This window comes from Geodermatophilus sp. SYSU D00525 (assembly GCF_054050475.1).
Window position 1 is genome coordinate 1 of record NZ_JBJGZK010000016.1, and the last position, 86,004, is coordinate 86,004.

83 protein-coding genes are annotated in these 86,004 nt (G+C 76.0%); 36 read left to right on the forward strand and 47 right to left on the reverse strand.

Annotated features, from left to right (window positions below):
- Positions 1 to 107: 107 nt before the first annotated feature.
- Entirely contained in the window at positions 108 to 464 is a 357-nt protein-coding gene (locus ACI796_RS14465; protein ID WP_456875500.1) for a HesB/IscA family protein, read from the reverse strand.
- A gap of 141 nt (positions 465 to 605) precedes the next feature.
- On the opposite strand from ACI796_RS14465, the gene ACI796_RS14470 reads away from it, so the two are divergent.
- Complete coding sequence (locus ACI796_RS14470) at positions 606 to 1,220, forward strand: DUF3043 domain-containing protein (protein WP_456941923.1); 615 nt, start codon at positions 606 to 608, stop codon at positions 1,218 to 1,220.
- A gap of 9 nt (positions 1,221 to 1,229) precedes the next feature.
- Here ACI796_RS14470 and ACI796_RS14475 read toward each other — a convergent pair whose 3' ends face one another.
- On the reverse strand, positions 1,230 to 2,075 hold the full coding sequence (locus tag ACI796_RS14475; RefSeq protein WP_456941924.1) for an alpha/beta fold hydrolase: 846 nt from the start codon (positions 2,073 to 2,075) through the stop codon (positions 1,230 to 1,232).
- 66 nt (positions 2,076 to 2,141) lie between these two features.
- Here ACI796_RS14475 and ACI796_RS14480 point away from each other — a divergent pair, with 66 nt between their 5' ends.
- Entirely contained in the window at positions 2,142 to 2,699 is a 558-nt protein-coding gene (locus ACI796_RS14480) for a TetR/AcrR family transcriptional regulator (protein WP_456941925.1), read from the forward strand.
- A 39-nt stretch (positions 2,700 to 2,738) separates the two neighbouring features.
- Positions 2,739 to 3,722, forward strand: a complete 984-nt coding sequence (locus ACI796_RS14485) for an aldo/keto reductase family protein (protein ID WP_456941926.1) — start codon at positions 2,739 to 2,741, stop codon at positions 3,720 to 3,722.
- Between the two features lie 35 nt (positions 3,723 to 3,757).
- Here the strand turns inward: ACI796_RS14485 and ACI796_RS14490 are convergent, their stop codons facing one another.
- Complete coding sequence (locus ACI796_RS14490; protein WP_456941927.1) at positions 3,758 to 3,970, reverse strand: hypothetical protein; 213 nt, start codon at positions 3,968 to 3,970, stop codon at positions 3,758 to 3,760.
- 125 nt (positions 3,971 to 4,095) lie between these two features.
- On the opposite strand from ACI796_RS14490, the gene ACI796_RS14495 reads away from it, so the two are divergent.
- From ACI796_RS14495 to ACI796_RS14510, 4 genes are read left to right on the forward strand one after another with little or no spacing between them, the layout of a single operon-like run.
- Positions 4,096 to 4,533, forward strand: a complete 438-nt coding sequence (locus ACI796_RS14495) for a phage holin family protein (protein ID WP_456941928.1) — start codon at positions 4,096 to 4,098, stop codon at positions 4,531 to 4,533.
- Positions 4,530 to 5,000 (forward strand): DUF3618 domain-containing protein, encoded by a 471-nt coding sequence (locus ACI796_RS14500; protein WP_456941929.1) that lies wholly within the window; start codon positions 4,530 to 4,532, stop codon positions 4,998 to 5,000. Before ACI796_RS14495 ends, ACI796_RS14500 begins: the two co-directional genes overlap by 4 nt.
- Positions 4,997 to 5,272, forward strand: coding sequence for a DUF4235 domain-containing protein (locus ACI796_RS14505; protein ID WP_456941930.1), 276 nt, complete (start codon positions 4,997 to 4,999; stop codon positions 5,270 to 5,272). The genes ACI796_RS14500 and ACI796_RS14505 overlap by 4 nt, the downstream gene beginning before the upstream one ends.
- A gap of 41 nt (positions 5,273 to 5,313) precedes the next feature.
- The gene (locus ACI796_RS14510; protein WP_456941931.1) at positions 5,314 to 6,447 is read left to right on the forward strand and encodes a YihY/virulence factor BrkB family protein; all 1,134 of its coding nucleotides are present in this window, start codon (positions 5,314 to 5,316) and stop codon (positions 6,445 to 6,447) included.
- Between the two features lie 25 nt (positions 6,448 to 6,472).
- Here ACI796_RS14510 and gcvT read toward each other — a convergent pair whose 3' ends face one another.
- Complete coding sequence (gcvT, locus tag ACI796_RS14515; protein WP_456941932.1) at positions 6,473 to 7,582, reverse strand: glycine cleavage system aminomethyltransferase GcvT; 1,110 nt, start codon at positions 7,580 to 7,582, stop codon at positions 6,473 to 6,475.
- 79 nt (positions 7,583 to 7,661) lie between these two features.
- Here gcvT and ACI796_RS14520 point away from each other — a divergent pair, with 79 nt between their 5' ends.
- The 4 genes from ACI796_RS14520 to ACI796_RS14535 all read left to right on the forward strand — a co-directional run bounded on the left by ACI796_RS14520 (position 7,662) and on the right by ACI796_RS14535 (position 13,619).
- Positions 7,662 to 9,173, forward strand: coding sequence for a leucyl aminopeptidase (locus ACI796_RS14520; protein ID WP_456941933.1), 1,512 nt, complete (start codon positions 7,662 to 7,664; stop codon positions 9,171 to 9,173).
- A gap of 141 nt (positions 9,174 to 9,314) precedes the next feature.
- Positions 9,315 to 10,694: a dihydrolipoyl dehydrogenase gene (gene lpdA / locus ACI796_RS14525; RefSeq protein WP_456941934.1), complete on the forward strand. Its 1,380-nt coding sequence runs from the start codon at positions 9,315 to 9,317 to the stop codon at positions 10,692 to 10,694.
- Between the two features lie 60 nt (positions 10,695 to 10,754).
- On the forward strand, positions 10,755 to 12,635 hold the full coding sequence (gene sucB / locus ACI796_RS14530; protein ID WP_456941935.1) for a 2-oxoglutarate dehydrogenase, E2 component, dihydrolipoamide succinyltransferase: 1,881 nt from the start codon (positions 10,755 to 10,757) through the stop codon (positions 12,633 to 12,635).
- A 72-nt stretch (positions 12,636 to 12,707) separates the two neighbouring features.
- Positions 12,708 to 13,619 carry a TIGR01777 family oxidoreductase gene (locus tag ACI796_RS14535; RefSeq protein WP_456941936.1) on the forward strand — a complete coding sequence of 304 codons (912 nt, stop codon included), beginning with the start codon at positions 12,708 to 12,710 and terminating at the stop codon, positions 13,617 to 13,619.
- Between the two features lie 14 nt (positions 13,620 to 13,633).
- On the opposite strand, the gene ACI796_RS14540 is transcribed toward ACI796_RS14535, so the two are convergent.
- Positions 13,634 to 15,313, reverse strand: a complete 1,680-nt coding sequence (locus ACI796_RS14540; RefSeq protein ID WP_456941937.1) for a serine/threonine-protein kinase — start codon at positions 15,311 to 15,313, stop codon at positions 13,634 to 13,636.
- 119 nt (positions 15,314 to 15,432) lie between these two features.
- On the opposite strand from ACI796_RS14540, the gene ACI796_RS14545 reads away from it, so the two are divergent.
- The 3 genes from ACI796_RS14545 to lipB are packed head-to-tail and all read left to right on the forward strand — an operon-like array spanning position 15,433 to position 18,096.
- Positions 15,433 to 16,680, forward strand: coding sequence for an NAD(P)/FAD-dependent oxidoreductase (locus ACI796_RS14545; protein WP_456941938.1), 1,248 nt, complete (start codon positions 15,433 to 15,435; stop codon positions 16,678 to 16,680).
- Entirely contained in the window at positions 16,680 to 17,414 is a 735-nt protein-coding gene (locus tag ACI796_RS14550; RefSeq protein ID WP_456941939.1) for a Type 1 glutamine amidotransferase-like domain-containing protein, read from the forward strand. The genes ACI796_RS14545 and ACI796_RS14550 overlap by 1 nt, the downstream gene beginning before the upstream one ends.
- A 22-nt stretch (positions 17,415 to 17,436) precedes the next feature.
- Positions 17,437 to 18,096, forward strand: a complete 660-nt coding sequence (gene lipB / locus ACI796_RS14555) for a lipoyl(octanoyl) transferase LipB (protein ID WP_456941940.1) — start codon at positions 17,437 to 17,439, stop codon at positions 18,094 to 18,096.
- A gap of 164 nt (positions 18,097 to 18,260) precedes the next feature.
- On the opposite strand, the gene leuS is transcribed toward lipB, so the two are convergent.
- On the reverse strand, positions 18,261 to 21,155 hold the full coding sequence (leuS, locus tag ACI796_RS14560; RefSeq protein WP_456941941.1) for a leucine--tRNA ligase: 2,895 nt from the start codon (positions 21,153 to 21,155) through the stop codon (positions 18,261 to 18,263).
- A 229-nt stretch (positions 21,156 to 21,384) separates the two neighbouring features.
- Between leuS and ACI796_RS14565 the strand changes: the two genes are divergently transcribed.
- From ACI796_RS14565 to ACI796_RS14580, 4 genes are all read left to right on the forward strand, one after another.
- Positions 21,385 to 23,646 carry a putative bifunctional diguanylate cyclase/phosphodiesterase gene (locus tag ACI796_RS14565; protein WP_456941942.1) on the forward strand — a complete coding sequence of 754 codons (2,262 nt, stop codon included), beginning with the start codon at positions 21,385 to 21,387 and terminating at the stop codon, positions 23,644 to 23,646.
- Positions 23,647 to 23,731: 85 nt separating this feature from the next.
- Entirely contained in the window at positions 23,732 to 24,868 is a 1,137-nt protein-coding gene (locus ACI796_RS14570; RefSeq protein WP_456941943.1) for a hypothetical protein, read from the forward strand.
- A gap of 82 nt (positions 24,869 to 24,950) precedes the next feature.
- Positions 24,951 to 25,925, forward strand: a complete 975-nt coding sequence (gene lipA, locus ACI796_RS14575) for a lipoyl synthase (RefSeq protein ID WP_456941944.1) — start codon at positions 24,951 to 24,953, stop codon at positions 25,923 to 25,925.
- A 51-nt stretch (positions 25,926 to 25,976) separates the two neighbouring features.
- Positions 25,977 to 26,813, forward strand: a complete 837-nt coding sequence (locus tag ACI796_RS14580) for a DUF4191 domain-containing protein (RefSeq protein WP_456941945.1) — start codon at positions 25,977 to 25,979, stop codon at positions 26,811 to 26,813.
- 48 nt (positions 26,814 to 26,861) lie between these two features.
- Here ACI796_RS14580 and ACI796_RS14585 read toward each other — a convergent pair whose 3' ends face one another.
- Together ACI796_RS14585 and ACI796_RS14590 are read right to left on the reverse strand one after the other, a co-directional pair.
- Complete coding sequence (locus ACI796_RS14585) at positions 26,862 to 27,359, reverse strand: GNAT family N-acetyltransferase (protein ID WP_456941946.1); 498 nt, start codon at positions 27,357 to 27,359, stop codon at positions 26,862 to 26,864.
- Positions 27,356 to 27,778 carry an RDD family protein gene (locus tag ACI796_RS14590; RefSeq protein WP_456941947.1) on the reverse strand — a complete coding sequence of 141 codons (423 nt, stop codon included), beginning with the start codon at positions 27,776 to 27,778 and terminating at the stop codon, positions 27,356 to 27,358. The genes ACI796_RS14585 and ACI796_RS14590 overlap by 4 nt, the downstream gene beginning before the upstream one ends.
- A 168-nt stretch (positions 27,779 to 27,946) precedes the next feature.
- Between ACI796_RS14590 and glnA (ACI796_RS14595) the strand changes: the two genes are divergently transcribed.
- Positions 27,947 to 29,383: a type I glutamate--ammonia ligase gene (glnA, locus tag ACI796_RS14595; RefSeq protein ID WP_456941948.1), complete on the forward strand. Its 1,437-nt coding sequence runs from the start codon at positions 27,947 to 27,949 to the stop codon at positions 29,381 to 29,383.
- 143 nt (positions 29,384 to 29,526) lie between these two features.
- Here the strand turns inward: glnA (ACI796_RS14595) and ACI796_RS14600 are convergent, their stop codons facing one another.
- Positions 29,527 to 29,973 (reverse strand): hypothetical protein, encoded by a 447-nt coding sequence (locus tag ACI796_RS14600; RefSeq protein WP_456941949.1) that lies wholly within the window; start codon positions 29,971 to 29,973, stop codon positions 29,527 to 29,529.
- A 241-nt stretch (positions 29,974 to 30,214) separates the two neighbouring features.
- Between ACI796_RS14600 and ACI796_RS14605 the strand changes: the two genes are divergently transcribed.
- The 4 genes from ACI796_RS14605 to ACI796_RS14620 all read left to right on the forward strand — a co-directional run bounded on the left by ACI796_RS14605 (position 30,215) and on the right by ACI796_RS14620 (position 35,471).
- Positions 30,215 to 30,910: a hemerythrin domain-containing protein gene (locus ACI796_RS14605; protein ID WP_456941950.1), complete on the forward strand. Its 696-nt coding sequence runs from the start codon at positions 30,215 to 30,217 to the stop codon at positions 30,908 to 30,910.
- A gap of 1 nt (position 30,911) precedes the next feature.
- Positions 30,912 to 31,331: a hypothetical protein gene (locus ACI796_RS14610; RefSeq protein WP_456941951.1), complete on the forward strand. Its 420-nt coding sequence runs from the start codon at positions 30,912 to 30,914 to the stop codon at positions 31,329 to 31,331.
- 68 nt (positions 31,332 to 31,399) lie between these two features.
- A complete protein-coding gene (locus ACI796_RS14615) occupies positions 31,400 to 31,939 on the forward strand; it encodes a DoxX family protein (RefSeq protein WP_456941952.1) in 540 nt (179 codons plus the stop codon).
- Positions 31,940 to 32,144: 205 nt separating this feature from the next.
- Entirely contained in the window at positions 32,145 to 35,471 is a 3,327-nt protein-coding gene (locus ACI796_RS14620; protein WP_456941953.1) for a SpoIIE family protein phosphatase, read from the forward strand.
- Positions 35,472 to 35,539: 68 nt separating this feature from the next.
- Here ACI796_RS14620 and ACI796_RS14625 read toward each other — a convergent pair whose 3' ends face one another.
- From ACI796_RS14625 to ACI796_RS14645, 5 genes are all read right to left on the reverse strand, one after another.
- Positions 35,540 to 36,787 carry an alpha/beta fold hydrolase gene (locus tag ACI796_RS14625; protein WP_456941954.1) on the reverse strand — a complete coding sequence of 416 codons (1,248 nt, stop codon included), beginning with the start codon at positions 36,785 to 36,787 and terminating at the stop codon, positions 35,540 to 35,542.
- The gene (locus ACI796_RS14630) at positions 36,781 to 37,668 is read right to left on the reverse strand and encodes a CPBP family intramembrane glutamic endopeptidase (protein WP_456941955.1); all 888 of its coding nucleotides are present in this window, start codon (positions 37,666 to 37,668) and stop codon (positions 36,781 to 36,783) included. Before ACI796_RS14630 ends, ACI796_RS14625 begins: the two co-directional genes overlap by 7 nt.
- 18 nt (positions 37,669 to 37,686) lie before the next feature.
- The gene (locus ACI796_RS14635; protein WP_456941956.1) at positions 37,687 to 38,259 is read right to left on the reverse strand and encodes a dihydrofolate reductase family protein; all 573 of its coding nucleotides are present in this window, start codon (positions 38,257 to 38,259) and stop codon (positions 37,687 to 37,689) included.
- A gap of 119 nt (positions 38,260 to 38,378) precedes the next feature.
- Positions 38,379 to 39,731, reverse strand: coding sequence for a dicarboxylate/amino acid:cation symporter (locus ACI796_RS14640; protein ID WP_456941957.1), 1,353 nt, complete (start codon positions 39,729 to 39,731; stop codon positions 38,379 to 38,381).
- Positions 39,732 to 39,940: 209 nt separating this feature from the next.
- Positions 39,941 to 40,321: a hypothetical protein gene (locus ACI796_RS14645; protein WP_456941958.1), complete on the reverse strand. Its 381-nt coding sequence runs from the start codon at positions 40,319 to 40,321 to the stop codon at positions 39,941 to 39,943.
- A 191-nt stretch (positions 40,322 to 40,512) separates the two neighbouring features.
- On the opposite strand from ACI796_RS14645, the gene yidD reads away from it, so the two are divergent.
- A complete protein-coding gene (gene yidD, locus ACI796_RS14650; protein ID WP_456941959.1) occupies positions 40,513 to 40,917 on the forward strand; it encodes a membrane protein insertion efficiency factor YidD in 405 nt (134 codons plus the stop codon).
- Here yidD and ACI796_RS14655 read toward each other — a convergent pair.
- The 4 genes from ACI796_RS14655 to ACI796_RS14670 form a co-directional block, all read right to left on the reverse strand.
- The gene (locus ACI796_RS14655) at positions 40,908 to 42,038 is read right to left on the reverse strand and encodes a 5-methyltetrahydropteroyltriglutamate--homocysteine S-methyltransferase (protein ID WP_456941960.1); all 1,131 of its coding nucleotides are present in this window, start codon (positions 42,036 to 42,038) and stop codon (positions 40,908 to 40,910) included. The genes yidD and ACI796_RS14655 overlap by 10 nt on opposite strands.
- A gap of 89 nt (positions 42,039 to 42,127) precedes the next feature.
- On the reverse strand, positions 42,128 to 43,885 hold the full coding sequence (locus ACI796_RS14660) for a bifunctional metallophosphatase/5'-nucleotidase (protein WP_456941961.1): 1,758 nt from the start codon (positions 43,883 to 43,885) through the stop codon (positions 42,128 to 42,130).
- Positions 43,886 to 43,964: 79 nt separating this feature from the next.
- Positions 43,965 to 44,525 (reverse strand): DUF1353 domain-containing protein, encoded by a 561-nt coding sequence (locus ACI796_RS14665; protein ID WP_456941962.1) that lies wholly within the window; start codon positions 44,523 to 44,525, stop codon positions 43,965 to 43,967.
- Between the two features lie 60 nt (positions 44,526 to 44,585).
- Positions 44,586 to 44,720 carry a hypothetical protein gene (locus ACI796_RS14670; RefSeq protein ID WP_456941963.1) on the reverse strand — a complete coding sequence of 45 codons (135 nt, stop codon included), beginning with the start codon at positions 44,718 to 44,720 and terminating at the stop codon, positions 44,586 to 44,588.
- Between the two features lie 200 nt (positions 44,721 to 44,920).
- Here ACI796_RS14670 and ACI796_RS14675 point away from each other — a divergent pair, with 200 nt between their 5' ends.
- Together ACI796_RS14675 and ACI796_RS14680 are read left to right on the forward strand one after the other, a co-directional pair.
- Positions 44,921 to 45,931, forward strand: a complete 1,011-nt coding sequence (locus ACI796_RS14675) for an iron-containing redox enzyme family protein (RefSeq protein ID WP_456941964.1) — start codon at positions 44,921 to 44,923, stop codon at positions 45,929 to 45,931.
- A gap of 121 nt (positions 45,932 to 46,052) precedes the next feature.
- On the forward strand, positions 46,053 to 47,612 hold the full coding sequence (locus tag ACI796_RS14680; protein WP_456941965.1) for a methyl-accepting chemotaxis protein: 1,560 nt from the start codon (positions 46,053 to 46,055) through the stop codon (positions 47,610 to 47,612).
- 93 nt (positions 47,613 to 47,705) lie between these two features.
- Here the strand turns inward: ACI796_RS14680 and ACI796_RS14685 are convergent, their stop codons facing one another.
- The 10 genes from ACI796_RS14685 to ACI796_RS14730 form a co-directional block, all read right to left on the reverse strand.
- Positions 47,706 to 49,046 (reverse strand): acyltransferase family protein, encoded by a 1,341-nt coding sequence (locus ACI796_RS14685; protein ID WP_456941966.1) that lies wholly within the window; start codon positions 49,044 to 49,046, stop codon positions 47,706 to 47,708.
- Entirely contained in the window at positions 49,043 to 50,101 is a 1,059-nt protein-coding gene (locus ACI796_RS14690; protein WP_456941967.1) for a glycosyl hydrolase family 18 protein, read from the reverse strand. The genes ACI796_RS14685 and ACI796_RS14690 overlap by 4 nt, the downstream gene beginning before the upstream one ends.
- A complete protein-coding gene (locus ACI796_RS14695) occupies positions 50,098 to 52,437 on the reverse strand; it encodes a bifunctional polysaccharide deacetylase/glycosyltransferase family 2 protein (protein ID WP_456941968.1) in 2,340 nt (779 codons plus the stop codon). The genes ACI796_RS14690 and ACI796_RS14695 overlap by 4 nt, the downstream gene beginning before the upstream one ends.
- A 2,198-nt stretch (positions 52,438 to 54,635) precedes the next feature.
- A complete protein-coding gene (locus ACI796_RS14700) occupies positions 54,636 to 54,968 on the reverse strand; it encodes a CDGSH iron-sulfur domain-containing protein (RefSeq protein ID WP_456941969.1) in 333 nt (110 codons plus the stop codon).
- 42 nt (positions 54,969 to 55,010) lie between these two features.
- Positions 55,011 to 58,130: a bifunctional [glutamine synthetase] adenylyltransferase/[glutamine synthetase]-adenylyl-L-tyrosine phosphorylase gene (locus ACI796_RS14705; RefSeq protein WP_456941970.1), complete on the reverse strand. Its 3,120-nt coding sequence runs from the start codon at positions 58,128 to 58,130 to the stop codon at positions 55,011 to 55,013.
- Between the two features lie 4 nt (positions 58,131 to 58,134).
- Entirely contained in the window at positions 58,135 to 58,875 is a 741-nt protein-coding gene (locus ACI796_RS14710; protein WP_456941971.1) for a type 1 glutamine amidotransferase, read from the reverse strand.
- Between the two features lie 94 nt (positions 58,876 to 58,969).
- Positions 58,970 to 60,319 carry a type I glutamate--ammonia ligase gene (gene glnA / locus ACI796_RS14715; protein WP_456941972.1) on the reverse strand — a complete coding sequence of 450 codons (1,350 nt, stop codon included), beginning with the start codon at positions 60,317 to 60,319 and terminating at the stop codon, positions 58,970 to 58,972.
- Positions 60,320 to 60,426: 107 nt separating this feature from the next.
- Positions 60,427 to 61,650, reverse strand: a complete 1,224-nt coding sequence (locus ACI796_RS14720) for an NAD(P)/FAD-dependent oxidoreductase (protein ID WP_456941973.1) — start codon at positions 61,648 to 61,650, stop codon at positions 60,427 to 60,429.
- Between the two features lie 15 nt (positions 61,651 to 61,665).
- The gene (gene folE / locus ACI796_RS14725) at positions 61,666 to 62,328 is read right to left on the reverse strand and encodes a GTP cyclohydrolase I FolE (RefSeq protein ID WP_456941974.1); all 663 of its coding nucleotides are present in this window, start codon (positions 62,326 to 62,328) and stop codon (positions 61,666 to 61,668) included.
- A 56-nt stretch (positions 62,329 to 62,384) separates the two neighbouring features.
- On the reverse strand, positions 62,385 to 63,065 hold the full coding sequence (locus ACI796_RS14730; protein WP_456941975.1) for a helix-turn-helix transcriptional regulator: 681 nt from the start codon (positions 63,063 to 63,065) through the stop codon (positions 62,385 to 62,387).
- Positions 63,066 to 63,188: 123 nt separating this feature from the next.
- Between ACI796_RS14730 and ACI796_RS14735 the strand changes: the two genes are divergently transcribed.
- The 3 genes from ACI796_RS14735 (at position 63,189) to panB (ending at position 66,899) form a co-directional block, all read left to right on the forward strand.
- Positions 63,189 to 64,019, forward strand: coding sequence for a slipin family protein (locus tag ACI796_RS14735; protein WP_456941976.1), 831 nt, complete (start codon positions 63,189 to 63,191; stop codon positions 64,017 to 64,019).
- Between the two features lie 220 nt (positions 64,020 to 64,239).
- The gene (locus ACI796_RS14740; RefSeq protein WP_456941977.1) at positions 64,240 to 66,072 is read left to right on the forward strand and encodes an NAD+ synthase; all 1,833 of its coding nucleotides are present in this window, start codon (positions 64,240 to 64,242) and stop codon (positions 66,070 to 66,072) included.
- Positions 66,069 to 66,899: a 3-methyl-2-oxobutanoate hydroxymethyltransferase gene (panB, locus tag ACI796_RS14745; RefSeq protein ID WP_456941978.1), complete on the forward strand. Its 831-nt coding sequence runs from the start codon at positions 66,069 to 66,071 to the stop codon at positions 66,897 to 66,899. Before ACI796_RS14740 ends, panB begins: the two co-directional genes overlap by 4 nt.
- On the opposite strand, the gene ACI796_RS14750 is transcribed toward panB, so the two are convergent.
- Positions 66,900 to 67,274 carry a DUF2784 domain-containing protein gene (locus ACI796_RS14750; RefSeq protein ID WP_456941979.1) on the reverse strand — a complete coding sequence of 125 codons (375 nt, stop codon included), beginning with the start codon at positions 67,272 to 67,274 and terminating at the stop codon, positions 66,900 to 66,902. It lies immediately after the preceding gene.
- Positions 67,275 to 67,446: 172 nt separating this feature from the next.
- Here ACI796_RS14750 and ACI796_RS14755 point away from each other — a divergent pair, with 172 nt between their 5' ends.
- Positions 67,447 to 68,556, forward strand: coding sequence for a glycosyltransferase (locus ACI796_RS14755; protein ID WP_456941980.1), 1,110 nt, complete (start codon positions 67,447 to 67,449; stop codon positions 68,554 to 68,556).
- A 6-nt stretch (positions 68,557 to 68,562) separates the two neighbouring features.
- Here the strand turns inward: ACI796_RS14755 and npdG are convergent, their stop codons facing one another.
- The 3 genes from npdG to ACI796_RS14770 all read right to left on the reverse strand — a co-directional run bounded on the left by npdG (position 68,563) and on the right by ACI796_RS14770 (position 70,129).
- Positions 68,563 to 69,264 (reverse strand): NADPH-dependent F420 reductase, encoded by a 702-nt coding sequence (gene npdG / locus ACI796_RS14760; protein WP_456941981.1) that lies wholly within the window; start codon positions 69,262 to 69,264, stop codon positions 68,563 to 68,565.
- A gap of 112 nt (positions 69,265 to 69,376) precedes the next feature.
- Entirely contained in the window at positions 69,377 to 69,559 is a 183-nt protein-coding gene (locus ACI796_RS14765; protein WP_456941982.1) for a hypothetical protein, read from the reverse strand.
- Between the two features lie 99 nt (positions 69,560 to 69,658).
- Positions 69,659 to 70,129: a cupin domain-containing protein gene (locus ACI796_RS14770; RefSeq protein ID WP_456941983.1), complete on the reverse strand. Its 471-nt coding sequence runs from the start codon at positions 70,127 to 70,129 to the stop codon at positions 69,659 to 69,661.
- Positions 70,130 to 70,252: 123 nt separating this feature from the next.
- On the opposite strand from ACI796_RS14770, the gene ACI796_RS14775 reads away from it, so the two are divergent.
- Both ACI796_RS14775 and ACI796_RS14780 read left to right on the forward strand, forming a co-directional pair.
- Positions 70,253 to 71,422, forward strand: coding sequence for a diguanylate cyclase (locus ACI796_RS14775; protein ID WP_456941984.1), 1,170 nt, complete (start codon positions 70,253 to 70,255; stop codon positions 71,420 to 71,422).
- A gap of 49 nt (positions 71,423 to 71,471) precedes the next feature.
- The gene (locus tag ACI796_RS14780) at positions 71,472 to 72,806 is read left to right on the forward strand and encodes a M24 family metallopeptidase (protein WP_456941985.1); all 1,335 of its coding nucleotides are present in this window, start codon (positions 71,472 to 71,474) and stop codon (positions 72,804 to 72,806) included.
- Here the strand turns inward: ACI796_RS14780 and ACI796_RS14785 are convergent.
- The 6 genes from ACI796_RS14785 to ACI796_RS14810 are packed head-to-tail and all read right to left on the reverse strand — an operon-like array spanning position 72,803 to position 75,806.
- Positions 72,803 to 73,228 carry a ChaB family protein gene (locus tag ACI796_RS14785; protein WP_456941986.1) on the reverse strand — a complete coding sequence of 142 codons (426 nt, stop codon included), beginning with the start codon at positions 73,226 to 73,228 and terminating at the stop codon, positions 72,803 to 72,805. The two genes, ACI796_RS14780 and ACI796_RS14785, sit on opposite strands and share 4 nt — an antisense overlap.
- Positions 73,229 to 73,256: 28 nt before the next feature.
- Complete coding sequence (locus ACI796_RS14790) at positions 73,257 to 73,718, reverse strand: cupin domain-containing protein (protein WP_456941987.1); 462 nt, start codon at positions 73,716 to 73,718, stop codon at positions 73,257 to 73,259.
- Positions 73,719 to 73,749: 31 nt separating this feature from the next.
- Complete coding sequence (locus ACI796_RS14795) at positions 73,750 to 74,163, reverse strand: acyl-CoA thioesterase (RefSeq protein ID WP_456942003.1); 414 nt, start codon at positions 74,161 to 74,163, stop codon at positions 73,750 to 73,752.
- A complete protein-coding gene (locus ACI796_RS14800; RefSeq protein ID WP_456941988.1) occupies positions 74,160 to 74,390 on the reverse strand; it encodes a hypothetical protein in 231 nt (76 codons plus the stop codon). The genes ACI796_RS14795 and ACI796_RS14800 overlap by 4 nt, the downstream gene beginning before the upstream one ends.
- A gap of 10 nt (positions 74,391 to 74,400) precedes the next feature.
- Entirely contained in the window at positions 74,401 to 74,658 is a 258-nt protein-coding gene (locus tag ACI796_RS14805) for a DUF2795 domain-containing protein (RefSeq protein WP_456930362.1), read from the reverse strand.
- A gap of 14 nt (positions 74,659 to 74,672) precedes the next feature.
- Complete coding sequence (locus tag ACI796_RS14810; RefSeq protein ID WP_456941989.1) at positions 74,673 to 75,806, reverse strand: baeRF2 domain-containing protein; 1,134 nt, start codon at positions 75,804 to 75,806, stop codon at positions 74,673 to 74,675.
- Positions 75,807 to 75,946: 140 nt separating this feature from the next.
- Here ACI796_RS14810 and ACI796_RS14815 point away from each other — a divergent pair, with 140 nt between their 5' ends.
- Positions 75,947 to 76,291 carry a hypothetical protein gene (locus tag ACI796_RS14815; RefSeq protein ID WP_456941990.1) on the forward strand — a complete coding sequence of 115 codons (345 nt, stop codon included), beginning with the start codon at positions 75,947 to 75,949 and terminating at the stop codon, positions 76,289 to 76,291.
- Between the two features lie 57 nt (positions 76,292 to 76,348).
- Here ACI796_RS14815 and ACI796_RS14820 read toward each other — a convergent pair whose 3' ends face one another.
- The 9 genes from ACI796_RS14820 to ACI796_RS14860 all read right to left on the reverse strand — a co-directional run bounded on the left by ACI796_RS14820 (position 76,349) and on the right by ACI796_RS14860 (position 84,274).
- Positions 76,349 to 77,245: a type II secretion system F family protein gene (locus tag ACI796_RS14820; RefSeq protein ID WP_456941991.1), complete on the reverse strand. Its 897-nt coding sequence runs from the start codon at positions 77,243 to 77,245 to the stop codon at positions 76,349 to 76,351.
- A complete protein-coding gene (locus tag ACI796_RS14825) occupies positions 77,245 to 78,186 on the reverse strand; it encodes a type II secretion system F family protein (RefSeq protein WP_456941992.1) in 942 nt (313 codons plus the stop codon). The genes ACI796_RS14820 and ACI796_RS14825 overlap by 1 nt, the downstream gene beginning before the upstream one ends.
- Positions 78,186 to 79,619, reverse strand: coding sequence for a CpaF family protein (locus tag ACI796_RS14830; RefSeq protein ID WP_456941993.1), 1,434 nt, complete (start codon positions 79,617 to 79,619; stop codon positions 78,186 to 78,188). Before ACI796_RS14830 ends, ACI796_RS14825 begins: the two co-directional genes overlap by 1 nt.
- A gap of 60 nt (positions 79,620 to 79,679) precedes the next feature.
- Positions 79,680 to 80,870 carry an AAA family ATPase gene (locus ACI796_RS14835; RefSeq protein WP_456941994.1) on the reverse strand — a complete coding sequence of 397 codons (1,191 nt, stop codon included), beginning with the start codon at positions 80,868 to 80,870 and terminating at the stop codon, positions 79,680 to 79,682.
- On the reverse strand, positions 80,867 to 81,679 hold the full coding sequence (cpaB, locus tag ACI796_RS14840) for a Flp pilus assembly protein CpaB (protein WP_456941995.1): 813 nt from the start codon (positions 81,677 to 81,679) through the stop codon (positions 80,867 to 80,869). Before cpaB ends, ACI796_RS14835 begins: the two co-directional genes overlap by 4 nt.
- A gap of 10 nt (positions 81,680 to 81,689) precedes the next feature.
- Positions 81,690 to 82,676, reverse strand: coding sequence for a pilus assembly protein TadG-related protein (locus ACI796_RS14845; protein WP_456941996.1), 987 nt, complete (start codon positions 82,674 to 82,676; stop codon positions 81,690 to 81,692).
- The gene (locus ACI796_RS14850; protein WP_456941997.1) at positions 82,664 to 83,059 is read right to left on the reverse strand and encodes a TadE/TadG family type IV pilus assembly protein; all 396 of its coding nucleotides are present in this window, start codon (positions 83,057 to 83,059) and stop codon (positions 82,664 to 82,666) included. Before ACI796_RS14850 ends, ACI796_RS14845 begins: the two co-directional genes overlap by 13 nt.
- 82 nt (positions 83,060 to 83,141) lie before the next feature.
- Positions 83,142 to 83,357 carry a Flp family type IVb pilin gene (locus tag ACI796_RS14855; RefSeq protein WP_456941998.1) on the reverse strand — a complete coding sequence of 72 codons (216 nt, stop codon included), beginning with the start codon at positions 83,355 to 83,357 and terminating at the stop codon, positions 83,142 to 83,144.
- Positions 83,358 to 83,539: 182 nt separating this feature from the next.
- Positions 83,540 to 84,274 (reverse strand): prepilin peptidase, encoded by a 735-nt coding sequence (locus ACI796_RS14860; RefSeq protein WP_456941999.1) that lies wholly within the window; start codon positions 84,272 to 84,274, stop codon positions 83,540 to 83,542.
- 115 nt (positions 84,275 to 84,389) lie between these two features.
- Between ACI796_RS14860 and ACI796_RS14865 the strand changes: the two genes are divergently transcribed.
- The 3 genes from ACI796_RS14865 to ACI796_RS14875 form a co-directional block, all read left to right on the forward strand.
- Entirely contained in the window at positions 84,390 to 84,716 is a 327-nt protein-coding gene (locus ACI796_RS14865) for a hypothetical protein (protein WP_456942000.1), read from the forward strand.
- 39 nt (positions 84,717 to 84,755) lie between these two features.
- Complete coding sequence (locus tag ACI796_RS14870; protein ID WP_456942001.1) at positions 84,756 to 85,022, forward strand: DUF1905 domain-containing protein; 267 nt, start codon at positions 84,756 to 84,758, stop codon at positions 85,020 to 85,022.
- A 54-nt stretch (positions 85,023 to 85,076) separates the two neighbouring features.
- A partial coding sequence (locus ACI796_RS14875) for a DUF222 domain-containing protein (RefSeq protein WP_456942002.1) occupies positions 85,077 to 86,004 on the forward strand: 928 nt, incomplete at its 3' end.

An 86,004-nucleotide genomic window follows, 5' to 3' on the forward strand; every position in this document is an offset into this window, starting at 1 on the left:
GCCCGTCCCCTCCCGGGGACGGGCGCCGTTCCGCGTTCTGCTGTTCGGCCCCTCTGCAGGGTCCCGGCGCCGAGGTACGAGGTGCCGGGGGGCAGAGGGGTCCTTCCTCAGTGGAACGAGTCGCCGCACGCGCAGGAGCCCTGCGCGTTCGGGTTGTCGATCGTGAAGCCCTGCTTCTCGATGGTGTCGACGAAGTCGATCACCGCGCCGCCCAGGTACGGCCCGCTCATCCGGTCGACGATGACCTCGACGCCACCGAACTCGTAGGTCTGGTCGCCGTCGAGGAACCGCTCGTCGAAGAAGAGCTGGTAGCGCAGGCCGGAGCAGCCACCGGGCTGGACGGCGATGCGCAGACGCAGGTCGTCGCGGCCCTCCTGGTCCAGCAGCGCCTTGACCTTGGCGGCCGCCGGGTCGCTGAGCAGCACCCCGGTGCTGCCGGTGGTCTCGGTGTCCTGCACCGTCATGTCTGTCCTCCCACATCCGAGGGCGTCCGTTGCGGCACTCCCTGCCGCGGGTCAACACCGCCGTGGCGGCCCCTCTTCCCACTGTACGGCGCGCACCGCGGGAGGCCAGTCCCTCGCGGGGACGCACGTAGACTTGCGGACGTGAAGCTCCGCCTGCCCGGGCGCCGGGACCGCGCCGCCGAGACCGCCCCGGACACCGCCGCCGACCTGACCGAGCAGCAGCTGGTGAAGGCCGGCGGCAAGGGCCGCCCGACGCCCAAGCGCGCCGAGGCGCAGGGCCGCCGTCCCGGCCCTCCCCCGCCGCCGCCCACCACGCGCAAGGAGGCCTACGCCCGCATGCGCCAGCAGCAGGCGCAGCGGCGGGCCGACACCCGGGCGGGCATGGCCCGCGGCGACGACGCCTACCTCCCGGCGCGCGACCGCGGCCCGGTGCGCAAGCTCGTCCGCGACCTGGTCGACGCGCGCCGCAACGCCGGCAGCTTCTTCCTCCCGGTCGCCGCGCTGGTGCTGGTCGGGTACTTCATCCCGAACCCCGCGGTGCAGAACTACACGGTCTTCGTCTGGTTCCTGTTCTTCCTGGTGATCATCGTGGACTCGGTGTTCCTGGGGCGGCGGATCTCGAAGACCGTGCGCCGGCGCTTCGCCGACCAGCCGCACCGGATGAAGGGCCTGGTCTGGTACGGCGTCAGCCGGGCGACGATGATCCGCCGCTGGCGCTTCCCGAAGCCCGAGGTCGCGGTCGGCGCGGAGGTCTGAGGGCGCCGGTCACCCCACGGCCGCGCCGACGACGGAGCGCACGGCCGCGGCGACGGCGTCCGGGCGGTCCCACGGCACGAACGTCAGCGCGTCGTCGAGCCAGGTGACGGAGGTGCCGAGCAGCTGCGCGAGCCGCTCGGCGTCCCGTGGCGGGAAGACCCGGTCGCGGCGGCCCCACGCGACCGCGGCGGGCACGCCGAGCGCCCCGAGGGCCGGGACCGCGGCCAGCAGCGGCCCGGGCCGGGTGGCGGCCACGAACGCGGCCAGGTCGGCCCGCACGCCGGGATCGGTGCGCGCCGGCCGCAGCCAGTCGGCGACCAGCGGCCGGCCGAACCCGCGGGCGGTGAACGGGTTCAGGACCCCCGGCCGGGCCAGCACCCGGGGGACGGCGAGCACCCGGAGCACCGCCGGTACGACCCCGGGCACCCGGGCGACGCGCGGGAGCGGACGCAGCAGCGGCGGCGGGAAGTGCTCGAAGGCGTCGCAGCCGGCCAGCACCAGCCCGGCGACCCGCTCGGGCACCGCCGCGGCGGCCAGCTGCACCAGCGCCCCGCCGGTGTCGTTGCCCACCAGCACGGCCCGCTCGGCGTCCACCCCGTCGAGCACGTCGGCCAGCGCGCCGGCGACCTGCTCCGGCGTGAGCACGCCCCGGTCGGGCACCGCCTGCCGGTGGGCCCCGAGCGGCAGGTCGGGGACCACGATCCTCACGCCTCCCCCGAGCCGCTCGGCCACCGGGTCCCACAGCCGGCCGTCCAGGAGCAGGCCGTGCACCGCCAGCACCGCGGGCTCCCCCACCGCGCCCGTCTGCCGCACCCGGACCGGCCCGACCCGGGTGGGCACCGTCGTCTCCCGCATGGTTGCCTCCTCGTGCCGAGGGGTGTGTAGCAGTCGCTACACACCCGTGAATGTAGCGTCTGCTACATGAGCGCGGCAAGGCACGGCGAGCAGCGGGCGGCGTACCTGGCGGGAGCGGTCGAGCACGTCCTGCGCGAGGGGGTGGCCACCCTCTCGCTGCGGCCGCTGGCCGCGGCCCTGGGCACCAGCGACCGGATGCTCCTCTACTACTTCGGCACCCGCGACGACCTCCTGGCCGCGGTCCTCGGAGCCGTCGGCGAGCAGCTGCAGGCCGGGCTCACCGGCGCCCTCCCCGACGGGGCCGTCCCGCCCGGGCGACTCCTGCCGCTGGTGTGGGCCGCCCTGCAGGAGTCCGGGGCCGAGGCGCACGTCCGGCTCTACCTGGAGGTGTGCGGACTGGCCGCCCGCGGGCGGCAGCCCCACGCCGACCTCGCCCGCCGGGTGGCCGAGGACTGGCTGGGCTGGGTGGGCCCGCGGCTGGCCGTCGACGACGGCGAGCGCGAGGCGGCCGCCGCCGGCCTGCTGGCGGCCCTCGACGGCGTCCTGCTCGTCCGCGCCGTGGCCGGGCCCGACCGCGCGGAGGCGGCCGCGGGCTGGCTGGCGGGGAGGCTGGCCCGGGCCTGAGCAGGTGGGTGCGGGGGTCCGGGGCTAGCGTCGGGCCACGTGGAGTACCGACGCCTCGGCCGTTCCGGCCTGACCATCTCCGAGATCGCCTACGGCAACTGGCTCACCCACGGGGGCCAGGTCGAGGAGGACGCCGCGCAGGCCTGCGTGCGCGCCGCCCTCGACGCCGGCATCACGACCTTCGACACCGCCGACGTCTACGCCGGCACCCGCGCCGAGTCGGTGCTCGGCCGCGCCCTGGCCGGCCAGCGCCGCGAGGGCCTGGAGATCTTCACCAAGGTCTACTGGCCCACCGGCCCCGGCCCCAACGACCGCGGTCTGGGCCGCAAGCACGTCCTGGAGAGCTGTGACGCCTCGCTGCGGCGGCTGCAGACCGACCACATCGACCTCTACCAGGCGCACCGCTACGACGAGACGGTGCCGCTCGAGGAGACGATGGGCGCCTTCGCCGACCTGGTGCGGGCGGGCAAGGTCCTCTACGTCGGCGTCTCCGAGTGGCGGGCCGAGGAGATCGCCGCCGGCGCGGCCCTGGCGCGCGAGCTCGGCATCCAGCTGATCAGCAACCAGCCGCAGTACTCGATGCTGTGGCGGGTCATCGAGGACGAGGTCGTCCCGACGTCGCAGCGCGAGGGCGTCTCGCAGATCGTGTGGTCCCCGCTCGCCCAGGGCGTGCTCACCGGCAAGTACCGGCCCGGCGAGCAGCCGCCCGCCGGCAGCCGGGCCACCGACCCCGAGGCCGGCCGGTTCATCCAGCGCCTCATGACCGACGACGTCCTCACCCGCGTGCAGGACCTGCGCGCGGTCGCCGACGACCTCGGCCTGTCGATGGCCCAGCTCGCCGTCGCCTGGGTGCTGCAGAACGAGAACGTGGCCGCGGCGATCATCGGCGCGACCCGCCCGGAGCAGGTGCACGACAACGTGAAGGCCGCGGGCGTCCGCCTCGAGGACGACGTGATGGCGCGCATCGACGAGGTGCTCGGCGACGTCGTCGAGCGCGACCCGGCGAAGACCGCCCGGGGCTGAACGGCACCGCCCCGGTCTGGACCTCCACCGGAGGTTCAGGCCGGGGCCAGCGCCATCGGCCCGTAGGCCCGGGTCTCGCCGTCGAACAGGCTGACCGCGGCCACGCCCCGGGCCAGCAGGTCCCGCCAGTTCTCGCCCAGCCACGACTCGGCGTCGCCCTGGTTGTCCGCGGGCGGCACCTCGACACCGAGCGCGGCCGGGTCCAGGGTCGCGCCGGTCGGGTCCTCCAGCCGCCACGTCCAGCTCATGGCGCGAGGGTAGTGACCCCGCCGTCCGCCCGCGCCGTGTCCGGGGTGTGACCACCTGCGTGGTTACGCCGCGGATCTCCGCGGGAATGGGAGGTCATCGACCGCCCCGTTCTCCCGGAGGACCGATGACCGTGCCCCCCGCGGGCGCCTCGCGCGCCACGACCCCGCCGCCGTCGACCGACGAGGCCTCGACCGGTCAGCTGATCAGCCAGCTGACCGAGCAGGTGTCCCGCCTGGTCCGCGACGAGGCCCGGCTGGCCCAGGCCGAGATGACGCAGAAGGCCAAGCGGCTGGGCATCGGCGCGGGCCTGTTCGGCGGCGCCGGCCTGTTCGGCTTCCTCGGGCTGTGCGTGCTGGTCGCAACCGCCGTCCTGGCCCTGGACGTCGTCCTGCCCGCGTGGCTCGCCGCGCTGATCGTGGCGGTCGTGCTGTTCGCCGTCGCCGGGATCCTGGCGCTGGTCGGCAAGAAGGACGTGCAGAAGGGCACGCCGCCGGTGCCCACGGAGGCGATCGCCAGCACCAAGGCCGACATCGCGACGGTGAAGGAGAGTGCGCGCCGATGAGCACCCCGTCCGGCAGCTCCCGTCCCGACGACGCCGCCTCCGCGAACGGCCCGACCGACCCCGAGGCCATCAAGGCCGAGATCGAGGCCACCCGCGAGGAACTCGGCCGCACCGTCGACGAGCTCAGCCACCGCCTCGACGTCCCCGCCCGGGCCAAGGAGGGCGCCGCGCGGGCCAAGGACACCGCCGTCGAGACCTACCGCGAGAGCCCGCCCGCCGTCATCGGCGCGGGCGCCGCGCTCGCCGGCCTCGTCGGGCTGGTCGTGTGGCGGCGGCGCCGCAAGCGCCGTCGGGCCGCGGCCGCCGCCACCGGGGCGGGCGCCGCCGTGGCGCAGGCCCGCGCCGAGGCGCGCCGGGCCCGCAAGGAGGCGGCCCGCGAGGCGGCCCGGGCCCGCCGGGCGGTCGCGAGGAACGCGCGGAGGACGAAGGACCGGACCCGCCGGTCCGCGAGGAGGGTGCGGAAGTGAGCAGCAAGGGCGCGAAGCTCGTCTACCGCCCGGTCGGCCTGCTGGGGGGCATCCTCGCCGGCGTCGTCTCCGGGGCGGTCTTCAAACAGGTGTGGAAGCGCATCTCCGGGGAGGACGACGCCCCCGACGCGCTGCAGAGCGAGTACCGCATGCGCGAGGTGGTCCTCGCCGCGGCGATCCAGGGCGCCATCTTCGCCGCCACCAAGGCGGCGATCGACCGGGCCGGCGCGCGCGGCTTCACCAAGCTCACCGGCAGCTGGCCGGGCGACTGACGCCGCCCGGCGCGATGTCGACCGACGGGAGGAGGCCGCAGATGAGCGGCACCAGGCAGCGCGACAGCGCGGTCGACCGGATCCGCGAGCGGGTCGAGGAGAAGGCGGCCCGGCGGGCGGCCGCGCGGGAGGCGGCCGAGCGCGCCGCCCGGGGGGAGGAGGCCGATCCCGGCCGGGTGCCGCCCGGCGGCCCGACGCCGGCCGAGCTCCCTGGGGTGCACGCGACCACCCCCACCCAGATCCCGCCGCGCGGCTGGAAGCAGATCGTCAAGCGGGCGTGGGCCGAGAACAACGCCGACAACATGCCGATCATCGCCGGCGGCGTCGCGTTCTTCGCCTTCCTCGCGATCTTCCCGGCGCTGATCGCGACGATCTCCATCTACGGCCTCGTGGCCTCGCCGGAGACCGTCGCCCGGCAGGTCGAGAGCCTCTCGGCGCAGCTCCCCGACGAGGCGGCGACCCTCATCGGCGACCAGCTCACCGCGATCACCCAGAACAGCGGCGGGGCGCTGTCGCTGTCGCTGGTCGTCTCGGTGCTCGCCGCGCTGTGGTCGGCGTCCGGCGGCACCGGCAACGTGATCACCGCCGTGAACATCGCCTACGACGAGGTGGAGACCCGCGGGTTCGTCAAGCGCAAGGCCATGGCGCTCGGGCTCACCCTCGGCGCCATCGTGTTCGTACTGGTCACCTTCACGCTGGTCGCCGTCGTCCCGGCGGTGCTCGACGCGCTGCCGCTGGGCGTCGTCGGCACGGTCCTCGCGCAGGTCGTGCGCTGGGTGCTGCTGCTCGGGGTGTTCGCCGGCTCCCTGGCGGTGCTCTACCGGGTGGCGCCCGACCGCGACGCACCCAAGCTCAAGTGGGTCAGCCTCGGCGCGATCGTCGTGACGGTCATCTGGGCGCTGGTCAGCCTGGGCTTCAGCTTCTACGTGAACAACTTCGGCTCGTACGACAAGACCTACGGCGCCATCGCCGGCGTCATCGTGCTGATGCTGTGGCTGTACCTCACCTGCTACCTGGTGCTCCTGGGCGCGGAGATCAACTCCGAGTCCGAGCACCAGACGGCCGAGGACACCACCGAGGGCCCACCGGTCCCCATGGGCGAGCGCAACGCCACGATGGCCGACGAGCTCCCCGACCCGCCCGAGCCGACGAAGGAGTCCAAGCAGAAGGCCTGAGGCCGCTCCCCTGCCGGGCGCTGCCTCAGCGCACGTGCGAGGGTACGAACGGCGGCCGGACGGCGACGACGGGCTGCGGGCGGCCCCGGACGTCGACGGCCAGCGGCGTGTCCGGGGCGATGCCGGCCGCGGCGTCGAGCAGGGCCAGCGCGATCCCGGTGCGCAGCGTCGGGGAGAACGTGCCGCTGGTGACCTCGCCGACGCGGCGGCCGGCCTCGTCGAGGACGTCCATGCCGGGGCGCGGGATGCCGCGGCCGGTGGCGCGCAGGCCCCACAGCAGCCGCGTCGCGCCGGACTCCCGCTCGGCCAGCAGCGCCTGCCGGCCCCAGAACGCGGGCTTCTTCCACCCGACCGCCCAGCCGCTGCGCGCCTGGTTGGGGGTGATCCCGCGGGACAGCTCGTGCCCGTGCAGCGGGTAGCCCATCTCGGTGCGCAGCGTGTCCCGCGCGCCCAGCCCGCACGGGCGGATGCCCTCGGCGGCGCCCGCCTCGAGCAGCCGGTCCCACAGCGCGCCGGCCCGCTCGGCGGCGACGAGCAGCTCGTAGCCGTGCTCGCCGGTGTAGCCGGTGCGGCAGACGGTGACCTCCTGCCCCTCCCCACCCGCGAAGGCCATGTAGTCCAGCCCCGCGGCCAGACCGGCGGCCTCGAGGACGGCGGTCGAGCGCGGCCCCTGCACGGCGAGGACGGCGACCTCCTCGTGCCGGTCGGTCACCGTGACGCCGGCCGGTGCGGCGGCGGCGATCCGCGCGAGGACCTCCTGCGCGTTGGCGGCGTTGGGCACGAGCAGCACGTCGTCGGGTGAGTGCAGGTAGACGATGAGGTCGTCGACCACGCCGCCGGCGTCGGCCTCGCCGTCGGGGACGCAGCACAGCGTGTACTGCGCCTGCCCCGGGCCGATCCGGCCGAGGTCGTTGGTCAGGCAGGCGTCGACCAGGGCCGCGGCACCCGGCCCGCGCACGGTGCCGGTGCCCAGGTGGGAGACGTCGAACAGGCCCACCGCCTCGCGCACGGCGGCGTGCTCCGCGAGCACCCCGCCGCCGGCGTACTCGATCGGCATCGACCACCCGCCGAAGTCGGCCAGCTTGGCGCCGGCCGCCACGTGGCGGTCGTGGAGGGGCGAGGTCCGCGCGGTCACCCCCGCACCGTAGCGACGGCGGAGGCCGACACTTCGCCGTCCTCAGGACCGCGCGGAGGCCGGGACCTAGGATCGAGCGGTGCCGCCCACGATCACCGCCACCGACCGCCCGCTCGAGAAGACGCCCGCCGACGCCGTCGTCGTCGGCATCGGGAAGGGGTCCTCCGGGCCGCTGCCCACACCCGGCGCGGAGGCGGTGGACCGGCTCCTGGGCGGCCGCCTGCTGCCCGCCCTGGCCGACCTGGGCGCGCGCGGCGCCGCCGACGAGGTCACCCGGGTGGCCAGCCTCGGGCAGGGACCGTTCCCCGTCGTCGCCGCCGTCGGCCTCGGCGCCCCCGAGGCCACCGGTGGCTACTCCCCCGAGGCGATCCGGCGCGCCGCCGGCGCCGCCAGCCGCGCGCTGGCCGGCCGCGGCTCGGTCGTCACCCTGCTGGCCGCCGTCGGCGGGACCCCGGACGCCGAGCGGCTGCACGCCGTCGGCGAGGGCGCACTGCTGGGCGCGTACGAGTTCACCGCCTACAAGTCCGACCTGCCGGCCGACCGGCCCACCCCGCCGCGCGAGTTCACCGTCGTGGTCCCCGACGCCGGTGCGGCCAAGGCCCCGCTGGCGCGGGTCCGCGCCGTCGCCGACGCGGTCGCGCTGGTGCGCGACCTGGTCAACACCCCGCCCAACGACCTCTACCCGGCCGAGCTCGCCTCCCGCGGCGCCGCCGCCGGCAAGGCCGCCGGCCTGAAGGTGGAGGTGCTCGACGAGGACGACCTCGTCGCCGGCGGCTACGGCGGCATCCTGGCCGTCGGTGCCGGGTCGGTGCGCGGCCCGCGCCTGCTCCGCCTCACCTACACGGGCAAGAAGGCGCAGAAGAAGGTCGCCCTGGTCGGCAAGGGCATCACCTTCGACAGCGGCGGCCTGTCGATCAAGCCGGCCGCGAAGATGGACGAGATGAAGAGCGACATGGCCGGCGCCGCGGCCGTGATCGCCACGGTGTGCCTGGTCGCCCAGCTCGGCCTGCCGGTGGAGGTGACCGCCACCGTCCCGATGGCGGAGAACCTGCCCAGCGGCACCGCCTACCGCCCGGCCGACGTGGTCACCTTCCGCAACGGCAAGAAGGCCGAGATCACCAACACCGACGCCGAGGGCCGGGTGATCCTGGCCGACGCCATCGCCCGCGCCGCCGAGGACGCCCCCGACGTCCTGCTCGAGACCTCGACGCTCACCGGCGCGCAGCTGGTCGCGCTCGGCGCGCGCACCGCCGGCGTCATGGGCAGCGACGACATGCGCGACGCCGTCGTCGCGGCCAGCCGGCGCAGCGGCGAGCCGATGTGGCCGATGCCGATGCCCGAGGAGCTGCGGCGCGGCATCGACTCGCCGGTCGCCGACTTCGTCAACGCCAACGCCGACCGGATGGGCGGCATGCTCGTCGGGGCGCACTTCCTCGCCGAGTTCGTCCCGGCCGGGCTCCCCTGGGCGCACGTCGACATCGCCGGCCCCAGCTTCAACACCGGCGCCCCCTGGGGCCACACGCCCAAGGGCGGCACCGGGGTGCCGGTCCGCACCCTGCTGGCGACCATCGAGGACCTGCTGACCCGCTGACCGCCCGTGCGGCCGCGGACCCCGGCCGCACGCGGCACGGAACCGCCCTCGGCCTGCCCCGTCACCCGGAGTGGCAGGATGGTCGAGGACCATCCCCCACCCGATCGGGTGGGGCAGGCCGAGAGCATCGAGGAGCACGTCGTGAGCGCACCCACCACCCCCGCCGACCTGGTCATCCTCGGTGGTGGCTCGGGTGGCTACGCCGCCGCGCTGCGGGCCGCGGAGCTGGGGATGTCGGTCGTCCTGATCGAGAAGGACAAGGTCGGCGGCACCTGCCTGCACCGTGGGTGCATCCCCACCAAGGCCCTGCTGCACGCCGGCGAGGTCGCCGACCTGGCCCGCGAGGGCGAGCAGTTCGGGGTGAAGACCTCGCTGGCCGGCATCGACATGGACGGCGTCAACTCCTACAAGGACGGCGTCGTCTCGCGGCTGTACAAGGGCCTGCAGGGCCTGATCAAGAGCCGCAAGGTCACCTACGTCGAGGGCGAGGGCCGGCTGGTCTCCCCCACCGCGGTGGCGGTGAACGGGCAGACCTTCGAGGGCCGCCACGTGCTGCTGGCCACCGGCTCCTACTCGCGCTCCATCCCGGGCGTGGAGCTCGACGGCGTCCGCGTCCTGGACAGCGAGCAGGCGCTCGCGCTCGACCGCGTCCCGACCTCGGCGATCATCCTCGGCGGCGGCGTCATCGGCTGCGAGTTCGCCAGCGCCTGGAAGTCCTTCGGCGTCGACGTCACGATCATCGAGGGCCTCAAGCACCTGGTGCCGCTGGAGGACGAGAACTCCTCCAAGCTCCTCGAGCGCGCCTTCCGCCGCCGGAAGATCAACTTCGAGCTCGGGAACATGGTGTCCTCGGTGCAGTCCACCGAGAACGGCGTCAAGGTCACCCTGCAGAACGGCAAGGAGTTCGAGGCCGAGATCGTGCTGGTGGCCATCGGCCGCGGCCCGGTCAGCCAGGGCCTGGGCTACGAGGAGGCCGGCGTCGCGATGGACCGCGGCTACGTGCTGGTCGACGAGTACTGCCAGACCAACGTGCCGACCATCTCCGCCGTCGGTGACCTCATCCCGACCCTGCAGCTGGCCCACGTCGGGTTCGGCGAGGGCATCCTCGTCGCCGAGCGGCTCGCCGGCCTCCCGGTCGTGCCGATCGACTACGCCGGCGTCCCGCGGGTCACCTACTCCGACCCCGAGGTCGCCTCGGTCGGCCTGACCGAGACCCAGGCTCGCGACAAGTACGGCGACGTCGAGACCCTCGTCTACGACCTGGGCGGCAACGGCCGCAGCCAGATCCTCAAGACCCAGGGCGCGGTCAAGCTGATCCGCCAGAAGGACGGCCCGGTCGTCGGCGTGCACATGGTCGGCAGCCGGGTCGGCGAGCTCGTCGCCGAGGCGCAGCTGATCTTCAACTGGGAGGCCCTCCCCGACGAGGTCGCCTCCCTGATCCACCCGCACCCCACGCAGAGCGAGGCCATCGGCGAGGCCCACCTGGCCCTGGCCGGCAAGCCGCTGCACGCCCACAGCTGAGCCGGCCGGCTCCGCTCTCCGTCTCCCCCACCCGCGCCACCACGAAGGAGCCCCGCCCCGATGCCGACCTCCGTCACCATGCCCGCCCTGGGCGAGAGCGTCACCGAGGGCACGGTCACCCGATGGCTGAAGCAGGAGGGTGAGCAGGTCGAGGTCGACGAGCCGCTGCTCGAGGTCTCGACCGACAAGGTCGACACCGAGATCCCCTCCCCCGCGGCGGGTGTCCTCACCAAGATCCTCGTGTCCGAGGACGAGACCGTCGAGGTCGGCGCCGAGCTGGCCGTGATCGGCGGCGACGGTGACGGCGCGGGTGCCGGCGGCCCGGCCTCCGCCGAGGACGCCACCACCCCGCAGACCCCGGTCGAGCAGGTGGAGGACGCCGGCCCCGGCGCCGCGGACGAGCCGCAGCCGGCTCCCGCCGCCGAGGCCCCGGCCCCCGCCGACCAGGGCGGCGGTCAGGGCGGTGGCGAGGGGACGCCGGTGACCATGCCGGCGCTCGGCGAGAGCGTCACCGAGGGCACCGTCACCCGCTGGCTCAAGGCGGTCGGCGACGAGGTCACCGCGGACGAGCCGCTGCTGGAGGTCTCGACCGACAAGGTCGACACGGAGATCCCGGCCCCGGTGTCGGGGACGCTGCTGTCGATCACCGTCAACGAGGACGAGACCGTCGAGGTCGGCGCGCAGCTGGCCGTGATCGGGTCCGGCGCCGCCGGCGGTGGCGCCTCCGCCCCCGCCGCCCCCGAACCCGCCGCCCAGGAGGCCCCCGCTCCCGCCCCGGCCCCCGCTCCTGCTCCGGCGCCGCGCCAGGAGCAGCAGCCCGCGCCGCAGCCGCCGGCTGCGCCGCCGTCGGTCCCCGCCGGGGCCGACTACGGGTCCGGCGAGGCCGAGACCGTCCGCGCGCAGCAGAGCAGCCAGCCCTCGCAGCCCGCGCGGGCGGAGGCCCCGGCCGGCGCCGCCCCCGCGGCTGGGGCTCCGGCCGACGGTGGCGGCACCTACGTGACGCCACTGGTGCGCCGCCTGGCCGCGGAGCACGGCGTCGACCTGGCCGGCGTCACCGGCACCGGCGTCGGCGGCCGCATCCGCAAGCAGGACGTCCTGGCCGCCGCGGAGGCCGCCTCCGCCCCGGCCGCCGCTCCCGCTCCGGCGGCCGCCCCGGCTCCGGCTGCCGCCGCCCGGCCCACCACGCCGTCGCCGGCGGCCCAGCCGGACACCTCGCTGCGCGGCCGCACCGAGAAGATGTCCCGGCTGCGCGGGGTCATCGCCCGGCGGATGGTCGAGTCGCTGGCGGTCAGCGCCCAGCTGACCACCGTCGTCGAGGTCGACGTCACCCGGATCGCCAAGCTGCGCGACCGGGCGAAGCGGGACTTCGAGGCCCGCGAGGGCGTCAAGCTGTCGTTCCTGCCCTTCTTCGCCAAGGCGGCGGTCGAGGCGCTCAAGGCCCACCCGGCCGTGAACTCCTCGGTCGACATGGAGGCCGGCACGGTCACCTACCACGACCAGGAGAACCTCGGCGTCGCCGTCGACACCGAGCGCGGCCTGCTCGTGCCGGTCATCCACGGCGCCGGCGACCTGAGCATCGGCGGGCTCGCCCGCAAGATCGCCGACCTCGCCGAGCGCACCCGCCTCAACAAGGTGACCCCGGACGAGCTGGGCGGCGGCACGTTCACGCTGACCAACACCGGCAGCCGCGGCGCGCTGTTCGACACGCCGATCATCAACCAGCCGCAGGTGGCGATCCTGGGCACCGGCACCGTGGTCAAGCGCCCGGTCGTGGTGCAGGACCCCGACCTCGGCGAGGTCATCGCGGTGCGGTCGATGGTCTACCTGGCCCTCACCTACGACCACCGGATCGTCGACGGCGCCGACGCCGCGCGGTTCCTCGGCACGGTGAAGGAGCGGCTGGAGGCCGGACAGTTCCAGGGCGAGCTCGGCCTGAGCTGACGTCCCCCGGTCGGGCCCCGGCGCACGCGCCGGGGCCCGACGTCGTACCGGGCAGGGGGGACGAGGAGGGTCATGAAGATCGCCGTCACGGGGGCCTCCGGCCTCATCGGGTCGACGCTGGTGCCGGCGCTGCGCGCCGACGGGCACGAGGTCATCCGGCTGGTGCGCCGCACTCCCCGCACCGCCGACGAGCACCGCTGGGACCCCCAGCACCGGCGGATCGACCCGGCGCTGCTGCGTGACGTCGACGCGGTGGTCAACCTCGCCGGCACCCCGATCCGGCCACGCCCGTTCACCGAGGCCTACCGGCGGGACGTGCTGACCAGCCGGGTGGACAGCACCACCACGATCGCCGAGGCGCTCGCCGCCGCGGCCGCCGAGGACCCCTCGCGCAGGCGGGTGCTGCTGTCGGCCTCCGCGGTCGGCTACTACGGCGACACCGGTGACCGGGTGGTCGAGGAGGACGCACCGCCCGGGGACGACTTCCTCGCCCGCGTCTGCGTGCAGTGGGAGGCCGCCACCGCCCCCGCGGCCGAGGCGGGCGTCCGGGTGGTCACGCTGCGGACCGGCCTGGTCATCGGCCGCGGCGCGATGCTGGTACGGATCCTCGGCACGGTCTTCCGGTTCGGCCTCGGCGGCCGGATCGGGTCGGGGCAGCAGTACTGGCCGTGGGTGAGCCTGGACGACCAGGTGGGCGCCATCCGCTTCCTGCTGACCGCCGACGAGGTGTCCGGGCCGGTCAACGTCACCGGTCCCGACCCCGTGCGCAACGACGAGTTCGTCCGGGAGCTGGGCCGCGCCGTCCACCGCCCGACGGTCCTGCCGGTGCCCGGCTTCGCCGTCCGGTCGGCGCTCGGCGAGTTCGGCCGTTCCAGCGTCCTCGCCGGGCAGCGGGCGGTACCGGCCCGGCTGCTCGCGGCCGGCTACCCGTTCCGGCACCGGGACCTGCCCTCCGCCCTCGGCGAGGCGCTCGGTCGCGGCTGACGCGCCGCCGGGCCTCACGCCAGCCGCCCCGCCGTCCCGATCCGCCAGCCGCCGGTGACGGGGACCAGCACCATCGTCACCGGGACCCGGCCGCGGCCGGCCTCCGTGCGCAGCACCGGGCCGTCCGGGGCCGCGGCCGCCACGACCGCGTACCCCGGCCAGCTGTCGACCAGCCGCACCTGCACGGACCCGTCCCCGGAGTCCCCGGAGGTCGTGGGCTCGACCGTCACGTCGGAAACCGACGGGGCGAAGCCGCGCAGCACCTCGCCGGCGCCGGTGAGGGAGCCCAGGTGGGCACGGTCGGCGGCCAGCAGCGGGCTGTCGGCCGTGTAGACCTCCTCCAGCAGCGCCGGGGAGCCGGTGGCGAACGCCCGTGCGCGGCGGTCGTAGAGATCGGTGAGGACGGCGGTCCAGTCGACCTGCTCCCCCGCCGGCGGAGGGGCCGGCACGGAGGACGGGACCGGCGCGGAGGAGGGGACCGGCGCGGAGGACGCGGCCGGCACGGAGGATGCAGCCGGCGCGGAGGACGGGACCGGCGCCGCCGCGGACGGCGCCGGGACGGCGGTCTCCGGAGCCGGAGATGCCGCCGGCACCACCGGACCGCCGGGCCCGGACCGGGTCAGCGCCAGCCCGAGCGCCACTGCGCCCAGCACCAGGGCGGCGACCGCGACGGCCGCGGCCGCGCGCCGCGCGACCGGTCCCCCCGGCCACCCGGACCGGTCCGACGGCGCGCGGACCTCGGCGGGCTCGGGCCGGCGGCGCCGCCCGGGCAGCTGGTGGGTCAGCTCGGTGCGCGGCCCGCGGCCGGTCCGTGCCAGCTCGGCGTCGGGGATCCCCGGCGTCGGCAGCCGCACCGGCTCCGGGCGGCAGGCGTGCCGCAGGTCGAGCGCGAAGGCCGCCGCCGGTCCCCGCACGTGGGGATCGGCCGACAGGCCGCGGCCGACCACCTCGAGCAGCGTGGCCGGCGTGCCGGGGGCCAGCGCGGCGAGGTCGGGCAGCTCGCCCACGGCGGCGACGGCGAGGGTGTCGGCGGGGGTCGCGGCATTCCACGGCGGGACGCCGGTCAGCGCGTGGAAGGCGGCCGCGGCGACACCGAAGACGTCGGAGGCCGGTCCGGGAGCGCTCCCGCGCGCGACGGCGGGGTCGACGTAGGCCGGCGTCACCTCACCGGCGGCGTCCTCGCCCAGCACCCGCGCCACGCCGAGGTCGGTGAGCACCGGCCGCCCCTCGGCGGTGAAGACGACGTTGCCCGGGGACAGGTCGCCGTGGACGACGCCCTGCTCGTGCGCACAGGCGAGCGCGGCAGCCACCGGCGCCAGCGCGGTGACCACCTCGCCGGGGCGCAGCCGGCCGCGCCGGGCCAGCAGGGCCGCCAGGCTGCCGCCCTCGAGCAGGTCGAGGACCAGCGCGACCCGGGCCGGTCCGCCGCGCCGGGGCTGGTGCACCACCTCGTGTAGCCGGACCAGGTGCGGGTGGTCGAGGGCGCCCAGCAGCGCCGCCTCCCGCGCCTGCCGTTCGGCGTCGCCGGCCACGAGCAGCTTCACCGCCACCGGCGCGCCGCCGTCGCGGGGCCGGGCGCGCCAGACCTCGCCGGACCCGCCGCGGCCGAGCAGCCGGTCGAGCCGGTAGCCGGGCACGACGGGCGGCGCCGGCGCGTCGTCGGGGCCGTCGCTGGGCGGGGAGGTGGCGGGCACGGCGGGGACCGTAGGCCGCGCCGCCCCCGTCCCGTCCCCGCCGTCCACAGGCCCGGCCGGCGTCCACAGGTCCCGGCTCCGGACGGGTGCCCGGAGCCGGTTGCACCTAGGTTCGGGGCATGCCGCTGCCCGCCCGTGCCGAGGTCGTCGTCGTGGGCGCCGGGCTGGCCGGGCTGTCGGCGGCCACCCGCCTGGCCGCCGCCGGCTGCGACGTGCACGTCCTGGAGGCCTCCGCGCACGCTGGCGGCCGGCTGGCCACCGAGCGGGTCGACGGCTTCGTCGTCGACCGCGGCTTCCAGGTGTTCAACACCGGCTACCCGCGCGCCGCCGACCTCGACCTGCCCGCCCTCGACCTCGGTTTCTTCACCCCCGGCGCGGTCGTCCGCGTCGGGGACCGGGCGCACCGCGTCGCCGACCCGCGCCGCCGGCCGTCGGCGGTGGCGGACACGCTGCGGGCGCCGGTGGGGTCGCTGCCGCACAAGGCGGCGATCGCCGCGTTCTCCGCGCGGGCCGGGTACTGGCCGGTCCCGCGGCTGCTGGCGGCCCAGGAGACCTCCGCGGCGGAGCACCTGCGGCGGGCCGGGGTCGGCGCCACGGCCCTGGAGCGCTTCTTCGGGCCGTTCTTCGCGGGAGTCCTGCTCGAGGACCGGCTGGAGACCTCCAGCCGCTACCTGGACCTGCTGTGGCGCAGCTTCGTCCGCGGCGGCACCGGCCTGCCGGCCCGGGGCATCCAGGCGATCGGCGAGCAGCTGGCCGCCGGGGTCGGCGAGGGGCGAGTCCACCACGGGGTCCGGGTCACCGCGGTCACGGGCACCTCCGTCGACAGCGACGCCGGCCCGGTGCGCGCCGACGCCGTCGTGGTGGCCACCGATCCCGACACCGCGGCCGCCCTGGTGCCGGCGGTGGAGGCCGCCGCGCCCCGCCAGGTGACGACCCACTACCACGTGCTGCCGGCCTCGCCGTGGCCCGAGCCGCTCATCGTCCTGGGGACGCCGGGCGGCCGGCTGGTCAACAGCGTGGTGCTCACCGACGCCCAGCCCGCCTACTCCCCCGACGGCCGCGCCCTGCTGGCCAGCAGCTCGCTGGCACCGACCCCGGAGGCCGAGGTGCGCGAGGAGGTGGCCCGGCTGCACGACGTCGCGACGGCGGACCTGCGGCACCTGACCACGGTGACCGTGACCGGCGCGCAGCCGGCCGCGCTGCCCCCGCTGCGGCTGCGCCGCCCGGTCGACCTCAGCGGTGGCCTGTACGTCTGCGGCGACCACCGGGACACCCCGTCCATCCAGGGCGCCATGGCCAGCGGCCGCCGCACCGCCGCCGCGGTGCTGCGCCGGCTGCGGCCCGCGACCGCGACCGGAGCGGCCTGATGCCCGCCACCGCCCCGACCATCGTGGCCACGAGCATCGGCTTCGACTCCCGCGGCCGGGGTCCCTACGACTGGGCGCCGGGCCCGGTGTTCGACCTCGCCGTCGAGCTCGCCGGGGCGCCCGCGCAGCCGCGCCTGTGCTACCTGGGCACCGCCACCGGCGACGACCCCGCGCGGCTGGCCGGCGTGTACGGCGCCTTCGCCGGCGGCGCGGTCCGGCTCAGCCACGTGAGCCTGTTCCCCATGCCCACCGTCGCCGACGTCCGGGCGCACCTGCTGGAGCAGGACGTGATCTGGGTGGGCGGCGGGAGCGTGGCCAACCTGCTGGCGGTGTGGCGGGTGCACGGTCTCGACGAGGTGCTGGCCGAGTGCTGGCGGGCCGGGGTCGTGCTCGGCGGGGTGTCGGCGGGGTCGCTGTGCTGGCACGTCGGCGGCACCACCGACTCCTACGGTCCCGACCTGCGCCCGGTGACGAACGGCCTGGGGCTGATCCCCACCTCCAACGGCGTCCACCACGACTCCGAGGAGCAGCGCCGCCCGCTGTACCAGCGGCTGGTCGCCGACGGGACGCTGCCGGCCGGGCACGCCACCGACGACGGCGTGGGCCTGGTCTACCGGGGCACCGCGCTCGTCGAGGCGGTCGCCGACCGGCCGGGCAAGGCGGCCTACCGGGTGGAGCGCGACCCCGACGGCACCGCCGTCGAGACCCGCCTCGAGCCCCGCCGGCTGCGCTGAGCGCGGGCCTAGGCTGGGAGCCGTGACCGAGTTGCGCGTCGTCCGTGCAGGCACCGTCCCCTACGAGGAGGCCTGGGCACGCCAGCGCGAGATCCACGCCGCGCGGCTGACCGGGGAGGCGCCCGACACGGTGCTGCTGCTCGAGCACCCGTCGGTCTACACCGCGGGCCGGCGCACCGAGCCGCACGAGCGCCCGCTCGACGGCACGCCGGTGGTCGACGTCGACCGCGGCGGCAAGATCACCTGGCACGGGCCCGGCCAGCTGGTCGGCTACCCGATCGTGGCGCTGCCCGACCCGGTCGACGTCGTGGCGCACGTGCGCCGGCTCGAGGACGCGCTGATGGAGGTCTGCGCGTCGGTCGGCGTGGAGACGATGCGCGTCGACGGGCGCAGCGGCGTCTGGGTGGCCGCCGACGCCCCCGGCCCCGGCAGCCGGTTCCGGCCCGAGCGCAAGATCGCCGCGATCGGCGTGCGGGTCGCCCGCGGGGTGACGATGCACGGGTTCGCGCTCAACTGCGACCCCGACCTCGGCGCGTTCGGCGCGATCGTCCCGTGCGGCATCGCCGACGCCGGGGTCACCTCGCTCAGCGCCGAGCTGGGCCGCGACGTGCCGGTGGCCGAGGTGGTCGACGCGGTGGAGGCGGCGATGCGGCGGGTGCTCACCCTCGCCCCCGCCGCCTGAGGGCCCGGCTGCGGCACTGCACCTCCGTCGGCCTGACCACCTCCCGCGCCGGTGCGGCCCCCGCAGTGGCCTGCGCAGTGGCCTGACCCGGCCGGGCTCCGAGCGGAACGCGGTCGTCAGCGCCCGTCCCGCCCGGACCGGGGTCCGGGCGGGACGGACGATCGTCAGGCGACGACGAAGTTGACCAGCCGGCCGGGGACGGCGATCACGCGCCGCACCGTCTTGCCGTCCAGCTGCGCGGCGACCTTCTCGTCGGACCGCGCCGCCTCCTCCAGCGCCGCGGCGTCGGCGTCGGCCGGCACGGTCACCTGCGCCCGCACCTTGCCGTTGACCTGGACGGCGACCTGCACGGTGTCCTCGACCAGCCACCGCTCGTCGGCCACCGGGAACGGCGCCCAGGCGATCGACCCGTCGTGCCCGAGCCGCGCCCACAGCTCCTCGGCCAGGTGCGGGGCCAGCGGCGCCACCAGCAGCACCAGCGGCTCGGCCACCGCCCGCGGCACCGGGGAGTCGGCGCCGTAGGCCGCGGTCAGCGCGTTGGTCAGCTCGGCGATCCGGGCGATGGCCACGTTGAACCGCAGCGTCGCCATGCCGTCGCGCACGCCGGCGATCGCCTTGTGCAGCGCCCGCAGCACGTCCTCGGACGGCGCGGCGTCGTCGGCGGCCCGGACCGCGCCGGTCTCCTCGTCGACGACGACCCGCCAGATCCGCTGCAGCAGCCGCTGCGAGCCGACGACGGCCTTGGTGTCCCACGGCCGCGACTGCTCCAGCGGCCCGGTCGACATCTCGTACACCCGGAACGTGTCCGCCCCGTACGCGCCGATCATCTCGTCGGGCGTGACCATGTTCTTCAGGGACTTGCCGATCTTCCCGTACTCGCGGTTGACCGGCTTCCCCTCGTAGAGGAACTGCCCGTCCTCCTCGACCACCTCGGCGGCGGGCACGTAGAAGCCGCGCTCGTCCGTGTAGGCGTAGGCGGAGATGTAGCCCTGGTTGACCAGCCGCCGGAACGGCTCCTCGCTGGACACGTAGCCCAGGTCGTGCAGCACCTTGTGCCAGAAGCGGGCGTACAGCAGGTGCAGGACCGCGTGCTCCATGCCGCCGACGTAGAGGTCCACGCCGCCGACGTCGCCCGGCGACCGCGGGCCCAGCCAGTACCGCTCCAGCTCCGGGTCGACCATCCGGTCGTCGTCGGTCGGGTCCAGGTAGCGCAGGTAGTACCAGCACGAGCCCGCCCAGTTGGGCATCGTGTTCGTCTCGCGCCGGTAGGGCTTCGGCCCGTCGCCCAGGTCCAGCTCGACCATCGTCCACTCGGTGACCCGCGACAGCGGCGGCTCGGGCTGGGAGTCGGCGTCGTCGTCGGCGAAGGTCTTCGGCGAGTAGTCGTCGACGTCGGGCAGCAGCACCGGCAGCAGCGACTCGGGCACCGCGCGCGGCAGGCCGTCGGCGTCGTACACGATCGGGAACGGCTCGCCCCAGTAGCGCTGCCGGCTGAACAGCCAGTCGCGCAGCTTGTAGGTGGTCGTCGCCTCGCCGTGCCCGGCGGCCACCAGCCACTCGGTCATCCGCGCGATGGCGGCGGCCTTGTCGGTCAGCCCGTCCAGCGAGACGTGCTCGTTCGACGAGTTGATCATCGGGCCGCTGCCGGTGTACGCGCCGCCGTCGAAGTCGGCGGGCGGCTGCACCGTGCGCACGATCGGCAGGCCGAAGGCCTGCGCGAACTCCCAGTCGCGGGTGTCCTCGCCCGGGACGGCCATGATCGCGCCGGTGCCGTAGCCGGTCAGCACGTAGTCGGCGATGAAGACGGGCAGCTCCTGCCCGGTGACCGGGTTGACGGCGGTGGTGCCCAGCCACACGCCGGTCTTCTCCCGGCTCTCGTTCTGCCGGTCCAGCTCCGAGCGCCGCGAGGCCTGCCGCTGGTACTCGCGCACCGCCTCGCCCGGGGTCGCCGCGCCGCCGGTCCACCGCGGGTCGGTGCCGTCGGGCCACGCGGCCGCGGTCAGCGTCTCGACCAGCGGGTGCTCGGGCGCCAGCACCATGTAGGTCGCGCCGAACAGCGTGTCGGGGCGGGTGGTGAACACCTCGATCGTCTCGTCCCCGGCGGCGAAGCGGATGCGCGCGCCGGTCGAGCGGCCGATCCAGTTGCGCTGCATCTGCTTGACCGAGTCCGACCAGTCCAGCCGGTCCAGGTCGGCCAGCAGCCGCTCGGAGTAGGCGGTGATCCGCATCATCCACTGGGTCAGCGGGCGCCGGAACACCGGGAAGTTGCCGCGCTCGGAGCGGCCGTCGGGGGTGACCTCCTCGTTGGAGAGCACCGTGCCCAGGCCCGGGCACCAGTTGACCGGCGCCTCGTGCAGGTAGGCCAGCCGGTGGGCGTCGACGACCTTCCGCTTGTCGACGTCGGACAGCTCGGCCCACGGCCGCCCCGACGGGTTGGTGCCCGGCGCGGGCTCACGGGTGCCGGCGTCCAGCTCGGCCACCAGCTCCTCGACCGGGCGGGCGCGGCCGGCCTCCTCGTCGAACCAGGCGCCGAAGATCTTCAGGAAGATCCACTGGGTCCACCGGTAGTAGCCCGGGTCGATCGTGGCGAAGGTGCGGCGCTCGTCGTGGTCGACGCCCAGCCGGCGCAGCTGCGCCCGGATCGCCGCGATGTTGGCCTCGGTGGTGATCCGCGGGTGCTGCCCGGTCTGCACGGCGTACTGCTCGGCGGGCAGGCCGAAGGCGTCGTAGCCCATCGGGTGCAGCACGTTGTCGCCGTCCATGCGGCGGAACCGGCTGGTGACGTCGGTGCCCAGGTAGCCCAGGGGGTGCCCGACGTGCAGGCCCGCACCCGAGGGGTACGGGAACATGTCCATGATGAAGGTCTTGGGCCGGCCCTCGACCCGCTCGAAGCCCTCGGACAGGCGGCCCACCGGGTTGGGCGTGTGGAACGTCCCCTCCCGCTCCCACCGGTCCTGCCACTCCAGCTCGATCCGCTGGGCGAGGGCGGGGGTGTAGCGGTGCGGGGGGACGCCCTCCTCGGCCGGCTCGGTCGTGGGCTGGCTGGCCGTCTGGCTCATCGCGGTGCTCCCGGGGTCATCCGTCGGCGGACATGAAAAGACCCCTCACGCAGGAGGGGTCGCCGTGCTGACGTGAGCGTTCAGGTCAGCACGGCCGGAGAAGCAGGCGTCCGCCGGTCACGCCCCCGAGTCTACCGCCCGGGGACTCACCCGGACGGGTCGGTCGGGGGGCTCCGGACTGCACCCGGACGGCGGACCGGCCGTTGTCGTCCTCGTGCGGCGCACTCAGGTGTCCCTCCGGCGTGCGGGGACCGGTCCCCGCGGCCACCTCGTGGTGGTCGCGGCGGTCGCCGCTGCCCTCTTCGCGACCGGCGTCGGCCCGCGCCCGCCCGGGCGGGCCTGGGACGTCGTCTACGACGTCGTCCTCTACCACCTGTCCTGGCTGGCGGCCGGCGCCGCCTGCTGGCTGACCGCCCGGCTCGCCCCCCGCGAGGCCCTCGCCTGGCGGGCGCTGGCCACCTCGCTCGTCGTCGGCGCGGCCGGCAACGTCGCCCGCATCCTCGAGACCGGCCAGGCGGGCACCACGCCGGCCCCCGTGGCCGACACCTGCGTCGCGGTCGCCTACGGCAGCCTCTACGTCGCGCTGTTCGTGCTCATCCGCGCCCGCGTCGCGCGGTTCCTGCCCAGCATGTGGCTCGACGGCGTGGTCGCCGCCCTCGGCACCACCGCGGTCGGCACCGGGTTCCTGCTCGGCCCCTACCTCACCGACAGCAGCCACGTCTCGGTCGCCCAGCTCGCCTGGCCCGGCGCCGACGTGCTGCTGCTGGCCCTCCTGGTGGGGGTCAGCGCCATCCTCGGCGTGCACCTGGACCGCACCCTGCTGACCATCGCCGGGGCCATCGCGCTGTTCTGCGTCGCCGACGCCGCCCTGTTCGTGCTGAGCGCGGAGGGCCGCTACGCCGACGGCGGGCCGCTGGAGCTGGTGTGGCAGGCCGGCGTGCTGCTGGCCGCCGTGGCCGCGTGGCGCACCACCGGCGATCCGCGGCGCGGCGCCGGGCAGGAGGGCGTGCGCATCACCTGGCGGCTGGTCGCGCTGCCGCTGGCCGGCACGCTCGCCGCCCTCGCCGTGCTGGCCGCCGGCTACGGCGACGACCTGCCCGACAGCGCCGGGTGGCTGGCCGTGGGCTGCGTGCTCGCCGCGCTGGCCCGCACCGCGGTCACCTTCCGCGAGGTGCGGTCGTTCGCGGTGGTCCGGCAGGAGGCGCGCACCGACGAGCTCACCGGGCTGCCCAACCGGCGCGCCCTGCTCGAGCGCGCCCGCACCGTCGTCGCCGCGGCGACCACCGCCTCCCCCGCCGCGCTGCTGCTGCTCGACCTCGACGGGTTCAAGGAGGTCAACGACAGCCTCGGGCACGGCGCCGGCGACCAGCTGCTGTGCCAGGTCGGCCCGCGGGTGGCCCCCGCGCTGCGGCCCGGCGAGGTGCTCGCCCGGCTCGGCGGCGACGAGTTCGCCGTCCTGCTGCCCGCCGTCGACCTGGACACCGCCGCCGAGCGCGCCGCTGTCGTCCACGACCTGCTGCGCCGGCCGTTCGAGGTCGACGGCATCCGGCTGCACGTCGGCGTGAGCATCGGCGTGTCGACCGCGCCGGTCCCCGCCGACGACGTCCAGGAGCTGCTGCGCTGCGCCGACGTGGCGATGTACGCGGCCAAGACCGAGCGCGCCGGCGTGCACGTCTACGTCCCCGACCCGACCAGCGGCTCGGGCGAGCGGCTGCGCACGATGGAGGAGCTGCGCACCGCGCTGGCCGAGGACCAGCTCGACGTCCACCTGCAGCCGCAGGTCGCCATGGACGACGGCCACGTCGTCGGCGTCGAGGCGCTGCTGCGGTGGCACCACCCCGGGCGCGGGCTGCTCGGCCCCGCCCAGGTCCTGCCCGCCGCCGAGCAGGCCGGCCTGCTGCGCCCGCTGACCGACACCGTGCTCGCGCGCTCCCTCGACGCGGTCACCCGCTGGTGGGACGAGCACCGGGTGCCGGTGTCGGTGAACCTGTCCGCGGCCAACGTCGCCGACCTGGACCTCCCCGGCAAGGTCGCCGCCGAGCTGGACCGGCGGGGGCTGCCGCCGGCCGCGCTGACCCTGGAGCTGGTCGAGGACACCCTCATGGCCGACCCCGAGCGCGGCCGCACCGTGCTCGGCGAGCTGCGCCGCCTGGGCGTGCGGACCTCCATCGACGACTACGGCACCGGCTACAGCTCGCTGGCCTACCTGCGCCGGCTGCCGGCCGACGAGCTCAAGCTCGACCGCAGCCTCACCGCCGACGTCGACCGCGACGAGCGGGCCGCGGCGATCGTGCGGCACACCGTCGCGCTCGCCCACGACCTGGGCCTGAGCCTGGTCGCCGAGGGCGTCGAGGACCTCGCCACCGCCGCCCGCCTCGCCGCGCTGGGCTGCGACGTCGCCCAGGGCTACGCCGTCGCCCGGCCCATGCCGGTCCCCGACCTGCTGCGCTGGCTGACCGCCCACCGCGCAGGGCTGCTCCGCCCGGCCTGAGCGCGCGGGACGGTGTTCCCGGGGATGTGCCTTCCCGCCGGAGCGGGCAGGATGGCCGGAGTCGATCAACCCGGAGGTGCATCCCGTGTCCCGCACACAGTCCCGCGGCCAGGTCATCGGGGCCGAGCTCCAGGAGGGGCTGAGTCACCTCGGCGCCGCCGTCACGGAGGCCGGCCGGGCCGCCGCGGAGCAACTCGCCCCCCGCGTGGACGCCGCGCGCGAGGCGGCCGCCCCCAGGGTCGCCGCCGCCGTCGCGGTGGCCGCGCCCGCCGTCGCCTCGGCCCGCGAGGCCCTGGCCCCGCGGGTGGACGCCGCCCGGGGCGCCGCCAGTCCCGTCCTCGACGCCGCCCGCGAGCGCGTCGACGCCGCCGTCGTGGCGCTCACCCCGCGCGTGGTGGCGGCCCGCGAGGCGGCCAACCCCGTCCTCGACGCCGCCCGCGAGCGCGTCGACGCCGCCGTCGACGCCCTGACCCCGCGCGTGGTCGCCGCCCGCGAGTCCGCCGGCCCGGCGGTCACCTCGGCGCTCACCGCCGCCGGTGCCGCGGCCGCCAAGGCCGCCGCGGACCTCGCGCCCCGGGTGGAAGCCGCCTCGGCCGCCACCCGCAAGGCGCTGGCCGCCGAGGTCGCCCCGCGGGTGGCCGCCGCCAGGGACACCGTCGTCCCGGCGCTGGGGAGCGCCCGCGACAGCCTGGTCGCCGGCGTCGGCACCGCCCTCGGCGAGCTCGAGCACCGGCGCGCGGAGCTCGTCGGCGGCGCCGCGAAGACCGGCCGGAAGGCCAGGCGGAAGGCCACGCGGAAGACCGCGGAGAAGGCTGCGCAGGTGAGGCGGAAGGTGGGTACGGAGTCCGAGCCGCGCCGCTGGCCGTGGGTGCTGCTCGCGCTGGCGGTCGGTGCGGCGGCGTTCTCGTTCCTGCGCCGCAAGACCGAGGACCCGTGGACGCCGGCACCCGCCGGTGACGGGCCCGTGCCCAGCTACCGAGAGGACCCCGTGCCCAGCTCCCCGAGCAACGACGACTCCGGCAAGACCGTCTCCGACGCCATGTTCGTCGCCGGCGACTCGGCTCCCCCCGAGTCCGACATGGGCATCCGCGACGCCCAGAACGTGGCCGGCGACGACGACGCCGGCGCCACCGACCCGACCCAGACCGCGCCCGAGCCGTTCACCAGCGGCGGCGGGGCGGACGAGGGCCCGACCGCCGGGCCCGCCGCCGGCCAGGCCTGACGATCCGGTACCCGCGCGCCGATCGCCCCCGCTGCCCTCGGGGCGGCGGGGGCGATCGCCGTCCGGGGGTACGGTGGGGATCATGAGCGAGACGGTGGCGACCAGCACCTCCGAGCCGTCCCGGATCGGCCCCTCGGGCCGCAAGCTGCTGCGCCTGGAGGTGCGCAACAGCCAGGTCCCGATCGAGCGCAAGCCGGAGTGGATCAAGACCCGGCTCAAGACCGGCCCGGAGTACACCGAGCTCAAGTCGCTGGTGCGCCGCGAGGGCCTGCACACCGTCTGCGAAGAGGCCGGCTGCCCCAACATCTACGAGTGCTGGGAGGACCGGGAGGCCACCTTCCTCATCGGTGGCGACCAGTGCACCCGGCGCTGCGACTTCTGCCAGATCGACACCGGCAAGCCCGCCGAGTTCGACGCCGACGAGCCCCGCCGCGTCGCCGAGAGCGTCGCGACGATGCAGCTCCGGTACGCCACCGTCACCGGCGTCGCCCGCGACGACCTGCCCGACGGCGGGGCCTGGCTCTACGCCGAGACCGTCCGCCAGATCCACGCCGCCGTCCCCGGCTGCGGCGTCGAGCTGCTCATCCCCGACTTCAACGCCGACCCCGGCCAGCTGGCCGAGGTGTTCTCCTCGCGGCCCGAGGTGCTGGCGCACAACGTCGAGACCGTGCCGCGGATCTTCAAGCGCATCCGCCCCGGCTTCCGCTTCGAGCGGTCGCTCGCGGTGATCACCGCCGCCCGCGAGGCCGGGCTGGTCACCAAGTCCAACCTCATCCTCGGCATGGGCGAGGAGCCCGGCGAGGTGGTCGAGACCATGCGCGCCCTGCACGAGGCCGGCTGCGACCTGCTGACGATCACCCAGTACCTGCGGCCCTCGCCGCGGCACCACCCCGTCGTCCGCTGGGTCAAGCCCGACGAGTTCGTCGGTTTCCAGAAGACGGCGGAGGAGATCGGCTTCCCGGGGGTCCTCGCCGGGCCCCTGGTGCGCAGCTCCTACCGGGCCGGGCGGCTCTACCAGCAGGCCGTCGAGGCCCGCGGTCTCACCACTCGGGGCTGACCGCCCCGCGGGCTCACCGGGACCGCTGCGCGACGCCCCTATCCTGGGGACATGGCACGCAGCAAGCCCACAGACTCCCCCGCTCCCGCCGGCAACGCCGGCCGGGGCCCCGCCGCGGGGCGCGGCCGGTCGACGGGCGGTGCCACCGCGGCGGGGAAGGCCGGCAAGCCCGTGAAGACCGGCAAGGACGGCGAGCCGAAGGTGGGCCGGCTGAAGAAGGTCGGCAACCAGGTCCGCATGATCAAGCAGGCCTACTCGCTGACGCGGAAGAACGACCCCAGGCTGCCGTGGTACATGCTCATCGCCTTCGTGGCGGTGGCCGGCGTCATCGAGCTGCTGGCCATCCTGTTCGGGGCGCCGTTCCTCTTCCTGCCGATCGCGGTCCTCTTCGGCGTGCTGGCCGCGATGATCGTCTTCGGCCGCCGCGCGCAGGGCTCGGCCTACCGCCAGGTCGAGGGCCAGCCCGGTGCCGCCGCGTGGGTGCTCGAGGGCATGCGCGGTGACTGGCGGGTCTCCGCCGGCGTCGCCGGCACCGCCCAGCTCGACGCGGTGCACCGGGTGCTCGGCCGCCCGGGCGTCATCCTGGTCGGCGAGGGCTCGCCGGTCCGCGTCCGCGGCCTGCTGGCGCAGGAGAAGAAGCGCATCGCCCGCGTCATCGGCGACACACCGATCTACGACGTCACCGTGGGCGAGGAGGAGGGGCAGGTCCCCCTCCGCAAGCTCAGCGCCCACGTGATGAAGCTGCCCCGCAACCTGTCCGCCGGTGAGGTCAACACCCTCGGCCGGCGGCTGGCCGCGCTCGGCGGCGCGCGCCCGCCCGTCCCCGGCGGCCCGCTGCCCGGCGGCCGGCAGATGACGGTCAGCCAGCGGCAGGTCCGCCGCCGCTAGGACTCCCCGACGAGAGCCCCGCACCGCCCGGTGCGGGGCTCTCGTCGTTCACAGCCAGTCGAAGGGCTCCGCGTAGCGGAAGGTGCCGCGCTGCTCCGGGCCGGCGAGGCGGCGGGCCTGGAAGTGCTCGGCCCAGGTGGGGTCCGGCGGGTCGACGCCCAGGTCCGAGGCGCGCACGAAGCCGGCCCGCGCGTAGAAGGCCGGGTCGCCGAGCAGCGCCACGAGGCGCTCCCCCGCGGCCTCGGCGACGGCGACCAGCGCGTGCACGAGCACCGTCCCGACGCCCCTTCCCTGCCGGTCCGGCCGCACGCCGAGCGGGCCCAGCCCGAGCGCCGGGGCGTCGAGGGGGTCGATCCACCCGCGGGTGGCGATCACGTGCCCGACGACGTCGTCCCCGTCGACGGCGACCAGCGACAGGTGCGGCAGGAAGCCGGCGTCCGCGCGCAGCTCCCCCACCAACCGGGCCTCGACGTCCGTGGGGAACGCCGCCCGGTGCACCGCGTCGACGGCGGCGGCGTCGGCCGGCCGCTCGCGCCGCACGATCACCTGTCGAGGACGACGGCGGTGTCGGTGATCCGGTCGTGCAGGCCGCGGCCGTCGGCGTCGACCACCAGCGCCGGCACCAGCAGCATGAGCAGCCCGGTGCGGACGACGGCCCGCCAGAGCGCCAGCCGGGACGCGGGGTGCGGGTGCGCCAGCCGCAGGCCCAGCAGCCGCATCCCCGGCGTCTGCCCGACCGCCACGAGGAACACGACGTAGACCACCGCGAACGACAGCAGGCTCCAGTTGCCCGGCAGGTCCGGCGCGGTGAACAGGGCCGCGACGACGGCGGAGAGGAACGCGTCGACCAGGAACGCCAGCACGCGGGTGCCGAAGGGCGCCAGCGACCCGGGCCCGCTCCCCGGCAGGCCCAGCGACGCGCCCCGCCGGCGCTCCTGAGAGGGTGGCTGCGCGTCCCCGACCATGTCCACCAGCGTAGGACCCGCCCGCAGCACGCCCGGCCGACCGCGTGCGACGGCGACCGGTGCGACACGCCGGAGCCGTTGTTACCGCCCCGAAACAGACGGGACACCCCGGGGCAACTCCCCGGCCATAGCTTGCGAGTCGGCTGTCCGCCCCATACCGGAGGATCGATGTTCACCAGTCCCGACGAGGTCGCCGCCTACATCCGCGACAACGACGTCGAGTACGTCGACGTGCGCTTCTGCGACCTGCCCGGCGTCATGCAGCACTTCACCATCCCGGCGTCGGCGTTCGGTGAGGACACCTTCTCCGACGGCCTCGGCTTCGACGGGTCGTCGATCCGGGGGTTCCAGGCGATCAACGAGTCGGACATGCTGCTGCTGCCCGACGCCAACAGCGCCTTCCTCGACCCGTTCCGCAAGAGCAAGACGCTGAACGTCAACTTCTTCATCCACGACCCGATCACGCGCGAGGCCTACAGCCGCGACCCGCGCAACGTGGCGAAGAAGGCCGAGGCGTACCTCGCCAGCAGCGGGATCGCCGACACCGCCTACTTCGGCCCGGAGGCGGAGTTCTACGTCTTCGACTCGATCCGCCACAACACGGGGATCAACGAGGGCTACTACCACATCGACTCGGTCGAGGGCTCCTGGAACTCCGGCTCCGCGACCGGCGCGAACGGCGTCGGCCCGAACCTCGGCTACAAGACCCGCCCCAAGGGCGGCTACTTCCCGGTCGAGCCCTACGACCACTACAGCGACCTGCGCGCCGACATGATGACCAACCTGACCAACGTCGGGCTGGAGCTCGAGCGCGGTCACCACGAGGTCGGCACCGCCGGCCAGGCGGAGATCAACTACAAGTTCGACACCCTGCTGCGGGCCGCCGACAGCCTGATGCTGTTCAAGTACGTCATCAAGAACACGGCCTGGCAGGCGGGCAAGACCGTCACCTTCATGCCCAAGCCGCTGTTCGGTGACAACGGCTCGGGCATGCACTGCCACCAGAGCCTCTGGAAGGACGGCGAGCCGCTCTTCCACGCCGAGACCGGCTACGCGGGCCTGTCCGACACCGCCCGCCACTACATCGGCGGCCTGCTGGCCCACGCCCCGTCGCTGCTGGCCTTCACCAACCCGACGGTGAACAGCTACCACCGCCTGGTGCCCGGCTACGAGGCCCCGATCAACCTCGTCTACTCGGCCCGCAACCGGTCGGCCTGCTGCCGCATCCCGATCTCGGGCGACAACCCGAAGGCCAAGCGCATCGAGTTCCGCGTGCCCGACCCGTCGGCCAACCCCTACCTCGCCTTCTCGGCGATGCTCATGGCCGGCCTCGACGGCATCAAGAACAAGATCGAGCCGCCGGCGCCGGTGGACAAGGACCTCTACGAGCTGCCGCCCGAGGAGGCCCTGGGCATCGAGAAGGTCCCGGCGTCGCTGGACGCCGTCCTGGACCGGCTCGAGGTCGACCACGAGTACCTGATCGACGGCGGCGTCTTCACGCCCGACCTGATCGAGACGTGGATCGAGTACAAGCGGGAGAACGAGATCGACCCGATCCGCCTCCGCCCGCACCCGCACGAGTTCGCGATGTACTACGACATCTGATCCACCCGGACATCTGATCCACCCGGCACACCCAGGGGCCGGTGACCAGCGCCAGCGGTCACCGGCCCCTGTCGTGCCCTGGTGCTGCGCTCAGCCGACGGCTCGGCCGGCCCCGTCCCGGTCGGGCCACCGGCCGCCCCGGGTCACTCCCCGCTGCGCAGCAGACGCCGGGCCCGGACCGCCGCGAGCGCCCCGACGCCCGAGGTCACCCCGACCAGCAGGAGCTGCACCCCGAGGAGGTGGCGGGGCAACCCCGGTCTCGCGAGCTGGCCGTCGAAGAAGCCGGACAGGCTGCTGAGCAGGCACACGGCGGCGAGCAGCCCGGCCGCCGCAGCCCCGCGCCGGCCGGGCCAGCGGACCGCTGCCGCGGCGAGCGTGGCCTGCGCGACCATCACCGGAGCGGGCGCGGCGGCGACGGCCCGTCCGCTCCATGCCTCGGCCGGGGTGTTCCAGCCGGACGCCACGGCGAGGCCGCCGCCGACGCCGTCGAGCAGGAGCACGCCGGCGGTGGCCAGCCCGAGCGTCCGGCCGCTCCTGTCGATGGGGCCCGGCGACTCGACGACCCGCCGGCTCGTGGTGGGGGCGACCATCGGCGGAACCTCCCGCTCGGCCGATCGACGACCGCAGGGTAGGCGGGGTCTCGCACGGTGGGTACCGGTGTGCTCGCCGCACCTGATCCCCCGCGGGGGAACACGTCCGGAACGCCCCGCCGCCACGGGCGTGGGGCAGAGTCCAAAGTCGGTTCCCCGTGCCGCGCGCCGCTGCCAGGGTGGGCACGCGGCAGTCCCCAACGTGCACCACGCCGTCCACGGGGGAGAGACGGGGCCTCTCATGACCGCTGACACCCGGCCGGATCTCCGCCCCAGCTACCTGGAGCACCGTGCGATGCGCACGGACGCCGAGCGGCTGCGCACCCTCGTCGCCTCGGCGCACCCGGCCGACGCGGACCGGCTGTCCGCGCTGGCCTCCTGGTACGCCAGGTACGAGGGCGCCATCCACGACCACCACACCGCCGAGGAGGCGGTCGTCTATCCCGCGCTGCTGGAACGGGACCCGACCTTCGCCGACGCGGACGGCGAGCTCGAGGGAGAACACCGCGTGCTCGCCGACCGCCTGGCGGTCATGGGCGAGAGCCTCCGGGCACTGCCCGCCGCCGCCGGGGGCAGCAGGTGGGAACGGGACCTGGAGGAGGCCGTCCGTGCCGCGCAGGCACTGCAGGAGATCCTCGGGGTACACCTCCCCCACGAGGAGGACGTCGCCTTCTCCCGGTACCGGCGCGAGTTCACGGCCGAGGAGTTCACGGCCCTGGGCAAGGCCGCGTGGAAGGTCGTCGGCGCGCGCGCCGTCGTGTTCGCCGGGCCGTGGGTGCTCGACCACGCGACCCCGGCCGAACGCGCGGAGATGCTGGCCGCTCAACCGCTGCTGCTCCGGGTCCTGTACCGGCTCGCGCTCCGCCCGCGCTACGAGCGCCTGGCGCGGCCCGTGCGCACCCCCGCTCCCCCGGCGTCGTCACGGCCGGAGGCGTGACGTGCCCACCGTGCCGTGGCGTCGCCGCCTCTCCCCGGTCCCGGACGACGAGTACCTGGTGCTGGCCAGCCGGCTGCCGCTCCGGTCGCTGGTGCAGGTCCCGCGGTTCGTGGGGCTCACCGTCGCGGTCGTCCGTCAGCTGGAGCGCACCGAGGGACTCGTCGGGTACAGCCTGCGGGCCCAGCCGCTCGCCAGGACGTTCTGGACGCTGTCCGCGTGGACCGACGACGCGGCGCTGGGGCGCTTCGCGCGGCAGATGCCGCACGCGGCCGTCATGGCGACGCTGCGCCCGCACATGCGGCCCACGCGGTTCGAGTCGTGGACGTGTCGCGGCGACGAGCTCCCCGTGGCGTGGGACGACGCGATCGAGCGCCTGCTGCGCCCGGCCAGCTCCGCACCGCCGCCGTCCCCGGTCACCTAGGCGACGGCCACCCAGACAACGGTCACCCAGACAACGGTCCCCGGGAGAACGGACCGGGAGGTCCAGCCATGGTGCTCCTCGTCGTGCTGGTCGGGACCTACGCCCTCGCCCGGCTGCTCCCCTCTCGGCTGCACCGGCGCCGCCCTCCGCCGGACGCCGCCCGGGTGGCGATGGCCACCACGATGGCCTTCTCGGGGGTCACCCACGTCCTGAAGCCGGAGCCCTTCGTGCAGCACATGCCGGACCTCGTGCCCGCGCGGGAGCGGGTCGTCTTCTGGACCGGGCTGCTCGAGGTGCTGTTCGGGGTGGGCCTGGCGGCGCCCCACCGCCGGCGCCGGGAGGTGGCTCTCGCCCTCGCGGCGTACCTGGTCGCCGTGTTCCCCGCCAACGTCTACGTCGCCGCGGCGGGCGTCCGGATCGAGGGCCTCCCCGGCGCCTCGCACCCGTGGCTGCGGCTGCCCCTCCAGTTCGTCTACATCGCCTGGACCTTCTGGGCCGTCCCCGGTGCGTGGCAGCTCGCCCGGAGCCGGGTCGCGCAGCTGCGGGACGCGACGGCACCACCGTCCTCCGGCCGGGAGCCGGTCCTGGCCGGGGCGAGGACGTCCTGACCGCGGGCACGGACCCGGGGCCGGCGTCGTCGCCCCGGGGCCGTGCCCGGGAGTCCGCCTGCCCCTGACCACCGCCCTGCACCGCGTCCGGGCGCGTGGCCCGGCGGCGCGGTCCCGCCGGGGGGTTCGCAGACGGCGTCCGCCGAGGCAGAATGCCGGGCAGCGGCTCAGATGCGGGGCGGGCACCCGACCGACGGGAGACGTCGTGGACGCGTCCGACGCGCCGGATCCACCCGAGGACGCCCCGCACGGCGACGACCGCGCGGAGCTGCGGCGGTACCGGGCGCTGGTGGAGTACGCCCCGGACGCCGTCGTGATCCTCGACCTCGACGCGGGCCGGTTCGTCATGGTCAACCGGGCCGCCGAGGAGCTGTTCGGCATGGACCGGGCCGAACTGCTGCAGGTGGGGCCGGTCGAGGTCAGCCCGCCGGAGCAGCCCGACGGGCGGTCCTCGCGGGAGGCGGCGACGGCGCAGCTGGACCGGGCGCTGGCCGGCGAGCGGCCCCGCTTCGACTGGACCCACCGCCGCGCCGACGGCACCGACGTCCCGTGCGAGGTCACCCTGCTGCGGCTGCCCGACCCCGACCGGCGGCTGGTCCGCGGCAGCCTCCTGGACGTCACCGAGCGGCGCGCCACCGAGGCGGCCCTCGCCGCGCAGGCCGCCCGCCGGATCGCGGAGCAGATCGCCCGGCGGGCCGCGGAGGCGAGCGTGGCCCGGCTGCAGGCGACGGTCGCGGGCCTCAACGCGATCGTGTGGGAGCGCGATCCGGCCACGCTGCGGCTCACCTTCGTCAACGAGCGGGCCGAGGAGCTGCTCGGCTACCCGGCCTCGCGGTGGCTGGCCGACGAGGGGCTGTGGTCGCGGATCCTGCACCCCGACGACCACGACGCCGTGCTGGAGCAGGTGCGCCGCGAGGTCGACGCCGGCGCGGTCGACTTCACGCTGACCTACCGGGTGTGCAGCGCCGACGGGCGGTGGGTGTGGCTGCAGCACCTGGGCCACGTCGCCCGCGACGAGGACGGCACCGCCCGCACGCTGCACGCGGTCCTGTTCGACGTCACCGAGGCCCGGCGCCGGGAACGGGCCGCGGAGCTGTTGGCGGCCGCCGGCCAGGCGCTGGCCGCCCCGGGTGCGGTGGAGGACCGGCTGGCCGCGGTGGCCGCGCTCGCCGTCGAGGAGCTCGCCGACCGGGCCCTGGTGTGGCTGCGCGGCGACGACGACCGCCACAGCATCGTCGCCGCCGCTCCCGCCGACGCCGCCCCGGGCCTCACGGGCGTGCCCCTGCTCGTCGTCCCCGAGGAGCTGCGCCCGTCCGTGGAGGCCGGGCAGCCGTTCGTCGTCGGCGCGGTGACCGAGGCACTGCGGGACGAGGCCACCGGGCGCGCGCCGGCCCCGCTGCCCGCCGACCCGCTCGCCGCAGGCCCCCGCCTGGTCGTGCCGCTGGTGACCGGCGGGGAGCGGGTCGGGATGCTGTCCCTGGCCGCCGCGGACGCCGGCCGCCGCTTCGACGACGCGGACCGGGAGCTCGCCGGCGACCTCGGCCGGCTGGTCGCGACGACGGTGGCCGCGGAGCGGCTGGCCGAGCGGCAGCGCCAGCTGCACGACCTCGCGGTGGCCCTGGCCGCCGCCGGCACCGCCGCGGAGGCCGGCGCCGCGCTCACCGCGCGCCTGCACGAGTCGCTGGGCGCGGCGGTGGTCGCGGTGTGCGTGCTCGGCGAGGACGGCCTGCTGCACACCGTCGACGTCCACGGCGACTCCCCGGGGTGGGCCGCCGGGTTCACCACCATCCGGCTGACCGCGCCGGCCCCGCTGGCCGAGGCCGCCCGCACCCGCCGCCCGGTGTGGCTGCCCGACCGCGAGGCGCTGGTGTCCGGCTACCCGGAGATGGCGCCGTACCTGCGCCCGGAGACCCAGGCGACGGCGTCGCTGCCGCTGCTGGCCGGTCCGCGCCTGGTCGGTGCGGTGGCGGTGGTCTTCGACCGGCCGCGGGCCTTCGACGCCGCCGAGCGCGCGTTCCTGCTCACCGTCGCCGGGCAGGTCGCCGGGGCGCTGGAGCGGGCCGCGCTGGCCGACGTGCGCCGGGAGATGGCCGACACCCTGCAGCGCAGCCTGCTGCCGGCGCACCTGCCCACCTCCGAGCGGCTGACGGTGACCGCCCGCTACCTGCCGGCGGTCACCGGCACGTCCGCCGGCGGCGACTGGCACGAGGTGGTGCCCGTGCCCGGCGAGCGGACGGCGCTGGTCGTGGGCGACGTGGTCGGGCACGGCGCCTCGGCGGCGGCCGTCATGGGCCGGCTGTCCAGCGCGCTGTCGGGCGTGCTGCTCACCGGGGAGGGGCCCGCGCGGGCCCTGGAGCTGCTCGACGGCTTCGCCGGGCGGATCGACGGCGCCGGGCTGGCCACCGTCGCCTGCCTGGTCCTCGACCCGGCCACCGGCCGGCTCACCGCCAGCACCGCCGGCCACCCCCCGCCGCTGCTGCTCACCTCCGACGGGTCGGCCGTGCTGCTCGACGGCGGCCACGGCCCGGCGCTCGGCGTGTCCGGCGCCGGCCGGCGTCCGGAGACGGTGAGCGTCCTGCCCCCCGGCGCGACCCTGCTGCTCTACACCGACGGCCTGGTCGAGCGGCCGGGCAGCCTGCTCGACGAGGGGCTCGCGCGGCTGTCGGCGGCGGCCGGGGCGCGGGCGACGGCGCCGCTGCCGGCGCTGGTCGACGGCGTCCTCACCGACCTGCTGGGCGGCCCCGGCGCCGACGACGACGTCGCCGTGCTCGCCGCCCGGCTGCACCCCGCTCCCCTGCGCGTCGAGCTGACCGCGGACCCCGCCCAGCTGGCGCGGCTGCGGCGGGAGGTGTCCCGCTGGGCGCACGAGGCCGCGCTGTCCCCCGACACCACCGGGGACCTGCAGCTGGCGGTCGGGGAGGCCGCGGCCAACGCCGTCGAGCACGCCTACCGGGACGCGACCGAGCCGGGCCGCGTGCAGGTCGAGCTCGTCGCCGACCCCGACGGCGGGGTGGCGGCCACGGTCGTCGACGGGGGCACCTGGCGGCCGGCGGCGGCCGACCCCGGCTTCCGCGGCCGCGGGCTGGACATGATCGCGGCGCTCGCCGGCGGCGTCGACGTCGTCCCCGGCACGGGCGGCACGGCGCTGCGGTTCCGGCTGGCGCCACCGAGCCCGCCACCGCCACCGTCGCCGGGGTCGGCCCCGCTGACGGGCGTCCCCGCCTCGCTGGTGGCCGGGGACGCGCCAGGAGGCCGCCGGCTGGAGCTGACCGGCGACCTCGACCTCGCCGGCGTCGCGGAGGTGCGGACGGCCCTGCTCGCCGAGGCCACCGCCGGTCGGTCGCTGCTGCTGGACCTCACCCGTCTGGGCTTCGTCGCGAGCGTCGGCGCCGGCCTGCTGCTCGAGGCGGCCCGGGCCGCGGCCGGCCACCTGGAGGTCGTGCTGCCGCCCGGCGGGTCGGCCCGGCGACTGCTCGACCTCACCGGTCTGTCCGAGGTCCTGAGCGGCGGGGGCGCGTCCGCGACCCGGTGACGTCGTGGCACCCCGGCCCGGCGTCCTCCCGTCACGGACGAGCCCGACCCGGAACGACGGGGGTCCGGTCAGTGCCCGGCGGGGACCAGCCGGGCCGGCCCCGCGGGCGCCTGCGCCGTCGCGGCGCGCAGCAGCTCGTAGGTCCCCTGGACGGCGGCGGCCCACCGGCCGGCCACCGGTTCGCCGCGCAGCCAGGTGGCGGCGGCGAGCAGCAGCTGCTGGCCGGCCGCCGCCTCGAGGTTGAGGTGGACCGGCAGCGGCAGCACGCGCAGCAGCCCGGCCGGGTGGTCGGTGAGCAGCGTGTCGGCCAGCCCGGCCGCGCCGGAGGCGGCCAGCAGCAGGCGGGTCCGCGGCCCCCACGGCCGGGTCCACGGCACGGTGAGCAGCGCCAGCGTGCTCACGACGTCGAGGACGGCGTGCACCGTCGGCGGCAGCGGCCTGACCGGGGCGAGCGGGTCACCCGGCCGTGACCGCGGCAGCACGACGTCGTCGTCGATGGGCTCCCGGCGGTCCAGCTCGCCGGAGAGGAAGACGTCCACCAGCCGGGCGGACACGTCCGGCGCCGACCAGTGGGCGTTGTGCGCCGCGCCCTCGATCACCACCAGCCGGCCGTCGGGCAGCAGCCGGGTGACCTGCTCGGCCCACGCCTGGGTCAGTGTCCGGTCGTGCCGGCCGCGCACCACCAGGGTCGGCGCGACGACGTCGGGCAGCCGCCGCTCGATCGGGTCGTCCGAGCTGCGGACCAGCTGCTGCACCATCCGGGCCACGCCCGTGGACAGGTACTCGAGCTGCATCACCGGCTGCAGCGTGGGGACCTCGAAGACCTGGTTGCGCAGCACCTGCGGGTACTGCTGCCACGGCCGGCGGTACCGCGGGTCCGGGGTGGGGCCGGACAGCACCAGCCGCTCCACCCGCTCGGGGTGGCGGGCGGCGAGCTCGACGCCGACCTGCGCGCCGATCGAGTTGCCGAAGAAGCTCGCCCGGCCGACCCCGCAGGCGTCGAGCCAGGCCAGCAGGTGGCCGGTCTGCGTGGCGACGTCGGGACCGCCGGGCCGGCGCAGGTGCGGGTCCCGCGGCGAGCGGCCGAAGCCCGGCAGGTCGGGTGCGAGCACGTCGTGTCCGAGGGCCGCCAGGCGCCGCCCCAGCGGCACGAGGTAGCGGCTGGACAGACCCAGCCCGTGCAGCAGCACGACCGGGATGCGGTCCGCGCCCTCGCCGGAGCGCCAGGTCCGGGCGTGCACCCGGGTGCCGAGGGCGGGCACGTCGGTCCAGACCCGTCGCGGGGCCGGACCGGCGGGACGGAGGGAGGTCAGCACGGGCACGGGTCCTCCGGAGGGAGGTGGGACGCCCCGTGGGCTCGGGGCCCGGTCCCCCTACCCCGCACCGCGGGGTGCTCCACACCGCGGCCGTGCCGGCCGGCCCGCGACGAGGCGCTGCGGGAGGCCGGCGTCGCCGCGGTCGCCGACCCGTGGGACGACGGGGAGCGGCTGCCGGGTCGACCCCGGTGGCGTCCGGCCGCCGCGGCCGCCAGCGCCCCGAGGTCGTTGGCCGCCAGGTGCAGCAGCGCCGGCGCCAGCAGGCTGCCGCTGCGCTCGCGCAGCCGGGCGAACAGCACGCCGGCGCCCGCCGTGCCGAGGCAGGCGGCGGTGACCGCGCCGGCCCGGCGCAGCGGGCCCGCGGCCGGCACGGCGACCGCGAGCGTCCGCACGGTCGGCGTCACGTGCCAGAGGCCGAACAGCGCCGCCGCCGCAGCCCGCGCCCGCCGCGCGGGCAGCACCCGCCGCAGCACCGGGGGCAGGACCCCGCGGAACGCCACCTCCTCCCACAGCACGGTGCCGACCGGGATGCGCACCAGCACCCGGACGGCCAGTTCCCGCGTGCCGAGTCCCGTCACGCGGGCGTCGGCGAGCAGGGGTCGCAGGGCCGGGACGGCGAGGGCGGTGGCGTACCCGGCGCCGACCACGGCGGTCCAGGTCCCGGCCTCCCGCGCGCCCGCGGGCAGCCGCCGCGGGTCCAGGCCGCGCTCGGCCCGGGAGATCCCCCGGGAGCGGGCCGCCGCGAGGAGCGTCGCCGCGGCCGCGGCGTTCACCGGTGTGTACGCCCGCTCGGGGAGCCGTGGCACCAGCAGGTCGTTCCAGGCAGCGAGCAGCACGGCCAGGCCGGCGGCCCGGCGGACGTCGGAGCGGCGGGCGGCCATGTGCCCCCCCGACCGGGGTCAGCGGGCGCGCGTGTAGGTGAGCACCGCGGGGCCGCCCGGGAAGACGCGGACGTCGTCCAGGACGAGCGCGGTGGGCGCGAACCGCACGCCGAAGGCCGGGCGGCCCGCGCCGGCCACGACCGGGTACTGCTTGACCACCACGCGGTCGATCTCGGGCAGCAGCTCACCGGCCAACTGCCCGCCGCCGGCGAGGTAGACGTCGAGACCCGGCTCCTGCTTGAGGGCGCGCACGGCGGACAGCGGGTCGCCGCGGACGACGGTGACCTCCGGGGCCGGGGACTCCAGCGACCGCGAGACCACCACCTGCCGCAGGTGGGCGTAGGGGCTGGTGATGCCCGCGGCGAGGGCGGGGTCGTAGGTGCGCCGTCCCATGACGACCGTGTCGAACCGGCGCAGGGCGGCGGTGTCCACCCCGAGGGCCCGGCGCACGTGCGTGGGCAGCGCGTCGGGGAACTCGAGCGCCATCCACTCGGTGAACGGTTCGCTCAGGGGGTAGAAGTCGACCTCGTCGTCGGGGCCCGCGATGAAGCCGTCGACCGACGTCCCGACGTAGTAGACGAGGTCGCGCACGTCCCACCTCCACCGTCGTCGCCGACGTCACGCTCCCGTGGTGCGGCACCGGTGCGCAAGCGGCGACGGGCCGGGGACCCCTGGAGGGTCCCCGGCCCGTCGCCGGGTGGGGCGGAGGATCAGGCGACCGCGGGCTGCCGCAGGTCGGCGTCCACCCCGCCGGTCCCCGCGGCGACCGGGGCGGACGCCCGGCCGGTGCGGAACCGCTCGAGGTCGAGGATGCCCTCGCGCCGGGCGACGATCGTCGGGACCAGCGCCTGACCCGCGACGTTCACCGCGGTGCGGCCCATGTCGAGGATCGGGTCGATCGCCAGCAGCAGGCCGACGCCGGCCAGCGGCAGGCCCAGCGTGGACAGCGTGAGCGTCAGCATGACCACCGCGCCGGTGACGCCGGCGGTGGCAGCCGAGCCGACCACCGACACCAGCGCGATGAGCAGGTAGTCGGTGAGCGAGAGCGGCACGTCGAAGAACTGCGCGACGAAGATCGCCGCCAGCGCCGGGTAGATCGCGGCGCAGCCGTCCATCTTCGTCGTCGCCCCGAGCGGGACGGCGAACGAGGCGTAGGACCGCGGCACGCCCAGGCTCTGCTCGGTGACCCGCTCGGTCACCGGCAGGGTGCCGATCGAGGACCGGGAGACGAAGGCGAGCTGGATCGCCGGCCAGGCGCCGGCGAACCACCGCAGCGGCGAGAGGCCGTGCAGGCGCAGGAGCACCGGGTAGACGACGAACAGCACCAGCGCGAGGCCCGCGTAGACCGAGCCCGCGAAGACGCCGAGGGAGCCGAGCGAGTCCCACCCGTAGGTGGCCACGGCGTTGCCGATGAGGCCCACGGTGCCGAGCGGGGCCAGCAGGATGACCCACCACAGCAGCTTCTGGACGACGGCCAGCGCGGAGCGGACCAGGCCGAGGAACGGCTCGGCCGGCTCGCCGACCTTGAGCACCGCGACGCCGATCGCGACCGACAGCACGATCAGCTGCAGGACGTTGAACGACAGGCCGATCGAGCCGTCGTCAGCGGCGGAGGCCTGCAGGCCGAGGACGTTGCCCGGCACCAGGCCGGTGAGGAAGTCCCACCAGGAGCCGGTGGTCTCGGGCGCGGCCTGCGCGGCCGCGTCGACGCCGCTGTTGCGGCCGGGCTGGGTGAGCAGGCCCAGGCCGATGCCGATGGAGACGGCGATCAGCGCGGTGATCGCGAACCACAGCAGGGTCTGGCCGGCCAGCCGGGCGGCGTTGGAGACCTGGCGGAGGTTGGCGATGCTGACGATGACCGCGGTGACGACGAGCGGCGGGACCAGGACCTTGAGCAGCGTGACGAAGGTCTGGCCGACGGTCTGCAGGGTGCTGGTGAGCCAGTTGGGCGTCCCGTCGGCGACGGGGCCGAGGTCGCGGGCCACGAGGCCGAGCGCGACGCCCAGCACGAGGGCGAGGAGGACCTGCGCCGCGAACGGGACGCGGCGGAGACGTGCGAGCACGGGGGTGCCTTTCAGGGGTTCTGCGGGAGGGACGACGAGCGCGCGCGGCGTCGACAGCCCGCGGTCGTCACCCGGCAGTTGTCCAGCTCACGGCGGCGCGTGAGTCCCCAGGGGTTCGGCACGCCAGGGGTCAATGCGGACGCGGCGGCGCCGCATCCCGGATGTGCCCGGACTCACGCGCCGGCGGCTCCCCCGGAGCCCCTGACGGGTCAGGCGGCGTCGTCGACGGCGGGCGCGTCCTCCACCGCCACCACGACCTCGTTGGTCTGCAGCGTGACCAGCCAGGCCAGCGCGTGGTCCTCGACCGGGCGGCCGGTCACCTGCGCGATGGCGTCGAGCTGGGCGGCGACCAGCCCGCGGGCGGCCTGGTAGACGTCGGCGGCGGACACGGCCATCTCCAGCTCGTCGAGCCACAACCGCCCGTCGGGCAGCACGCGGACGTCGGGCTGGCTGCCGACACCCAGGTCGGCGGCCGCGCTGCCGAGGACCGACATCCCGGCACGCAGCTCGGTGAGCCGGCGGGAGCGGCGGCCGGGCGACGGCGGCACGGACGGCGGCACGGACGGCGGCACGGGCTGCGACTCGGACATCTGGGCGCCTCCTGTCGGACGGGCCCCGCGGTCGTCGTGGGCCCCGTCCCCAGGGTCGGCAACCCGGGCGCGACTCCGGACCACGCCTGGGGCGGCGCGGGCGGCTGGGGCGCGAGGGACGAGACGTTGCAGGCCCGACCCGTGCAGCAACCCCTTCCCCGGTCCGGCGGCGGCCTGCACGATGCCCCGCCGTGACCAGCCGCTCGGGGTGCACCCGCCGTCGCCGCCGCCGCTCCGCCCGCTCCTCCCGGAACTCCTGCGACGGCTGGGACGGCTGCTCGGAGGGCTGCGACGCGATCGGCCTGCTCACCCTCCTCTGGCTGGCCCTGCCCGCGGCGCTGGTCACCCCGGCGCCGGCCGGGACGCCGTGGGCGGCGCGCTGGCCGGTCCGGCTCGTCGTCGCCTACCGGGAGCGGGTCAGCCCCACCCGCCCGCCGGTGTGCCCGTTCACGCCCACCTGCTCGACCTACGGGCTGGAGGCGCTGCGCCGGCACGGCACGCTGCGCGGGCTGCGGCTGACCCTCGGCCGGCTGCGCCGCTGCCGCCCCGGCGCCGGCGGCAGCGACCCGGTGCCGCCGGCCCGGGCTCAGGCGTAGCCCCAGACCTCCTGGGCGACCTCGACGACGAGCGCCAGCTTGGCCACCTGCTCGTCGCGGGTCAGCGCGTTGCCCTCGACGGTCGAGGAGAAGCCGCACTGCGGGGAGATCGCCAGCTGCTCCAGCGGCACGTGGCGCGACGCCTCGTCGATGCGCCGCTTGAGGTCGTCCTTCGACTCGAGCGCGGGCCGCTTCGTCGTCACCAGGCCCAGCACCACCCGCTTCCCCGGCGGGACGAACCGCAACGGCTCGAAGCCGCCGGAGCGGGCGTCGTCGTACTCGAGGAAGAAGCCGTCGACCTCCAGGCCGCCGAACAGCGCCTCGGCGACGAAGTCGTAGCCGCCCTCGGCCACCCAGGAGGAGCGGAAGTTGCCGCGGCACATGTGCGTGGTGACCGTCAGGCCCTCGGGCCGGCCGGCCAGCGCGGCGTTGATCTGCCGGATGTAGCGCTCGTGCTGGTGCTCGGCGTCGCGGCCCTGGGCGGCGAGCTCGGCCCGCTGGGCGGGGTCGTTGAGGTAGGCCAGGCTGGTGTCGTCGAGCTGCAGGTAGGTGCAGCCCAGCGCGGCGACGCCCCGGACCTGCTGCGCGTAGGCCGCCGACAGGGCGTCCCAGAACGCGTCCTCGTCGGGGTATACGGCCGGGTCGATCGCCGCGGCGCCGCCGCGGTAGTGGACCATCGACGGGGAGGGGATGGTCAGCTTCGCCGTCTGCCCCTCCCCCACCCGCGACTGCAGGTACGCGAGGTGCTCGCCGAAGACCGGCTCCCCGATCGACAGCGGGCCGTCCACGTGCAGGCCGGCCGGGGTGAAGTCGATCGTGCCGTCGGCGTTCCTGAAGTGGACGACGATGTCCTCGCCGGTCACCTTGCTGATGCCGCCGATGGCGTAGATGAAGTCCATGTGCCACGAGGCGCGGCGGAACTCGCCGTCGGTGGCGGTGCGCAGGCCGAGGTCGCCCTGCAGCCGGACGACGTCGGCGATGGCCTCGTCCTCGATCCCGCGCAGCTCGGCGTCGTCGATCTCCCCGGCGGCATGCCGGGCGCGGGCCTCGAGCAGCGACGCGGGGCGCAGCAGGCTGCCGACGTGGTCGGCGCGGAACGGCGGGCCGGAGGTGTCGGTCATGCCGCGAGCCTGGCGCAGGACGGCCCCGGACGCGCGCCGGCGGCGGCCCCCTCGGTGGGGACCGCCGCCGGGACGGGGTGGTGCGGGTGTCAGGCGACCGGGTCGATCCGGTCGGTCGCCGGGGCGTTCACCGGCCGGTTGGCCGTGAGGTGGGCCGTGAACGCGTCGAGGTCGATCGAGGTGGTGACGGCGTTCGTGCCGTTGGTGAGCTGCGAGAAGCCGTCACCCCCGCCGGCCAGGAAGTTGTTCACCGTCACCCGGTAGACCTGGGTGGGGACGACCGGGACGCCGTCGATCGCCAGGGCGTTCACCCGGGCACCGCTGCACGGGTCCGTCGCCGAGCCCGCGGGCGCCGCCGGGTCGACGACGTAGTTCACCGTCGACGACGGCTGGAGCACGACCGCGTTGCCGGTGCGGGCGTACTGCTGCTCCAGGACGCAGTCGAGCTGGGCGCCGGTGAGGTCCAGGGTCACGAGGTTGTTGGCGAACGGCTGCACCGAGAACGCCTCCCCGTACGTGATCGGCCCGGCGTCCAGGTCGGCGCGGACGCCGCCGGGGTTCATGAAGGCCGCGACCGCGCGCTCGTCCCGGGTGTCGGCCAGCTGCGCGTCGGCGATCAGGTTGCCCAGCGGGGTCTCGCCCTCGGCGTCAGCGGCCCGGCCGATGGCGGTGGCCGCGTCGCCCACGACCTCGCTGGCGATGGGGCCGATGACGGCGTTGTAGCGGGCGATCAGCGCGGTCTGCGCCGGGTCGGGGGCGACGTCCCGCTTGACGATGACGTTGTCGACCCGCGTCCGGTCGCGCATGACGTCGCCGCTGCGGGAGTTGATCTGCAGGTCGATGTCGGTGACCAGCCGGCCGTTGTTGCCGGCGCTGGTGACGACCTTGCCGTCGATCAGGCAGTTGTAGGCCTGGTGGGTGTGGCCGCTGACCACGACGTCGATGTCGTCGGACATGCCGGTGGCGATGTCGACGATCGGGCCGGTGAGGCCGTTGCACTGGTCGACGTTCCACGCGTCGGGACCGCTCTGGGCACCGCCCTCGTGCAGCAGGACGACGATCGACTTGACGCCCTGGCGCTGCAGCTCGGCGGCGTAGCGGTTGGCGGTCTCGACCTCGTCGGCGAAGTCCAGGCCCGCGACGCCCTGCTGGCTGACGATCTGCTCGGTGCCCTCGAGGGTCATGCCGATGAAGCCGATCCGGACGCCGCCGACCTCGTGGACCGCGTAGGGCTCGAGCAGCGGCTGCCCGGTCGCGGTGACGAAGGCGTTGGCCGACAGGTACTCGAAGTCCGCGCCCTCGTACGGGGTGCCGTCGGCGCAGCCGTCGACCGGGTGGCAGCCGCCGTTCTGGATGCGCAGCAGCTCGGCCGAGCCCTCGTCGAACTCGTGGTTCCCGACGCTGGCGTAGTCCAGGCCGGCCAGGTTCAGGGCCTCGATCGTCGGCTCGTCGTGGAAGGCGGCCGACAGCAGCGGCGAGGCGCCGATGAGGTCGCCGGCCGCGACCGTGACGGTGTTCCCCTGCCGCTGCGCGGCGGCCAGCTGCTGGAGCTGGGTGGCGAGGTACTCGACACCGCCGGCGTTGACCGTCGGGGCGGTCAGCGGGCCGCTGCCGTCGGGGTCGGGGCCGGTCTGCACGCGGCCGCCGGACCCCGACGGGGCCTCCAGCGCGCCGTGGAAGTCGTTGAGGGCCAGCAGCTGGACGTCGACCGGCGTCTGCCGGTCCGGGGTGCCGGGAGCGCCGGGGGCGGCGCCGGCCGGCGCGAGGGCGGCGGCGACGACCAGGCCGGTCATCGTCGCCGTCAGCGCCGCGGCCACCGTGGCGCGGCGCAGGACGGGCAGGGACATGCAGGATCTCCTGTGGTCACCGGGGACGGACGCCGGCGATCCGCCCGCGTCCCGCACGGAGTCTGACCCAGCCGCGGCGTTACCGGAACCCTCCGTCCTCGAACGTCCACCGACGACGGCGGCTCCACGGACGGACCCCGGCCTCCCCCGACACCAGCCGCTCCGCGGCGGCGTAGACCACCAGGGCCGGCACGGCCAGCAGCGACGGCGGCAGCACCAGCGGCGCCGCCAGCGCCGTGATCGCCAGCACGCCGGGTGCGCTGAGGACCCAGCCGCGCCGCCGCTCGGGATCGGTCAGCGCACCCCACCGCACGCCCGTCCACATGAGCCAGCGCAGCAGCACCGGCACCCCGGCCTCCCGCATCGCCCGGCGGAAGATGCCGTCGGCCTGCCGCGCGGTGACGACGCCGGCGGCGATCCCCTCCTGGCAGAGCCAGTCGTGCAGCACCGCGGCCAGCGTGTACCGCCCGGACTCCGGGACCAGCCACCGCACCGGCCGCGGCACGGACGCGAGGTCGGTGCGGAAGCCCGCCGGGACGACGAAGGTGTCCCGGTTGCCGTGGTAGGTGAGCGGCTCGACGAGCGTCCAGCCGCCGGCACCGGCGGTGCTGAGCACGCCCGCGGGCGGGTCGAAGGGCACGTCCGTACCCTCCTCCCCGCCCGCGCCGCCCGCTCGGGGGAGCCGTCCGTACCGCGGCTGTCAGTACCGCGGCCGGGCCGAACCCTCCGCGCGGGTGCCCGGCCGGCGCGCCGCGGACGGGGTGGCGATGTCCTCGAGCGACTTCCCCTCGGCGGCGACGCCGAGGACCGCGGCCACGACGCCGCCGAGCACCATGACGGCGGCGCCCAGGACGTACCCCCAGAACAGCCGGACGGGTTCGGAGCCGTCGCCGATGAGCGCCGGCCCAGCTTGCCCGACAGCCGGCCGAAGAACAGCGCCCGGCCGGTGGAGCGGGCCGGCGGCCCGCCACGGACGTGCGACATCCCATCGCGCACGGTGCATCGAAGTGCGCGACGCTGGGCATGGGCGGGACCATGCGCCTGCCTCTCGCCCGGGGCCCCCTGTCCGCGGCCCTCCGCGACGACCTGCTCGCCGGGTCGGTCTCCCCCGCCACCGCCGACCTCGCCCGCACCACCGCGGACGCCTCGGCCGACCCCCTGCACGACGACGACCTGCAGCTGGCGCTGGCGCTGTGCTACGAGCTGCACTACCGGGGCCTCGACGGCGTCGACGACGCCCTCGAGTGGGACCCCGCCCTGATCACGCTGCGCGCGCACCTCGAGCGCCGGCACCTCGCCGCGCTGCGCGAGCTCACCGGCCCGCCCTCCCCCACCGGCGAGCCGGTCGACCAGCAGCTGACCGCGCTGATCGCCGCCGACGACGGCCCGTCGCTGTCGTCGTTCATGGCCAGGCGCGGCACCGCCGAGCAGTGGCGCGAGTACCTGACCCTGCGGTCGGTCTACCACCTCAAGGAGGCCGACCCGCACACCTTCGCCGTCCCCCGGCTGTCGGGCCGGGCCAAGGCCGCGATGGTCGAGATCCAGGCCGACGAGTACGGCGGCGGCGCCCCCGAGCGCATGCACAGCGAGCTGTTCGCCGGGATGATGCGCGACCTGGGCCTGGACGCCGGCTACGGCGCCCTGTGGGACGACGCGCCCGCCGTCGCGTTCACCTCGGTCAACACCATGTCGCTGTTCGGCCTGCACCGCCGCTGGCGCGGGGCGGCGCTGGGCCACCTGGCCTGCGTGGAGATGACCTCGTCCGAGCCCAGCCGCCGCTACTCCGCGGGGCTGCGCCGGCTCGGCCACGACGGGACGACGACCGTCTTCTACGACGAGCACGTCGAGGCCGACGCCGTCCACGAGCAGATCGCCTCGGTGGACATGTGCGGCTCCCTGGTGGCCGAGGACCCCGTGCTCCTCGGTGACGTGCTCTTCGGCGCGGCCTGCTCCCTCGCCCTCGACGGGCTCGCCGCCCGGCACCTGCTGGGCGCCTGGGAGGCCGGGCGCTCGGCGCTGTACACGCAGCCCGCGCTCGCCGCCTGAGTGGCGATCCGGTCTCGGGGCCGGATTCCGGCTCCGATCCGGCTGCACTCCGCGGCGGCGCTGCCGAACCTCTCGGCGCAGGACCACCGTCCCCGGGGGTCCCCGAGCCCGGAGGACGACCATGTGGCGGCGCACCGACCCGGACCCGTCCGGCACGCCGGCGACCACGGCGATGCCCCGGGACGTCGAGACCCTCGAGGAGGTGGTCGAGGCCCTCGACTCCGGCGTGACGACGGTGCTCGACGCCCACGTCGCGGTCGTCCGCACCATCGTGGAGACCTGCGGCCTCGGGTACGGCGCGGTCTGGCTGCCCGACGCCACCGGTGCGTTCGCCCTCGCCTGGGAGGGCGGCCCGCTCACCCGGGCCATGTCCGCCGCGTGGCCGCGGGACGGCGTGCTGACCGAGTCCGCCGGGATGGGCGGGAAGGCGCTGCGCGAGCGGCAGACCGTCCACCTGGCCGGTGCCCCGGCCGGCCGCGGCGGCTGCGTGCGCTGGGAGACCGCCTGGGCCGCCGGCGCGCGGGAGGGCTGCTTCCTCCCCGCCGTCGACGACGGCGCGGTCACCGCCGTACTGGAGTTCCACAGCGCCACGCCGCTGCCCTTCTCCGGCGTCCGCCAGGAGAAGTGGCGGGCCATCACCCGGCTGCTCGGCCACGCCCGGCGGGCCGCCCTGGCCTCCGCCGCGCTGCGCGAGACCCTCGACGACCGCGCCGCCGTCACCACCGTCGTCACCCGGGTCGGCGAGGCCACCGACGAGGCCTCGGCCCTGCGGACGGCGCTGGAGAGCGTGCGCACCTCCTTCGGCTGGGCCTACGGCTCGTTCTGGGCGCTGGACGAGGCGGAGGGCGTGCTGCGCTTCCAGCTCGAGTCCGGCTCGGCCGGCGAGGAGTTCCGCACGGTCACCCTGGCCGCCAGCTTCGCCGAGGGCGTGGGCCTGTCCGGCCGCGCCTGGAAGCGGCGCGACCTGGTCTTCGTCCGCGACCTCGCGGAGGTGACCGACTGCGTGCGCCGGCCCGCCGCCCAGCGCGCCGGCGTGAAGTCCGGCGTCTGCTTCCCCATCACCGCCGGGGGCCGGGTGATCGGGACGATGGACTTCTTCGTCACCGAGACCATCGAGCTGTCCGAGTCGCGGGCCGCCGCGCTGCGCAACGTCCAGCAGCTGGTCAGCCAGCGGCTGGACACGCTGCGCCGGGCCGCGGCCGACGCGCAGCGCTCCCGCGAGCTGCTCGACAGCGTCGACCGGCTGCGCGAGGCCGCCGCCGCGGCCGGTGAGGTCGCCGAGAAGGCGGTGTCCCAGGCGTCGGCCATGACCACCGAGGTCGCCGCCCTCACCGAGGCGTCGACGTCGATCGGCGAGGTCATCCGGATCATCTCCGGCATCGCCGACCAGACCAACCTGCTCGCGCTCAACGCCACCATCGAGGCCGCGCGGGCCGGTGAGCTCGGCCGCGGCTTCGCCGTCGTCGCCAGCGAGGTCAAGGACCTGGCCCGGGAGACGGCGGCGGCCACGCAGCGGGTGTCGGACCAGATCGCCGGCATCCAGTCCAGCAGCGACCAGGTCACCGCCGGCATCCACGCGACCAGCGAGGTCATCGGCCAGCTCGACGCGGTGCAGGCCCGGATCACCGACGTGCTCGAGGAGCAGGTCCGCCTGGCCCGCGCCATCGAGACGACCGCCTGAGGGACCCCGTCCCCACCGGGGACGTCGACCACGGTGGCGTGGGCCGGGCACGGGGGCCGGCCCACGCCACCGTCTCGTCCGGAGCCGCGACCGTCAGTGCCGCGCCGGTGCCCCGTGGGCACGGTGCGGGCCGAGCGGGGCCCGCGGCCGCGGCACCAGGCGCTTGAGGAACCGGTCGGGCCGGTGGGCGGGCACGGGTCCCGCGCCGGGAGCGGCCCGGCCGGACGCCTCCTCCGCCGTGCCCGCGGCCTCCCGGACGACGTTGCCCCGCACCACGCTCCGGCGCTCCTCCGCCGGGGCCGGCCTGTCGACGGCCCCCGGGGCGGCCCCCCGGACCACGTTGCCCCGCAGGACCACCCGCCGGGCGCGGGGGACCCGGTCCCACGGCAGCAGCCGCGGCCGCCGCGCGGCGGCCACGTCCTCGACCCAGCCGACGACCAGGACGGCGACCAGGAGGAGCAGCCACGCGGTGGCGAACTCCAGGACCATGCCGCGGGGACCCGAGGTGTCGTACCGGGCGAGCACCGTCGCGCCGAGCACGACCGGCGCCATGGCGATGGCGAGGTTGCCCCACAGGTAGATCGTCATCGCCCGGCTGTTGAACAGCGACACGACGGCGCCGAGCGTCGGCAACCGGTCCAGCCAGCCGAACCGCGGGTAGACGCGGAGCAGGACGAGCACCGCGCCCAGGCAGTAGAGCATGTCGGCCAGGGGGATGTCGTCGATGTTGTACGAGCCGTACTCCGCCTGGTGGGAGAAGGCGTACCAGGCGCCGGCGGCGAGGAGCGCGACCCCGCCGGCGAGGGTGCGTCCCAGCGGCAGCCGGCGCAGCGTGCCGTCGTGGTGGGCGAACCCGAGCATCCAGCAGCAGGCGTAGACGCACAGCTCGACGACGATGTCGTGGGTCCGCCCGACGAAGTTGACCAACCCGAGGGTGACCAGCCCCATCGTGACGACCGGGACGCTCATCGTCCGCAGCGGCCAGCGGCGGAACAGCCACAGCATCGCGGGGCTGAGCAGCAGGAACCACAGGTAGACGCGGATGTACCAGAGCGGCGCCGTCCACTCGTACCCGGCCGACGACGCCGGCGGGTCGGAGAGCGGGACGACCCACAGCCAGGCCGTGTCCCAGGTCAGCGGAGCCGAGCCGTCGTCCTGCCCCACCTGCCAGCCCAGCAGCAGCATGACGGCGACCATCACCCCGCCGAACACCCAGAACGGCGGCAGCAGCCGGCGGATCCGCTTGCGCAGGAAGGCCCGGGCCGAGCCGGCCCGGTCCAGGGAGCCGGCCACGAGCCCGCCGCCGAGGGCGAACATGATGCCCATCGACGGGAACAGCAGCGGCAGCCACGCCCAGCCGAAGGCGTGGAAGGTGATGACCCGGACGAGCGCGGCGGCCCGCAGGAAGTCGATGTAGCGGTCCCGCTGTCTCATGCCTCCGCACCTCCCGTGGTGACCCCCGCCACCGTCGGCCAGACGGCGGGGTCCTCCCCGCCCAGTCGCCAGATGGCCACGCCGCGGAGCCCGTGCTCCACCGCGACGTCCTGCTTGGCGGCCAGGGCACGCGCGTCCTCGAACCAGACGGTGTGCTCCTGGCCGTTCTCCGTGTAGGTGAAGGTGACCGCCGCCGCGGCGTCGTCCCACCGGGGTCGTGCGCCCACCCGCTCGGCGAGGGCGACCGCGTCGGCGGCGCCCAGGACCGCGCCCTGCTCGCCGACCCAGTCGTAGCCGTAGGTCGCCAGCCCGAGCATCAGCTTCTCCTCCGGCACCCGGTCGACCGCGTACCGGGCGACCGACCTCACCCAGTCCACGGGGGCCACCGGGCCGGCGGCGCTGTCGCTCCACGCGTGGTCGTAGGCCATGACCCGGACCTGGTCGGCCACCGCGCCGATCTGCTGGTAGCTGTAGGCCAGCGTGCCCGGGTCGTCGTCGGCGGCGCGGGCGGGCACGGCCACGGTGAGCTCGAGTTCCCGGGCGTGCAGGTCGTCGGCCAGGGCGGTCAGGAACTCGGTGAACACCGGTCCCGCGGTGGGCGGCAGGCTCTCGTAGTCGACGTCCAGTCCGTCCCACCCGTTCTCCGTGACGAGCCGGACCAGCTCCTCCCGGTGCGCCTCGGCCCGTCCTGCGTCGGCGAGGAGGTCGGCGACCACCTGCCCCTGCCACTGGCCGTCGGCGAAGTTCTGGACCGTCGGCAGGACCTGCAGACCGGCGTCCCGGAGCTGGTCCCGGACCTCGGCCGGCGGCTGGGTCACGACCAGCGCCCCGTCGGTGCCGAGGGTGAGCCAGGTCGGGCTGACCTCGGTGACCCCGCCGACGTCGACCGCCGGGGTCAGGGACGCGGACGCACGGTCGTCCCACGCCGGCAGCCAGGCCGCCGCGACGAGCGGCGCGGACCGGTCGGAGACGGCCCACCGGACGACGAACGCCGCGGCGACCAGCACCGGGACGACCGCCACCGCGACCAGCAGGAGCAGTCTGCGGCGCCTCATGCCGGCACCGCCGCGGGCTGCGGGGGCTGCACCGGTTCCTGCGGGCCCTCGTCCATGTTCGCCGTCCGGGCCAGCTTGTTCCAGCCGAGCCGCACCCCGCGCAGCGCGGTGCCCAGGCAGGCGTAGAGCAGGTAGGCCCGCAGCGGCTCGAAGATGAACCGGTAGAGCGGGACCATCAGCAGGTGGGCCGGGCGCTCCCGGAGCAGCCACACCGCGACCGCGGCCAGCGCCCCGTAGACCACGGCGAAGGCGCCGAAGTACGCCAGGACCACGAGCGGTCCCCGGTCGGCGAGCATCTGCAGGACCACGACGGTGATGAAGGGCGTGAAGACCAGCGGCAGGAGGATGGTCAGCGCCGCCATGGGCAGGACCAGCACGCCGAGCCAGCCGTAGCGGGGCCGCAGGAGCATGTTGCGGTGCCGCCAGACGGCCTGCAGCGTCCCGTACGTCCACCGGACCCGCTGCTTGAGCAGGGCGTCCACGGTCTCGGGGGCCTCGGTCCAGGCCACGGCCCCGTCGGCCTGTTCCACGCGCCAGCCGTGCTGGTGGAGCATCAGCGTGAGGTCGCAGTCCTCGGCGAGCGTGGCGTCGCTGTAGCCGCCGGCCTCCAGCACCGCCTCGCGGCGCCACGCCGCGCAGGCCCCCGGGACGATCATCACCGCGTTGAGCAGGGCACCGGCCGCGCGATCGACGCCGATCTGCGTGACGTACTCCAGCGCCTGCCACCGCGTCACGACGTTCTGGGCGTAGTTGCCCACCTTGATGACGCCGGCCACCGCTCCCACCCGCGGCGAGTGGAACTGCTCCACCAGCCGGCTGACGGTGTCCGGGGTGAACAGGGTGTCCGCGTCGAGCGTCACCACGTACGGGTGCCGCGCCGCGGCGAAGCCGCGGTTGAGGGCTGCCCACTTGCCGGCGTTGTCCTGCCGCAGCAGCCGCACCCGGCCGTCCTCGGCCGCCACGTCGCCCACCATCGCGGCGGTCCCGTCGGTGCTGCCGTCGTCGACGACGATCACCTCGCGCACCGGGTACCGGGAGGCCAGGACGTGCCGCAGCGTGCGGACGATGACCAGTTCCTCGTTGTACGCGGCGATCACGACGGTCACCGCCGGTGTCGCGGTGTTGATCGGCCGTCGCCGGCGCCGGGCCCGCGTCACGGCCAGCACCGTGTTGAACAGCCCGAAGCCGAGCATGCTGGCCACCCCGATGACGAACAGGACCTCGAGCAGGGGGGCCGGGACGGCGAAGAGGAGGAAGACCACCGCCGCGGTGATGCGGTCCCAGACGTCCGGTCGCGCCGGGCCGACGAGGTCCTCCAGCCCCGCGTTCGCCTGGGGCATGGAGTGGAAGGTGTAGCCGGCCTCCCGGGCGGCGAGGATCAGCCGCTCGACGTACTCGACGGTCATCGTGCGGTCGGAGCCACCGCTGTCGTGCAGCAGGACCGTGATGTCGTCCTGCTCCCCGAGCGGGGGCAGCGGGATCTCGCCCTCCCGCTGGCCGCTGGCGTGGGCCCAGTCCAGCGAGTCGAAGTCGTGTGACGCCGCCACGTACCCCAGCTGCTGGGCGCGGAGGATGCCCGGCGCGTCGTAGCGCATGCTCTCCTCGTCGTCCCCCTCGTAGGGGAGCCGGAAGATCGCCGTCCGGTAGCCGGTCTCCGCCCGCATGACCCGGTCGGTCACCGCGATCTCGAGCCGCTCCCGGAACGCCGTCGTCACGTTGACGTCGACGTGGGTGAGGGAGTGGTTGCCGAGGGCGTGCCCCTCCCGCACGATCCGCTGCATGATCTCCGGGTACCGGACCATCTGGTCCCCGGTGACGAAGAACGTCGCCGGCACGGAGTAGCGGCTGAGCAGGTCGAGCAGGCGCGGGGTCCAGACGGGGTGGGGCCCGTCGTCGAAGGTCAGCGAGATGGTCCGGCCCGCGCCCGTGCCGTACCCGTAGCGGCGCAGGGCGTAGGTCGCGGACCCCGCCTCGTCCACGTCCTCGGGCGGCAGCTGCGCCACCACCTGGCCGGTGAACGGTTCCTGGGCGTAGGTCTCGCCGTCGACGTGCAGCAGCCGGACCACCTGCACCAGGGGGCCGGCACCCAGCACGGGCGGGACGCCGACGTCGGCGACCGTCGGCCCGTCCGGGACGGGCGCGCCGCCGAGCGCCGGTGGCGCGATCACGTGGGGGACGACGACCGCCCCCGCGGCGAGGAAGACGGCCAGCAGGCTCAGGCCGACCGCCCGGAACCGCCGCCAGCGGCGTCCCGAGGGGTTGAGGAAGACCGGGCGGTCGACGACGCGGACGGCCCGGGGTGCGGGGCGGTCCGCCTTCGTGGTGCGGTGGTTCACGAGAGGTCCTTCGGAGGAGCCCGGGCGCGGACGGCGCAGGGGCGGGCGAGCGGTGGGACGGGGGTGCGCACCGCCTCAGCGGGCGCAGCGGTGGACGCGCGGCGTCGGTGCGGCGGGCGCGTCAGGCACCGGTGGTCCGGCACGCGTGCAGCCGGGTCCCGCGGGTCAGTCGGGCCGGGAGCCCGGGGCGTCGGCGTCACCACCGGGAGCGGCGCCCGGGTCGCGCCCCGGGCAGACGGGGACCCCGCCGAGCAGTGGCGGCCAGTGCCCGGTCAGCGCGGCTGCGGGCAGGGTCGGGGAACTCCCCGAGGAGCTCGACCCGGCGCTGGAGGACCCGGCGCTCACGCCGGCGACGGCCACGGCCTGGTGCTCGGGCAGGTGGCCCTGCAGCGGGGCGACCGGGACCCGGGGGGTGATCGTGTCGGCCTGCCCGGAGGGCGCCGGCGCCGCGGCGGGACCGGGCGCCCCCGACCGTGCGGGGACGGTGTCACCGGGCTCGGCGGGGCCGTCGGAGGCGGGACCGTCGGAGGCGGGACCGTCCGAGGCGGGACCGTCGGAGGCGAGACCGTCGGAGGCGAGACCGGAGGCAGGTGCCGACCCGTCGTCGGCGCCCGGCTGCTGACAGGGGACGGGCGGAACCGGAGCGTCGTCGGGGGCGGTCACCGGGGGCTGCGCGGGCTGTGGCACCGCAGGCTCCGGGGCCGCTGCGGTGGCCGTCCCCGTCGGCGCGGTCTCGTCGGTCGGGGCGGTCGAGGACGGTCCGGCGTCGGGCGTGGCGGCAGGCGCCGTCCCCGAGTCGGCCGTCACTCCTCGCGTGCTCGCGGGTCCGCCGGTTCCCGGGGTCGGCGGGGCCGGTGCGCCCGTGTCCGCCGTCCCGTCGGTCGGCGCACCAGCGGCCGCGGGCTGGGGCGCCGGTGTCCCGGTGGCGAGGATCCCGGCGGCCGTTCCGGCCCCGGATCCGGTGCTGTCCGACGACGCCGCGACCGTGCCGGCCGGGGGGCCTGCCGTGGCCGCGGGCCCGTCGTCCGTGCGGGCTACCGGGCAACCGGTCGCGGGCGGCGGGGATCCCGGCCCGCTGGTGCCGGCCCTCACCGGGAGCCTCGTCCCCGTCGGCACGCACGTACCGGGTGACGGCGCGGCCGCCCCGGACGCGTGGGGCACCCCGGTGACCGCTTCCGGCCGCGGCGGCGCGACCGGCTCGGGAGGGGCCGGCTCCTCGGGAGGCGCGACCGGCTCGGGAGCGACCGGCTCCTCGGGAGGCGCGACCGGCTCGGGAGCGACCGGCTCCTCGGGAGGCGCGACCGGCTCGGGAGGGGCCGGCTCCTCGGGAGGCGCGACCGGCTCGGGAGCGACCGGCTCCTCGGGAGGCGCGACCGGGTCGGGAGCGGGTGGCTCGTCCACCGGGGCAGGTGCGGGGGGCTCCGTGGTCGCCGGGACCGGCGCCTCCTCCGGAGGAGGCGGGACGGCGCCGGTCACGTCGTGGTGCGCGGCGGGTCCCGGACGGCCGGCGCACCCTGCCTCCGCCCCGTGCGGGTCCCGCTGGGGATGACGCTGGTCGCCGGCGGACTCGACGTGGGGGCAGGACGGCCCGGGCCCGGGGGTGCCCGTCGTCCCGGGACCGGCGGACGCCGCCGGGGCGAGGAGGGCGAGGAGCGCCCAGCAGCCGACGACGAGGGCTGCACCGGCGAGGACGCGACCACCCCACCGCATCCACGCCAGGACGGCTCCGCGCCGGGACACGACCTCCGCCACCCGGTCCACCCGGGAGGTGTCGGGAGGGCGTGGCTCGCCCACACGGATGCGCACTGTCCCCCCGGGTGTCGAACCACACGGTCGGCGTCGCCACGGGCGTCCTCAGCACCGGTGGCACGGACGGGGCAACGCTCCGAAGTCGTGGACGACCGGTCAACAACCTCGGCGGCCTCCGCGGCGTCACAAGGGGGACGCGCCGCACGGGGGTGACCCTCCGTCACCGCCGGGGTGTCCTCAGATACCCGATCGGGTGACGGACCGCACCGCGTCGGCTGCGCGTGCAGCCCGGTCGTCACCCGGTCGGGTGACCCCTCCACGGCCGGGGGTGCGTGGATTACGCACGCCTGCACGGTGCCGCACCGTCGTACGGCGCGCAGCGCACCGATCACCCGGCGTGACCGTCACTGCCTCGTGACCGGGTGCGTGCCGGCACCGGAGGCGGCCGGTCAGTCAGGTGCCCCCTCCGCGGACGGTGCGGGGTCCGGGCGGCGGGCCTGGCGCAGGATCGCCGCGGCCGGCCGGGGCCGGCTCGGCGCGCTCGGGGCGGAGAAGCCCGAACGCTTGTGGCTGCCGTCGCAGAACGGCTTGATGCCGGACTTGCCGCACCGGCACAGAGCCACCGTCTTCCGGCCCGGGTCGATCTCGGCGCCGTCCTGGTCGACCAGCCGGAAGTCGCCGCGCACGATCAGCGGGCCGTCGCGGTAGGGCGTGATGGTGGCGCCGGGGACGGCGTCCTCGTCGGGCAGGCCGGCGTCGTCGGCGGGGACGGCTGAGCTCACTCCCCTCCCGTGCCCCGCCGCCGCGCCCCGCACACCCGGGGGTCAGCCGGGCGGCTGACCGTAGAAGACCTGCTCGACCACGCCGCGGGCGTGCCGGGTGGTGCGCCGGTAGTCGTCGAGGAACTGCCCCGGGTCGACGTCGGGGCCGTACCCGCTGGCCCGCGCGACCCCGGCCAGCTCCAGCCCGGGCCGGGGCAACTGGTCGCCGGGCCGGCCGCGGACGAGGAAGACGGCGTTGCGCGCCCGGCTGGCCAGCTCCCACGCGTCGCGCAGCGACCCGGCCTGCTCGACGGTCAGCAGGCCGTTCCCGGCCAGCTCGGCCAGCGCGCCGACGGTCGAGGGCTCCCGCAGCCCGGGGACGGCCGCGGCGTGCTGGAGCTGCAGCAGCTGCACGGTCCACTCGACGTCGGCCAGGCCGCCGCGGCCGAGCTTGGTGTGGGTGGCCGGGTCGGCGCCGCGCGGCAGCCGCTCCCGCTCCACGCGCGCCTTGATCCGGCGGATCTCGGCGACCTGCTCGGCGGACAGCCCGCCCTCCGGGTAGCGCAGCGGGTCGACCAGCTCCACGAAGGCCGCGCCCAGCTCGGGGCTGCCGGCCACCGGCGCCGCGCGCAGCAGCGCCTGCACCTCCCACACCGACACCCAGCGCTCGTAGTACTCGCGGAAGGCGTCCAGGCTGCGGACCAGCGCGCCCTGCCGGCCCTCCGGGCGCAGGTCGGCGTCGACCTCGAAGGCGGGGTCGGGAGCGGGCTCGCCGAGCAGCCGGCGCAGCGTGTGCGCGACGGCGTTGGCCGCCTGGGTCGCCTTCGCCTCGTCCGCTCTGCCGTCCCCCGACCCACCGTCCCCGACGGCCCTCGGGCGGTGGACGAACAGCACGTCGGCGTCGGAGCCGTAGCCCATCTCGCCGCCGCCGAGCCGGCCCATGCCGATGACCGCGAGCTCCATCGGCACGTCGGCCGGGTCGATGCCGGCCTCGCGGGCCCACGCGCGGACGGCGACGTCCAGCCCGGCCTGCAGCGTGGCGACGGCGACGTCGGTGAGCGCCTGCCCCACGCGGACGACGTCGAGCAGGCCGAGCAGGTCGGCCGAGGCGATCCGCAGCAGCTCCTGCCGGCGCAGGCCGCGCAGGACGGTGACGCCGGCCTGCGGGTCGGCGGCGCGGCCGGCGGCGGCGCGCCAGGCCCCGGCCAGCGAGTCGGCGCTGCGCGGCTCGAGCTCGTCGTCGTCGGCGAGGATGCGCAGCGCCTCGGGGGTGCGGGTGATCAGCGCGGCCACGAACCGGCTCGACCCGAGCAGCCGCGCCAGCCGCTCGGCCACCTGGCCCTCGTCGCGCAGCAGCCGCAGGTACCACTGGTTGCCGCCGAGGGCCTCGCTGACCTGCCGGTAGGCCAGCAGCCCGGCGTCGGGGTCGGAGCAGTCGGCGAGGGTCTGCAGCACGACCGGCAGCAGGTACTTCTGCATCGACGCCGACCGGGACACCCCGCCGGTGAGCGCGCCCATGTGCCGCAGCGCGCCCTGCGGGTCGGCGAACCCGAGCGCGCGCAGCCAGTCGCCGGCGGCCTTGCTGCCCAGCTGCGCGGCCTCGGCCGGCACCCGCGCCACCGCCGACAGCAGGGGCCGGTAGAAGAGCTTCTCGTGCAGCCGGCGCACCTCGCGGGTGTGCAGGGCCATCTCCGCGCGCAGCACGTCGACGGCGGTGCCGCGGGCGTCGGGCTTGTAGCCCAGGGAGCGGGCCAGCCAGCGCAGCTGCTGCTCGTCGGTGGGCAGCAGGTGGGTGCGGCGCAGCCGCAGCAGCTGCAGCCTGTGCTCGACGGTGCGCAGGAAGCGGTAGGAGGCGATGAGGGTGTCGGCGTCGTCGCGGCCGACGTAGCCGCCGGCCCGCAGCGCGTGCAGCGCCGGCAGCGTGCCGCCGACCCGCAGCCGGACGTCGACCCGCCCGTGCACCAGCTGCAGCAGCTGGACGGCGAACTCCACGTCGCGCAGGCCGCCGCGGCCGAGCTTGATCTCCCGGTCGACCTGCGCCGGCGGGATGTTGTCCTCCACCCGCCGCCGCATGGCCTGCACCTCGGCGACGAAGCCGGGGCGGTCGCCGGCCTCCCACACCATCGGGAAGAGCTCCTCGACGTAGCCGCGGCCGAGGTCGGGGTCGCCGGCCACCGGGCGCATCTTCAGCAGCGCCTGGAACTCCCACGTGCTGGCCCACTGCCGGTAGTAGGCGGTGTGGCCGGCGAGGGTGCGCACCAGCGCCCCGGCCTTCCCCTCCGGGCGCAGCGCGGCGTCGACCTCCCAGGCCGCCTCGCGGCAGATCCGCATGAGCGCGGCGGCCACCCGGGTGGCGCTCTGCAGGGCGGGGGCCTCCGGGTCGCTGGGGTCCACGGGCTCGGCGACGAACACCACGTCGACGTCGCTGACGTAGTTGAGCTCCCGCCCCCCGGTCTTGCCGAGCGCGATGACCGCCAGCCGGCACGGTGCCGCGCCCTCGGGCTGCTCGGCGACGGCGAGCGCGAGGCCGGCGGTGAGCACCGCGGCGGCGACGTCGGCGAGCTCGGCGGCGACGTCCTCGGCCGACAGCCCCTCCCCCAGGTCGCGGCCGGCGAGGTCCAGCACCGCCCGCCGGTAGGCCAGCCGCAGCGCGGCGACCCGCTGCGGCGAGGCGTCCGGCGCGGCCCTGCCCAGCCGGACGCCCCACGGCGGGTCGTCGGGGTCGGCGCCGACGGCGGCGAGCATCTGCCGCTCCAGCGCGTACGCGGCGGGGCGCACCGCGCCGCGGCCGTCGGAGTCGAGGACGGTCCAGTCGCGGGGGTGGGCGGCGAGGTGGTCGGCCAGGCCCGCGCTGGCGCCGAGCACCGACAGCAGCCGGGTGCGCAGCGCGCCCGAGCCGCGCAGGCGGGCGAGCAGGCCGGCGGCCGCCCCGCCCGTGTCGTCGGCGGCGTCCAGGGCCTCCACCAGCCGGGCCAGCGAGCGGACGGCGAGGTCGGGGTCGCCGGCGCGGGCCAGCGCGGAGACGACCGGGCCGGCCTCGGGGTCGGCGGGCTCGTTGCGCTCGAGGTCCCACAGCCCCAGGGCCGGGTCGGACAGCAGCAGCGCGGCCTTCTCGCCGTCCTCGAAGCCGAAGCGGGCCAGCCGCACGACCGCGCGGCGGGGCACCTCCCGGGATGCGGTCACCGGCTCAGACCGCGGCGCCGCGGCCCGCGCGGACGAGGTCGGCGAAGCGGGCCGCGAACGGCGCCCAGACCTCCTCGAGGTCCGGGTGCACCGCGTCGGTCAGCCGGCAGAGCGTCTCGCGGTCGTACGGGCTCGCGGCGACGCCGACGGTGTCCCGCTCGGCCCACTCGCGGACGATCTCCGGCGTCGTCTCGACGTGGAACTGCAGCCCGTAGACGTGCCGGCCCACCCGGAAGGCCTGGTGGGCGTACACCGGGCTGCTCGCCAGCAGGGTGGCACCGGCCGGCAGCTCGCTGATCTCGTCGTGGTGGAACTGGATGACGTCGGGCGACAGCGGGAGCGGGCCGAACACCGGGTCCCCGGCCGCGGCGTCCCGCTTGGCCACCAGCAGCGCCCCGACCTCCGGGCCCTCCATCCCCTCGCGCACCCGCCCGCCGCCCGCCTGGGCCAGCAGCTGGGCGCCCAGGCAGATGGCCAGCGTCGGGGCGTCGTCGGCCAGCGCCCTCGCCAGCAGCGCGCGGACCGGCCCCAGGCCGCTGGTGGCGTCGTCGTCGAGGCCGGACTGCGGGCCGCCGGTGACCAGCAGCCCGTCGAAGCCGGTCAGGTCGGCCGGCACCTCGTCGCCGGCGTCGAGGTGCCGCTCGTCGAGCTCGAGGCCGGCCGCGCGCAGCCAGTCCCCCAGCCGTGCGGGCGGGGCGGTGTCGCTGGGGACGACGACGAGCAGGCGGGCGGGGGTCTCCGGCACGGTGCCGAGGTTAGTGCGCGCCCGTGCCGGCGCCCCGCTCCGCCGCCCGCGCGCGGACGGCGGGGCCCTGGGGGGCCTTTGTAGCGCTATCGGCTCAGAGGCCGGGCAGGTAGCGCTTGAGCTCGAAGGGCGTCACGTTCTGCCGGTAGGAGTTGAACTCCTCCCACTTGTTGCGGAGGAAGAACTCGAAGACGTGCTCGCCGAGGGTCTCGGCCACCAGCTCGCTGCCCTGCATCGCCGTCAGCGCCTCGCCCAGGGACACCGGCAGGTCCTCGTAGCCCGCGGCGCGGCGCTCGGTGTCGGTGAGCGACCAGACGTCGTCCTCGGCCTCCGGCGGCAGGTCGTAGCCCTTCTCGATGCCGCGCAGCCCGGCGGCCAGCAGCACGGCGAAGGTCAGGTACGGGTTGCAGGCGGAGTCCGGCGAGCGGACCTCGATCCGCGCCGACTGGCCCTTGTTCGGCTTGTAGGAGGGCAGCCGGACCAGCGCCGAGCGGTTGGCCCGGCCCCACGTGGCCGCGGTCGGCGCCTCGGTGCCGGCCAGCAGCCGCCGGTAGGAGTTGACCGTCTGGTTGGTGACGGCGGTGAACTCGCGGGCGTGGGTGAGCAGCCCCGCGATGAACTGGCGCCCGGTGGCCGACAGCCGGATCGGGTCCGACGGGTCGTGGAAGGCGTTGCGGTCGCCCTCGAACAGCGACACGTGGGTGTGCATCGCCGAGCCGGCCAGGTCGGTGAACGGCTTGGGCATGAACGTCGCGTGCACGCCCTGGGCCAGCGCCACCTCCCGGACGACGTGCCGCAGCGTCATCACGTTGTCGGCCATCGACAGGGCGTCGGCGTAGCGCAGGTCGATCTCCTGCTGGCCGGGCGCGACCTCGTGGTGGCTGAACTCCACCGAGATGCCCATCGCCTCGAGCGCGAAGACCGCCTCGCGGCGGAAGTCGTGCGCCACGTTGTGCGTGGACAGGTCGAAGTAGCCGCCGGTGTCGGCGGGCTCCGGCGGCCGCCCGTCGGTGGGGAGGTCCTTGAGCAGGAAGAACTCGACCTCGGGGTGGGTGTAGAAGGTGAACCCCATGTCCGCGGCCTTGGACAGCGCCCGGCGCAGCACGTGCCGGGGGTCCGCCCACGACGGCGACCCGTCAGGCAGCGTGATGTCGCAGAACATCCGCGCGGTGTCGCTGGGCTGGCCCTTGGTCGCGGGCATCACCTGGAAGGTGGCCGGGTCGGGCTTGGCGAGCATGTCCGACTCGTAGACCCGCGCGAAGCCCTCGATCGCCGAGCCGTCGAAGCCGATCCCCTCGGCGAACGCCGCCTCGATCTCCGCCGGCGCCACGGCCACCGCCTTGAGGTAGCCCGAGACGTCGGTGAACCACAGCCGCACGAAGCGGATGTCGCGTTCCTCCAGGGTGCGCAGGACGAACTCCTGCTGCCGGTCCATGCTGGCCATGATCGGATCCGCTCGTCTCGTCGCCGTGTCGTCCGTGCACAGCCTGCCCGGTCCGGGTGCCGGGCACACCGGTGGGGCGCCCCGTGTCGCCCCACCCGGTGGGCCGGTCAGACGACGAGCGACTCCAGGGGCGCGTCCGGGTCGGTGAGCGCGGCCGCCGGCACCCGCTGACGGCTGCGGACCAGCGCCTGCAGGGGCGCGGTGACGTCCCAGACGTCCACGTTCATCGCCGCGGTGACGCGGCCGTCCGACGTCCAGAAGGCGATGAACCCGCCGTCGTCCGGGTCGCCGCGGCAGACCACCGTGTCCCCGGGCGCGCTCACCCCGGAGTACTCCATCCCGAGGTCGTACTGGTCGGTGAAGAAGTAGGGCACGCGGTCGTACGGGACGTCCTGCCCCAGCATCGAGCGCGCGGCGGCCGGGCCGCCGTGCAGCGCGTTGGCCCAGTGCTCCACGCGGAGGTGCCGGCCGTAGAGCGGGTGGAACGACGCCGCGACGTCACCGGCGGCGTACACGCCGGGCGCGGAGGTCCGCAGCGCGTGGTCGGTGACCACGCCGTTGTCCACGTCGAGTCCCGCCGAGGCCGCCGGCTGCGTGTTCGGCACGGCGCCGACGCCGACGACGACCAGGTCCGCGGACAGCCCCACGTCCCGGTCGGTCACCACCGCGGTGACCCGCCCGCCGGCTCCGCGGATCTCCCGCACGGTGGTCTCGGTGAGCAGGTCGACACCGTGCCGCCGGTGCAGGCGCGCGAACACCTCCCCCATCCGCGGGCCCAGCACGGCGTGCAGGGGCGTGGGCTGCGGCTCGACGACGGTCACCTCGTTGCCCTGGGTGCGGGCGGCGGCCGCCACCTCGAGCCCGATCCACCCCGCGCCCACGACCACGACCTGCCGGCCACCACCCGTGAGGTCGGCGCGCAGGCGGTCGGCGTCGGCGAGCGTGCGCAGGTACCGGACGCCGTCGAGGCCGGCGCCGGGCACGGGCAGCCGCCGGGCCGAGCACCCGGTGGCCAGCAGCAGCCGCGACCAGGCGAGCTCCTCGCCGGTGTCCAGGGTCAGCCGGTGCGCGCCCGGGTCGAGCCCGACGGCGCGCACGCCCAGCCGCAGGTCGACGTCGTGCTCGCCGTACCAGCCGGGGTCGAGCACCTGCGCCGCCTCGCGGGGGGTGGTGCCGAGCAGGTACCCCTTGGACAGCGGCGGGCGCTCGTAGGGGACCTCGGGCTCGCCCGCGACGACCACGAGCGGCCCGTCGAAGCCCTCGGCGCGCAGGGTCTCGGTCGCCTTCGCGCCGGCGAGGCCACCGCCGACGACCACGAAGGGGGTGTCCACGGGTCCCGCCTCCCCTCAGGCGGCCGTGCCCGGCACGGCGCCGGTCAGCGCGAGGAACTCCTGCCGGGAGCGGGCGTCGTCGCGCAGCACGCCGTGGAGGGCGGAGGTGATCGTGCGGGACCCGGTGGCGCGCACCCCGCGCAGCGTCATGCACTGGTGCTCCGCCGCGATGACCACGCCCACCCCGCGGGGCGCGAGGTGGTCCCGCAGCCAGTCGGCGACCTGCTGGGTGAGCCGCTCCTGCACCTGCAGGTCCCGGGCGAAGGACTCGAGCACCCGGGCCAGCTTGGACAGGCCGAGGATCCGCTCGCCCGGCAGGTAGCCGATCGCCGCGGTGCCGGTGAAGGGCAGCAGGTGGTGTTCGCACAGCGACTGGACGGGGATGCCCGTGGCGACGACCAGCTCGTCGTACCCGCCGTCGTTGGGGAACGTGGTCAGCTCGAAGGGCCGGCCGGTGAGCAGCTCGGCGAGGGCGTCGGCGACCCGGCGCGGCGTCTCGGCCAGGTGCGGGTCGGCGGGGTCCCTGCCGAGCGCCCGCAGCAGCTGGGCGACCGCCCGCTCGGCCGCGGGCAGGTCCACCGCCCCGGTCTCGCGGACGAAGCGGAGGGCCCGGCGGTGGCCGGGGACGGCGGGCTCGGCGGTGAGGGCGGCGGTGCGTCGGAGCGCGTGGGTGGTCATCGGACCTCCTCTATCACCAACGGTGGTTGGCAGTAGAGACCCGGCCGCCCGGTCTGTCAACCGTCGCGCGTGCCGTCCAGGCGCACGCAGCAGGCGCCGTCCTCCGGCTGCAGCCGGGCGGTCAGCCCGCTGGGCCCGACGCCGTCGAGCACACCCTCGAGCAGCCGCAGGTTCATGCCGCAGACCAGCTCGGTGTGAGCGCGGGCGAGGGTGTGGAAGGGGCAGTTCCGGAGGGTGACCGCGTCGCCGTCGACGCGCGGCTCGTAGCCGTGGGCCTCCAGCACGCGGAGCACGGCCTCCCGGCCACCGGCCCCGTCGGTGGCGGCGGCGAGCTCCAGCCCGCGTGCGTGCGCCCGCCGGTCGAGGACGGCCGCGGGCCGCTCGCCCGACGCCTCGGCCTCGGTCACGGCCGCGGCGAGCAACTCGCCGGCCAGGTCGTAGTGGCGCTCCGGCAGTGAGACCGCCACCGAGCCCCCCGACCGCCGGTAGAGCTTCGCGGGGCGGCCGGCGCCCGGGCCGGTGCGCCCGGACCGCCGCTCGAAGTGCACGTCGAGCAGCCCGTCGTCCACCAGCCGGTCGAGGTGGAAGGCGACCGTCGCCCGGGGGACGCCCAGGGCGGCGGCCACCTCGTCCCGGCCGACCGGCTCCGCCTGGCGGACGACGTGGTCGTACAGCCGGCGGCGGGTGGGCTCGGCCAGCGCGGCGACGGCGGCGACCTGGTCCGCCCGGGGATCCACCCGCCCACTCTAGAAGCAACGATCGTTCGTCGAACAGTTCCGCGGGGCCCGGTGCGGGCCTACGCTGACCCCCGCGTCACCGGTGCGTCCGCGGCTCGCACCGGGACGGCGACGGAGGACGACATGGACGCGATCCTCGTGATCCTGGCGGTCGTGCTGGTGGTGCTGCTCCTCCTGGGCGGGAGCAGCGTGCGGGTCGTGACGCAGTACGAGCGCGGCGTGGTGCTCCGGCTGGGGCGGCTGCTCGGCGAGCCCCGGCCGCCCGGCCTGACCCTCATCCGGCCCGGCGTCGACCGGCTGCACAAGGTGAACGTGCAGGTGGTCACCCTGCCGGTCCCCGCCCAGGAGGGCATCACCCGGGACAACGTGACGGTCAAGGTCGACGCGGTCGTCTACTACCGGGTGTTCGACCCGGTGCGGGTGGTCGTCGACGTGCAGAGCTACCAGGCGGCGATCGCCCAGGTCGCCCAGGCGTCGCTGCGGTCGATCATCGGCAAGAGCGACCTCGACGACCTGCTCTCCAACCGGGAGCGGCTCAACCAGGGCCTGGAGCTGATGCTGGACTCCCCCGCCGTCGACTGGGGCGTGCACATCGACCGCGTCGACATCAAGGACGTCGCGCTGCCGGAGTCGATGAAGCGGTCGATGTCCCGCCAGGCCGAGGCCGAGCGCGAGCGCCGGTCGCGGGTGATCACCGCCGAGGGCGAGCTGCAGGCCTCGCAGAAGCTCGCACAGGCCGCCGGGGTCATGGCCGCGCAACCGGCCGCGCTGCAGCTGCGCCTGCTGCAGACGATGGTCGAGGTGGCCGCCGAGAAGAACTCGACGGTCGTCCTGCCCTTCCCGGTGGAGCTGCTGCGCTTCCTGGAGCGCGCGGCGCCCCCGCCGGCCCCCGCGGAGGTGCCCGCGCCGCGGCCGGCGCCGAACGGCGCGGTCGTGCCCCCCGACGGCCGCTGAGGCCCAGCCGCGGACCGGCGCGGCGTCGTCCGGGTCGAGGCCGTCCGGGTCGAGGTCGTCCGGTCGAGGCCGTCCGGGTCGTCGTCCCGCGCCGGCGGGTCGGCGCCCACCGGTGTCCAGCACGGCCGCGCCCGCTGGACGCCGGGCCGGTCGGCGGGCGGGGTCCACCTCCCCCGTCCCCGGTCTGGCCGGTCCCGGGGGCCGGTTGTTGGATGGGTACGTGACGGTGCAGCTGAGAGTCGCGATGGCCCAGGTCGACACCCGCGTCGGCGACCTGGAGGGCAACGCCGCGCTCGTCGTCGAGTGGGCGCGGAGGGCCGCCGACGACGGCGCGCACCTCGTCGTGTTCCCCGAGATGACGCTCACCGGCTACCCCGCCGAGGACCTCGTGCTGCGCGAGTCCTTCGCCCGCGCCAGCGAGCAGGCGCTCACCGGCCTCGCGGCCACCCTCGCGGAGCGGGGGCTGGGCGAGGTCGCCGTCGTCGTCGGGTACCTGGCGCACACCGAGGGCCCGGTCGCGATCGACACCGCGCCGAGCGACGAGGAGACCCTCGACGAGGAGCGCCCCGGCGACGCCAACCCGCGCCGCACCCAGCCCCGCAACGCCGCGGCGCTGCTGCACGGCGGGCAGGTCGTGGCGCGCTACGCCAAGCGGCACCTGCCCAACTACGGCGTCTTCGACGAGGCCCGCTACTTCGTGCCCGGCTCCGAGCTGCCGGTGGTGCGGGTCCGCGGCGCCGACGTCGCGCTGACCATCTGCGAGGACCTCTGGGTCGAGGGCGGGCCGTGCGGGGTGGCCGGGCGGGCGGGCGTCGACCTCGTCGTCTCCCCCAACGCCTCCCCCTACGAGCGGGCCAAGGACGACCTGCGGCTGCCGCTGGTCCGCCGCCGCGCCGCCGAGGCGAACGCGCCGATCGTCTACTGCAACCAGGTCGGCGGGCAGGACGAGCTCGTCTTCGACGGCGACTCGCTGGCCGTCTCCGCCGACGGCGAGTTGCTCGCCCGGGCGCCGCAGTTCGTCGAGCACCTGCTCTGCGTCGACCTCGCCCTCGACCCGGCGCGCGTGCCCGAGCGGCGGGAGGGCCGGATCGGGCCGATGACGGTCACCCGCACCGTCGTGTCCGAGGAGCCGCCGGCGGCGTTCGAGCCGCGGCCGGGCTCGGTGGCCACGCCGCTGGGCGACTGCGAGGAGGTCTGGCGGGCGCTGGTGCTGGGCCTGCGGGACTTCATCGACAAGAACGGCTTCCCGTCGGTGGTGTTCGGCCTGTCCGGCGGCATCGACTCGGCGCTGGTGGCCGCGCTGTCGGTGGACGCGCTCGGCGCCGGCCGGGTGCACGCCGTCGCGCTGCCCTCGCGGTGGTCCACGGAGCACTCGTTGTCCGACGCCGAGGACAGCGCCCGGCGGCTGGGCCTGCACTTCTCCACCGTGCCGATCGCGCCGATGGTCGACGCGTTCGAGTCGCAGGTCGAGCTGTCCGGGACCGCGGCGGAGAACCTGCAGGCGCGCATCCGCGGCACGCTGCTCATGGGGCTGTCCAACCAGCACGGGCACCTGCTGCTGGCCACCAGCAACAAGAGCGAGGTCGCCGTCGGCTACTCGACGCTCTACGGCGACGCCGCCGGCGGGTTCGCCCCGATCAAGGACGTGCCCAAGACCCTGGTGTGGGAGCTGGCCCGCTGGCGCAACGCGCACGCCCGCGACCGCGGCGAGACCGAGCCGATCCCGCAGAACTCGATCGACAAGCCCCCGTCGGCGGAGCTCGCGCCCGGGCAGAAGGACAGCGACTCGCTGCCCTCCTACGAGGAGCTCGACGCCGTCATCGCCGACTATGTCGACCGCGACCTCGGGATGGCCGAGCTGCTCGAACGCGGCCACGACCCGGAGGTCGTGGCGCGGGTGCTGCGGCTGGTCGACGTCGCGGAGTTCAAGCGCCGGCAGTCCGCGCCCGGGACGAAGATCAGCCTCAAGGCGTTCGGCCGCGACCGGCGGCTGCCCATCACCAACCGCTGGCGGGAGAGCCTGCCCAGCGTCCGCGAAGGAGCCCAGGCATGACGGAGTCGGTCCTCTACGGCGGGACGTCGACCGCCCGGGTGCGCATCCACCACCTGCAGCAGGCCAAGGAGCGCGGCGAGAAGTGGGCGATGCTCACCGCCTACGACACCTACAGCGCGCAGGTGTTCGAGGAGGCCGGCATCCCGGTGATGCTGGTCGGCGACTCGGCCGGCAACGTCGTGCTCGGCCACTCCTCGACCGTGCCGGTCACCGTCGAGGACCTGCTGCTGATGACCAAGGCGGTCACCCGCTCGACGAAGCGGTCGCTGATCGTCGCCGACCTGCCGTTCGGGTCCTACGAGGCCTCGCCGCAGCAGGCGTTCGCCACCTCCGTCCGGATGATGAAGGAGGGCGGCGCGCAGGCGGTCAAGCTCGAGGGCGGGGTGCGGGTGGCGCCGCAGATCCGGGTGCTCACCGAGAACGGGATCCCGGTGATGGCGCACGTCGGCTTCACGCCGCAGAGCGAGCACGCCCTCGGCGGGTTCCGGGTGCAGGGCCGCGGCGCCGGCGCCGAGCAGCTGCTGGCCGACGCGCACGCCGTGCAGGAGGCCGGCGCGTTCGCCGTCGTCCTGGAGATGGTGCCCGCCCCACTGGCCGCGAAGGTGACCGAGGAGCTGTCCATCCCGACGATCGGCATCGGCGCCGGGCCCGACTGCGACGCCCAGGTGCTGGTGTGGCCGGACATGGCCGGGCTCAACGGCGGCCGGGTGCCCAAGTTCGTGAAGAAGTACGCCGACCTGCGCGCCGAGCTGCTGCGCGCGGCCCGCGAGTACGCCGACGAGGTGCACAGCGGGGTCTTCCCCGGCCCGGAGCACTCCTTCGACTGATCAGGCCCGGCGGCTCCCGGCCGTGCGCCGGGCCCGCGCCAGCAGCAGTCCGTAGCCGACGGCGTTGAGGCCCAGCGCGACGGTGTAGACGCCCGCCTGGACGCCGGCCGACCGCACGTCGAGGCCGAGCGGGCCGAACAGCACGTGGCCGAGGAAGCCGCCGTCGTAGGGCGCGGCGCCGGCCCGCTCCCGCAGCGCGAGCTCCAGCGTGGTGAGCGGGCACGGCGCGCCGGCCAGGTTGACCCCCAGGACGGCGAGCGCCACCGGGGCGTGCAGCCACACCAGCCGCGGCCACCGGAGCGCGAGCAGCGCGCCGGTGAGCATGAACAGGACGACGGCCGCGTGCAGGACCGCGACCGCGCTCGCGAGCAGCACGGCCCCATCCTCGCCGCCGTCCGGGCGCGGCGGAACGCCTTCCGGGCCGGCGGTGGGCCGAGCGCGTGCGCCGGAGACGGGTTCCGGGCCGGCGGACGCGGCGTGGGCGCACACGCTCCCGGGAGGCGCGCACGCCTTGTGCCGGGCAGGTCGCCGCGGCCAGCCTGACCGCATGCGCGTGCTGGTCGTCGCCTCCCCGCTGACCGGCCACGTCCTGCCGCTGGTCCCGCTCGCCCTGGCCCTGCGCGACGCCGGCGCCGAGGTGGTCGTGGCCACGGCCGGCGACGCGGTCGCGAGCTGTCCGCCGGAGCTGTCGCCGGTCGACGTCGCGCCCGGGCTGCGGCTGGGACCGCTGTTCGGGCGGATCATGCTGCGCCGGCCCCTGCTGGCCCGCCGCGAGCTGGCCGGGCGGGGCGGGACCGAGGCGGTCGGGCTGCTGTTCGGCACCCTCGGCGCCCGGATGGCCGACGGCGTCCTCGCCGCGGCCGGCCGGCACCGTCCCGACCTGGTGGTGCACGAGTCGCTGGCCCCGGCCGGGGCGGAGGTGGCCGCCCGCCGGGGAGTGCCGTCGGTGCTGGTGGAGGGCAACCTGTTCGACGCGGGGCGGCTGCTCGCCGCGGCGCTGGGGACCTACCGCCCGGCCCGCGGGCTCGGGGAGCTGCCGCCGCCGGAGCAGGTGCTCACCTCGGCCCCGCCGAGCGTGGTCGGCCCGCGCTCCGGCACACCCGTGCGGTTCGTCCCGTGGACGCCGGACCGGCCCGTCGACGCGGAGCTCACCCGCCCCGGCGACCGGCCGCGGGTGCTGGTCAGCCGCAGCACCGTGGCCTCCCCCGGCCCCGACCGGCTGATGCGCGACGCCGCGGCCGCCGCCGCGGGCACCGGCCTCGACGTCGTCCTGGTCCGGCCCGACCGCCGCGTGACCCGGCGGCCGCTGCCCCCGGAGGTGCGGACGGCGGACTGGCTGCCGTTCCCGCGGGTGGTGCCGGCGGCCGCCGGGGTGGTGCACCACGGCGGCGCGGGCACCGTCCTGACCGCGCTGGCCGCGGGCGTGCCGCAGCTCGTGGTCCGCGGCGCCGGCGACCGCCGCACCAACGCCGACCTGGTGGCCGCACGCGGTGCCGGCCTCGCCGTCGAGCCGGGCGGGATCACCTCTGCGCTGCTGGCGCGGCTGGTCGGCGACCCCGCCCTGGCCGCGGCCGCCCGGGAGGTGGCCGCCGAGATCGCCGCGGTGCCCGACCCGGCCGCCGTCGTCCCGGACCTGCTGGCGCTGGCCGGGCGGTGAGCGCGCTCAGACGTCGGTGACGCGGATGCCGGCGTGCGCCTTGTACCGGCGGTTGACCGAGACCAGGTTGATCGTCAGCGCCTCGACCTGGCGGGCGTTGCGCAGCCGGCCGGCGTAGATGCCGCGCATCCCGGGCAGCCGCCCGGCCAGCGCCTGCACCTGGTCGGTGGCGGCGCGCACGTCGCCGACCACCATGACGTCGCCGTCGAGGGTGGGCTTCGACAGGTCCTCGAGCAGCACCGCGGACAGGTGGTGGAACGCACCGACGACGTCGGAGTCGGGCAGCAGCGCCGCGGCCTGCTGGGTCACGCTGCCCTCCTCGACGTCGAGCACGTAGGCGCCCAGCTCGTCGAAGCCCATCGGCACCACGCAGTCGACGACGACCTTCCCGGCCAGCGGGCGCGCGAGCTCCGCGAGCGTGTCGGCGTGCCCGGCGTAGGGGACGGCGACGATCACCAGGTCGGCGGCACCGGCGACGTCGAGGTTCGACCCGCCCTGCACCGAGACCTCGCCCCCGCCGGCGGCCGCGGCGCGCTCGGCGACCTGCGCGGCCACCTCGCGGGCGCGGTCGGCGTCCCGGGACCCGAGCAGCAGCCGCTGCCCGACGGCGGCCAGCCGGACGGCGAGCCCCCGCCCCTGCGGGCCGGTCCCGCCCAGCACACCGACGACCAGGTCCTCGACCGGACGGCTCTCCGCTGCGGTGGTCACGCTGCCTCCTCCCGGGCACCGGCGGGTCCGGCGCACCGGGCCCGATCATGCCGGGCCGGCGGGGAGCGGCCGGCCGGCAGGGGCCCGTGGCAGCGGCGGTCGGCGGGACCGGTCAGCGGCCCTCCCACTCCCGGTCCTCCTGGTCGAGGCGCTCGTTGCGCTCGGCCACCGACTGCAGCGCGTGCTCGGCCTCCTCGCGCGTGGCGTAGGGCCCGAGACGGTGCCGCTCGGCGCAGCCGTCCCGGGGCTCCACGGTGTGGTGCTTCAGGCAGTAGAACCACGGTCCCTCGGCCATGCGCGCGCCTCCTGTCAGCCGGTCCCCGCGTGCCGGGGACACCCGATCACGACATGCCCGGAAACGGGGCCGCCACGCTCGCGCCGTGGGCCCCCGTCGTCACTCCTCGACCATCACCTGGTCGTGCCGCGCGTAGAACGCGGTCATCTCCTCGGGGGACGGCCGGAGCCCGGTGCGGCGCATCTCCGCCATCTCGGCGAAGAACGACTCCCGCGCGATCCCGGGCGTGAACAGGATGAGGAAGGACGCCGGCTCGTCGGAGTCGTTGCGGAAGCCGTGCACGCCCCGCTCGTGGGCCAGCGCGAAGTCACCGGGCCGGCACGGCTGCCAGCGCCCCCCGGCGTAAAGCGTCAGCTCGCCCGAGAGCACGTAGAACGACTCGGAGAACGTCCGGTGGTAGTGCGGCGCCGCGCCGGCCGACCGCGGGCCGAGCCGGTACTCGACCAGCCCGAACCGCCCGGCGGTGGCCGCACCCGGCGCCACCATGCGCAGCGCGGCCGAGCCGGCCTCGGCGAGCGGGTGGTCGGCCAGCGGGCGGACGTCGACGAGGCCGGGGTCCGGGTGCGACATGCGGGCAGCCTGCCAGCGACGGCGCCGCGCCGCCGCCCGCCGGCGCACGGCCGGTCCCCCGATGAGCGGGCAGGCGCGCCGCGGACCTCCCGCGACGTCGTCCCCGTGCGGCATCCTGCGCCGGTGACCTCCGTCCGGCCCCCCGACCCCGACGCCGCGACGCCGGACGACGTCCTCGGGCCCGGCGGTCCCGAGAACCGGGTCGCCGCGCTGCTGCTCGCCGTCCTGCTCGTCGTCGGCGGCCTCACGGGCCTGGTCAACCTCGCCCTCGACGGCGTCGTCCGCGAGGGCGCCACGGGCGTCACCTACGGGGCCAGCATGGCCGCCTGCGTGCTCGCCGCGGTGCCGCTGATCGTGCGCCGGCGCATCGGGCTGTGGCAGACGTTCGGCCTGGTGCTGCTCGGCGACCTCGTCTACGCCGTCGTCGCGCTGTGCATCGAGGACCCGGTCCGCTACGCGACGCCGCTGGTGCTGCTGTTCCCCTCGGTGGTGGCCGCGTGGTTCCTCCGGCCGTGGATGCTCGGCGTGCACATGGCGGCCACGCCGGTCGCCGTCGCGGTGGCGGTCCAGCACAGCTACGCGAGCACGGCCGGGCTCGCCGTCCAGGTCGCCGTCTCCGCCGGGATGCTCGACCTCGTGGCGGTCGGGGTGCACCTGCTGCGGCGCCGCGAGCGGCGGCTGCTGGCGGCCACCGAGGCGCAGTCCCGCCGCGACCCGCTCACCGGGCTGGCCAACCGCCGGCACCTGGTCGAGGAGGCCTCCCGGATCTGGCGGCAGGCCCGCCGCGAGGGGCAGCGGGTGGCCGCGATGGTCATCGACCTCGACCACTTCAAGCAGGTCAACGACCGGCACGGGCACGCCGCCGGCGACACCGTGCTGCAGGCCGTCGCGCGGGCGCTGGCCGACACCGTGCGGCCCAGCGACGTGCTCGCCCGCATCGGCGGGGAGGAGCTGGTCGTCCTCGGCCTGGTCGGCGACCCCGGCGAGGCGGCGCACCTGGCCGAGCGGCTCCGGCTCGCGGTCCGTGCCACCCGGCAGCAGCACGGGCACGCGGTCACCGCCTCGATCGGCGTCGCGCTGACCCGGCCGGTCGACGGCGAGGACGCCCCCGCCGCGCTGTGGCGGCTGGTCGACCGGGCCGACGCCGCCATGTACCGGGCCAAGCAGGCCGGCCGGGACCGGGTGGCCACCGTCGCCCCGCCGCGGCCGCGGGCCACCCCGCCGCACGAGCGGCTCGGCCCGCCGACCGTCCCGGGGGCCGCGCGGCCCGGGACGGCGCCCACCGGGGCCTGACCTCCCGTTCCACCGGGTGCGGACGGCGGTTCTCTGCTTCCCTGTCCCCATGACGCTGGTCGTCCCGGACCCGACGCGGACGGTGCCGCTGTCGCGGCGCGAGCAGGCCGACGTCCGCGACCGGTGGCTGACCCAGCGGCTGCTCGACCTCCTGCCCGGCCTGATGGACCGCGCCGGCATCGACCTGTGGCTGGTCGTCGGCCGGGAGGGCGGCGAGGACCCGGTGCTGCCCACCCTGCTGCCGGCGACGTGGCTGTCGGCCCGGCGGCTGGTCGTCCTGGTCCTGCACCGCAGCGACGACGGCGTCACGCCGGTCGCGGTCTCCCGCTACCCGGTCGGCCAGTTCCTGCCCGGCTGGTCACCGGGGGACGACGGCGGCGCCGAGGGCGTCGGCGACGACGAGGACGCGCAGTGGGCCGCGGTGCGGCGGATCGTCGCGCAGGCCGCACCGCGGCGGATCGGCGTCGACGTCTCGGCCGGGAACCCGCTGGCCGACGGGTTGTCGGTCGCCGAGCACCGGCGGCTCACCGCGGCGCTCGGCGACCTCGCCGGCCGGCTGGTGTCCGCCGATGACCTGGTCGTCGGCTGGCTGGAGACCCGGCTGCCGGAGGAGGTCGCGGCCATCGGCGCCCTGGCGCGGTTCACCGACCGGGTGCTGGCCGAGGTCCTCTCCCCCGCCGTGCTCGTGACCGGCGTGACCACGGCGGCGGACCTGGCCTGGGAGGTGCACGAGCGGCTGGCCGCCCGGGGCGTGCCGCCGTGGTTCCACCCGGGGGTCACCGTGCAGCGGGCCGGCGTGCCGCTGCAGCCCGACGGCGGGGTCGGGCTCCCGGCCGTGCCGCAGGACGCCGTCCTGGAGCCCGGCGACCTGGTGACCTGCGACGCCGGGCTGACCAGCCTGGGCCTGGTCTCCGACCTGCAGCGCAGCGTCTACCTGCTGCGCCACGGGGAGGACGCCGCGCCGGCGGGCCTGCGGCGGGCGTGGGCGGCGGGGCGCCGCGCGCAGGAGCTCACCGCCGCGGCGCTGGTACCGGGGCGGACCGGCAACGAGGCGCTCGCCGCCGCGCGCGCCGCGATGGCCGCCGAGGGGCTGGATGCCGACGTCTACTCCCACCCGGTGGGCGTGCACGGGCACGGCGCCGGGCCGGTGATCGGCCGGTGGGACGACCAGCGCGGCGTGCCCGGCGAGGGCGACCGCGTGCTGCACCCGGACACCGTCTTCGCCCTGGAGCTCGCCGTCCGCGTGACGGTGCCCGAGTGGGGCGGCCAGTGCCTGCGGCTGGCGCTGGAGGAGGAGGTCGTCCTCACGTCCGCGGGGACGTCGGAGCTGGGCGCCCCGCAGCGCGAGCTGTGGGCCGTCCCGGCGGGCTGGGGCGGCGCCTAGCTCTCGCGCGCCCTCGCCGTCGCGCGGTCGCTGGCCTTGCGGATGGCGTCGACGAGCTCGTCCTTGCTCATCCTCGATCGCCCGCTGACGTCGAGCCGCTTCGCGACGTCCATGAGGTGCTCCTTGGTGGCGTTGGCGTCGACGCCGCCCTTGGTCTCCCGGTCGGTGCCGGCGCCGCCCTCGGCCTGGGGGTCGCTCGGGCCCTTGTGGTCCTTGGGCTCCCAGTGGTCGCCGACCTTCTCGTGGGTGTGCTTGACCGCCGCCCACGCCACCCGGTTGGCCCGCTGCTCGTCGCCGTCGTAGTCCTCGACGGCGGAGTCGTGCGCCTTGGCGAAGGTGCGCTGCGCCTTCTCGTCCGAGCGTTGCAGCGTGCTGGGGATCTCGTCGGCCTTCGCGTCTCCGCTCTTCGTCGTCTTGGGCATGCGGCGCAGGTACCCGCGGGCCGGGCGGTCACTCGCCGGTGCCGAGCCAGGTGACGCCGTGCTCCCGTGAGGCCCGCTGGTAGGCCTCGTCGAACGAGCCGCCGGTCGCGCTGGCCTCGGCGAGGGTGCGGAAGAAGCCCTCGAAGCCGGCCGGGGAGGTCAGGCAGAGCAGCCGGCCCTCGCGCGGCACCACCCGCCGGTGGGCGTGCGGGACGCCGCGCGGGAGGAACGCCGTCCCGCCCGGGCCGACGGTGAACTCCTGCTCGCCGCACACGAAGACGTGCTCGCCCTCGATCACGTAGTACAGCTCGTCGGTGTCCCGGTGCACGTGCCGGGAGGTGTCCAGGAGCGGGGTCTGCTCCTCGAACAGGGTGAAGGCCCCGGCCGTGGTGTCCGCGGACGCGCGGACGACGATCGTCGTCCCCCAGAAGACCAGCCGCTCCCCGCCGTCGTGGTCCCGGGCGAAGGGCGGCGCGGCGGGCTCGGCCATGGCAGGACGCTACGCCGGGGACCGCCCGGCGTCAGCGGCCCGCGGCGTCCCCCGGCCCGTCGACCAGCCAGCGCGACCAGTGCACCCGCTGGGCTTCGGTCAGGGGCGCCGAGGCGTCGGCGGCGTAGTCGAAGTTGACCAGCACCATCTCGGCGCGCAGGGCCACCTGCCCGTCCTGGGTGAGCTCCTGGCACATGCCGATCGAGCTGCGGCCCAGCCGGGTGATCGACGTCGACACCGTCAGGTGCTCCCCGATCCGGTAGTGCACCTGCCGCAGGTAGTCGACCTCCAGCCGGGCGAGGATGATCCCCGAGCCCGGCGCGGGGTCGACCATGGCCAGCCGGGCGTCCTCGAGCAGGCCGAGGACGCGGGCGTGGTTGACGTGCCCGAAGACGTCGGTGTCCGACCAGCGCAGCTGGACGGGGTGCTCGTGCCGCTGGCTCAGGGCAGGTCCGCCGTCTCCGCCGACTGGCGGTGGGCGCCCTGGGCGTCGTCCGGGTCGGGGTGCACGGTGCGCTCCTCGGACTCGGCGAGGATCACCTCGGCGGCCACCTCCTCCATGCCGCTGCCCTTCATGCCGGCCTCCTCGGGGAGCAGGTCGGCGCGGGTCTCGACGTTGTGCTCGGTGACGTTGGCCAGGGCCTCGGGGCTCGGCTCCTTCTGCGTGACCACGCGGACCTCCTCAGAACCGCTGCTGCTCGGTGCCGATGCCCAGCGCCCGGGCGACGTCCTGGACGTTCTCGAACGTCTGCCCGGCCGGGAGCCGGCGCAGGTCGGCGAGCACGCGGTCCTCCGCGTTCGACTCCTCCGCGCGGGCCACGAGCGCGTCGCGGTCGGCCGGCCACACCTCCTTGCCGAGCGTCTCGGCGATCGCGGCGCGGCGGTCGACGTCGGCCGGGCTGGTGCCGGCCGGGGTGCCCTCCTGGTGCGGGTCGCTCATGGGGTTCGCCTCCGTCACTGCGGGGTCGGGGTCGAGTCGTCGGTGTAGCGGAGGATCGCCGCCACCGGGATGTCGCCGGGCATGGCCGCCCGCGGCACGACGACGACGCCGGCGGTGCTCGCCACGGCGGCGGCCAGCAGCGCGCGCTCGGCGGGGACCGACTGCGCCTCCTGCACGCCGAGGGCGTCCATGTCGGCCGGGTCGACGCCGAGCTCCAGCGGCGAGGCGCCCACGAGCAGCTTCTCGTCGTCGGCGGGGTCGGCGAGGACGAGCGTCTCCACCTGCGCCTTCCGCAGCGCCTCGACGACGTTCGCCGTCCCGGTGACGGCCAGGCCGTGGGCGCCGGCGGAGCTGATCTTCTCGACGGCGTCGGCCTCGTCCCGCGCCTCGTGCTCGGCGACGAGCTCGGCGGCCTTCCGCTCGACCGGCTCGCGGTCGGCGCCGGCGGCCCGGCCGCCCTCGTCGATGGACACGATCAGGTCCGACCACAGCCCGCTGGCCCGGTCGGAGAGGATCTGGCGGGCGCGCATGTCACCGGCGAGCAGCACGAACCGCGGCTGGTGGCGCCGGACGACCGAGGAGACGTGCTGGGCGACGTCCTCGGCGTTGTGGATCCACTTGTTCTCGGCGTTGTGCTGGTACCGGTGGTGGGCCCAGCCGCCGCCCTGGAACTTGCGGATCTGGAAGGTGTCGCCCTTCACCGTCTCCTCCTCCTCGGCCTCGCCGGGGAGGCTCGCGACGGTGAGGTCGGCGCCGGTGCGGTCGGTGAGGACGACGACGTGCGGGACGCGCCCGGGCAGCGCGCGCAGCACCGGCAGCAGGTCCGGCTGCGGCGACCACTCGGCGAGCTCCTGGCGCGGCACGTCGGCGAGCTGAGAGTCGAACACGACGGTGCCGTCGGCGGCGACGACGACCGCGCGGCCGCGGATCGTGCCCGCCTCACCGCCGTCGTTGCCCTCCAGCAGCCGGCCGCGGACCGCCTCGACGACCGCCTCCGGCGCGCCCTGCTCGCCGAGCTTCTCGGCGACCGCGCGGACGCGGAGGTCGAGCTCGGTGTCGGCGCTCTCGGTGGTGTGCGTGACGTCGGCGGTCACGGTGGCGAAGGGACCTGCGGCCTGGAAGACCGGTGCCAGGAAGGACACGTCCATGGGGTGGGGACCACTTCCTCTGTGCTGATCGGAGTGCGGGACGGCGTCCTCGGTGGACCGCGCACTGCTCCGCCGCCTACCCACCGGTCCGAGTGCCACACACCGTGTCGGATCCGGGAGGGGCGGGTAGGCGGTCCGGCATGACCGAGCACGACCAGCTGCCGCTGCCCGACTACGACCACCTGCCGGTGCAGGGACTGATCTCGCGCATCCGCACGCTGGACGCCACCGGCCTGCAGACGGTGCTCGAGTACGAACGGGCCCACGCGAACCGGCTGCAGGTGGTCACGGCCATGGAGAACCGGCTGCGGTCGCTGCACGAGGGCGCCCAGCCCTCCGGCGGCGACCCGGCGGCCGCGGCGGCCGACGACCCGGTGCACGCCTCCGCCGGCTCGAAGGTGTCCGAGGCCACGACCGGCCCGGCGATGAACCCGCCGTCGCAGGGCGACCCGACCAACCCCGCCCAGCCGCGCTCGACCGGCTGACCTCCCCACCGACGACGGCGGCCGCGCACCCCACCGGGTGCGCGGCCGCCGTGCCGCTCAGCCGAAGGCGTCGACCATGTCCATGGCGGCCGGGCCGAGCAGCACGACGAACAGGACCGGCAGGATGCACACCATCAGCGGGAAGATGACCTTGACCGGGATCTGCATGGCCTTCTCCTCGGCCCGCTGCCGGCGCTTGAGCCGCATCTCCTGCGCCTGGGTGCGCAGCACGTCGGCGATCGAGACGCCGTAGACGTCGGCCTGCACCACGGCCCGGATGAACCGCCGCAGGTCCTCCACCCCGGTCCGCTCGGCCAGCGCGAGGTAGGCCTCGCGGCGGGGCTGGCCCACCCCGATGTCCTGCAGGGTGCGCACCAGCTCCTCGGCCAGCGGACCGCGGCCGTTCCGCCCGGCCCGGGCCATGGCCGCCTCGAACCCGAGGCCGGCCTCCACGGCGATGGTCATCTGGTCGAGGGTGTCGGCCAGCTCCAGCCCGATCGCCTGCTGGCGCTCCTGGCCCCGGCTGTGGAGCAGCAGCTCGGGGACGACGTACGCGACGGCCGTCGTGGCGACGGCCATGAGCACGGTGAGCGCCCCCGGACGGCTGCTCACGACCAGCAGCCCGAGAGCCGCGGCGATCGCGGCCAGCACCAGCTTGGCGGCGACCAGCCGCGGGACGGGCCAGGCCGCCGGGCGCCCGGCCGCGCCGGCCATCCGGTCCAGCCGGGCCACCGTGCCCGCCGGCGTCAGCACCGAGACGAGGCGCCCGAGCAGGCCCGGGCGGGTCCGCGCGGACCGCGGCCCGGCACCGGTCACGTCGAGCCCACGGGTGAGGTTGGCCCGGGACCGGGCGGCCGCGTCCTGCGGACGCGCGACCAGCGCCCAGCCGATCAGGGGGACGCCGGCGGCCACGGCCAGTGCCGCGGCGAGGACGAGGGGAGGAACGGTGCCCATCAGAACCGGATCGCCACGGTCTTCTTGAGCCACAGCCCGCCGACGAGCAGCAGGACCGCCGACACGGCGATCATGACCCAGCCGGCGAGGGACCCGGTGAACGCGGAGAGGTAGGCCGGGTTGGTGACCGTCAGGAAGGCGACGATGCCGACCGGCAGGGCCATGAGCACCCAGGCCGACAGCCGGCCCTCGGCCGACAGGGCCTGCACCTGACGGCGGATGGCGTTGCGCTCCCGGATCGTGTGCCCGACGGTGTCGAGCACCTCGGCCAGGTTGCCGCCGACCTCGCGGTGGATGGCGATGGCCTGGGCGGTCCAGCGGAAGTCGTCGCTGTCCACCCGCACGGCCACCTCGTCCAGCGCGGCGCCGAGGTCCCGGCCCACCCGGGTCTCGTTGACGATCCGGGCGAACTCCTCCGCGATGGGGGCCGGCGCCTGGTCGGCCACCGCGTCCACCGCGCGCAGCAGGCTGTGCCCGGCGCGCAGGCTGCTGGCCATCAGCTGCAGCGCGTCGTCGAGCTGGTCGGCGAACCGGGCCCGGCGCCGGCCGGTCCGCAGCCGGACGAGCACCCGCGCGCCCAGCGGTACCAGGGCCGCGAGCAGCAGCCCGGCGAGGACACCCCCGAGCAGCCAGCCGAGCGCACCGAGCACCAGCGTCCCCAGGCCGGTGAGCAGGACGAACTCCGCCGGCCCCGTGGCGATGCCGGCCCGCTCGAGGGCGGCCGCGACTCCCCCGGCGCCACCCCGCCGCGCCAGCACCTGCTCGACGCCGTCCTGCGCCTGCGCGGCCACCTTGGTCAGCAGCGTCGGCGGCGGCGCGATCGTGGGGTCGAGGCGGGCCAGCGGCACCCGCCGCGGCCCGGCCGGCACCACGCCGAGGGCCAGGACGGCCAGCCCGCCGGCCACCAGCGCCAGCCCGAGGAGCAGCAGCGCCGGCGACATCAGGCCCACCTCCGCGCGGGCAGCGGCTCGGGCGTCCCGAACACCGACGGGGAGACCCGGATGCCGAGCTCCTCGAAGCGGTCGGTGAACCGCGGCCGCACGCCGGTCGGGACCGGCTTGCCGAGGAATCGGCCGGAAGGGTCGACGCCGGCGGAGTAGTCGAACAGGAAGGCGTCCTGCAGGGTCACCGTCTCCCCCTCCATGCCCTGCACCTCGGTCACGTGGGTGACCCGGCGGGTGCCGTCGCGCAGGCGGGTGAGCTGGACGACGACGTCGACCGCGGAGGCGATCTGCTCGCGGATGGCGCGCAGCGGCAGGTCCATGCCGGCCATGAGCACGAGGGTCTCCAGCCGCGCGATGGCGTCGCGCGGGGAGTTGGCGTGCACCGTCGACAGCGAGCCGTCGTGGCCGGTGTTCATCGCCTGCAGCATGTCCAGCGACTCCCCGCCGCGGCACTCCCCGACCACGATCCGGTCGGGGCGCATCCGCAGGCTGTTGCGGACCAGGTCGCGGATGGTGATCGCGCCGCGGCCCTCGATGTTCGGCGGCCGCGACTCGAGCCGGACGACGTGCTCCTGCTGCAGCTGGAGCTCGACGGCGTCCTCGATGGTGACGATCCGCTCGCCCTCCGGGATGAAGGACGACAGCACGTTGAGCAGCGTCGTCTTCCCGGTGCCGGTGCCGCCGGAGACGATGATGTTGAGCCGGGCCTCGACGCAGGCGTGCAGCAGCTCGGCCATCTCCGGGCTGAGCGTGCCGAACCCGATGAGGTCCTCGACGCCGAACGGGTCCTTCGAGAACTTGCGGATGGTCAGCGTCGATCCGGAGAAGGCCAGCGGCGGGATGATCGCGTTGACGCGGGAGCCGTCGGCCAGCCGCGCGTCGACCATGGGCGAGGACTCGTCGATCCGGCGTCCCACCCGGGAGACGATCCGGTCGATCACCCGGCGCAGGTGCTCCTCGGAGGTGAACCGGGCGGCGCTGCGCACCAGCTTGCCGCCCTGCTCGACGTAGACCATCTCCGGGCCGTTGCACATGATCTCGGTGACCGTCGGGTCGTCGAGCAGCCTCTGCAGCGGGCCGAAGCCCAGCACGTCGTCGGCGAGCTCCGCGGTCAGCCGGGCCCGCTCGTCGGGCGAGAGCGGCACCTTCTCCTCGTCGACGACGACGTCGAGCTCGCCGAGGACGATGCCGCGCAGCTGCTCCTCCGACAGCGACGGGTCGTTCATCCGCGACCCCATGCGCTCGAACAGCGCCTTGGCGACGCGGTCCTTGAGCCGGGTGAGGGCGTCGGTCGGGGGCGCCGGGGCGACCGGGGTCACGGGCCGGGGCGCGGGGACGACCGCCGGCGCCGGCGTCTGCGCCGGGACGGGCGGGGGCACCGGCTCGGCCGGCCGGCCCTGGGCGGCAGCGAGGCGGGAGGCGAGGTTCACGACGCCGCCCGGTGCATCGAGGCGGAGGTCACGACGCCGCCCGGTGCATCGAGGCGGAGGTCACGACGCCGCCCGGTGCTTGGCGCGGTAGCGGCCCGGCTTGACCAGCGGGGTGGCGGCGAACCGGGAGACCAGCCGGCGCAGCTCCTTCGCCGCCGGGTCCTTGCCGTTGCCGGCGAGGATCGGCACCCCCTGGTTGGTCGAGGCCGGGACCGCGGGCGACCGCGGGACGACGACGTCGACCCCCGTGCCGATCGCGGACTCGACGTCGCGCTGCGACAGCCCGCTCTTGGGGTCGGCCATGTTCATGACCACGTGCCGGCCGGCCGGGATCATGCCGAGCTCGCCGAGCACCTGCACCTCCTTGCGCAGGCCGCGGACGCCGGGGACGTCCATGCTGCTGAGCAGGACCACGTCGGTGGCGCCGTCGATGGCGGCCAGCGTGTGCTCCGAGAGCCCCGGCGCGGTGTCGACGACGACGTAGCGGAACTCCCGGGCCAGCGCGGACAGCAGCCGGGTGACGTCCTCGGCGGTGACCGTGTCCCCGGCGGCCGGCGACTCCGACCCGCAGACGGCGAACAGCCCGCTGGGATGCTGGGTGAGGAAGGTCTTGAGGACCATCGTGTCCTGGCTGGCCGGGCCGTGGACGGCGTCGGGCAGCGTGTACTCGGGCACCAGGCCGAGCGCGGAGGCCACGTCGCCGAACTGCACGTCGAGGTCGACCAGCACGGTCCCCTGCGGGGCCGTGGCGGCCAGGCCGACGGCGAGGTTGGTCGCCACCGTGGTCTTGCCGACGCCGCCCTTGGGCGAGGCGACGGTGACCACCCGGCCGGTGAAGCGGGCGGTCTCCTCCAGCGGGCGCAGCACCCGGCGCCGGTCGGCGGCGGCCGCGCCGGCGCGCTCGACGGCCGCGGTGATCTCGGCCGCCTCGGCACGCGGGGGCAGCAGGTCGCGGATGCCGGCCCGCATCGCCGCCTGCCACAGCTCCGGCGTCGGCTCGGCGACCAGGACGACGCTGGTGCCGGGGCACTGCACGTCCAGCCGCCCGGCCAGGGTGAGCACCTCGTGCAGGGGGGCCAACGGGCCGACGAGCAGGACGTCGGGCAGCTCGCCGTCGGTCAGCAGCTCGAACAGCCGGGCCGGGTCGCCGGGCAGCCGGCCGGGGGGCAGCACCTGGACGTCGCCGTCCACGGCGGCCACGACCGCCGCCCGCAGGTCGTCACCGGCCCCGGCGAGGACGACGCGGCTCACTCCGTCGCCTCCGCGGCCACGGCACCGAGGGCGGCGAGCAGGTCGCCGTAGACGTTGCCCTGGGTGACCACGCGGGTGCCGGAGGTGTCGGTGCCCTCGCGCTCGAGCGCCAGCCAGACGGTCGCGTGCTCCATGCCGAAGACCACCCGCTCGGCGTCGCGGGCCGGCAGGGCCATCGTGACCATCACGTTGCCCGTCGGGGCGGCGCCGGTGGCCGAGGCGGTCTCCACGTCCCCGCCCTCGGCGCCGGCCGGTGCCGGGGCGCCCTGGACCTGGGTGACCAGGACGCCGTGCAGGGTGGCGTGGGTGGTGCCGATCTGCTCGTCGTCGGGGTCGGCGTCGATGTTGCCCTGCAGCTCCATGGAGATGTAGACGCCGATCTCGTCGCCGGCGGCCAGCCGGCCCCCGACCGCGCGCTGCGGCTCGAGGACCACGCTCACCTCCGACAGCCCCTCGGGCACCGGCACGGTGCCGGGCGCCTGCAGGTCGGTGGGCGCGGCGAACCGGCGGGCCAGCAGCTGCTCGCCGGGCTCGAGGTCCGCGGTGGCGACCTGGCCGGCGAGCTGCTCGAGGTCGGTCACCCGCCCCTCGACCGCCGCCTTGGCGGGCAGCACCTCGGTGCGGACCAGGCCGGCGACCTCGTCGGCGGGGGTGCCCTCGGGGATCGGCTGGTCCACCACGAGCACCTCGACCGTGCGCACCCCGGCGAGGGCGCGGGCGTCGGCGCCGCGCACGTAGGCCAGCAGCACCACGGTGCCGGCGGCCACGAGGACCAGCGCCGCGACGGCGGCGAGCAGTCGGCGTCTCACGGAAGGGCCCCTATCGGATCAGTCGGAGGATCGACGCGCCCAGGTCCGGGGCGTCGGTGCTGGTGTCGAAGGCGCCGGAGGCGTCGACGAAGCGGGTGAAGTAGCCGCGGATGCAGCGCTCCTCGCCCTTGCAGGGCGCACCGGAGTCGAAGAGCCCGCCGAAGTGGTAGCCGGTGACGGTGAAGGCGGCGTAGCCGTAGACCTCGTACCAGGCGCCGCTGCCGGTGCCGCCGTACTCGTCGAAGATCGGCAGCAGCACGGTCCGGCCGACCAGGGCCGCGACGTCGCCGACGGAGCAGCCCTGCGAGGGGTTGTTGCCCGGCTCGGAGTCGAACCGGTTGCCCACCCGCGTGGTCGCCCTGCAGGTGTTGCCGCCGTCGGACTCCAGCCAGCCGAAGCCGCCGGGCACGAACATGCGCGAGGGACCGGTGCAGCCGGTGTCGGACTTCTTGGGCAGCACGATGGTGCGTTCGGTCGTGCCCGAGGGCATGCCGCCGCCGGTCTGCGCCTGCCACTCGCACCAGGAGAAGATCAGCGGCAGCATCGCCGTCCCGCCGCTGGGTGCGCCCCAGGTGACGGTCGCCGTCGCCGAGACCTGGCTCGCGTCGTGGCCGATGACCGGGGCGAACCAGTGCTCGCGCGGGGCGCTGCCGGTGACCGTCACGCGGGTGGGCCCGCTCTGCAGCACCGGCGGTGCCGCGGTGGCCGCGCCGGCGCCGGCCGCGGCCTCGTCGTTGGCGGCGACCAGCTCCTGGGCGGTGGCCTGCACGTCGCCGCAGGCGCCACGGGCGCAGTCGCGGGCCACGGCGAGGGCGGCGGCGTCGGCGGCGACCTGCAGCCGCGCCTTGTCGGCGTAGAGGGCGCCGACGTCGACCGCGATCGCGGTGAAGCCGAGCAAGGGGACGAGCAGGACCGACAGGAGCACGGCCACGGCGCCGCGCTCGCCGGCGAGCCGGCGCCGGAAGCGCGCCCGCAGCGGGCGGATCAGCCGTTGCACCGCATGACCCCCGTCCCGGTCAGGTCGACGTCGGCCCCGAAGAAGCCGGTCAGGAAGGGCATCGGGTAGCTGATGGTCACCCGCACGTTGGTCGTGGTCGTCGCGGTGAGCGGGCACGCGGCGGGTGAGATGGCGATCTGGGCGTCGGTGATCGCCGGGTCGAGGGTGGGGGCGGCGTCGCGGACGGCGGCGCGGGCGGCGGCCGGGTTGCTCTGCAGCGCCATGACCCGGGCGCCCTCGCGGGCCGCCGCGGACAGCGTCCCCTGCACCTGGAAGGCGTGACCGAACTCGATGATCCCGAGGACCAGGACCATCAGCAGGGGCACGATCAGCGCGAACTCGACGACGCTGGCGCCGCGCTCGCGGTTCGACCGTTCCCTCATGTCAGCCTCCTCCCTCGACGATGCGGCCGGGCGTCGTGGCGACTCGTCGTCGCCACGACGCCCGGTGCCCGGTGTGTGTGGGTCAGCTCGCCTCGTTGGCCTTCGTGAGACCGCTCACCACCGACTCGAAGAGCTCCTTGAGCTGCGGGCCGAGCAGGAGCAGGGTGGCGATGATCGCGACGGCGATCAGGCCGACGAGCAGGCCGTACTCGACGGCGGTGGCGCCCTTCTCCTCCCGCTCGACGCGGTCCTTGGCGAAGGCGACGAGGGTGACGAGGGCGGCGAGCGGGTTCAGCACGGTTCTCTCCTGTGGGGGTGGGCCGCCGGTCCAGATCGGTCGATCCGGCCAGTCACGGCGCTGCAGACCCCGTCGGGCGAGAGATGCGCGGACTTGAGGGTCCTTCACCCCGTCCACGGACACGGTTCACCCTCCCCGGTGCGTTCAGCACCTGGGCGGTGACTCCGAGTGTCTGGATTCCGTCAGGTGAGGAGCGGGGCCAGGACCACCAGGCCGGTGCCCAGCAGCAGCGCCGGGCCGAAGGGCAGTTCCGTGCGGAGCCCCACGCGGCGGACCGTCACGAGGGCCAGCGCCAGCACCGCCTGGAGGGCGAAGCCCGCGAACAGGCCGAGCACGACGTGCGGCCAGCCGAGCCACCCCAGGTACAGCCCGAGGACGGCGCCCAGCTTCACGTCCCCCATCCCCATGCCGCGCGGTGAGACCAGCGCCATGACGAGCAGGACGCCGAAGACGGCCGCGGCCGCCGGCACCGCGCGCAGCAGCGCCGGCCACTCCCCCGTGACCGCCGCGGCGCCGGCGAGCAGGACGGTGCCCGCGGCCAGCGTGGGCCGCACGACCCGATCGGGCAGCAGGGAGTGCCGCTGGTCGATCGCGGCCAGCAGCACCCCGCTGACGGCGAGCAGGAGGTAGGCGGGCAGCTCGGCGGCCGGCCCGAACCGCCACGCGGTCAGTGCGCACAGGGCACCGGTCAGGAGGACGAGGACCGGCCGCACCGCGGGGCGTTCCGCCGCCCGCTGGTCCTGCGACGGGAGGGCCGGTGCGCCCGCCGGCACCCGGGCGTCCCGACGCCAGGTCCCCCATCGCCGGGCCGCCGGCCAGGGGAAGGTCGCGGCGGCGCGGTCGACGGCCACCCCCGCGACCAGGCCGAGGAGCGCGGCGACCCCGGTGGCGACGGCGGTGGCGGACACGGCGGTCACGATGACACGGCGGAACGTGCGGGCCGGTGAGCGAAAGGCGCCCCTTTCGGGTGAGATCCCGGGACGCGATCGGTGCTCCGTGGCTGCCCGGGCCTCACCGGTACCTTCCCCGTCCGTGCACGTCGTCCGGGGGTTGGTCCAGGCGCTTGTCCTGCTCGTCGCGGGGACGGCTGTCGCCTGCACCGTCGCCGGCGTCTGGGCGGCGGTCGCGGACGGTGACCTCCGGTCGAGGCTCGGCGTCGCGCTGCTCGTCGTCGCCGGGCTCGTCGCCCTCGTCGGTGGATCGCTGCTCGCCCGCGCCGGGACGTCGGACGTGCGGGCGTTCCTGGGCCTGGCCCCGGAGACCGGTCAGGCCGAGCCCGGGGGTTCGCTGGGGCCGGTCGGCGTCTTCCTGTTCGTCTGCGTGCCGCTCGCCGTCGCCGGGCTCTTCCTCGCGGGCTGAGGCGCCCGGATCGTCGTCCCCGTCGGGCAGGCTGCGCGCGTGCCCTTCGACGCGACGCTGGTGCGGTGGCCCGGTGCCGGCAGCTGGGTCTTCGCGCCCGTCCCCGCGGAGCACGCGCCGGAGACCGCCGGTCCGTTCGGCCGGGTGCCCGTGACCGCGACCGTCGACGGGCGCACGTGGTCGACCAGCGTGTGGCGTGACCGCGCGGCGGGGTGGCTGCTCCCCGTGCCCGCGCGGATCCGGCGCGGCAAGGACGACGGCGACGTCGTCACGGTCGACGTCGAGGTGGACCCCGTCCGGCTGTGAGAAACCGCCTCTGACCTGCGGGAACTGTCGTACCCCGGCCGTAGCGTGCGGGGTGTGCAGGAGGTCGCGGAGTACCGGTCGCCGGTCGAGCAGGCGTTGCTCGACGCGGTGATCGAGCTGCCCGCGCCGTTCCGGCGGCTTCCGGTGGACCTGCTGTCGGACGAACAGGCCGCCGCGGAGTTGCAGCGGGTGCAGGCGCGCAAGGCGATGGAGGCCGCCTACGAGGCCGAACTGGTGCTCCGCCTGGCCGAGGCCCGCCCGTCCGACATCGATCCCGCCCCCGGCACCCCCGGGGCGAGGCGGGGGTCGTGGGCGCCGGACACCGAGCTGCCCGGGGTGTCGGAGTTCTTCACCGCCGAACTCGCGGTGGTGCTCAACGTCGGCCGCGGTACCGCCGCCCACCTGGCGCACCGGGCGTGGACCTACCGGGAGAAGCTGCCCGCCACCTGGGCCGCACTGGCCACCGGCACCCTGGACGAGGCCCGCGCCAAGGCCCTGGTCGACGTCCTCGAACACACGAGCGCAGTCACCGCCCGCGCGATCGAGGCCCGGTTGCTGCCGGAGGCCACGTCGCTGACGGTGCGCAAGCTCAAGGACCGCGCCCTGGCGCTGCTGCTCGACGCCGACGCCGACGCGATCGACCAGCGGCGGGAGACCGCGCAGCGGCACGCCGACGTGCGGCTGTACGACTGCCCGTTCGACGGCACGGCCACCCTCGCCGCCGATCTGCCCGCCGACGTCGCCGCCGCCTGCCACGCCGTCGTCGACGCCCTGGCCCGGATGCGCAAGGCCGACGGCGATCCCCGCCCGATCGGGCAGCTGCGCACGGTGGTCCTCGCCGACCTGCTGCAGCGGCCGTGGGAGAGCGGCCGGCCGGCGGTGACCGCGCACCTGCAGGTCATCGCCACCCTCAGCGCGCTGGCCGGCCGCAGCACCGAGGCCGGCCAGGTCAACGGGTTGCCGATCACCGCCGCCCACCTGC

Bases quoted from the DNA above. Each gene is read 5' to 3' on its own strand.
- ACI796_RS14480 (WP_456941925.1), top strand. From the start codon at position 2,142: ATGAGCGCGGCAAGGCACGGCGAGCAGCGGGCGGCGTACCTGGCGGGA.
- folE (WP_456941974.1), bottom strand. From the start codon at position 62,328: ATGACCACCCACGCGCTCCGACGCACCGCCGCCCTCACCGCCGAGCCC.
- ACI796_RS14690 (WP_456941967.1), bottom strand. From the start codon at position 50,101: ATGAGGCGCCGCAGACTGCTCCTGCTGGTCGCGGTGGCGGTCGTCCCG.
- ACI796_RS14685 (WP_456941966.1), bottom strand. From the start codon at position 49,046: ATGAGACAGCGGGACCGCTACATCGACTTCCTGCGGGCCGCCGCGCTC.
- ACI796_RS14535 (WP_456941936.1), top strand. From the start codon at position 12,708: ATGAAGATCGCCGTCACGGGGGCCTCCGGCCTCATCGGGTCGACGCTG.
- ACI796_RS14770 (WP_456941983.1), bottom strand. From the start codon at position 70,129: ATGTCGCACCCGGACCCCGGCCTCGTCGACGTCCGCCCGCTGGCCGAC.
- ACI796_RS14820 (WP_456941991.1), bottom strand. From the start codon at position 77,245: ATGGGCACCGTTCCTCCCCTCGTCCTCGCCGCGGCACTGGCCGTGGCC.
- glnA (WP_456941948.1), top strand. From the start codon at position 27,947: ATGTTCACCAGTCCCGACGAGGTCGCCGCCTACATCCGCGACAACGAC.
- ACI796_RS14500 (WP_456941929.1), top strand. From the start codon at position 4,530: ATGAGCACCCCGTCCGGCAGCTCCCGTCCCGACGACGCCGCCTCCGCG.
- ACI796_RS14655 (WP_456941960.1), bottom strand. From the start codon at position 42,038: ATGACCGACACCTCCGGCCCGCCGTTCCGCGCCGACCACGTCGGCAGC.
- ACI796_RS14465 (WP_456875500.1), bottom strand. From the start codon at position 464: ATGACGGTGCAGGACACCGAGACCACCGGCAGCACCGGGGTGCTGCTC.
- ACI796_RS14755 (WP_456941980.1), top strand. From the start codon at position 67,447: ATGCGCGTGCTGGTCGTCGCCTCCCCGCTGACCGGCCACGTCCTGCCG.
- ACI796_RS14590 (WP_456941947.1), bottom strand. From the start codon at position 27,778: ATGGTCGGGGACGCGCAGCCACCCTCTCAGGAGCGCCGGCGGGGCGCG.
- ACI796_RS14545 (WP_456941938.1), top strand. From the start codon at position 15,433: ATGCCGCTGCCCGCCCGTGCCGAGGTCGTCGTCGTGGGCGCCGGGCTG.
- ACI796_RS14645 (WP_456941958.1), bottom strand. From the start codon at position 40,321: ATGTCCGAGTCGCAGCCCGTGCCGCCGTCCGTGCCGCCGTCCGTGCCG.
- panB (WP_456941978.1), top strand. From the start codon at position 66,069: ATGACGGAGTCGGTCCTCTACGGCGGGACGTCGACCGCCCGGGTGCGC.
- ACI796_RS14495 (WP_456941928.1), top strand. From the start codon at position 4,096: ATGACCGTGCCCCCCGCGGGCGCCTCGCGCGCCACGACCCCGCCGCCG.
- ACI796_RS14600 (WP_456941949.1), bottom strand. From the start codon at position 29,973: ATGGTCGCCCCCACCACGAGCCGGCGGGTCGTCGAGTCGCCGGGCCCC.
- ACI796_RS14670 (WP_456941963.1), bottom strand. From the start codon at position 44,720: ATGGTGCTCGGCGGCGTCGTGGCCGCGGTCCTCGGCGTCGCCGCCGAG.
- ACI796_RS14735 (WP_456941976.1), top strand. From the start codon at position 63,189: ATGGACGCGATCCTCGTGATCCTGGCGGTCGTGCTGGTGGTGCTGCTC.
- ACI796_RS14550 (WP_456941939.1), top strand. From the start codon at position 16,680: ATGCCCGCCACCGCCCCGACCATCGTGGCCACGAGCATCGGCTTCGAC.
- ACI796_RS14780 (WP_456941985.1), top strand. From the start codon at position 71,472: ATGACGCTGGTCGTCCCGGACCCGACGCGGACGGTGCCGCTGTCGCGG.
- ACI796_RS14680 (WP_456941965.1), top strand. From the start codon at position 46,053: ATGTGGCGGCGCACCGACCCGGACCCGTCCGGCACGCCGGCGACCACG.
- ACI796_RS14765 (WP_456941982.1), bottom strand. From the start codon at position 69,559: ATGGCCGAGGGACCGTGGTTCTACTGCCTGAAGCACCACACCGTGGAG.
- ACI796_RS14785 (WP_456941986.1), bottom strand. From the start codon at position 73,228: ATGCCCAAGACGACGAAGAGCGGAGACGCGAAGGCCGACGAGATCCCC.
- lipA (WP_456941944.1), top strand. From the start codon at position 24,951: ATGAGCGAGACGGTGGCGACCAGCACCTCCGAGCCGTCCCGGATCGGC.
- glnA (WP_456941972.1), bottom strand. From the start codon at position 60,319: ATGGCCAGCATGGACCGGCAGCAGGAGTTCGTCCTGCGCACCCTGGAG.
- ACI796_RS14790 (WP_456941987.1), bottom strand. From the start codon at position 73,718: ATGGCCGAGCCCGCCGCGCCGCCCTTCGCCCGGGACCACGACGGCGGG.
- ACI796_RS14825 (WP_456941992.1), bottom strand. From the start codon at position 78,186: ATGTCGCCGGCGCTGCTGCTCCTCGGGCTGGCGCTGGTGGCCGGCGGG.
- ACI796_RS14675 (WP_456941964.1), top strand. From the start codon at position 44,921: ATGCGCCTGCCTCTCGCCCGGGGCCCCCTGTCCGCGGCCCTCCGCGAC.
- ACI796_RS14490 (WP_456941927.1), bottom strand. From the start codon at position 3,970: ATGAGCTGGACGTGGCGGCTGGAGGACCCGACCGGCGCGACCCTGGAC.
- ACI796_RS14660 (WP_456941961.1), bottom strand. From the start codon at position 43,885: ATGTCCCTGCCCGTCCTGCGCCGCGCCACGGTGGCCGCGGCGCTGACG.
- ACI796_RS14850 (WP_456941997.1), bottom strand. From the start codon at position 83,059: ATGAGGGAACGGTCGAACCGCGAGCGCGGCGCCAGCGTCGTCGAGTTC.
- ACI796_RS14615 (WP_456941952.1), top strand. From the start codon at position 31,400: ATGGTGCTCCTCGTCGTGCTGGTCGGGACCTACGCCCTCGCCCGGCTG.
- ACI796_RS14630 (WP_456941955.1), bottom strand. From the start codon at position 37,668: ATGGCCGCCCGCCGCTCCGACGTCCGCCGGGCCGCCGGCCTGGCCGTG.
- ACI796_RS14580 (WP_456941945.1), top strand. From the start codon at position 25,977: ATGGCACGCAGCAAGCCCACAGACTCCCCCGCTCCCGCCGGCAACGCC.
- ACI796_RS14510 (WP_456941931.1), top strand. From the start codon at position 5,314: ATGAGCGGCACCAGGCAGCGCGACAGCGCGGTCGACCGGATCCGCGAG.
- ACI796_RS14475 (WP_456941924.1), bottom strand. From the start codon at position 2,075: ATGCGGGAGACGACGGTGCCCACCCGGGTCGGGCCGGTCCGGGTGCGG.
- ACI796_RS14815 (WP_456941990.1), top strand. From the start codon at position 75,947: ATGACCGAGCACGACCAGCTGCCGCTGCCCGACTACGACCACCTGCCG.
- leuS (WP_456941941.1), bottom strand. From the start codon at position 21,155: ATGAGCCAGACGGCCAGCCAGCCCACGACCGAGCCGGCCGAGGAGGGC.
- ACI796_RS14605 (WP_456941950.1), top strand. From the start codon at position 30,215: ATGACCGCTGACACCCGGCCGGATCTCCGCCCCAGCTACCTGGAGCAC.
- ACI796_RS14805 (WP_456930362.1), bottom strand. From the start codon at position 74,658: ATGAGCGACCCGCACCAGGAGGGCACCCCGGCCGGCACCAGCCCGGCC.
- sucB (WP_456941935.1), top strand. From the start codon at position 10,755: ATGCCGACCTCCGTCACCATGCCCGCCCTGGGCGAGAGCGTCACCGAG.
- ACI796_RS14810 (WP_456941989.1), bottom strand. From the start codon at position 75,806: ATGGACGTGTCCTTCCTGGCACCGGTCTTCCAGGCCGCAGGTCCCTTC.